Genomic DNA, 108,331 nt, shown 5'->3' on the forward strand with positions numbered 1-108,331 from the left:
TCAGGCCGATGCGCGCCGACGCCCGGCGCAACTACGACAAGCTCATCGCCGCCGCGCGTGAGGTGTTCACCGAGCGTGGCTCCGAGGGGTCTCTCGATGAGATCGCCAAGAGGGCCGGGGTCGGTCCGGGCACGCTCTACCGGCACTTCCCGACGCGCGACGACCTCCTCGACGCGTTGATGCGCGACTGGACCGAGCGGGTCGTGGCCGACGCCGAGGCCGCCGTCAGTGCCGACATCTCGCCCCGCAAGACCCTCGAGCAGTGGTTCACCGCCTACATCGGTCACGTGACGCTCCACCGTGGTGCAGCGGTCAAGCTCAGTGCGGCGATGGATGACGAGAGCTCACCGATGTACCGCAAGTGCCAGACGCTCATCAGTGCCAACGAGCATGTGCTCGACGACCTCGCCGGATCGGGAGCGCTTCGCTCGGGTGTCGAGGCGCGTCAGGTGATGCGCCTCATCAGTGGAGTTGCGACGTTCGCCGACTCGACCGGCATCGGCGAGGACGAGGTGACGCCGATGCTCGACATCGTCATCGACGGCATCCTCAAGTAGCCCCGACCCGCCCACTAGGCTTCCAGCCATGGGCATCCAGATCGCGCCGAGCATGTTGTCGGCTGACTTCGCCAACCTCGAGGCCGAAGCCACTCGCATCCCCGGCGCCGACTGGCTCCACATGGACGTCATGGACAACCACTTCGTGCCCAACCTCACGCTCGGCGCCCCCGTCATCGAGGCGCTCTCGAAGGTTGCCGCCCAGCCGATCGATGCCCACCTCATGATCGACGACCCCGACCGTTGGGCGCCGCAGTTCGCCGAGGCCGGCGCCAAGAGCATCACGTTCCACGTCGAGGCGGCCCGAGATCCGTTGACGCTGGCCCGCAACATCCGCGCTCAGGGTGCGAGGGCGTCGATGGCGATCAAGCCCGACACGGCACTGGAGCCGTACGCCGGACTGCTGCCCGAGGTCGACATGATCCTCATCATGACGGTCGAGCCTGGCTTTGGCGGCCAGTCGTTCATGGACTCGTGCCTGCCCAAGGTGGCGCAGGCTCGCGAGCTGATCGACCAGCACGGTGGTGACATCTGGCTCCAGGTCGACGGGGGGGTTTCGCTCGAGACGATCGAGCGGTGCGCCGAGGCCGGCGCCGACATGTTCGTCGCCGGTTCTGCGGTGTTCGGCGCCGACGATCCCGACGCCATGGTCGCCTCGCTGCGCTCACATGCCGAACGTCACACTCAGTCACCCGCATGAGCCGCTAGACTTTTGCCACGAGCAACCAGTATTGAACGCTCGCGTGCTCCGGGGTCGGTGTAATTCCGAACCGGCGGTTATAGTCCGCGACCCGCGGCCACACTTCGGTGGGGCAACGGTTGAGCCGGTGAAATTCCGGCACCGACGGTGAAAGTCCGGATGAGAGGCGCACGAGGTCACGGCACCGCTGTGGCCGCTTGGTGGCGTAGGCCGCCGGGCAACCCCGGGACGCGTGGGTCACTCACCACCCGGAGGACAGATGGCCAGCGAGATCGAGATCAGCGCAATGCGTCGTGCTCTCGACGCCGCACGAGGGGTCGCCCGTACGCTGCCCAACCCGCGCGTCGGATGCGTGCTGCTCAGCCCTGACGGCAAGGAGCTCGCCATCGGCGTGCATCGCGGCGTCGGCACCCCGCACGCCGAGGTGGATGCGCTGACCCAGGCCGGCGAAGCCGCACGTGGCGCGACCGCCGTCGTGACCCTCGAGCCGTGCAACCACACCGGCAACACGGGACCCTGCACCCAGGCGCTGATCGACGCCGGCGTCGCCCGCGTCGTGTTCGCGCAGATCGATCCCAACCGCACGGCTGCCGGCGGCACCAAGACGCTCAAGGCCGCCGGCATCGAGGTCGAGCAGGGCCCGCTCGCCGAGGAGGCCACCGACCTCAACGTCGAGTGGACGTTCGCGATGACCGCGGGTCGCCCGTTCGTCACGTGGAAGTACGCCGCGACGCTCGACGGGCTCAGCGCCGCACCCGACGGCACCAGCAAATGGATCACCAGCGAGGAGGCGCGCCGCGACGTACAGGTGTTCCGTGCCGAGGCTGACGCGATCGTCGCAGGCACGGGCGCCGTGATTGCCGACGATCCGCGCCTGACGGTGCGCGACGAGAAGGATCTTCCGCTGCCGTTCGAGCGACAGCCCCTGCGTGTCGTGGTCGGCGAGACCAAGATCCCCAACTACTACCGCGTCTTCGACCGGGTGGCACCGACGCTGTTGATCCAGTCACGCGACCCCGAGGTCGTGCTCAAGAAGCTCGTCGACAACGACATCCGGCACATCTGGCTCGAAGGCGGACCGCGGCTGGCCGGAGCGTTCTGGAACGCCGGCGTGATCGACCGGATCATCGGCTACATCGCCCCGGCGATGCTCGGCTCCGGCCGTGCCGCACTCGAGGGCGAGGCGACCACGCTCGCCGACCTGCGGCCCATCACGATCGACGACCTGACGATGGTCGGCCCAGACATCCGGATGATCGGCACTCCGGGGCGCATGCAGCGAGAGGACTTCGACTGATGTTCACCGGACTCGTGGAGGAGAAGGGCACCGTGACGGCCGTCGAGGAGCTCGGCGACTCCGTACGCATCACGATTCGTGGCCCCGTCGTCACCTCCGACGCCAGGCACGGCGACTCGATCGCGATCAACGGCTGCTGCCTGACCGTGATGGCCCAGGACGCCGACACGTTCAGCGCCGACGTCATGAAGGAGTCGCTCGACAAGACGTCACTCGGCGATCTGGTGGTCGGCGACGAGGTCAACCTCGAGCGCGCGACGCAGGCAGGCGCACGTCTGGGCGGTCACATCGTTCAGGGCCACGTCGATGGCACCGGCACGATCCTCGACCGCACGCCCAGCGAACACTGGGAGGTCGTACGCATTGCGCTGCCGGCGGAGCTGGCCAAGTACCTCGTCGACAAGGGATCCGTCACGGTCGACGGCACCTCACTGACGGTGGTCGAGGTCGTCGATCGCCAAGAATCAGACACCAGTGAGCCGTGGTTCTCGGTGTCGCTCATCCCGACGACCCTTGCCGACACGACGCTCGGCACCAAGGCACCCGGCGACCGGGTCAATCTCGAGGTCGACATCCTCGCCAAGTACGTCGAGCGCCTGCTGGGTGCTCGTGCAGAAGGAGCATCATCATGACCGAACACGCGAACGTACGGCTCGACAGCATCGAGCGGGCCATCGCCGACATCCGCGACGGCAAGGCGATCATCGTCGTCGACGACGAGGGACGCGAGAACGAGGGCGACATCATCTTCGCCGCGAGCAAGGCGACGCCCGAGCTCATGGCGTTCCTGGTGCGCTACTCCAGCGGCCTGGTCTGCGCACCGACGACCGGCGAGATCCTCGACCGGCTCTCGATCCCGCTGATGACCCCGCACAACCGCGAGATGATGCGCACGGCCTACACGATCTCGATCGACGCCCGTGACGGCATCACGACCGGCATCTCCGCGGCAGACCGCGCCCGTACGTGCCGTGTGCTCGCCGACTCGGCGACCGAGCCGTTCGAGCTCAACCAGCCGGGCCACATCCTGCCGCTGCGCGCCAAGGACGGGGGAGTGCTCGAACGGGCCGGCCACACCGAGGCCGCCGTCGACTTCACCCGCCTCGCGGGCCTGACGCCTGCTGGAGTCATCGGTGAGGTGCTGCACGACGACGGCACACTGATGCGCGCCCCGGCGCTGCGTGAGTTCGCCGACGAGCACGGCCTCGCACTCGTGTCGATCGAGGACCTCCAGGTCTTCCGTCGCCTTCACGACACGCAGGTGTCCCGGCTGGCCACGACGCGCCTGCCGACCGAGTTCGGCGAGTTCACGGCGCACGGTTATCGCGACCAGATCGACGGCGCCGAGCACATCGCTCTGGTGTTCGGCGATCCCGGCACCCAGGATGTCCTCACCCGCATCCACTCCGAGTGCCTCACCGGCGATGTGTTCGGCTCGCGCCGTTGTGACTGCGGACCCCAGCTCGAGCTGTCCATGACCGAGGTCACGGCTGCCGGAGCCGGCGTCGTCGTCTACCTGCGTGGTCATGAGGGACGCGGCATCGGACTGCTCCACAAGCTCCAGGCATATGCGCTGCAGGACGCCGGGCGCGACACGGTTGACGCCAACCTCGACCTCGGCTTCGGCGAGGACGAGCGCGACTACGCCGCGGGTGCGCAGATCCTGCGTGATCTCGGGGTCACCTCCGTACGACTGCTGACCAACAACCCCGACAAGACGACGGCGCTCGAGGCCTACGGAGTCAAGGTCACCGAGAGGCTGCCCCTCGTCGTGGCGCCGACCGAGGACAGCCTGCGCTACCTGCAGACCAAGGCCGAGCGCATGGGCCACGACCTTCCCGGACTCGGAGACGTGAAATGAGCGGCGCTGGAGCACCCGACCTCAGCGTCGACGCGACCGGTGCCAAGGTCGCGGTCATCGCGTCGAGCTGGCACACCGAGGTGATGGACGGGCTGATCGCCGGAGCTCAGCGCGCACTTGCCGACTCCAACGTCACCGACGTGACGCTGGTACGCGCTGCCGGCTCGTTCGAGCTGCCGTTGCTTGCACAGGCGTACGCCCGCGAGGGCTTCGACGCCGTCATCGCCCTGGGCGTGATCATCCGCGGCGGCACCCCGCACTTCGACTACGTGTGCGCCGCCGCGACTGACGGGCTCAACCGTGTGGCACTCGACACCGGCGTGCCGATCGGGTTCGGACTGCTGACGACCGACGACGAGGCGCAGGCTCTCGACCGGGCTGGTCTGGCTGACAGCCGCGAGGACAAAGGGCGCGAGGCCACCGAGGCCGCGCTGTCCACCTGGAACGTGCTGCGCACTCTCAAAGACCCACGCGGATAGACTTCGGGGCGATGAAGACCTTCGAAGATCTCTTTGCTGAGCTGACCGGCAAGGCAGCCAGCCGCCCTGAGGGCTCGCGCACCGTCGCCGAGCTCGATGCCGGCGTGCACGAGATCGGCAAGAAGCTCGTCGAGGAAGCCGCTGAGTCGTGGATGGCTGCCGAGCACGAAGGTGCCGAGCGCACGGCCGAGGAGCTCAGCCAGCTGCTCTATCACGCCCAGGTCATGATGATCGCCTCCGGAATCACCCTCGACGACGTCTACGCGCATCTGTGACGGTTGCCCGCCTCGCGGTCAGCCGTGCCTTCGTCCGTCACAGCTCCCCTGAGAAGAGAACCTGATGCTCAAGATCGCCGTACCCAACAAGGGCGCGCTCGCCGAGTCCGCCAGCCAGATGCTGGCCGAGGCCGGCTACCACCAGCGTCGCAATGCCAAGGACCTCGTCACCCTCGACCCCGACAACGACGTCGAGTTCTTCTACCTCCGCCCGCGTGACATCGCGATCTACGTGGGGGAGGGCACGCTCGACGTCGGCATCACCGGTCGTGACCTGCTGCTCGACTCCGGCGCGCACGCCACCGAGGACGTCGCCCTCGGCTTCGGCGCCTCGACGTTCCGCTTCGCCGCGCCGATCGGCTCGATGAGCACGGTCCAGGATCTCGCCGGTTCGCGGATCGCCACGTCGTACCCGGGCATCGTTGGCTCCTACCTCGCCGGCCACGGCATCGAGGCCGAGGTCGTACGCCTCGATGGTGCCGTCGAGTCGTCCGTACGCCTTGGTGTCGCTGACGCGATCGCCGATGTCGTCGAGACCGGCAGCACCCTGCGCCAGGCCGACCTCGAGGTGTTCGGCGAGCCGATCCTGTCGTCCGAGGCCGTGCTGATCACGCGTCAGGACACCCCCAACCCCGCGGGATTCGACGTCTTCAAGCGGCGGCTCGACGGCGTCATCGTCGCCCGGACCTACGTGATGATGGACTACGACATCCGGGTCGAACAGGTCGAGCGCGCCGTCGAGCTGACGCCCGGCATCGAGTCGCCGACCGTCTCACCCCTTCATCGCGAGGGGTGGGTCGCCGTGCGCTCGATGGTGCCCCGCGACGCCGCCCAGCGAGTCATGGACGGGCTGTACGAGCTCGGCGCCCGCGGCATCCTCGTCACGGACATCCTGGCGTGCCGGATCTGAGGACGTTCCGCCCCGGCGGGTCGCGGATCGTCGCGTACGCGGTGGCGGCCATCATGATCGTCCTCACGGCGGTCATCGGGGTCGCGTTGCCGTCGTACGTCGAGTTCACGGCGTTCGAGCTCGCGACGCTGGCGGCCATCCTCGTCGCGGTGCTGGCGCTCCTGCACGCAGTCGGTCGCAGCTTCGTACGAGCCGGCGAGGACGAGATCACGATCCGCAACGGCTACCGCACGCACACCGTGCCATGGTCCGACGTCGTCGGATTCGCGATGAATGAGGGTGCACCGTGGCCGACCATGGTCCACGGAGACGACGAGCGGATCATCCTGTTCGCCATCCAGCGTTCGGACGGCCCCTACGCCAAGGATGCGATGGCCTACCTGCGTGGACGTTTGGCATGACGCACGATCGCGACCTGGCCGAGCCGCAGTTCCCCGACGACGACGGCCTGACCGATCCGCTGCTCGCATCCGTCCTCGGTGACGACACCGCCGTGCTGCAGGCGCTGGGGGAGTCACGGGTCTTCGTGCCGATCATCCCGCTGTTGGGGGAGGTTCCTGCCGACGGCGACAAGAACGCCGACATGGCGGCGGTGCTGATGACCGGTGCGGATGGCCGCAGGGCTCTCCTTGCTTTCACGAGTGTCCAGACGATGGCGGCCTGGGACCCGCAGGCCAGGCCTGTGCCCGTGCTCGGGCGTGATGCGGCGCGCGCAACGCTGGCCGAGGACGCGGCTGCGCTGCTCCTCGACCTCGGCAGCCCGTCGTTCTCGGTCGTCGAGACCGCCGACGTCGAGCACCTCGCCGCGGGCCACGTGATGGTCCGTACGGCCGCCGGCACCGCCTGGGTCGTCGGCTAACCCCGCTTCGCAGTCCAACGCCTTCGGCGTGTGACGCTCACGCTTCGCCAGCGCGGGTGAGCGCTCCTTCGTCGGCTAACCCGTCTGGATCGAGCGGACCGCGGCGAGCGGTACCGAGATGTGCACGCCGCCGTCGCGGCGCTCGATCCGTGCCATGAAGCCCGCGTTGCCCACCGCGCGGAGCAGGGTGTCGTTGGACTCGGCGGTGATGAGGGTGAGCCGACCGGCGCCTGCGGTCTTGGCATGACTCGCAGCCTGCCTGACGAGGAGCGGCTCCAGACCGGCGTCCTGATGCGTGTCCTGGATCAGCAGGCGAAACGTCCAGATGTCGCCGAGGTCCTCGAGCAGTCCGTGTCCGACGATGTCGTGCGCCTGCTGGACGACCAGGGCCATGCCGTGGTCGGGTGCCACGAGACGCCGCGTCATCCGTGCGGTCATGGGGAGCTGCAGCGGCACCTGGTAGCGATCGAACAGTGTCGCGTCGCTGCAGCGCTGGTGCAGGGCCGCGACTGCCTCGGCGTCCTCGAGCGACGCCTGACGTACGAGAGGCACCGCCGAGCCGGGCAGGGCGGTCACGCGAGCCGTGGGACTGACGACTTCACGGGTGAGTGCGAGGAACGCCTGCGCTCGCTCCTTCTCGACGGGGGTGAACGGCCCGGCGCGGCTGATGCTCACCGCGGCACCGTTGCGCCGGTTGAGCTCGAGCACGTCGTGTCCCGCGTAGTCGGCGACATCCGGCGGTTCCGTCTCGAGCAGCTCCGCCAGCACGTCGGCGACGTCTCTGCCGTGCTCCAGCACTTCGCGCACGCCGTGGAGATATCGCGTGGCCGAGTCCACCGTCGCCCCCTGGTCGACGCGGGTCACGGACACCTGTGCCCCGCCGGCGCGCTCGAAGAGCTGCGCGATGTCGAGGTCGTCCCATCCGTCGGGTGCACTGACCACGAACACGTCGGTGACGCGCTCGCCCGTGGCGAACACCTGCATGCCCAGGATGTTGACACCAGCGTCGCCACAGGCGAGCGCAGTCTCGGCCAGGATCCCCGGCCTGTCGATGAAGGTCGTCCGTACGCGCCACAACATGGGTCCAGAGTGACGTCTGTGCCTTTCAGGACGGCGTCGGTCATGTTTCGTCGATGCAAACAGTCCAGCACCGCGGATTAGGTGTCGAAACGCATCCGCTGATATCCTTGTGGGCGAAGTGGAGGTCCACCTCCCACCTGCTTGGTCATCAGACCTTGGGGTTACGCCAGACAGAAGCACTCGGGTCTCCGGACCTGGATCCACTTGACTGGCCGACGGCGTTTCCGACTGCTGGAATACGCCACAGGTGGCTTCCGTTTCAGACGGGGGCCATTTTTTGATGGCCTCCCACACGATCTCAGGAGGATCCATCACCACAGAGCTGCGCGTCAACGACCGAATCCGCGTTCCAGAAGTTCGCCTCGTCGGTCCTGGCGGTGAACAGGTGGGCATCGTCCGTATCGAAGATGCCCTGCGACTGGCTGCTGAAGCCGATCTCGATCTCGTTGAGGTTGCTCCGACAGCTCGTCCTCCCGTTTGCCGGCTCATGGACTACGGCAAGTTCAAGTACGAGACGGCACAGAAAGAGCGAGAGTCCCGCCGCAACCAGACGCACACCATCATCAAAGAGATGAAGCTGCGTCCCAAGATCGATCAGCACGACTACGACACCAAGAAGGGTCACGTCGTCCGATTCCTCAAGGCCGGCGACAAGGTCAAGATCACCATCATGTTCCGCGGTCGCGAGCAGCACCGTCCCGAGCTGGGCTACCGGCTCCTGCAGCGGCTCGCCGGCGACGTCGAGGACCTCGGCTTCATCGAGTCCAACGCCCGCCAGGACGGACGCAACATGACGATGGTGCTCGGCCCGCACAAGAAGAAGTCCGAAGCCCAGGCAGAGGTCAAGGCCGAGAAGGTCAAGTCGATGGGCGAGAAGGCAGCCGAGAAGGAGGCCGACGAGGCCGCCGACAAGGCACACCGCGAAGCCGCCAAGAAGGTTGCAACACCCAAGAAGCCACGTCGTCGTTCCGAGAACCTCGACCCAGACATGGAGGCATAAATGCCGAAGTTCAAGCCCCACTCGGGGATGAAGAAGCGCGTCAAGGTGACGGGCAGCGGAAAGCTCCGTCGTGAGCAGACCAACCGTCGTCACCTGCTCGAGGTCAAGTCCTCCTCGCGCAAGCGTCGTCTCGAAGGTACTGCCGACGTCAGCAAGAACGATGTCCCGCGCGTGAAGAAGATGCTCGGTCTCTGACCGCGCCCCCGACATACCGAAAACCCTGAAGGAGAACTGAGATGGCACGCGTCAAGCGCTCTGTCAACGCACAGAAGAAGCGCCGCCAGACACTGGAGCGCGCTGCGGGCTACCGCGGTCAGCGTTCGCGGCTCTACCGCAAGGCCAAGGAGCAGGTCACCCACTCGCTGGTCTACAACTACCGTGACCGCAAGGCCAAGAAGGGCGACTTCCGTCGGCTGTGGATCCAGCGCATCAACGCTGCCGTCCGCGCCGAGGGCCTGACCTACAACCGCTTCATCCAGGGCATCAAGGCAGCTGGTGTCGAGGTCGATCGCAAGATCCTCGCCGACATGGCTGTCAACGATCCCGCGTCGTTCTCGACGCTGGTGCAGCTGGCCAAGGACAACATCCCGGCCGACGTCAACGCACCCAAGGACGGCGCCGCGGCCTGACCGCGGTTCCCTTCACGTGGTGGCGAGTCTGCCCGGTGAGCTCACCGTCCGCTCCGGACGTGTGAAGCACGCCAGGCGGCTCGCCACTCGTGCGTTCCGCGAGGACAACCGCGAGTTCCTCGCCGAAGGACCCCAGGCCGTACGGGAGGCGCTCGATGTCGAGGGCGCCACGCTCGAGGTGTTCGCCACGGCGGCCGCCACCGAGCAGCACCCGGACCTGCGGTCTGCGGCCGAGTCGGCCGCGATCACCTGGTACGTCGTGACCGACGTCGTCGTCGAGGCGATCGCCGACACGGTGCAGCCGCAAGGTGTCGTGGCCCGTTGCGCCATGATCGACCGCTCGCTCGACGTGCTCATGGCGTCCACGCCGTCGTTTGTCGTCGTGTGCGCCGACATCCGCGACCCGGGCAATGCCGGGGCCGTCATACGCGCGGCCGACGCCGCCGGTGCAGATGGCGTGATATTCGCCGGAGACAGCGTCGATCCCTACAACCCCAAGTCCGTGCGGGCGACGGTCGGCAGCCTCTTCCACCTGCCGATCGTGATCGACAAGGACCTCCACGGCGTCCTTCGACGGCTCCAGGGAGCCGGCCTGCAGGTGCTCGCCGCAGACGGCGGGGGATCCGTCGGCCTGTACGACACCGGGCTCGACCTCACGGCACCGACGGCGTGGCTGATGGGCAACGAGGCGTGGGGGCTGCCCGCCGAGATCCAGGCCGCGGCAGACCGGGTCGTGTCGGTGCCGATCTACGGCAAGGCCGAGAGCCTCAACCTCGCCACCGCGGCTGCCGTGTGCCTGTATGCCACGGCCCAGGCGCGCAGCTGACCGCTCGACATGGGGCGTCAGGTCGTGCCGAGTAGTTCTTAGGGACTAGATTCACCCTTCATGGACCTCGACGACTTCCCGGACGGCATCATCATCGCCGGCCCCGACGGGTCGGTCGAATACGTCAACGAGCGCATTCGGCACATGGCCCGCGCCGAGGGCGACGAGATGATCGGCATGCACCTGCGCGAAGCCGTGCCGTTCGACGACCTCAACGGCAACCCGTGGTACGACTCGACGCGCCCGTACGACGGCATTGCCACCCGCACGCGCATCTCCGAGCAGGCCTGGTGGTCTCCCAAGGGCAGCGAATACCTCATCACGGCATCGCTGGTCCGCGACAGGCCGGGGGGACCCGTGCGGCAGGTCGTCGTGAGCATCCGCAACGCCCGCGTGCGCAACCAGCGGGACCGTGAACGCTCCGACCTGGTCGCCACGGTCGCGCACGAGCTGCGCTCGCCGTTGACCGGCATCAAAGGCTTCACCTCGACGCTGCTCACGAAGTGGGACAAGTTCTCCGAGGAGCAGCGCCAGTTCATGCTCGAGACGGTCGATGCTGACGCCGACCGCCTCAGCCGCCTGATCACCGAGCTGCTCGACGCTGCGCGCATCGATGCCGGTCGCCTTACGCTCAAGCGTGGGCCCGTCAAGCTCGACGAGGTCGTGCGCCACGTTCTTCGCAACGTCTCAGGCGGTGCGACACCTCCGTTCGAGGTGAGCATCGGCGACAACCTCGACCTGATCTGGGGTGACAGCGACCGCATCGCCCAGGTCGTCACCAATCTCATCGAGAACGCTTTGCGCCACGGCTTCGGTCTCAAGCAGGTCCTGGTGCAGAACCACACGGTCGGCGGCCAGGATGGCGTCATCCTGTACGTGCTCGACAACGGTCCGGGCATCCCCGAGGAGATGCGCCAGCGCGTGTTCAGCCGCTTCTGGCGAGCGGGCCCGGGAGCCGGCAGCGGACTCGGCATGTACATCGTGCGCGGCATCGTGCTCGAGCACGGGGGGCAGGTCGAGATCACCGACGCCGAGGGTGGGGGCGCGAGCATCAGCACGTGGTACCCGATCAACGAGCCCGAGGGCATGACCGACTGACCCGCAGCACGTCGCGCCCGATAAAGTCGACTGCACCACCCACTGCTGAAAGGTCGGCATGTCCGCGCCCAACTCCGAGTACGACCCCGTCGAGGTGACCCCGTTGCGGGCCGACGAGGTCACCCGTATGCGCGACGAGGCCCTGGCCGCGATCGCCGGCGCCGACACGATCGAGGCCATCAAGCAGGTACGCATCGATCACGCGGGTGACCGCTCCCCGTTGGCGCTCGCCAACCGCGAGATCGGCGCCCTCCAGCCGCAGGCTCGCAAGGAGGCCGGTCAACGGGTCGGTGAGGCACGCGGAGCGATCAGCCAGGCTCTCGCCGCCAAGACGGCGGAGCTCGAGACGGCTGCCGAGGAGCTGGCGCTCGTCACCGAGGCGGTCGACGTGACGCTGCCGGTCGACGTACGACCCACGGGCGCTCGTCACCCGATCACCACGATCCAGGAGCACGTCGCCGACATCTTCGTCGCGATGGGCTGGGAGGTCGCCGAGGGACCCGAGGTCGAGGCCGAGTGGCTCAACTTCGACGCACTCAACCTCGGCCCCGACCATCCGGCGCGCACGATGCAGGACACGTTCTGGGTCGAGCCGGAGTCGGCGGCGATGGTGCTGCGTACGCACACGTCACCCGTGCAGGCTCGCACCATGCTGACGCGCAAGCCGCCGATCTACATCGTGTGTCCCGGTCGGGTGTTCCGCACCGACGAGCTCGATGCCACGCACTCACCGGTGTTCCACCAGGTCGAAGGTCTCGCGATCGACGAGGGACTGTCGATGGCGCACCTCAAGGGGACGCTCGACCACCTGGCCCGGGCGATCTACGGCGACGGCATGACGACGCGGTTCCGCCCCTCCTACTTCCCGTTCACCGAGCCGAGCGCCGAGATGGACCTGCTCTGCTACGTCTGCCACAACGAGCCGGAGGCCGTCGCGTCCTGCCGCACCTGCAAGGGCGAGGGCTGGGTCGAGTGGGGCGGATGCGGGGTCGTCAACCCGCGCGTCCTGATCGCCTGCGGCGTCGACCCCGAGCGCTACTCCGGCTTCGCCTTCGGCATCGGCCTGGACCGTACGATCACTTCTCGCTACGACATCGCCGACCTGCGCGATGTCTTCGACGGCGACATCCGCTTCACCGAGCCATTCGGAGTCGAGCTGTGAGCGAGCGCCAGCGAGTGAACCATGGGGGACTGCTCGCAGCCCTCCCGTACCGTGACCCTTCTTCTGAAACGGGAGGGTTGTGAGCATGCGCGTTCCCGTCTCCTGGCTGCGTGAGATCGTGGCCGTGCCCGCCGACGTCACCACCGAGCAGCTGGCCGCGCGCCTCACGGCGTTCGACCTCAAGCTCGAGGAGATCATCGGCGACTCCGTGGTCGGCCCGCTCGTGGTCGGCCGCGTGCTCTCCCTCGAGAAGGAGGAGCAGAAGAACGGCAAAACGATCAACTGGTGTCGCGTCGACGTGGGGCCCGACCACAACGACGAGGACGGCGGTCGCGGCATCGTCTGTGGCGCCCACAACTTCGTCGAGGGTGACCTCGTGATCGTGTCCCTTCCCGGTGCCGTGCTGCCGGGTGGTTTCGCGATCGCCGCGCGCAAGACCTACGGCCACGTGTCCGACGGCATGATCTGCTCCAGCGCAGAGCTCGGCCTCGCCGGTGACGCCAGCGGCATCATCGTCGTCGAACCCGGCACCGCCGAGGTCGGCGACGACGCGATCGAGCTGCTCGGCCTCGGTGCCGAGGTGCTCGACCTCGAGGTCAACCCCGACCGCGCCTATGCGCTGTCGCTGCGCGGCGTGGCGCGTGACACGGCGCTCGCGTACGGGCTCGACTTCAGCGACCCCGCGGACATCGACGTGCCCTCGAACGGCACGGGCTACCCCGTGAAGGTCGATGACGCGCACCGCTGCCCGGTGTTCGCGGCACGCATCGTTCGGAGCTTTGACCCGACCCGTCCGTCGCCGCGCTGGATGGCACAGCGCATCGAGCAGGCCGGCATGCGGTCGATATCGCTCGCCGTCGACGTCACCAACTACGTGATGCTCGAGCTCGGCCACCCGATCCACGGATACGACCTGGCCAAGCTCGAGGGCGACATCGTCGTCCGCCAGGCCCAAGAGGGTGAGAAGCTCACGACGCTCGACGGCGTCGTCCGTACGCTCTCCGCCGAGGACACCGTCGTCTGCGACGACCGAGGTCCGATCGGCCTGGCCGGAGTGATGGGTGGTGAGGACACCGAGCTGTCCGAGACCTCGACCGACGTGCTCATCGAGGCGGCGCACTGGGACCAGGTGACGACAGCGCGTACGGTCCGTCGTCACAAGCTCCCGTCCGAGGCATCCAAGCGCTACGAACGTGGCGTCGATCCCGCCCTGCCGGCGCGGGCGACGCAGCGGGTGGCTGAGCTCCTGGTCGAGCACGGTGGCGGAACGATCGACGAGGGCCTCACGGTCGTCGGCGAGGCTCCGGCGGCCACCGCGGTCACGATGCGCGTCGACCTGCCGGCGCGGGTGTCGGGCGTCGACATCGACGCGGCGACGGTCGTCGCGGCGCTCAAGGGCAATGCCATCGAGGTCGACCTCGACCATGACACGGTGACGGCAGTGCCGCCGACCTGGCGCTTCGACATCAACGACCCCTACGACCTCGTCGAAGAGGTGCTCCGCGTCGTGGGCTACGACAAGGTGCCGTCGGTGCTCCCGGAGGCCCCGGCCGGTCGCGGTCTCACCACCGCGCAGGTCATCCGACGCCGAGTCGGCATGGTGCTCGCGGGTGAAGGCCTGATCGAGGTCAAGACGTTCCCGTTCGCCGGCCCAGCCGACTGGGACAGGCTCGGACTGCCTGCGGATGACGTACGTCGCCGTCAGGTGCTTCTCGCCAACCCGCTGTCAGCCGAAGAGCCCGGCATGACGACAACCCTGCTCACGGGGCTGTTCAAGGCGCTGGTGCTCAACATCGGCCGTGGTCACGGCGACGTCAGCATCGTCGAGACGGGTCGCGTGTTCAACCCGCGCGGTGACGGCACGGCACCGATCTACGGCGTCGACGCACGCCCCTCCGATACCGAGCTCGAGGCGCTGTACGACGCGCTCCCGGACCAGCCGCAGCACGTCGCCCTGCTGATGGCGGGTGCGCGTGAGGCGAACGGGTGGTCCGGTCCCGGGCGCGCAGTCTCGTGGGGCGATGCGGTCGCGATCGTCCAGCACCTCGCCGAGGTCCTGCATGTCGACCTGACGGTCGAGCAGGCCCAGCAGATGCCGTGGCACCCGGGTCGTTGCGCCGCCTTCGTCCTCGACGGAGCGGTGATCGGTCACGCCGGCGAGATGCACCCGCGGGTGCTCAAGGCGTACGGTCTCCCGCCGCGCGTGGTGGGTGCCGAGATCGACCTCGACGCCCTCATCGCTGCCGCTCCGCGCATCGGTCCGCGGCCCGACTTCTCGACCTTCCCGGTCGCGAAGGAGGACCTCGCATTCATCGTTGACGCCCAATTGCCTGCCATCACGGTGCAGCGCGCGATCGAGGACGTGAGCGACCTGATCGAGTCCGTACGGTTGTTCGACGTCTACCAGGGAGACCAGGTGCCCGAGGGCAAGAAGTCGTTGGCGTTCGCGCTGCGACTGAGGGCACCTGACCGTACGTTGACCGACGACGAGATCAAGTCGGCCCGCGACGCTGCGATCCAGTCGGCGACCGCAGTGGGCGCGACGCTGCGCGCCTAGGACCTCGCCTCCTGCCGGATCGGCAGGAGGCCTCGTCACGTCGGTCAGAACGTGACGGTCGGGGCTGTGGCCTGGCCCTCGGGCGCGTCGTAGAACTCACGGGCCGAGACGCCCGCGATTCCGGTGAAGAACAGCCACGGGATCGTCTTGACGAGTCCGTTGAGCTTGGCCACCGCGTCGTTGTAGAACTGCCGCGCGAACGAGATCTTGTTCTCCGTCTCGGCCAGCTCGGCCTGCAGCGACTGGAAGTTGGCCGAGGCCTGGAGCTCGGGGTACGCCTCGGCGACCGCCATGACGTCGATGATCGCCTTGCTGAGCTTGGCGTCGGCGGCCGCCTTGTCTGCGGGCGATCCGCTCTTGGCCGCAGCGGCCACGCCGGCGCGGGCCTCCGTCACGGCCTCGAAGACGCCCTTCTCGTGCTGGGCGTATCCCTTCACCGTGCTGACGAGGTTGGGGATCAGGTCGGCGCGGCGGGTGAGCTGGACGTCGATGCCGCCCAGTGCCTCCTGTGCGCCGATGTCGACCCGGCGGAGCTTGTTGAACGCGTAGACCGCGAACAGGACGAGTGCGGCGACTATCGCCACGATGATCCAGAGCATGGTTCTCCCTTGATTGAAGTTGAGGTGTCGAGCTACCAGGAACCGCCGCCGCCACCTCCACCACCGCCTCCGCCGCCACCGCCTCCGCCACCGCCTCCGCTGCTGGACGACTGGGTGGCCGCGTAGGCGCTGATGGATGAGGACAGCGAGGACTCGAAGCCGGAGTAGGCGTCATGGCTGCCGAAGAAGCCGAGGCCGCTGCTTCCCGCATTGGTGGAGGAGTACCAGACGGGCACGGGCGCAGGTGATCCCGTCTCGATCTCGTACTTCTTGGCCCAGCGGTCGGCGACGTCGAACGCGACGGCGTACGGGATGTACGACGTGTAGAGGTCCTTCTTGCCGCTGAAGTCGAACCGGGTCTTGGCCGAGTCGGTCGACAGCAAGCGCTCGAACCCGCCGGCCTGCGACCACAGCTGGCGACCCAGGGTCGTACGCCGTTGGCCGACGCCTGAGGTGAGCAGCCCGATGCCGCCGATCACGAACGCGGCGAACGGCAGCACGTACGCCGACACCGGCGGCCGGATGAAGATCACCAGGACGGCGGTGGCGATGCCTGCCAGGATCACCGCGAGACGCGCGACCCATTCCGACGCCGAGGTGCGTGAGGCACCGATACCGCTGGCCCACGCCGAGGTCGCGCCGGGCAGCCCGCTCTTGACGGTCTGGAGGGTGTGGCCGGCCGATGCGGACGAACCCGACGACTTGAACGTGCCGCCCGGGCTGGTGACGCCGAGGCCTTCGCCGACGTAGCGGGTGACGTCGTCGGTCGCGGCCCAGGCCTTCTCGTCGCCGATGCCCGTGATGGTCCACGACTTGCTGCCGTTCTCGGTGAGCTTCGTCAGCCCCTGTTCGGCCTGGTAGAGCAGCGTCGCCACGAGGCCGCGAGACGGCACCGACTCGGTGGTGATGTACGCGGTCTGCACGGGACCCAGACCCCGCGGCGGCTCGTACATCACGGGGTAGCCGGGTTCCGGTTCGCGGGACTTGCGATCGAGCGCATAGCCGAAGGCGAGTGCGGCAACCGCCAGCGCGGCGAGAACGCCGATCACCGGGACGCTGCGCCCCAGCACGCGGTCATACGCGATGGGCCACGGCACCGTCACGCGGTCCGGCGGCGGCTGGGGGAGCCCGATGCGCACGGTGACCGGCGTCCGCGGTGCGAGCGGCCCCGTGCTGACGGTGACGTTGTCGGTTCCGGCGCCGTCGATCGTGCACGGTCCGGTGCCGTCGAAGCTCGACGTGCACTGCACCTTGCCCGACGGCTTCGGCAGCGTGATGTGGATCGTCGACTTCTGGATGTCCATCTGCCAGCCAGGCGCCACGACGTTCCAGTTGAACACCGACTGGGCCTTCTGCTTGTCGGTCCAGCTCGACGAGGCGAACGCGCCGGGGTTGGCGGATGTGGGGGAGAGGGCGCCCTTGATCGTGTAGGTGATCGTGTAGGCGTGGACGCCGGGGGAGACATAGCTGTCCGGGTCGCCGATCTTGGCGACGCGGTAGCGACGGCCGTTCTGCCACTGCAGGTCGTGGGGTACCGACTGGCCGTCGAGAGTGACGTTGATGTCCTCGGGGACCAGCCGCACGGTCTCGTCGGTCGGGTCGGCCAGGTCCCAGAAGCGGAAGATGCCGTGCCGTCCGAACGGGAACTCGGCCGTGACGACCTCCTTGGCGGCAAGCGTGCCATCGGCGTTCACGACGTAGTCAGCCCGGTAGTCGGTGATCGTCACGGGGTCGGGCGAAGTCGGCGTGGTGCTCGGGATCATGCCGGCCAGCACGGGGATGATCAGCACCCCCGCGGTCAGGAGCAGCGCAAGGACGCGCAGCGCGATCCGCTTCATCCGAGCATCCTAGGGTGGTGCGCGTGGGCAACGTCACGAATTTCGATTCGCCACCTGACTGCAAGAAATTGCGGTCGTGTGCAAGAATGTGAGACATGTCCAAAGTCCTCACCAGCCTTCCCGTCGGCGAACGCGTCGGCATCGCCTTCTCGGGGGGCCTCGACACCTCGGTCGCCGTCGCCTGGATGCGCGACAAGGGCGCCGTTCCGTGCACCTACACCGCCGACATCGGACAGTACGACGAGCCCGACATCTCCGGCATCCCCGGCCGTGCGATGGAGTACGGCGCCGAGCTGGCCCGGGCGATCGACTGCAAGCGCCCTCTCGTCGACGAGGGACTTGCCGCCCTGGCGTGTGGAGCGTTCCACATCCGGTCCGCCGGACGCACGTACTTCAACACCACGCCGTTGGGTCGCGCCGTCACCGGCACGCTTCTGGTACGCGCGATGCACGAGGACGGCGTCAACATCTGGGGCGACGGGTCGACGTTCAAGGGCAATGACATCGAGCGGTTCTACCGCTACGGACTCCTGGCCAATCCCGACCTGCTGATCTACAAGCCGTGGCTGGACGCCGACTTCGTCGCCGAGCTCGGCGGGCGCCACGAGATGAGCCAGTGGCTCACCGAGCGCGACCTGCCCTACCGCGACAGCCAGGAGAAGGCCTACTCGACCGACGCCAACATCTGGGGCGCGACGCACGAGGCCAAGACCCTCGAGCACCTCAACACCTCGCTCGAGTCGGTCGAACCGATCATGGGTGTCAAGTTCTGGGACCCCTCGGTCGACATCGCGACCGAGGACGTCACCATCACGTTCGAGGCGGGCAAGCCTGTCGCGATCAACGGCGACACGTTCGGTGGCGACCCGGTCGCCCTCGTGCACTACGTCAACACGATCGGCGGACGGCACGGCCTCGGCATGTCCGACCAGATCGAGAACCGCATCATCGAGGCCAAGAGCCGCGGCATCTACGAGGCGCCCGGCATGGCGCTGCTGCACATCGCGTACGAACGGCTCGTCAACGCGATCCACAACGAGGACACGATCGCCAACTTCCACCAGCACGGTCGTCGTCTCGGCCGGCTGATGTACGAAGGCCGTTGGCTCGACCCGCAGGCGATGATGCTCCGCGAGTCCGTCCAGCGCTGGATCGCCTCGGTCGTCAGCGGTGACGTCACGCTGCGTCTGCGGCGCGGAGAGGACTACTCGATCCTCGACACCCAGGGCAGCAACTTCTCCTACCACCCCGAGAAGCTGTCGATGGAGCGCACCGAGAACGCCGTGTTCGGCCCGACCGACCGCATCGGCCAGCTCACGATGCGTAACCTCGACATCGCGGACTCGCGAGCGATGCTCGAGCTGTACGCGTCACAGCCGCTCGACCAGGGCCAGGTGCTCGTCGAGCACGGCACGCTGTTCGGCGAGCTGCCGGCGGGTGGTGCGACCCGCATCGAGGCGAAGTCGACCACCACAGTCACCGCGGTCGAGGAGCTCGAGGAGCAGGCGCTCGATGCGGCGGCGATGGACCTCGGGACGGACTGACCCATGCCCACGTCTGCAAAGGTGAAGACATGACCACGATCACGGCTGCCGTGGCCGGCGCCAGCGGATACGTCGGCGGCGAGGTCCTGCGCATGCTCCTGGCGCATCCCGACATCGAGATAGGTGCGCTGACGGCAGCGTCCAGCGCCGGTACGCCGCTCGGCGACCACCACCCGCACCTCGTACCGCTGGCTGACCGCATCCTCGAGCCGACGACGACCGAGTCGCTGGCAGGTCACGACGTGGTGTTCCTCGGGCTGCCGCACGGTGAGTCCGGGGCCGTGGCCGCGGCGCTCGGCGACGACGTCCTGGTGATCGACTGCGGAGCCGACTTCCGGCTGCAGTCGGCTGAGGACTGGGCCGAGTTCTACGGGGGCGAGCATGCCGGTACGTGGCCTTACGGCCTGCCGGAGCTGATCGTGGGCGACGGTCGGCAACGCGACAACCTCAAGGGCGTCGGCCGCATCGCCGTACCCGGCTGCAACGTCACCGCCGTCACGCTCGGCATCCAGCCTGCGATCGCCGCCGGACTGGTGGAGTCGACCGATCTCGTCGCCGTGCTCGCCAACGGGTTCTCCGGAGCGGGCAAGGCCCCCAAGACGCACCTCATGGCGTCCGAGGGCCTAGGCGCGGCGTCGCCGTACGGCGTCGGCGGCGTCCACCGTCACGTGCCCGAGATCATGCAGAACTTGCGACTCGCCGGTGCAGACGAGGTGTCAATCTCGTTCACCCCGACGCTGGTGCCGATGGCACGCGGAATCCTCGCCACTACCACGGCCCGCCTCGCGCCCGGAACCGACATCGAAGCGGTACGCGCTGCGTACGACACGGTCTATCGCGACGAGCCGTTCGTCCACCTGCTGCCCGAAGGTCGATGGCCGACGACGGCCGCGACGCTGGGCGCCAACACCGCGCAGATCCAGGTGGCGATCGACCAGCGCGCCAACCGGCTGGTGGCGGTCTCGGCGATCGACAACCTGGTCAAGGGCACCGCCGGCGGCGCCCTCCAGTCCATGAACCTCGCCCTCGGCCTCGACGAGACCACGGGCCTCTCCACGATCGGGGTCGCACCATGAGCCTTCCCCACGAAACCACTCGCTGCACAAGCAGCGCACCTGGGCTTGGCCATGGGTCCGCTCGCGCTTTCGCGGGGACCCCGTCATGAGCGTCACTGCAGCCAAGGGATTCAGCGCTGCCGGTGTGGCCGCCGGCCTCAAGTCGACTGGCGCTCCTGACGTGGCGCTCGTCGTCAACGACGGGCCGTCGCACGCCGCCGCCGCCGTGTTCACCAGCAACCGCTGCAAGGCCAATCCGGTGCTCTGGAGCGAACAGGCCATCAAGTCCGGCTCGGCCGTCGCCGTCGTGATCAACTCCGGTGGCGCCAACTGCTACACCGGTCCCGAGGGCTTCGCGACGACGCACCACACCGCCGAGACCGTCGCGACGGCCTTGGGGGTCGGCGCGATCGACATACAGGTGTGCTCGACCGGATTGATCGGGTTGCTCAACGACCGTGACGCACTGCTCTCGGGCGTGCATGCCGCACTCGACGCGACATCGACCGATGGCGGCGCAGCGGCCGCGACCGCGATCATGACGACCGACACCGTCGCCAAGGAGTCCGTGGCGCATGGGGAGGGCTTCACGGTCGGCGGAATGGCCAAGGGCGCCGGCATGCTCGCGCCGGCGCTGGCCACGATGCTGGTCGTCGTGACGACTGACGCCGACGTCGATGCGGCGACGGCCGACGCAGCGCTGCGTGCTGCCACGGCGCTGACCTTCGATCGGCTCGACTCCGACGGCTGCCAGTCGACCAACGACACGGTGCTGCTGATGGCCAGCGGCGCGAGCGGCACCCAGCCCGACCCCGCGGCGTTCACCGAGGCCGTCACCACGGTCTGCCGCGACCTGGCGATGCAGCTCCTGGCCGATGCCGAGGGTGCCGACCACGAGATCGCGATCGAGGTGGTCAACGCCGCCTCGGTCGACGACGCGCTCGAGGTGGGCCGATCGGTGGCACGGAGCAACCTCTTCAAGTGCGCCATCTACGGCAGGGACCCCAACTGGGGCCGCATCCTCGCCTCGGTCGGCACCACCCAGGCTGCGTTCGACCCGGCAGACCTCGATGTGGCGCTCAACGGAGTGTGGGTGTGCCGCAAGAGCGGGCCGGGGGAGTCGCCCGACTCGATCGACCTGTCCGACCGTTCAGTCAGCGTCACGATCGACCTCAAGTCTGGCTCGGAGACCGGCACCATCTGGACCAACGACCTCACGCAGGCGTACGTCCACGAGAACTCGGCGTATTCCTCATGACCGAGTTCGACGCACCCGAGCACGTCTGGGACCCGGACGACTGGAAGCGGGCGACCGCCAAGGCCGCCACGCTCGCCAAGGCACTGCCGTGGCTGAAGAAGTACCACGGCAAGGTCATCGTGGTGAAGTACGGCGGCAACGCCATGACCGACGACGCCCTCAAGGCCGCCTTCGCCGAAGACATCGTGTTCCTGCGGCTGGCGGGTTTCAAGCCCGTCGTGGTGCACGGCGGTGGGCCCCAGATCAACGCGATGCTCGAGAAGCTCGGCATCGAGTCGGAGTTCCGTGGCGGACTGCGGGTCACGACGCCCGAGACGATGGACGTCGTGCGCATGGTGCTCACCGGCCAGGTCGGCCGTGAGCTGGTGGGCCTGCTCAACCAGCATGGCGATCTCGCCGTCGGGCTCTCCGGTGAGGACGGCGGACTCTTCACCGCCCAGAAGACCATGCCGGTCATCGATGGTGTCGAGACCGACATCGGGCTGGTTGGCGAGGTCGTGGGCGTACGCCCCGAAGCCGTGCTCGACCTGATCGACGCCGGCCGCATCCCGGTGGTCTCGACCGTGGCGCCCGACACCTCGGGCCAGGTCCACAACGTCAATGCGGACACCGCCGCAGCCGCACTGGCCGTCGCGCTGGGTGCCGAGAAGCTGCTCGTGCTCACCGACGTGGAAGGTTTGTACGCCGATTGGCCCAACAGCACCGACGTCATCGGCGAGATCAGCCCCGAGTCGCTCGCCGAGATCATCCCGACGCTCTCGACCGGCATGATCCCCAAGATGACGGCCTGCCTCAAAGCCGTCCAGGAGGGGGTCAGCCGCGCCACGGTGATCGACGGTCGTGAGCCCCACGCCGTGCTGCTGGAGATCTTCACCGATGAAGGTGTCGGCACCCAGGTGGTGCCGCACGCCGAGACGCGCATTCGTACGGCGCTCTACTCGACCAGCGTGACGAAGGACAAGACATGACTGTCAGTGACTGGACGACTCGCTACCAGGGTTCTGTCATGAACACGTTCGGGCAGCCGCAGACGGTCCTGGTCCGCGGTGAGGGCTCGCGCGTCTGGGACGCCGATGGCAACGAATACCTCGACCTGCTCGGCGGCATCGCGGTCAACGCGCTGGGCCACGCCCACCCGGCGATCCTCGAAGCGGTGACACGGCAGCTCCAGACGCTCGGCCACGTCTCCAACTTCTTTGCCTCCGAGCCACAGATCGAGCTCGCGGAGAAGCTCCTCGAGCTCGCGGGTCATCCGGGCCGGGTTTTCTTCACCAACTCCGGCACCGAGGCCAACGAGGCCGCGTTCAAGGCCACTCGTCGTACCGGCCGCACCAAGGTCGTCGTTGCCGAGGGATCCTTCCACGGCCGTACGATGGGCGCCCTCGCTCTGACGTCGAAGGAGGCCTACCGCGCTCCGTTCGAGCCGCTGCCGGGCGACGTGACCTGGGTGCCGTACGGCGACGTGACTGCGCTCGAGGCCGCCGTCGACGACTCGGTGGCGGCGGTGCTCCTCGAGCCGATCCAGGGCGAGGCCGGCGTCATCGCCCCACCCGACGGCTACTTGAACGCCGCCCGCGACGTCACCACGGAGCACGGGGCCCTGCTGTGGCTCGACGAGATCCAGACGGGCATTGGTCGCACTGGCGCATGGTTCGCGTTCGAGCAGTCGGGCATCTCACCCGATCTCATCACGGTGGCCAAGGGTCTCGGTGGCGGCATCCCCATCGGTGCCTGCATCGCGCTCGGCGACGCCGCGACCTTGCTGCAGCCGGGCGATCACGGCACGACCTTCGGCGGCAACCCCGTTGCCACCGCGGCTGCGCTTGCCGTCATCTCGACGATCGAGTCCGACAAGCTCCTCGACCACGTCACCACGATCGGCGACCAATTGCGTCGGGGACTCGGCGACCATCCGCTGGTGACCGCGACGGCGGGCCGCGGCCTGCTGGTGGGAGTCGTCCTTGCCCGGCCGGTCTCCGCCGACATCGCCAAGGCTGCTCTTGCCGCCGGCCTCATCGTCAACGCCCCGACACCCGATCGCCTGCGCCTGGCGCCACCGCTGATCCTCTCCGAGAACGACGCCGCTCACGCCGTCACGACGTTGCGCGCGGTGCTCGACGAGGTGGGCTCATGAGGCATTTCCTGCGCGACGACGACCTCTCCCCGGCCGAGCAGGCCGAGGTGCTCGCCCTGGCGGCCGCGGTCAAGGCCGCCCCCTACGCCCGCCAGCCCTTGGCGGGACCGCAGACCGTTGCCGTCATCTTCGACAAGGCATCGACCCGCACCCGGGTGTCCTTCGGGGTCGGCATCGCCGATCTCGGCGGCAGCGCGCTGATCCTCGACACCGCCACGACCCAGAGCGGGCGTGGCGAGTCGACGGCCGACACCGCCAAGGTGCTGGGCCGGATGACGAGCGCCATCGTGTGGCGCACGTACGCCCAGGCCGGTCTTGAGGAGATGGCCGCCCACGCCGGCGTACCCGTCATCAACGCCCTGAGCGACGACTTCCACCCGTGCCAGATCCTGGCGGACTGGCAGACCGTGATCGAGCACAAGGGTGCGCTGGCCGGGCTGACGGTCGCCTACCTCGGCGATGGTGCCAACAACATGGGCCACTCCTACCTGCTGGGTGGGGCACTCGCCGGGATGCACGTGCGCATCGGTGCGCCGGCGGGCTACCAGCCTGACGTCACGATCGTCGCCGACGCAGAGGCGATCGCCGCCACCACCGCCGGATCCGTGACGATCACCGACGACTCGGATGCCGCCATCGCCGGTGCTGACGTGGTCATCACTGACACCTGGGTGTCGATGGGCCAGGAGGGCGAGAAGGAAGCACGCCTGAAGCTGTTCGGCGCCTACTCGATCACCGCCGACACCCTCGCCAAGGCGGCGCCCGACGCGATCGTGCTGCACTGCCTGCCGGCCTATCGCGGCCTCGAGATCTCCTCCGAGGTGCTCGACGGACCGCAGAGCGTCGTCTGGGACGAGGCGGAGAACCGCCTCCACGCCCAGAAGGCGCTGATGATCTGGCTGCTCGACAAGGCAGGGGAGTCGGCATGACGGTTCCCGACACCAAGAGTGCTCGGCAGCAGCTGATCGTCGAGCTGCTGAGCCATGAGCCCGTACGTTCCCAGGGCGATCTCGCCGAGCTGCTCGAGCTGCGCGGGGTCAACGCCACGCCGTCGACGATCTCGCGAGACCTGGTTGAGCTGGATGCCGTACGCGTCCGCCATCCTGACGGCGGGTTGGTCTATGCCGTCCCGGCCGAGGGCGGGGATCGCACCCCACGAGTGGCCCCCGACACGGCCGCAGCCCAGACCCGGCTGGCTCGCATCTGCCGCGAGCTTCTCGTCGCCGCCGAGTCGTCGGCCAACCTCGTCGTGCTCCGCACCCCGCCGGGCGCCGCGCAATACCTCGCGTCGGCGGTCGACCACGCCGGCCAGCCCGACCTGCTCGGCACGATCGCGGGAGACGACACCGTCCTGCTCATCTGCCGTGACCCGCTTGGCGGTGACGCCGTGGCCAAGCGGCTGATGTCACTCGCCGCACCGACCAAGGAGATCCCGTGAACGACTCTGACAACACGTCGCTGTGGGGTGGCCGCTTTGCCTCGGGGCCGTCGCCCGAGCTCGTCGCACTCTCGCGGTCGACGCACTTCGACTGGCGTCTCGCGCCGTACGACCTGGCTGGATCCCGGGCACACGCTGGCGTCCTCCAGGCGGCAGGGCTGCTGAGCCGCGACGACCTCACGGCGCTGATCGCCGGCATCGACTCGCTCGCCGCCGATGTCGAGTCGGGCGAGTTCACGGCCCAGCCCGACGACGAGGACGTCCACTCCGCACTGGAGCGGGGACTCCTGGAACGGCTGGGCCCCGAGCTCGGCGGCCGGCTCCGTGCCGGACGTTCGCGCAACGACCAGATCGCGACGCTGTTCAAGATGTACCTCCGCGATCACGCCACGGCCATCGGCGACCTCGTACGCGGACTCGTCACGGCACTCGCCGACCAGGCCACGGCGCACCTCGACGCACCCATGCCGGGTCGCACGCACCTGCAGCACGCCCAGCCCGTGCTGCTCTCGCACCAGCTGTTGGCACACGCCTGGCCCCTCGTACGCGACCTCGACCGTCTCGCCGACTGGGACGCCCGGGTTGCGGCCGACTCGCCGTACGGATCGGGTGCTCTCGCCGGGTCGTCACTCGGCCTCGACCCGCAACGGGTCGCGAAGGATCTCGGCTTCACCGACTCGACGGCCAACTCGATCGACGGCACCGCCGCTCGCGACTTCGTCGCCGAGTTCGCCTTCGTCACCGCACAGATCGGCATCGACATCTCCCGGCTGGCCGAGGAGATCATCATCTGGAACACCAAGGAGTTCGGCTTCGTCACGCTGCACGACGGGTTCTCGACCGGGTCGAGCATCATGCCGCAGAAGAAGAACCCTGACATCGCCGAGCTCGCGCGCGGCAAGTCCGGCCGGTTGATCGGCAACCTCACGGGCCTCCTGGCGACGCTCAAGGCCTTGCCGCTGGCATACAACCGTGACCTGCAGGAGGACAAGGAGCCGGTGTTCGACTCGATCGACACGCTCGAGGTCCTGCTGCCCGCGTTCACGGGCATGATCGCGACGCTGACGTTCGACACCGAGCGGATGGCGGAGCTGGCTCCCCAGGGATTCGCGCTCGCGACCGATGTCGCCGAGTGGCTCGTACGGCAGGGTGTCCCGTTCCGCGACGCGCACGAGATCTCCGGTGCCTGCGTGCAGGCCTGCGAGCAGCGCGGCATCGAGCTCTGGGATCTCAGTGACGACGACTTCGCCGCGATCTCACCGCTCCTCACGCCGGGCGTACGCGAGGTGCTCACGGTCGAAGGATCGCTGGCGTCCCGCAGCGCTCGTGGCGGCACGGCACCGGCTCGCCTCGCCGAACAACTCGACGAGCTCCGCGCCCGCGTCGGCTAGCCTCGGCGCGTGGAGGTCACGGATCACGCCCGCAGACTGCTGGGCCGCATCCTGCACGGTCATGGAGTCTCGGCGCGGATCACCGAGGTCGAGGCCTACGGGGGAGTCAACGACCCCGCCTCGCACGCCTTCACCCGTACTCCGCGATCCGAGATCATGTTCGGCGCGCCGTGGCGGTTGTACGTCTACCGCTCCTACGGCATGCACTTCTGCGCCAACATCGTCACGGGCCCGACCGAGACCGCTTCAGCGGTGCTGATCCGTGCTGGTGAGATCGTCGATGGCGTCGAACTGGCGCGCCGGCGACGCGGAGAGCTCGTCAAGGACAGCTCACTTGCACGCGGCCCCGGCAACGTCGCCAAGGCGCTGGGACTCACGCTGGAGGATCTGGGCACCGATCTGCTCGGCGGCGCCTCCGTACGTCTGGGCCCAGCACCGACAACGACACCGGACATCAGCGAGGGACCGCGTGTCGGCGTGTCGAAGGCGGCGGACGTGCCATGGCGCTTCTGGATCACCGGGGATCCCACGGTGTCGGCCTACCGCCGAAGCCCTCGCGCCTCAGTCGGCTGAGGCGTCCGGGATCTCGCAGAAGTCGTCCTCGCAGACGGGTGCGTCGTCGCCGACCATCTCGAACGGGCCGGTCATTCCGCAGCTGCCTGCGTCAGCACGTCGACGAAGACCGCCGACTCCTGTGCGCCCGAAACGCCGTACTTGCCGTTGATCACGAAGAACGGCACGCCGTTGATCCCGTACGCCACCGCCTGCGCCTTGTCGGCCAAGACGTCGTCGAGGAACTGGTCCGACTCGAGTGCCTTGACCACCTCGTCACGATCCAGGCCGACGTCCGCTCCGAGGTCTGCGAGCTCATCGGTCTCGCCGACGTGGCGGCCCTCCTCGAAGTACGCCTTGAGCAGGCGCTCCTTCATCTCCACCTGCAGTCCGTGAGACTTCGCCAGGTGCAGAAGCTGGTGCGCCTTGATCGTGTTGGTCGTGTGCAGGGCGTCGTAGTCGTACGCGATGTCGACCGTCTTGCCCAGCTCGGTCATCTGAGCCAGCATTCGGCTGGCCTGCGCCTCGGGAATTCCCTTGTGCGTGGACAGGAAGTCGCTGTGCGTCCCCGCGTAGTCGACCGGGGTATCGGGGGAGAGCTCGAACGAGTGATACTCGACCTCGACGGAGTTGCCGCCGGACGAGAACTCAGCCGCTGCAGCCTCGAACCGGCGCTTGCCGATGAAGCACCACGGGCACGCCACGTCCGACCAGATGTCTACCTTCACGTTGCTCACGCAGAGTTCAACTGTGAGGTCGTGCCCGGCTATTCCGTGCGTCTGATCACACCGTGTGACACGGTGGCGCGATGTAGGCCAAGATCGACGTGGGAGGGGAGCCCAACACAGAGAGGCACACCCGATGTCGGTCGTGGTCGGATACCGCAGCAACGAGTACGGCGAGGCCGCACTGGAGCACGGCGTTGCCCGTGCCAACGCCACCGACGACACGCTGATCGTCGTGAACGTGACGAAGGACGACGGGCTCGACGCACCCGGATTCGTTCGCGGTCACGAGCTCGAGACGCTGCGTCAGCGACTCCATGAGCTGGTGGGTTCCAAGGTGACGATCCAGCAGCCCGTCGGCACCGATACCGCAGCCCAGATCCTCAGGGTTGCCGAAGAGACGTCCGCGAGCCTGCTGGTCATCGGACTGCGTCCACGTTCGCCCGTGGGCAAGTTCGTCATGGGGAGCACGGCGCAGCGCATCCTGCTCGACGCCACGATTCCCGTTCTGGCGGTCAAGCCCGGCCAGGTCCCTGCTCCGGTCCTGTGACCCTCGTGGGTGACAATGGGCTCCGTGACCCACGTACTTGATGACCTGGAGGCGCGCGGGCTGATCGCGCACTCGACCGACCCCGACGCACTGCGGGCCGACATGACGAGCCCGATCACGTTCTACGTGGGATTCGACCCGACCGCTCCCAGCCTGCACATCGGCAACCTCCTCCAGCTGCTGACGGCGCGGCGTCTCCAGCTCGCGGGGCACAGGCCGTTGATCCTGGTCGGCGGATCGACCGGACTCATCGGCGATCCCAAGGAAGCCGGCGAGCGGGTCATGAACACCAAGGAGACGACGGCCGAATGGGTCGAGCGCATCCGAACGCAGGTCTCACACTTCGTGGATCTCGACGGAGACAGCGCCGCGTCCCTGGTCAACAACCTCGACTGGACGGCCGGACTCAGCACGATCGACTTCCTGCGAGACATCGGCAAGCACTTCCCGGTCAACCGCATGCTCGCCCGCGAGGTGGTGAGTGCGCGGCTCGAGGCCGGCATCAGCTACACCGAGTTCAGCTACGTCCTGCTCCAGTCGCTCGACTACCTCGAGCTGCACCGTCGCCACGGCTGCGTGCTGCAGACGGGCGGCAGTGACCAGTGGGGCAACATCACCGCCGGCGTCGAGCTCGTACGCCGGGCTGACGGCGCCAAGGTCCACGCCCTCGCGACGCCGCTCATCACGAAGGCCGACGGCACCAAGTTCGGCAAGACCGAGTCCGGCACCGTGTGGCTCGACCCCGAGCTGACCAGTCCCTACGCGTTCTACCAGTCGTGGATCCAGGCCGAGGACACCAAGGTCGGCGAGTACCTCCGCCAGTTCACCTTCGTACCGGTCGACGAGATCGCCGCGCTCGAGGCAGAGCACGCCGAGAAGCCGGGACTGCGTGCCGCGCAACGCCGGTTGGCTGCCGAGGTGACCACGATCGTCCACGGAGCCGACGAGACCGCTGCTGCAGAACTCGCCTCAGGGGCACTGTTCGGGCGAGCTGAGCTGACGGATCTACCCGAGACAACTCTCGGTGCTGCACTCCGTGAAGCCGGAGCTGTCGAGCTCAAGGCGTCCGACTCGCCGACGATTGTCGACGCATTTGTCGCCACGGGCCTGGCCGATTCGAAGTCCGCGGCCAGGCGAGCTGTGGCCGACGGGGGAGCGTACGTCAACAACGAGCGAGTTTCCGACCCGGATCTGGTGCTCTCGGAGGACCATCTGCTGCACGGCAAATGGGTCGTCCTGCGCAAGGGGAAGCGGGCGATTTCGGGCGTGTCGGTGTCCTGAACCCTGCAATTTCAGGGGCTGGAGGCCATGTGACGCTAGCCACAGGACCCCGATTTGACGTGCGGGAAACCTGCCCCGTAGTGTTCTACTCGTTGCACAGCACGACGGAGCGAAAAGCCGCAAGGCGGGTCGCTCGGAGCTGGCAGCCACATCGTGACCGACCCGGGTTTGACCGGTGAAAACGAGCGGTGTAAGTTAGACGAGTTGCCCCAAAACTCCAGGCCGATTGGTCTGCGGTTTCGGTGTGCGTCTGATCCTTGAGAACTCAACAGTGTGCCAAAAGTCGACGAGATTAATTAGTAGTACCCCGTCGAGACCATCCACGAGGGCTTCGGCTCGCGTGGACCTTGATGGAAATCAATTCCGACAATTTATTTGTCAGCAAATAGTTTGTCAGAGTCGAACTGAAGTTTGAGCAGTACTTAACTGCTTTCAACGGAGAGTTTGATCCTGGCTCAGGACGAACGCTGGCGGCGTGCTTAACACATGCAAGTCGAGCGGTAAGGCTCCTTCGGGAGTACACGAGCGGCGAACGGGTGAGTAACACGTGAGCAATCTGCCCTTCTCATCGGAATAACCATTGGAAACGATGGCTAATGCCGAATATGACCTCGGATCACATGTTCTGAGGTGGAAAGCTCCGGCGGAGAAGGATGAGCTCGCGGCCTATCAGCTTGTTGGTGAGGTAATGGCTCACCAAGGCGATGACGGGTAGCCGGCCTGAGAGGGTGACCGGCCACACTGGGACTGAGACACGGCCCAGACTCCTACGGGAGGCAGCAGTGGGGAATATTGGACAATGGGCGAAAGCCTGATCCAGCAACGCCGCGTGAGGGATGACGGCCTTCGGGTTGTAAACCTCTTTCAGCAGGGACGAAGCGAAAGTGACGGTACCTGCAGAAGAAGGACCGGCCAACTACGTGCCAGCAGCCGCGGTAATACGTAGGGTCCGAGCGTTGTCCGGAATTATTGGGCGTAAAGGGCTCGTAGGCGGTTTGTCACGTCGGGCGTGAAAACTCAGGGCTCAACCCTGAGCGTGCGTCCGATACGGGCAGACTAGAGGTATGCAGGGGAGAACGGAATTCCTGGTGTAGCGGTGGAATGCGCAGATATCAGGAGGAACACCGGTGGCGAAGGCGGTTCTCTGGGCATTACCTGACGCTGAGGAGCGAAAGCATGGGGAGCGAACAGGATTAGATACCCTGGTAGTCCATGCCGTAAACGTTGGGCGCTAGGTGTGGGGACCTTCCACGGTCTCCGTGCCGCAGCTAACGCATTAAGCGCCCCGCCTGGGGAGTACGGCCGCAAGGCTAAAACTCAAAGGAATTGACGGGGGCCCGCACAAGCGGCGGAGCATGCTGATTAATTCGATGCAACGCGAAGAACCTTACCTGGGTTTGACATATACCGGAAAGCCGTAGAGATACGGCCCCTTTTAGTCGGTATACAGGTGGTGCATGGCTGTCGTCAGCTCGTGTCGTGAGATGTTGGGTTAAGTCCCGCAACGAGCGCAACCCTCGTTCTATGTTGCCAGCACGTAATGGTGGGGACTCATAGGAGACTGCCGGGGTCAACTCGGAGGAAGGTGGGGATGACGTCAAGTCTTCATGCCCCTTATGTCCAGGGCTTCAAGCATGCTACAATGGCCGGTACAAAGGGCTGCGAAACCGCAAGGTGGAGCGAATCCCAAAAAGCCGGTCTCAGTTCGGATTGGGGTCTGCAACTCGACCCCATGAAGTCGGAGTCGCTAGTAATCGCAGATCAGCAACGCTGCGGTGAATACGTTCCCGGGCCTTGTACACACCGCCCGTCACGTCATGAAAGTCGGCAACACCCGAAGCCAGTGGCCCAACCGTTTACGGAGGGAGCTGTCGAAGGTGGGGCTGGCGATTGGGACGAAGTCGTAACAAGGTAGCCGTACCGGAAGGTGCGGCTGGATCACCTCCTTTCTAAGGAGCACATGGCACCGGTCGCAAGACACGGTGTCCATTTGAGTCTGTTTACACGGCGAATGTTCGTGTGCAGCTCAGCTCACTAGTGGATCGTCGACTATTTGGCTTGATGGATGCCACGAGCGTCAGTACTTCTCCTCGGAGAGTGGAACCTCGCTTTGAAGAATCCATCGAATCAGGCACACTGTTGGGTCCTGAGGGATCAGCTCGTAAGAGCAGTTTCCTCGGACCGCATACCCCCACGAACCACCAGGTTCACCCCGCGAGGGACATCTGGTAGGCGCGGGATCTTTATGCGGGACCGAACGTATTTTGAGAACTTCACAGTGGACGCGAGCATCTTTGTAGTAACAACAAGCTACTAAGTGCACATGGTGGATGCCTTGGCATCGAGAGCCGATGAAGGACGTTGGAGTCTGCGAAAAGCCCCGGGAAGGTGACAACCAACCTGTGATCCGGGGATGTCCGAATGGGGAAACCCAGCTGGAGGAAAGTCCAGTTACCTGCGCCTGAACACATAGGGCGTTTGGAGGGAACGTGGGGAAGTGAAACATCTCAGTACCCACAGGAAGAGAAAACAAAAGTGATTCCGGTAGTAGTGGCGAGCGAAACCGGACCAGGCTAAACCGTAGTGATGTGATAGCCGGCAGGCGTTGTCATTACGGTGTTGTGGGACCACATGGTCTGTTCTGCCGAGCAGACAAAGAGTCATAAACCATGAGTGAAGTGAAAGCCGACTGGAAAGTCGCGGCATAGAGGGTGAGACCCCCGTACACGTAAGCTCATGGCTCTTTTGTGTCATCCCAAGTAACACCGAACCCCTGAAATTCGGTGTGAATCTAGCGGGACCACCCGTTAAGCCTAAATACTCCTCGATGACCGATAGCGGACTAGTACCGTGAGGGAAAGGTGAAAAGTACCCCGGGAGGGGAGTGAAATAGTACCTGAAACCATGTGCATACAATCCGTTGGAGCTCTTCCTTGTGAAGGGTGACAGCGTGCCTTTTGAAGAATGAGCCTGCGAGTTAGCGTTCAGTAGCGAGGTTAAGGCGTCGAGCCGTAGCCGTAGCGAAAGCGAGTCCGAATAGGGCGATTGAGTTGCTGGATCTAGACCCGAAGCGGAGTGATCTATCCATGGGCAGGTTGAAGCGCGGGTAAGACCGCGTGGAGGACCGAACCCACCTAGGTTAAAAACTGGGGGGATGACCTGTGGATAGGGGTGAAAGGCCAATCAAACTCCGTGATAGCTGGTTCTCCCCGAAATGCATTTAGGTGCAGCGTTGCGTGTTTCTTGCCGGAGGTAGAGCACTGGATGGGCTAGGGGGCCTACAAGCTTACTGAACTCAGCCAAACTCCGAATGCCGGTAAGTGAGAGCGCAGCAGTGAGACAGTGGGGGATAAGCTCCATTGTCGAGAGGGAAACAGCCCAGACCATCAGCTAAGGTCCCAAAGCGATAACTAAGTGGAAAAGGATGTGGAGTCGCAGAGACAACCAGGAGGTTGGCTTAGAAGCAGCCACCCTTGAAAGAGTGCGTAATAGCTCACTGGTCAAGTAATTCCGCGCCGACAATTTAGCGGGGCTCAAGTTATCCACCGAAGCTATGGGATTCATGTATTAACCAGGCCTTCGTGGTCCAGGTGCATGGATCGGTAGGGGAGCGTCGTGTGGCGAGAGAAGCGGCAGGGTGACCTAGCCGTGGACGCCACACGAGTGAGAATGCAGGCATGAGTAGCGAATGAGGAGTGAGAAACTCCTCCACCGAATGACCAAGGGTTCCAGGGTCAAGCTAATCTTCCCTGGGTAAGTCGGGACCTAAGGCGAGGCCGACAGGCGTAGTCGATGGACAACGGGCTGATATTCCCGTACCGGCATTAGATCGCCCATGCCGAACCTAGAAATGCTAAGTGCCCAAATCTGGCGGGACTCTTCGGAGCGAAGCCGGTGCTGCGCACGACCCGATCTAGTAGTAGGCAAGCAATGGTGTGACGCAGGAAGGTAGCTCATCCCGGGCGATGGTTGTCCCGGGCCAAGGACGTAGGGCGAATGATAGGCAAATCCGTCATTCACATGCCTGAGATCTGATGGGGAGGCGTTTTAGCCGAAGTGAGTGATCCTATGCTGCCGAGAAAAGCATCTAGCGAGATCTAGAGCCGCCCGTACCCCAAACCGACTCAGGTGGTCAGGTAGAGAATACTAAGGTGATCGAGTGAACCATGGTTAAGGAACTCGGCAAAATGCCCCCGTAACTTCGGGAGAAGGGGGGCCGGATTCGTTATCGGACTTGCTCCGAGAAGCGTTGAAGGCCGCAGAGACCAGGCCCAAGCGACTGTTTACTAAAAACACAGGTCCGTGCTAAGTCGAAAGACGCCGTATACGGACTGACTCCTGCCCGGTGCTGGAAGGTTAAGGGGACGTGTCAGCGCAAGCGAAGCACAGAACTTAAGCCCCAGTAAACGGCGGTGGTAACTATAACCATCCTAAGGTAGCGAAATTCCTTGTCGGGTAAGTTCCGACCTGCACGAATGGAGTAACGACTTGGGCGCTGTCTCAACCATGGACTCGGCGAAATTGCACTACGAGTAAAGATGCTCGTTACGCGCGGCAGGACGGAAAGACCCCGGGACCTTTACTATAGTTTGGTATTGGTGTTTGGTTCAGTTTGTGTAGGATAGGTGGGAGACTGTGAAGCTTGGACGCCAGTTCAGGTGGAGTCATCGTTGAAATACCACTCTGGCTGTACTAGATATCTAACCTAGGTCCATTATCTGGATCAGGGACAGTGCCTGATGGGTAGTTTAACTGGGGCGGTTGCCTCCTAAAATGTAACGGAGGCGCTCAAAGGTTCCCTCAGCCTGGTTGGCAATCAGGTTTCGAGTGTAAGTGCACAAGGGAGCTTGACTGTGAGAGTGACAGCTCGAGCAGGGACGAAAGTCGGAACTAGTGATCCGGCGCTGGCAAGTGGAAGCGGCGTCGCTCAACGGATAAAAGGTACCCCGGGGATAACAGGCTGATCTTCCCCAAGAGTCCATATCGACGGGATGGTTTGGCACCTCGATGTCGGCTCGTCGCATCCTGGGGCCGTAGCAGGTCCCAAGGGTTGGGCTGTTCGCCCATTAAAGCGGCACGCGAGCTGGGTTTAGAACGTCGTGAGACAGTTCGGTCCCTATCCGCCGCGCGCGTAGGAAACTTGAGAAAATCTGTCCCTAGTACGAGAGGACCGGGATGGACGAACCTCTGGTGTGCCAGTTGTTCTGCCAAGAGCACTGCTGGTTAGCTACGTTCGGAAGCGATAACCGCTGAAAGCATCTAAGCGGGAAGCGCGTTTCAAGATGAGGTTTCCCACTGGTTTACCAGGTAAGGCCCCCAGCAGACCACTGGGTTGATAGGCCGGAGGTGGAAGTGCAGCAATGCATGGAGCCGACCGGTACTAATAGGCCGAGGGCTTGTTTCTTACAAAGATCTACCGCGTCCACTGTGAGGTTCCCGAGATATGTTCGGGAACCGGAAAAGTTCCACTGTGCCTTTGATGGCCAGGAGAGCTCCAAGGTTTTGTTGATATCTCAATAGAGTTTCGGCGGCCATAGCGAATGGGAAACACCCGGCAACATTCCGAACCCGGAAGTTAAGCCATTCAGCGCCGATGGTACTGCACGGGTGACTGTGTGGGAGAGTAGGACGCCGCCGGACAATCATTAAGCGCGAGGCCGCTCCTTCGGGAGCGGCCTTGCTGCATTTCTCAAGCATTGTTGATTCAATGCAGTCGATGAAAGGATCGGCTCATGGCAGAGTCGAGAAACCCCCGCCGAGACGGCGGGAAGCCTGCGAGTCGCGGGGGACCGCGTGGTTCTAAACCCGCAGGTCAGGGCCGAGATCGACGCGGTGCCGGCGATCCGACGCGCCGTGATGGCAAGGGAGCCGGGCAGGGTCGTGACAGTCGACCCGAGCGCAGGGACGGCAAGCCGCAGACTCCCCGTCGTGACGGCAAGCCGTACGAGGCTCGTCGTGATCGCCGCCAGGAAGAGGGCGACCGCACGGCAGCCCAGAAGATCTACGACGGACCACCGATCCCTGACGACGTCAGCGCGAAAGATCTCGACAAGTACGCCCGGCAGGCGCTGCAGGCCCTGCCCGAGAAGCTCGCCGACAAGGTCGCGCGGCACCTCGTGATGGCCGGCCTGTTGATCCACGAGAACCCCGAGCAGGCACATCTGCATGCGCTTGCTGCTCGAGCCCGTGCCACGCGTACGGGTCTGGTCCGCGAAGCCTGTGGCGAGACGGCATACGCCAGCGGCAAGTTCGCCGAGGCGTTGTCTGAGTTCAGGGCCGCCAAGCGCATGAACGGAAGCTACATGTACGCGCCGATGATGGCTGACTGTGAGCGTGCCCTGAAGCGTCCACAGAAGGCGATCGAGTACGACACACCTGCCGTTCGAGCACATCTCGACGACGCCGGTCAGGTCGAGCTCTCGATCGTTGTCGCCGGTGCGCGACGTGACCAGGGACAGTTTGACGCGGCGATCCGCTTGCTCGAGACCGAGCCGTTGCACACCAAGGGCCGCGGAGAATGGGTGCCTCGGTTGCGCTACGCGTACGCCGACGCCTTGCTCGACGCGGGTCGTACCGAAGAGGCCATCGAATGGTTTCACCGCACGGTTGCCGTCGACGGCAACGAGGCGACCGACGCCGTCGAGCGCCTGGCTGCACTCGGCGAATAGTTCACAGGCCGGCAGGTGTTCACCCGGCGTCCACAAGCCACAGCGCACAGTGCCCCTCGCCGTTTGGCGAGGGGCATCGTCGTCTCATGACCCAGACCAGCAATCACGAGACGTCACACAACCACGTCACCTTGGCAGGCCGCGTGTCTGCCAGCCCCGAAGCCCACATCCTGCCAAGTGGAGACGAGGTCGTCTCCTTCCGACTCATCGTTCCCCGCAGTGCAGCGGCGCGGCGCCGTTCCAAGCAACCCGTTGACACGATCGATTGCGCAGCGTGGACCTCGGCGCTGCGTCGTGCGGTGCGGCGGCTCGAACCAGGAACGGAGGTGGTCGTGACCGGTGAGCTGCGTCGAAGGTTCTCTCGCGGTCCCGCTGGGCCGATCAGCCGTGTCACGGTCGAGCTCGACTCCTGCGAACGAGTCACGGTGCCGGCGGTAGCCTCGTCCTCATGAACCTGGGCTCGTCGGATCGACCGCTGAGCGAGATTCATGATCTGGCCATGCTCGACCTCGACGGTGTCGTCTACGTCGGCGCCGACGCAGTGCCAGGCGCTGCTGACTCGCTCCGTCGGGCCCGGTCGGCGGGCATGCGCCTGGCCTACATCACGAACAATGCGTCTCGGACTGCGGCAGAGATCGCCCGGCACCTGAGCGAGCTGCAGATGCCGGAGGTCACCGAGCGCGATGTCGTGACATCTGCGCAGGCCGTGGCACACCTCGTGGCCGATGCCGTACCTGCCGGGTCGGCGGTCCTCCTGGTCGGAGGAGAAGGACTTCGTCAGCCACTGGAGGAGCGCGGGCTGAGGTGCGTGTCCAGCCTCGGCGACGAGCCGGCTGCTGTCGTGCAGGGTTTTCATCCCGACGTCGGGTGGACCGACCTGGCGGAGGCTGCGTACGCGATTGAGGCCGGGGTCCCGTGGTTCGCCAGCAACACTGACCTGACCATTCCCACGGCACGCGGTGTGGCTCCCGGCAACGGCTCGCTCGTGCAGGCGGTCCGCAACGCGACGGGTGCCGATCCGACGGTCGCCGGCAAGCCCGAATCGGCGCTGTTCGACGAGACGATCGAGCGATTCGGCAGCAAGCGACCTCTGATGGTCGGCGACCGCCTCGACACCGACATCGACGGAGCCATCGGCGTCGGCATCGACAGTCTCGCTGTCCTGACCGGGGTCAACGGCTTGCAGGACGTGATGGATGCGGCGCCCGGGCATCGCCCCACCTACGTGTCGGCTGACCTGGCAGGACTCAACGCACAACACCTCGGGGTGGTGATCGACGGTGACGCGTCTCTCTGCGGCAGTGCTCGGGCGACGGTCGTCGGCGGCGTGCTCTCGGTCGAGGGCGCTGGCCGTCACGACACCTCGGCGCTCCGCGCGGCTGTGGGACTCGCCTGGGAACTCGCCGATCGGTCCGGTGTGCGTGTGCGTGCGGATGGGACAATGACGCCATGACCGAATTGCCTCCTGACGACATAGAGTCCGGCGAGTTCGAAATGCAGTCTGACCTGCAGGTTGACGACGCGCAGATCGATGACGCATCGGCGGGTCTGCCTGACGTGTATGAGTTGACGGGACACCCGCGCATCGACGAGGCACTCACGCGGCTCGACTCGCTCGACGACCTCGACATCAATGACCACCCGGAGCAGTTCGATGCCATCCACCAGGCTCTCCGTGAGTCGCTGGCAAGCGCCGGACGTGACGGGGACGCGTCGGAGCACCCGTGAGCTCCGCACCATGACCCGGCGGCTTCGTCTGGATGCCGAGCTCGTTCGTCGAGGGCTCGCAAAGTCACGTGACCACGCAGCGACCCTGATCGGTGACGGTGTCGTGACAGTGGCGGGATCGGTGGCGACGAAGGCTGCGACCGGTGTCACCACGGATCAGGCCATCGTGGTGCGTACAGGGTCCGAACCGACGTACGCCTCGCGCGGCGCGTTCAAGCTGCTCGGAGCACTCGAGGTGTTCGAGCCGCTGGGGCTGTCGATCGACGGACGTCGGGTGCTGGACGCGGGGGCGTCAACGGGTGGATTCACCGACGTGTTGCTCCGCAAGGGTGCCCGTGAGGTGTGCGCGGTTGACGTCGGATACGGGCAGCTGGTGTGGGCGCTGCAGTCCGACGAGCGGGTCCACGTGTTCGATCGCACCAACATCCGCAACATCGAGCCCCAAGACATCGGTGGACCGGTCAGCCTCGTCGTGTCCGATCTGTCGTTCATCTCCCTTACGGTGGTCATGCCGGCACTGACGCGGGTGTGCGAGGACGGAGGCGACATCGTGCTGATGATCAAGCCGCAGTTCGAGGTCGGCAAGAGCAACCTCGGCAAGAACGGCGTGGTTCGCGACCCGCTGTTGCACGCCGATGCCGTGCACCGGGTCTGCCTCTCAGCCCACGAGCTGGGGTGGGGCACGCGTGCGTTGGCCCCCAGCCCGCTGCCCGGCCCTGCCGGCAACGTCGAATACTTCTGCTGGCTCCGCACCGATGCCGACGCACCGACGCTGGGCGCCGCCCACGACGTAGTGGAGGCGGGGCCACTCGACACCTCGAGGGCACCCTCATGAGGACGATCCTGCTCGCGGTGCATGTCGCACGCGACGAGGCGCTCAAGATCGCTGCGACATTCGCGGCCGACCTGCGAGCCGGAGGACTCGACGTACGCGTCCTCGACAACGAGGCCGCGCAGCTGCGCGCAGCAGGGCTCGAGGCCACCGACGTCGTGGCGCCCGATCCGGGTGCCGCGGTGGGGTGTGAGCTCGCCGTCGTGTTTGGAGGGGATGGGACGATCCTGCGAGCCGCCGAGCTGTGCCGGGGCACGGACACGCCGGTGCTTGGCGTCAACCTGGGCCATGTGGGGTTCCTTGCAGAGGCCGATGCCGAAGACCTCCACGACGTGGTGCGCGGCATCGTCGACCGTAGCTACACGGTCGAGGAGCGGTTGACGGTCGATGTGGCCGTGACGGTCGGCGGCGAGATCGTCGCCACCAACTGGGCGCTCAACGAGGCGTCGGTCGAGAAGGCCGCCCGCGAGCGTATGTTGGAAATCGTCGTCGAGATCGACGGTCGGCCGGTGTCGCGCTGGGGATGCGACGGAGTCGTGTGTGCCACGCCGACCGGCTCGACCGCCTACAACTTCAGCGCCGGTGGACCGATTGTGTGGCCCGAGGTGTCTGCACTCCTGATGGTTCCGATCAGTGCTCACGCGCTGTTCGCCCGTCCCTTGGTGGTGTCGCCCGACTCGACGCTGGCGATCGAGATCGTCGGCGGGCAGTCGACCGGTGTGCTGTGGTGTGATGGCCGCCGCGCAGCAGATCTGCCGTTCGGCGCGCGCGTCGAGGTTCGCAAGGGTGCGACCCCCGTACGACTGGCTCGACTGCAGCCTGCCGTGTTCACCGATCGACTGGTGCGCAAGTTCGACCTTCCGATCAACGGTTGGCGTGGCGCCGCCGAGCGCCGACAACGCGGTGATGCCTGATGTGGCAGCACCTGCGTCTGTCCTCGCTCGGAGTCATCGACTCCGCTGAGCTTGAGCTGTCCTCCGGATTCACCGTCATCACGGGCGAGACCGGTGCCGGCAAGACCATGGTCGTCACCGCCCTGGGCCTGCTTCGGGGTGACCGCGCAGACCTCGGGCTCGTACGTCAGGGCGCTGACCAGGCACGGGTCGAAGCCAGCATCGGCGTACCACCAGGTGCCGCTGCGGTGGCAGCCGTCGAGGAGGCAGGAGGCCGCATCGACGATGACGTCGTGATCCTCGGACGTGTCCTTTCGTCGCAGGGTCGCTCCCGCGCACTCGCAGGCGGTGCAACGGTTCCGGCCGCCCTGTTGGCAGAGGTCACCGACGAGCTCGTCGCCGTGCACGGCCAGTCCGATCAGCATCGACTGCTCCGTTCCGCAGAGCAGCGGGCCGCTCTCGACCGATTCGCGGGGGCTGAGTTCCTGGCGGCGAGCGAGGCCTACGAGCCGGTCTATCGCCGGTGGCGGGTGGTCGAGCGCACCCTCAACGAGCTGCGCACCCATGCCCAGGAGCGAGCGCGTGAGCTCGACGTGCTGAGATTCGGACTCGACGAGATCGAGCAGGTGGCGCCCGAGCCGCGTGAGGACGAGACCCTCAAGGCCGAAGAGAGTCGTCTCGCCCATTCTGAGTCTCTCGCCCGTGCCGCCGATGAAGCGCAGCGAGCGCTCGCCGGCGACGGTGACCTCCAGGCCGCGCGCACCAAGATCGCCGAGGCGTCCAATGCGTTGCGCGAGTCCGCCGGTCACGACCCGGCCCTCGACACGCTGGGGGAGCGGGTGCACGAGCTCGGCATCCTGCTCGACGACGTCGCCACCGAGCTGGCGGGCTACTCGGCCGGAGTCGAGCTCGATCCCCAACGCCTCGCAGACGTCCAGGAGCGGCGCGCAGCCCTGTCGGGCCTGCAGCGCAAGTACGGGCCGACGCTCGACGACGTGATGGCGTGGGCCGAGAAGAGCTCGTCCCGGCTCAACGAGCTCAGCAACGACGACGCCTCGATCGAAGAGCTCGAGGCTGAGCAGGCGGCGTTGGTGCCTGAGACGATGCGCCTCGCCACGGTGATGTCGACGCTTCGCAAGGAAGCGGCCGCGCGGCTGTCAGGACTTGTCGACACCGAGATTGCCCAGTTGTCGATGCCGTCGGCGCGACTTGTCGTACAAGTCACCACGGCTGACGATGCCGTGCCGGGAGCGCACGGCATCGATGAGGTCGAGTTCCAGTTCGCCGCCAACAGCGGGACCGGCCTTCGTCCGCTCCACAAGGGAGCCAGCGGTGGTGAGCTGTCGCGACTGATGCTGGCGCTCGAGGTGGTGCTTGCTGACCGTACGACCGTCCCGACCCTGGTGTTCGACGAGGTCGACGCCGGCATCGGCGGCAAGGCAGCGGTCGAGGTGGGTCGCCGCCTGGCACGCCTCGCCGAGCACGCCCAGGTCATCGCCGTCACCCACCTCCCGCAGGTAGCGGCCTTCGCACACCACCACTTCGTGGTCACCAAGGCGGACGACGGCACCATCACCAGCAGCTCGGTGGTCGAGCTCGGTGACGACAGCCGCGTCGATGAGCTGGCACGTATGCTCGCCGGCCAGGAGGACTCGGCTGCCGCCCAGGCCCATGCACGCGAGCTCCTCGACCTCGCGCGCGGCTGATCACACGCGCTCGCCGCGCCTCCCGATCATCCGTGGGTGCGCGTGGCAGCATGGACGGCGATGGCCATCCGCAACCGCAAGTCACCCTCGCCCTCCGAGGCTCAGGGGATCGTCGGCACCGTACGGTTCGCCCGCCGTGACAAGGAGCATGCAGCGCTCCGACCCGGGGAGATCGCGATTGTCGACCTACCTGACCTCGACAGCCAGCAGGCTGAGGCACTGATCGATCGACGTGTCCGCGCGGTGATCAACGTGTCGCGATCCAGCACCGGCCGCATCCCCAATGTCGGACCGCAGACCCTGGCACACGCAGGCATCACCTTGATCGACGTGACGCAGTCGGATCTCGGCTCACGGCTCAAGAGCGGCGACACGGTACGTATCGAGGCCGGCAAGGTGTTCAAGGACGAGATTCTCGTCGCGTCCGGTGACGAGCTCGACCAGGAACGCACCAGCACCGATCTGGCGGCAGCCGAGTCAGGTCTCGCGACTCGACTGGACTCATTGGCGGCCAACGCGTCTGACCACATCCAACGCGAGCACGCCATGCTGATCGGCGGCGCCACGATTCCCAGGCTGCGCACCAAGCTGCGTCGTCGCCCGGTCGTCGTGGTCTCCCGCGGCCACGACGATGTCGCCGACCTCCGTGGCCTGCGGCGCTACATCAATGACAGCGATCCCATCCTGATCGGTGCCGGAGCGGGCGCCGACCTGTTGCTCGAATCGGGTTACCAGCCCCGCATCGTGATCGGTGCGCTCGACAACCTCTCCGACAAGGCGATCCGCGCCGCGGGCGAGGTCGTGGTGACGACCGCCTCGGGCCGGGTCGACATGCCCGAACGACTTGAGAAGCACGGCAAGGAGGTCGTCACGTTCGTGTCGTCGGGCGCAGACGACGATCTCGCGATCCTGCTGGCCGACACCAATGAGGCCGCCGTCATCATCCACGTGGGTGGGCCCGCCGACCTGTCACAGTTCCTCGACCGTGCGCCGACCGAGGCTGCCCGCATGTTCGTCTCGCGACTTCGCGCCGGCTCCAAGATCGTGGACGCCAAGGCCGTTCATCATTTCAGCTCAGACCGGATGTCGCTGTGGCCGATCTGGCTGCTCCTGCTCGCTGGTGTCGTGGCAGTGGCAACGGCAGTCGGCGTGACACCGGTCGGCAACGACTGGTTCGACTCGATCGGCTCGCAGATCAGCGACTTCGGCAACTGGATCAAAGGATTCTTCTCGTGATCAACTTCCGCTACCACCTCGTCTCGATCGCGGCGATCCTGCTCGCACTGGCGGCGGGGATAGCGCTCGGCTCAGGTCCTCTCGATGACGCGGGCGACTCGTTGGGCGGGACCGACAACCCCACCTCCGCGGTGGCCGATCCGGCGGTCGCATCGTTCGAGTCGGCCTACGCGTCGCGGACGTCCCAGTCGTTGTTCAGCGACTCGCTCAAGGGACAGTCGGTCGTCGTGATCACGATGCCCGGGGCGAGCGCCGCCGAGGCCAAGAGTGTGATCACGCTGCTCGGCCAGGCGGAGGCCGAGGTCACGGGCCAGGTCGAGCTGACGTCGAAGCTCCTCAGTCCCACCAATCGGCAGTTCGCCGAAGGCGTTGCCCAGCAGGCCGGTGCCGGCGTGGCCGGGGTGACCGCCGCTGGTGACAGCTACGGGCGCATCGGTGCCGCGCTCGGACGTTCGATCCTGTCGACCAAGACGGCCCCGCTCGATCCGACCGCCACGACGATCCAGTCGGCGTACGTGGAGGGTGACCTCATCACGCTGACCAAGACCCCGAGCAAGCTGGCGACGCTCGCTGTCATCATCACCGGGCCAAAGGCGGCAGGTTCGGCCGATCAGGGAACAGTCGTTGCGGCGATGGCCGGTGCCCTCGACTCCGCGGGCAAGGGCGTCGTGGTCGCTGGGCCGGCCACGTCGAGCACGGATGGCGGGATCGTCAAGGCCGTGCGAGACAGCGATGCGTCGAGCACCGTCTCGACCGTTGACGTCACCGACGTTGCCGCGGGCCGCGTCGTCACGGTGCTGGCTCTGGCCAAGGAGGCCGCCGGCCAGAGCGGTTCGTGGGGCACCTCCCGCAGCTCTGACGGCGGCTTGCCCAACTAGGGCGTGCACGAGATGTGGGCCACCCGACACGCTCGTGGGTCGGCAACACCCCATTCTTCTTGGTAGGCTGGAATCCCGTGGAGGCGTGATGGAAATTCTGCATCACGAGCACTCGACATCGGCCTTCGAGCACGGGAGTCACCTTGGCAGGTAGCGCGGTTACCAAACACGTATTCGTGACCGGCGGAGTGGCATCGTCGCTCGGCAAGGGGCTCACCGCCTCAAGCCTCGGGCGCCTGCTCAAGTCGCGCGGCCTGCGCGTGACGATGCAGAAGCTCGACCCCTACCTGAATGTCGACCCCGGCACGATGAACCCGTTCCAGCACGGCGAAGTCTTCGTGACCGACGACGGCGCCGAGACAGACCTCGACATCGGCCACTACGAGCGCTTCCTTGATGTCGACCTGGCAGGCATGGCCAACGTCACCACGGGTCAGGTCTACTCCGAGGTCATCGCCAAGGAGCGCCGCGGCGACTACCTCGGCGACACGGTCCAGGTCATCCCGCACATCACGAACGAGATCAAGTCACGCATACGGGCGATGGCCAGTCCTGACGTCGACGTCGTCATCACCGAGATCGGCGGCACCGTCGGCGACATCGAGTCGCTGCCGTTCCTCGAGGCCGCGCGCCAGGTGCGCCACGATGTCGGTCGCGGCAACGTGTTCTTCCTGCACATCTCGCTGGTGCCCTACATCGGCCCGTCCGGTGAGCTCAAGACCAAGCCGACGCAGCACTCGGTCGCCGCGCTGCGCTCGATCGGCATCCAGCCCGATGCGATCGTGTGTCGCGCCGACCGAGACATCCCCGAGGGCATGAAGCGCAAGATCTCACTGATGTGCGATGTCGACCAGGAGGCCGTCATCACCGCGGCCGACGCTCCGTCGATCTACGACATCCCGAAGGTCCTGCACAGCCAGGGACTCGACGCGTACGTCGTACGCCGCCTCGACCTGCCGTTCCGCGATGTCGACTGGACCCAGTGGGACGAGCTGCTCCGCCGGGTGCACGAGCCTGCTGAAGAACTGACGATCGCACTGGTCGGCAAGTACATCGACCTCCCGGACGCCTACCTCTCGGTGGCCGAGGCGCTGCGCGCGGGTGGCTTCGCCCACAACGCCCGAGTCAAGATCCGCTGGGTGCCGTCTGACGACTGTGAGACCGAGGCGGGTGCCGCCCAGCTCCTCGGCGACGTCGACGGCATCTGCGTGCCGGGCGGCTTCGGCATCCGTGGCATCGAAGGCAAGGTCGGAGCGCTCAAGTACGCCCGGGAGCGCGGCATCCCGGTGCTTGGTCTCTGCCTCGGCCTGCAGTGCATGGTCATCGAGTACGCCCGTCACGTCGCGGGCATCGAGGGAGCGAGCTCGTCGGAGTTCGACCCCGATGCCCCGCACCCCGTCATCGCGACGATGGCCGAACAGCTCGCGATCGTCGACGGCGATGGCGACCTCGGCGGGACGATGCGCCTGGGCCTCTATCCGGCGAACCTCAAGGCCGGCAGCGTCGTCGCGGAGGCGTACGGCGCCAACAAGGTCGAAGAACGCCACCGTCACCGCTACGAGGTCAACAACTCCTACCGCGAGCAGCTCGAGAAGGCAGGACTCGTGTTCAGCGGCACCTCGCCCGACTCGACGTTGGTCGAGTTCGTCGAGCTGCCGCGCGAGGTGCACCCCTACTACGTCTCGACGCAGGCTCACCCCGAGCTGCGCTCGCGGCCGACCAAGGCGCACCCACTGTTCGCCGGACTGATCGGCGCGGCGCTCGTACGACAGCTCGAGACGCGGCTGCCGGTCGAAGAGCAGCAGCCCGCATGACACCACACCCTCATCTGCCGGGACAGCTCGCCGGCAGCCACCTGAGCGACTCCGATGCGTCCTGGCCGGTCAGCTCGACCGACATGAAGTACGAGAGTCCGTACGTCAGCCTCGGCATCGACACGATCGTCGACCCCGACGGCAACCAGCACGGCCGCGCCGTGGTGAGCCCCAACGACGCGATCGGCATCCTGGCGATCGATGACGAGGACCGGCTGCTGCTGGTCGAGCAGTACCGCCACCCCGTACGCCGGCAGATGCTCGAGATCCCGGCCGGCACGCTCGACGTACCGGGGGAGTCCGCCCTCGATGCCTCGAAGCGCGAGCTGGCCGAGGAAGCTGACCTGGTCGCCGCCACCTGGGAGCCACAGCTCAAGCTGCTCGCCACGCCGGGCTACTCGACCGAGGGATGGCAGGTGTTCACCGCGACCGGGCTGAGTCCGGTGCCCGAAGCTGATCGCATGGTTCGTGAGGCCGAAGAGGCGCACATGGTGCAGTGGTGGATGCCGTTCGACGAGGCCGTTGAGGCGGTCCTTGCCGGGCGGTTCAGCGACTCACTGACGGTCGCCGCGATCCTTGCAGCGCAGGTACTCCGGGCACGATGACCGTCGAGCGGGTTGTCCAGGACTACCTGAGTCATCTCAGCGTCGAACGCGGCCTGGCCGACAACACGATCCGCTCCTACCGTCGTGACCTGCGGCGATATCTCGAGTTCCTCGCCGACAGGGGTTTGACCGAGCCGGCCGACATCACCGAGAACGACATCGCGGCGTTCCTCGGCTCGCTGCGCACGGGGGACGAGGAACACGCGGCCCTCGGCACCGCGAGCGCCGCCCGCACCATCGTGTCGGCTCGTGGCTTGCACCGGTTCATGGTGCGCGAGCAGCTGGTGACTGCTGACGTCACAGCTGCGGTCAGACCGCCACGGCCCGCGGCGAGGCTGCCGAAGGCGTTGCCGCTCGCCGACATCGAGGCAATCCTCGAGGCAGCCGGAGCGCCTGGCACCACTCTGTCGTCACGTGACCGGGCGTTGCTCGAGGTGTTGTACGGCACCGGCGCACGCATCTCGGAGGCTGTCGGCATGGATGTCGACGACCTCGACCTGGAAGACGCGACAGTCCTGCTCAAGGGCAAGGGTGGCAAGCAGCGCATCGTCCCCGTGGGCTCGTTCGCCCTGGCATCCCTGGCCGACTACCTGACCGCTTCACGGCCCGCTCTCGTGTCGTCACGGCAGTCCACGCCGGCGGTGTTCCTCAACGCGCGTGGCGGACGGCTGTCGCGGCAGAGCGCCTGGACCGTGCTGACCAAGGCGGCCCAGCGTGCGGGCATCGCGGCGGACGTGTCGCCGCACACGCTGCGCCACTCGTTCGCGACGCACCTGTTGGACGGGGGAGCCGACGTACGAGTCGTCCAGGAGCTCCTCGGACACGCCTCGGTGACCACGACGCAGATCTACACGCTCGTGACGGTGGAGAAACTGCGGGAGATTTATGCCTCCGCCCACCCGAGGGCGACACAGTGACGGAATCAGGGCGGTAGAGTGGCGCTCGTCCGCCGGTCGAGCTGCAAGGGAACCAGATGAGCAAGGAACTTGGACCCACCGGCCGCCCGATGCCGAACTTTCCGGAGCCCAAGCCCCGCAAGCCCGGCCTGCCCGCCACCGTCATCGCGATGTGCAACCAAAAGGGCGGCGTCGGCAAGACCACGACGGCGATCAACCTCGGCGCCGCGCTGGTCGAGACCGGGCGCAAGGTGCTCCTCGTCGACTTCGACCCGCAGGGCTCGATGACCGTCGGCCTGGGCGTCAACGCCTATGAGCTCGAGCAGAGCATCTATCACGTCCTGATGGACCGCGAGCTCGGCATCAAGGACATCGTGATGCAGACGTCGATCGAGGGACTCGACCTCGCTCCGTCCAACATCGACCTGTCGGCCGCCGAGATGCGGCTCGTCACCGAGGTCGGTCGCGAACAGGTCCTGTCACGTGTGCTCAAGCCGATCCTGCACGACTACGACGTCGTCCTCATCGACTGCCAGCCGTCGCTCGGCCTGCTGACGGTCAACGCCCTCACGGCGGCAGACGGCGTGCTCGTGCCGCTGGAGTGCGAGTACTTCGCTCTGCGCGGCGTCGCGCTGCTCAAGGACACGATCGAGAAGGTTCGCGACCGCACCAACGACGATCTCCAGATCATCGGGCTGCTCGGCACGATGTACGACAGCCGCACCCTGCACGGCAAGGAGGTCCTCCAGACCCTCGTCGAGGGTTGGGGCGACCTGGTGTTCCACACCGTCATCCGCCGCACCGTGAAGTTCTCCGACTCCACCGTCGCCGGTGAGCCGATCACGGAGTACGCGACATCATCACCGGGCTCGACGTCCTACCGGCAGCTTGCACGAGAGGTCTTGGTGCGATGCCCAGGGGCGTAGCCGCGTCGGGCGGGTCCGCCAAGCGACCCTCGATGCCCGGCGCCGACGAGCTCTTCCGCGCCACGGCCGCCCAGGCAAAGGGCGAGGACACCGCCACGGCGAGCGGCCGGGTCAAGCACGACGAGAAGATGACGGTGTACGTGACTGCCGCCGAGCTGCTCGCCGTCGAGCAGGCGCGGCTCCAGCTGCGCGGTGAGCTGGGGCGTACCGTCGACCGCGGCCGGTTCGTACGCGCTGCCCTCGCCGTGGCACTCGCCGACCTGGAAGTCCGCGGCACCAGCAGCGATGTCGCCCGGCGATTGAGCGAGCAGTGACGTTGGCGGAGCCCGACGTCTCGGCGCCCGCCGGCTTCTCGGTCAACCTGACGAACTTCGAGGGGCCCTTCGACCTCTTGCTGCAGCTGATCTCCAAGCACCAGCTCGACATCACCGAGGTCGCGCTGTCGACCGTCACGACCGAGTTCATCGCCTACATCCGGGCGTTGGGCGATGATCTCGACCAGACCACCAACTTCCTGCTCGTCGCGTCGACGCTTCTCGACCTCAAGACCGCCCGGCTGCTGCCGCAGGCGGAGGTCGAGGACGAGGAGGACCTGGCGCTGCTCGAGGCCCGCGACCTGCTGTTCGCCCGCCTGATGCAGTACCGCGCCTACAAGCTCATGGCCGGGGTGATGGCCGAGCGGCTTGCCGACGAGTCGCGCCGGTTCCCGCGCGTCGTCGGACTGGAGCCGCGCTTCGCCGAGCTGCTGCCCGAGGTGCTGATCTCGATCGGGCCAGAGGAGCTCGCTGCCCTCGCGGCGGCCGCGCTGCAGCCCAAGGCGGTGCCGATCCTGTCGCTGGCACACCTGCATGCGCCGCAGGTCAGCGTACGTGAGCAGGGCCATCTGATCGTCGATCGGCTGCGCCGTGAACGCGGCCTGACGTTCCGTGCCCTGACCGCCGATGCGCCCGACCTGATCACCAAGGTGGCGTGCTTCCTGGCGCTGCTGGAGCTGTTCAAGGAGGGCGTCATCGCGTTCGAGCAGGCGACGCCCCTGGGCGACCTGCACCTGCGATGGACCGGCACCGACGAGGGCGACATCGACGTCGGCGACGAGTTTGACCGGCCGATGGGCTCACCTGACGACGAACCAGGTCCCGAGCCGCCCGACCTGAACCTCGCCGAAGACTCCGCAAGCACCGAAGGCACAGAACGTGAAGGCACCGATGACTGAGCACGACCTCCCGACCGGACCCCATGAGCTGGAGCTGGAGATGCTCGAGCTGCTGCCTGCCCTCGAGGCGGTGCTGATGGTGGCCGACCAGCCGCTGGACCACCTGACCCTGGCACAGGCCGTCGGACATCCGCCGAGCGACGTCGAAGCGGCGTTGAGGTCGCTCGCCGACGACTACACCCAGCAAGGACGCGGTTTCGAGCTGCGCAACGTCGCGGGAGGGTGGCGCTACTTCACGCGCGAGGAGTACGCCAGCGCGGTCGAGCGCTTCATCCTCGACGGCCAGCAGGCACGGCTCACCCAGGCGGCACTGGAGACCATGGCGGTGGTCGCCTACCGGCAACCCATCAGCCGTACGCGGATCTCGGCGATCCGTGGGGTCAACGTCGACAGTGTCGTACGCACGCTGGTCACCCGGGGACTCATCGAGGAGGCCGATGTCGACGGTGAGAGCGGCGCGATCCTCTACCGGACCACGAGCTACTTCCTCGAGCGGATGGGCATGGGCAGCCTCAACGAGCTCCCGGACATCGCACCGCTGCTGCCGGAGCTCGGCGACATGGACGACGAGACACCGCTGGGTGACATCGTCACCGAGGCGCCGGAGATCGTCACCGAGGCATCAGAGACCGTCACCGAGGCACCTGACGACCGTGGCTGAGATCCGTCTGCAGAAGGCACTGGCGCAGGCCGGGCTCGGGAGCCGTCGACGCTGTGACGACATGATTGCCCACGGTCGCGTCGAGGTGAACGGCGAGATCATCGACCAGATGGGCTCACGCGTCGACCCACTGGTCGACGTCATCCGCGTGGACGGCAAGCGCATCCCGCCACCCAACGACCACGCCTACGTGCTGCTCAACAAGCCGACCGGTGTCGTCACCTCGATGGCCGACGAGCACGGACGTCCTGACCTGTCATCCCTGCTGGCCGGTCGCAACGACCGCCTGTTCCACGTCGGGCGGCTCGACACCGACACGTCCGGCCTCCTGCTGCTGACGAACGACGGGGACCTGGCGCACAAGCTGGCTCATCCGTCGTTCGAGATCACCAAGACGTACGTCGCCCTGGTCGACGGCACCGTGCCTGACACCGTCGCCGCGACTCTCAAGAAGGGCATCGATCTGGATGACGGATCCGCGGTTGTCGACCGGTTCCTCGTCAAGGACAGGTCGCGCGGGCGCTCGATCGTCGAGCTCGACATCCACATGGGTCGCAACCGCATCGTGCGGCGCATGCTCGCCGAGGTGGGGCACCCTGTGCTGGAGCTGACGCGCACGGCGTTCGGCCCGCTGGACCTGCGAGGCCTCGCAGCCGGCGCGATGCGCGACCTGTCACGCGAGGAGCTCGGAGCGCTCTTCGATAGCGTGGAGGCATGAGCGTCAGCCCCGTACTCGTGATGGGCTGCGGGCTGATCGGTACGTCTCTCGCGCTGGCGCTGACAGACGCCGGCGTCGAGGTGCACCTGGACGATGTCCTCGACACCAATGTCGAGCTCGCCGTGGCGCGTGGAGCCGGCACGGCAGATCCGGTCGAGTCTCCCTCGGTCGTGGTCGTCGCGGTCCCGCCGAGCGAGGTCGCCGCGTGCATCGCTCACGCGCTCGAGACGTGGCCCGGGGCCACCGTCACGGATGTGGCCAGCGTCAAGGCCGCCCTGCAGTCCGTCGTCAGCGGTCACCCCGGCAGCGAGCGGTACGTCGGCAGCCACCCGATGGCTGGCAGCGAACGATCCGGGCCGATGGCGGCGTACGCCAAGCTCTTCGAGGGTCGGCCGTGGGCCGTCACGCCGTCGCCCGAGGCCGCTCCCGAGTCGATCCAGCGCGTCGTCGAGATCGCCAAGCTGGTCGGTGCCGTACCCCTGCAGATGGACGCCGAGGCGCACGACCGTGCTGTTGCCGTCGTCTCGCACGTCCCGCACGTCCTCGCGGTGCTGACGGCGGCCCGGCTCCATGGAGCACCGACGGACCACCTTGCACTGTCAGGACCCGGGCTGCGCGACGTCACGCGCATCGCTGGCAGCGACATCGCGCTCTGGCAGGAGATCCTGGCTGCCAATGCCACCGAGGTTCGCACGGTGCTCGAGCAGGTACGCGGCGACCTCGACCGCGTCATTGACGCGATCGGCACCGACACCGACCGGCTGGGAGACGTCCTCCAGTCCGGCCAGGACGGCACCAGGCTCATCCCCGGCAAGCACGGCGAGCAGGTCACCGAGCTCGCGACGGTCCACGTGTCCGTACTCGATCAACCGGGTGAGCTGTCGCGGCTCATGGCACATACGGGAGAATCAGGTGTCAACATCGAGGACATCCGCATCGATCACGAGCTGGGTCGACGCGTGGGTCAGGTCGAGATCTCCGTCGTCGCCGCACATGCCGACACGCTGGTCGAGGCCCTGACCGCACGCGGTTGGTCCGCCTACAGCTAGGAGCACAACCTGTGAGCGAGTCACTGGTCGTTGCCGTCGACGGTCCTTCGGGGTCCGGCAAGTCGAGCACGGCACGTGGTGTGGCCGATCGGCTGCACCTGGCCTATCTCGACACCGGGGCGATGTATCGCGCCATGACCTGGGCCATGTTGCAAGCGGATGTCGACCTGCACGATCCCGAGGCGATCGCGGCAGCAGCCACCCGTGTGCACCTGGAGTCGGGAGTCGATCCGCTCGACCCGACGATCCATGTCGACGGGGTCGATGTCGCGGAGGCGATCCGGGGCGAGGACGTCACCGGCGCGGTGAGTCACGTTGCCGCGGTGCCGGCCGTACGCGAACAGCTCGTCGAGCTGCAACGGGCGACGATCGCCGGCAACGGCCATCGCATCGTCGTCGAGGGCCGCGACATCGGATCCACTGTTGCGCCCGACGCCGACTTCAAGTTCTTCCTGGTTGCCGATCCTGCGGCGAGAGCTGCGCGGCGTGCAGCGGAGGACGGCTCGGACGACACCGTCGCGACAGAGCAGGCGCTGGCCCGGCGCGACGAGATCGATTCCAACCGCACCGCATCTCCGCTGGCCAGGGCTGACGACGCCGTGCTGATCGACAGCACGCACATGACTCTGGCGGAGGTCATCGACACACTCGTCGACATGGTGGAGAAGGGGCAGTCATGACCCTCACGGAGACGGCGGCACGCGGACTGCCGGAGGGCGGCCTGAAGCTCATGCGCAGGGTCGCGTCGCCCTATTTCAGCTGGCGTTGGGACATCCACGAACGTGGCCAGGGCAACGTGCCCGAGGACGGGCCGGTGATCCTCGCCAGCAACCACATCGGTTGGCTCGACGGACCGCTGATGTTCGTGAAGTCGCCTCGGCCCGCCCATGCCCTGGTGAAGGAGGAGGAGTTCGTCGGCAGGACCGGTCGGCTGCTGAGGTTCGTCGGCCAGATCAAGGTCAGCCGCACGCGCAACGACACGGGTGCACTCCGCCGAGCCGCCCAGGCGCTGGCCGCCGGACAGGCCGTGCTGATCTATCCCGAGGGCAAGCGCGGAGCGGGGACCTTCGACGACTTCAAGGGTGGTGTCACGTGGCTGTCGCTGGTCAGCGGCGCCCCGATCGTCCCGGTGGCGATCTTCGGCACGCGCCAGCCGGGGGAGGGGTCGGAGGCGAGGGCGCCCAAGGGTGCGCGGCTCGACATCGTCTACGGCAAGCCGCTGCGGTTCCCGATGCAGGCTTGGCCGCGAGATCGTGAGATACTGGCAGACGCGGGCGAGCAGATTCACGAGCACCTGCGATCCCATGTCACCTGGTCACAGAACGCGCTGAAGCGCGAGCTGCCCGGCCCCCTTCCGAGAGATTCAACCGATGGCTGAGGCCGTACCCGTCCTTGCCGTGATCGGCCGACCCAACGTGGGCAAGTCCACGCTCGTCAACCGCATCATCGGCCGCCGCGAGGCCGTGGTCGAAGACGTTCCGGGTGTCACCCGCGACCGTGTCTACTACGACGCCGTGTGGAATGGTCGCGCCTTCACGGTCGTCGACACCGGAGGCTGGGATCCTGACGCTCGCGGACTGGCCGAGCGCATCGCAGCCCAGGCAGAGATCGCGATCCAGGTCGCCGACGCCGTGCTGTTCGTCGTGGACGCCACGGTCGGGATCACCGACGTCGACGAGAAGGTCGTCAAGATCCTCCGTGCCGCCAAGAAGCCCGTCGTGCTCGCCGCCAACAAGGTCGACGACCAGCGCACGGAGGCCGAGGCTGCCGGATTGTGGAACCTCGGGCTCGGTGAGCCCTACCCCGTCTCAGCGCTTCACGGGCGGGGGAGCGGTGACATGCTCGACGCCATCCTGCAGGCGCTGCCCGAGACGCCGCCGGAGGACTTCGACGCACCCGAAGGGCCGCGACGCGTCGCGATCGTCGGCAAGCCCAACGTCGGCAAGTCCAGCCTCCTCAACCGTCTCGCGGGTGAGGAACGAGTCGTCGTCGACGACGCCTCCGGCACCACGGTCGACCCGGTCGATGAGCTGGTCACGCTGGGCGACCGTACGTGGAACTTCATCGACACCGCCGGCATCCGTCGCCGCGTACGCGACGCGTCGGGACACGAGTACTACGCCAGCCTCCGTACGAGCTCGGCGATCGACCGGTCCGAGGTCGCCGTCGTGATCATCGACGCCAGCCAGCCGATCACCGAGCAGGACACCCGCATCGTCAGCTCCGTCGCCGACGCGGGCCGCGCGCTGATCATCGCATTCAACAAGTGGGACCTCGTCGACGAGGAGCGCCGCTACTATCTCGAGCGCGAGATCGAGCGGGAGTTCGTGCAGGTGCCATGGGCGCCGACGATCAACATCACGGCTCGCACCGGATGGCACATCGACCGCCTCGTACGCGCGCTGGACGCCGCGCTGGAGGGCTGGGAGACCCGCGTGACCACGGGAGCGCTCAACTCGTTCCTCGGGCGCCTGGTTGCCGAGCATCCGCACCCCGTACGCGGTGGCAAGCAGCCCAAGATCATGTTCGGCACGCAGGCGTCGACGTCTCCGCCGACGTTCATCCTGTTCACCTCCGGCAAGCTCGAGGCCTCCTACATGAGGTTCATCGAGCGTCGTCTCCGCGAGACGTTCGGTTTCGTCGGTACGCCGATCCACCTTCAGCAGCGTCCGCGCAAGAAGCGCGAGCGCCGCTGATCGGCCGCTGCAGGAGCTCCGACCGCGCTGCGGTAAAGTTCCTCTTCGGGACAAACGGGCTGTAGCGCAGCTTGGTAGCGCACCTGACTGGGGGTCAGGGGGTCGCAGGTTCAAATCCTGTCAGCCCGACGTTTGTGAAGAGGGCAGCTCATCGTTGATGGGCTGCCCTTTCCTTGCCCGCGAGCGGAGGAGTGATGCATGGCACTGGGATCGGTGGGCGTGTTCTGTGGCTCCAGCTTCGGCATCGACCCCGTGTTCGCCGATGCCGCGCGGCTGACCGGAACGACATTGGGCGAGCGGGGGATCGACCTCGTGTACGGCGGTGGGCACGCAGGCCTGATGGGCGTGGTCGCTGATGCCGCGATGGAGGCCGGCGGCCGCGTCGTCGGAGTCATCCCACGCCAGCTCGAGGACCGTGAGCTGGCCCACCGGGGCCTGACCGAGCTGCACGTCGTCGACTCGATGCACGAGCGCAAGCAGCTCATGGCTGACCTGTCCGATGCCTTCGTGGCACTGCCCGGAGGGGCCGGAACCCTCGAGGAGGTGGCTGAGCAATGGACGTGGGCGCAGCTGACGATCCACCAGAAGCCGTCGGGGTTCCTCGACGTGGGAGGGTTCTGGACGCCGATGAGGGACATGCTCGCCACGATGGTCGCGTCGGGCTTTGTCCGTCAGGAGCAGTCGGGCATCGTGTCGTTCGCCGAGAGCATTGAGGACCTCCTGGCGATGCTCGAGGCTCCGAGCGCGTGGACCGACAAGTGGGGGCAGCCGATACTCCCCGGCTGACGATCCATTCCGCTGGAGCCGTCGATGCCGGAGGATGTCCTCATGGTTCGCGACAGCAGCAGCCGAGTACCCGTCAACGACCCGACCGCGCCGAAGGGCTGGCTGAGCCGTGCGGCCGAGAAGCTCGCGAAGCGCCGTGCCGTCACGTGGTACCTCGTCAACGTCGGCGGGCGCATCGACCCGTTCCTGATGAGGATCAGCGGTGGTCGCGTCAACACGACCGGCACCAGGGCGATCGTGGTGCTCAGGACCGTGGGCCGCAGGACCGGGGCCGTGCGAGAGACGCCGTTGGTCTACTTCACGCACGGCGACGACGTCGTCCTGATCGCGTCGAAGGGCGGTGCCCCCGAGCACCCCGCGTGGTTCCACAACCTGCGTGCCAACCCTGAGGTCGAGCTGTACGTCGGCAAGGCCGGAGGCCGCTATCGCGCCAGGGAAGCCGAGGGGGCAGAACGCGAGGAGCTCTGGCGCCTCGCGACGACGCTCAACAGCGGCTACGACAACTACAAGGATCGTGCCTCCAACCGGCAGATCCCGGTTGTGGTGTGTACGCCGGAATCTCCGTAGCAAGGTTGCGAACCGTGCGCGGGGCGTCCTGCCGCTGTGGGGCTAGAGCGTCGGCGCCGCGGCCCGCAGCGCCGTGATGAACGCTGACGCCAGCGTACGGGCGAAGGTCTGGGTGAAATGGACCTTGTCGCGGTAGACGACGATCCTTCCGGCGAGCGGGCCGCAGGTCGTGTCGTCACAGAACGGGTCGTTGATCCGGACGACCGGCACATCGTCGAGCGACGCGGCACGAGCCGGGACGGAGGTGCCGGGAGCCTGCGGGCGCCGGAACGTGCAGCGCTCTGCCGCGCGTTCGCGAGCCAGGCAGGCGGTGGGCTCGTCCTGGGCGCGCGCGGGTGACTCGGCGACGCTGACCCCGATACCGGCAGCGGTGAAGCGCCGGATGAACGTCGTCATGCCCGCGACCGACTGGTCTGTGGCAGCCTGGCCGCGGATGATGTCACCGTCGTCCCACAGCGCGAACGTGGAGCCCTCTGCCATGGCAATCACCACGGCGGCCGGCCTGGCATCGAGGATCTCGTCGACGATCGCGTCCTTAGCCTTGTCGCACAGCGTGGCGACGCCGCCGACGAAGGAGTCATAGCGGGTGACGTCGGCGAACGGGCAGCGGCTCTTGGCGCGTACGCGCAGCTCCCAGCCCTCCTGGTCCGCCGCTGCCACGAGGGCCGGTGCGATCGACTCGGCAATGCTGTCACCGATGAGGTAGACGACCTGGGGCGCGCCGACCTTGCCGAACGCACAACCGTTGGCGGGAGGCAGCACCGCTGACAACGAGTCGGTGAGACACCGCTTGGCGATGAACGGACCGATGTCGGTCGCCGCCTTGTCCAGCGCAGGGGTGATCTTCAGCGAGGAGTCCTCGACCTGCACCCGATCGATCGATGGCCCGGACGCCGCGAAGGCTGCTGCGGGTACGGCAGCAACGATCAACGCGGCACCGAGGGCGAGCGAGGCGGCAGGACGCGCTCGCAGCGTCGGGGCAAACCGAAGAGGCTGCTCGACGAAGCGGAACGTCAGGATCGTCAGGAGCAGGGAGCAGAGCACCAGCCCCAGCCGGACCGGGGCGTCGTCCCCGAAGCGCACCTGCCCGATCACGAGGACCGGCCAGTGCCAGAGGTACCACGAGTAGGAGCGGTCGCCGATGTACGTCAGCGGCCGCCAGGAGAGGGCACGCGTGAGCCACGTCGCGCCACCGGTGCCGGCGCCGATCAGCAGGGCTGCGCCGGCCGTGGGAGCCAGGGCGAGCCACGACGGGTAGGTGAGGCCGAAGAGCTGACCGGACTCCTTGAGCAGCACGACGCTGATGCCCATCAGGGCGAGGCCCGTGAATCCGAGAAGGATCCGCGTCGTCGGTCGCAGGCGCCCCAGCAGGGGCACGGCGAGAGCCAGGAGCGCACCGACTGCCAGCTGCCATGCGCGAGATGGCGTGCTGAAGAACGCGTATGGGCGGTGCCCCTCGCTCAACGCGACGCCAAGGATGAACGACGCGACCGTGACGATGCTGAAGACCGCGGTGAGAACCACGGTGAACCGGTCGCGTACGAATCGGTGCGCCAAGTAGCCGATCACCAGGATCAGCAGCGGCCACACGACGTAGAACTGCTCCTCGACGCCCAGCGACCAGAAGTGCAGCACCGGCGACGGGTCCCGGTCACCGGCGAGGTAGTCGGTCTGCTGCCAGGCAAATCGCCAGTTGGCCGCGAACCCCGATGCGAAGAGGATGTCGTCGCCGATCGGCTTGCGGGTCACCGGATCGATGAAATGGTGCACCGCGAGCGCGGTGGCGACCAGCACCAGCGCCGACGCGGGGAGCAGACGGCGGGCACGACGAGCCCAGAACTCGCGGAGCCGGACCGTGCCGTTGCCACGATGTTCGGCGACCAGCAGACCGGTGATGAGGAATCCCGACAGCACGAAGAACAGGTCGACGCCGACGAATCCGCCGGACATGAACGGGACCCCGGCGTGATAGGCGACGACGACCAGCACGGCCACCGCGCGAAGACCCTGGATGTCTCCGCGTGTACGAGCTGCCACTAACGCCTCCGCAGGCGGTCGAGCGCGCGGCGGTCGCGTTTGGTCGGTCGCCCGGCACCACGGTCACGCATCGGCATCATCGGCCTCTCCTCCTTGGGCGGAGGCGCGGGAGTGTGGTCCTCGTAGCAGGTCACTGCGACCGAGGCTCCGACGCGCTTCAGGATGATCCGGGTGACGACCAAGATCCTCAGGACGCCGTCGGTGAGCGCCTCGACGCGGTCTCCGACGCAGATCGACTGGGCAGGCTTCGCCTTCGCCCCGTTGACCTTGACGTGGCCGGCTCGGCATGCCGCCGATGCCAGGGCACGGGTCCGGTACAGGCGTACCGACGACGTCCAGACGTCGGCGCGGGCGGAAGTGGTCACCGAAACACCCTAGGCTGACTGCATGGAAGCCGATGACGCCGAGGTCGTGGAGATCAGCGGGGACATGATCCGGCTGGGCCAGTTCCTCAAGTTCACCAACATCGCCGAGTCCGGCGCCGCTGCCGGCGCGATGATCCAGGGCGGCGACGTGTTGGTCGACGGCGAGCTCGAGACCCGTCGGGGGCGCCAGCTCAGCCGCGGCATGCTCGTGGAGGTGCGGCTGCCGGGCGGGACCGTCGCCGCGCGCGTCGGCTGACTCAGCCGCGAGCCTCGAGGGACTTCTGGATCAGCACCGAGTGCTTCAAGAACACCAACGACTCGATGTTGTTGCGCGCATAGGTGTCGAAGTCGTCGATCGCAGGATCCGCGAGCTCGTGCGCGGTGATGCCGCGAGCGATGTTGGCGATGAAGTCGTACGCCGTCTGGCCGCCGGGGGAGCCGTACGTCTTGGCATAGGGCTCCGAGAAGCTCGTGTGGATGTCTTCGATGACGTAGAAGCCGCCCGGGCGCAGGATCGGGAACAGCGTCTTGAACGTCTCGATCTGGTGCGACCACACGTGTGAACCGTCGTCGAGGACGATGGTGGGGTCGATCGAGGCGCCGAAGCTGTCGAGGAACTCCTGGCTGGACTGGTCACCGATCACGATCGACACCCGGTCGGTCGCATACTTCTTGCACTTGGTGCTGATGTCGACGCCGATCAGCGACGCACGCGGGAAGAATTCCTCCCACATGCGGATCGAGGCACCTTGGTGCACGCCGATCTCGACCATCTGGAACTTCTGGGTGCGCAAGTTCTGGAACGCGTGCTCGTAGACGTTGAGGTAGTCGTGGTAGCGCGACGACTTGTCCGTTCCCGTTCCGATGCCGATGGCGTCAAGGGTCTTCTTGGGACCGAGGGTCCGGCGGACGGTGCGCACGCGGCGTACGAGCGGCAAGAGGGCGCGACGAATCGGCAGCGGAATCAGTTTCTTCACCGCACGAACTGTACGCAACGCCGGTGCCGCCGCACCTGGCACCCGGAGGGTCGCTCTCGGCTGCCCGGATTCATCCAGCCGTCGCAGACCACCGGCCGTGGGAGCGAGCGATCCTGATCGGATGGTCGAAGCACTCGGTGACGAGCGAGGTCGTCAGGACGTCGTCGACCGGGCCGGACGCGATGATGCTCCCGCGTCGGATGAGGGCGGCATGAGTCGTCATGCTGGGCAGCTCCTCGAAATGGTGGGTCACCATCATCGTGGAGAGCTCCGGGTGGGATGTTCGCAGATCGTCAAGGGTTGCCAGCAGCTGTTCACGGGCCGCGACATCGAGTCCCGTCGACGGCTCGTCGAGCAGCAGGAGAGGGGGATCCGGCATGAGAGCCCGGGCGATGAGCGTACGGCCACGCTCGCCCTGCGACATCGTGAACCAGTGGGGCGAGCTGGGGACGTCGATGCCGAGTGCCTTGATCAGTGACGCGGCACGATCGCGTTGTGCATCACTGGGGGTCCAGCGAGGCACGATCTCGATGGTTCCGGTGGCCCCGGTGAGCACCACCTCCTCCACCGACAGGTTCGACGTCAGCGGATGACGCGGGTTGACGAAGCCTATGTGGCTTCGAAGTTCTCGCATGTCGACACGGCCCAGCCGCTTGCCCAGGACGCTCACGGTTCCACGAGTCGGGTGGTTGACGGCCCCGCACAGATTGAGCAACGTCGTCTTGCCGGCCCCGTTGGGCCCGATCAGGGCCCAGTGCTCACCCTGGCGCACCGTGACCTCAATCCTGCTGAGCAGCAGGTTGCCATCACGTACGACGTCGACTCCGCGCACCTCGAGCACCGGCTGGTCCTGGTCCCATGGCATGGCGCGAGCCTAATCGACCGTCCGCCACCCCATACGCTTGCCGGATGACCGAGCGGCTGATCGAGATCGAGCCCGATCGCGACCGTCCGGGAGCCTTCACCCTGCGGATCGACGGCACCGACCAGTCGTACGTCGACCTCGACGACCCGCTGCGTCTCGAGTTCGACTACGTGCAGCGCATCGTCGACGTCATCGACGCGCACGGCACACCCGGAGCGCCGCTGCGGTTCGTGCACATCGGTGGCGCGGGCATGTCGGTGCCCCGGTACGTCGCGTCGACCCGCCCGACGTCGGCGCAGATCGTCCTCGAACCGGATGAACGCGTCACGGCTCTCGTCCGCGAACAGCTTCCGTTGCCGCGCAACAGCGGGATCAAGGTGCGACCAGTCGACGGTCGTACGGGCATGGCGGCGATGCGACCCGACTTCGCCGACATCATCGTGCTCGACGCGTTCGATGGCGCCCGCATCCCGGCGGACCTGGTCACCACCGAGTTCTTCGGGCAGACCGCGTCGGTGCTGACCGAGAACGGCCTCCTGCTGCTCAACATCGCTGACCGGGCACCGTTCGCGTATGCCCGGCGTGTGGTGGCGGGGGTCAACGCGACGTTCGCGAACGTCATGATCAGCGCCGAGCCGGCAACGCTCAAGGGCCGCCGGTTCGGCAACCTCCTCGTCGTGGGATCGCGCGGGACCATTCCGTGGGAGCCGCTGGCTCGCAAGGCGGCGAGCTCACCGTTGCCCTATCGCGTCGTGCCCTATCGCGAGGTCGTCGATCGGTTCGCGGGCCAGTCACCGTTCACGGACGCCGACACCGAGCAGTCACCGCCGCCACCGGGCGGGGCAACGTTCTTCAGCTGAGCTTGGTGCGCCAGCTCTCGATGTCTGCGACGTCGAAAGCCGCTGCATCGTCGATTCCATTGGCGTTCCACATCACCACCAGGAGATCGCGTCCCTGCGTCTTGCCGAGGAAATGTCGGGTCGTACGCGTGGTGGTGATGGCACTTCGAGGTATGCGTGCTTCGCGCACCGGCACGAGCTGCAGGAATACGAGCTCCGTCTGGGTGAGCAGCAGCGTGCCGATGCCGCGAACCTGATTCTTTCCGGACGACGCCTGACCGAAGAAATTGGCCTGACCGGAGAGCTCGACTTCTCCAAACTGTTCGAATTGCTCCTTGTAGGCGCTCCGCATGCGCCGCAACCGGAACGCGCCGACGATGACGAGCACGGCGAACGCCCCCACAACACCACCGACGACGAGCGCAATGATGCCCAGCACACTCACGCGTGAAGAGCCTCGGTCAGCGAGTCGACCGCGCTGTCGATCTCATCCTGGGTGATCACCAGCGGGGGAGCGATGCGCAGCGTACGTTCGTGGGTCTCCTTGCAGAGCACGCCGCGATCACGCAGCGCCATCGACACCTCTCGGCCAGTCTTGGCGGCGGGGTCGATGTCGATGCCGGCCCACAGCCCCTTGCCACGTACGGCAACGAGGCCCTTGCCGATCAGCTCGTCGAGCCGGCTGTGCAGATGCTTGCCGAGCTCCTCGGAACGTTCTTGGAACTCGCCGGTCTGCAGCAGCTCGATCACGGCGCGGCCGACAGCGCACGCGACGGGATAGCCACCAAACGTCGAACCGTGCTGGCCGGGCTTGAGCACACCGAGCACATCGGCACGTCCCACGACGGCTGACACGGGGATGATGCCGCCGCCGAGCGCCTTGCCGAGCGTGTAGAGGTCAGCGCGAACCGAGTCGTGGTCGAGTGCGAACAGCTTGCCGGTACGCGCGAGACCGGACTGGATCTCGTCGGCGATCATCAGCACGTCGTTCTCGGTGCAGAGCGCACGCAGACCTGGGAAGAAGTCGGCTGGCGGCACGATGACGCCGGCCTCACCCTGGATCGGCTCCATCAGGATCGCGGCGGTGTTGGGGGTGATCGCAGCGCGAACGGCGTCGAGATCCCCGTACGGCACCGTGATGAAGCCAGGTGTGAACGGGCCGTAGTTGTCGTGCGCCGCGGGATCATCGGAGAACGACACGATCGTCGTCGTTCGGCCGTGGAAGTTGCCTGCAGCGACGATGATCTCGGCGTGGTCGAACTCCACGCCCTTGACCTCGTACGCCCACTTGCGCGCGACCTTGATCGCCGACTCGACCGCCTCTGCGCCGGTGTTCATCGTCAGCACCATCTCGGTCCCGGTCAGCTCGGCCAGCTCCTGGCAGAACATGCCGAACTGGTCGTTGTGGAACGCCCTGGAGGTCAGCGTGAGACGTTCGAGCTGCTCACGCGCCGCAGCGATCAGGGACGGGTGGCGGTGGCCGAAGTTGAGGGCGGAGTAGCCCGAGAGGAAGTCGAGGTAGCGGTTGCCGTCGACATCGGTCACCCAGGCGCCCTCAGCCTCTGAAATCACCACGGGGAGAGGGTGATAGTTGTGTGCGCCCCACTGCTCGTCGAGAGTGATGAAGGACGCGGTGTCGTTGGCTGCCATGTACCCCACGGTACATACACGAGAGGCCAAGATCTGACTGGGATGGTCGCCGATATCCTGTGCCTGTGACAGCCCCCGCGCCCTTCGCTGTGATGCGTCCCGGACACGGCGTCATCCGGCTGGCGAGGTCAGCTGCGGTCGCCCTGGTGTGCAGCGTGACGGCAGCGGTTGCGCACCTTTCGGCAGGTGGCGAGATCCCCGCGTCGTCGTTCACGATCCTGTTTGCCGGCGCCTCGGTTGTCGCCTGGCTGGCGTCGGTGCGACGCGTGACCCCGGGTCAGCTGGTTGGCCTGCTTCTGCTGTGCCAGGTCTGCGTCCACCTCGGGTGCTCGATGGGATCGATGGAGATGTCGGTCGCGATGCTGGCGACTCACGTGGTCGCCACGGCAGCCAGCGCCGCGATCATGACGCGCGGCGAGTCCTTTGTGTGGACCGTCGCCGAGCGGCTGGGCCTCCGGCTGCTCCCCGGTCCCGCCGTCGTCGAGGCCGTCCCTGGCGCAGCCGTTCCCATGCCGGTGTCGTTGCCGCGCTCGTTGAAGGACGTACGTCTCGTCCATTCCCGCGTCCTGAGAGGGCCGCCGTACGGGTCCAGCTGATCCCGTACTTCTCACCTCTCACACGAAAGACACTTCATGAAGAGAACCACCGCGCGGCTTTGTGCTGCGCTCATCACGATCGCCCTCGTGGGCGTTGCGGGGGCCGCTTCGGCCCACGTGTCCGTCTCGTCGACGGACGCTTCACAGGGCGGATTCGGCAAGGCAGTGTTCCGGGTGCCGACCGAGTCGGACACCGCGTCGACGACCAAGCTGGTCGTCACGTTGCCCGAAAAGACGCCGTTCGCCTTCGTGACCGCCCAGTCGAAACCCGGCTGGACCGTCACGCTTCAGAAGGCGAAGCTTGCGGCACCGACCAAGGTCGGCGACTTCGAGCTGACGGAAGCGGTACGGACGATCACCTGGACGTCGACCGGTGCCGGCATCGCGCCGTCACAGTTCGACGAGTTCGCCCTCTCTGGCGGTCCGTTCCCCGATGACGAGTCCATCTCGTTCACTGCGGCGCAGACCTACAGCGACGGCTCGGTCGTCAACTGGGACGAGGTCCAGAAGGGTGACAAGGAGCCGGAGCACCCGGCTCCGACGTTGATCCTTGCTGCTTCGACCGGTGACGGTCACGGCACGTCGAAGGACCCCGACGCCGAGGCGTCAAGCACCGGCGACGACGGTGACACCACGGCGACGTGGCTCGGTGGCAGCGCACTTGCGGTTGCCCTCGGCGCACTGGTTGTGGCTCTGCGACAGAATCGACGTCGTGCGTAACGTCGTTCTCCGCGGGAGCCTGTTGGCTCTGCTCTGCCTTGTCCTCGGGACGGGACCGGCATCGGCGCATGCGTCGCTCGTCGGTTCCGACCCCGGGGATGGGGCGTCCGTCGCGGCGTCGCCGTCATCGATCACGTTCACGTTCAACGAGAACATCGGCAACCCTGCGTACGTCGCCGTGCGCGCGCCTGACGGTTCCAAGGTCGACGTGTCGGATGCGTCTGCGGTTGACGCCGAGGTGACCGCGACGCTGGCCGCGAGTGACCAGAAGGGCCGCTACACCGCGACCTATCGCGTCGTGTCCGCCGACGGGCATCCGGTCGAGGGCACGATCCACTGGACGACGACGACCGGTCGGATCGTCGAGCAGGTCGATCCGCCCGCCGAGAAGGGTTTCGTCCACCGGCACCGGGCCCACTTCTTCTGGGGCATCCTGGCGGCTGCCGTCGCCATCGCCCTGCTGCTGGCACCGCTGAGGGGGCGCAGTGACAAGAACGACGCGTGACGTCGCTCTGGCGTTCATCCTGAGCGCCGTCGTGATGGTGCTCCTGCTCGAGGTCGGGGGAGGAGCACCCAAACCTCCGGTCGGCGACATCCCCAGCCCCGGCGAGTTCGTCGGTTGGGCGGTGCCGTTCACCAAGCTGATCACCGACATCAGTGCTGTCATGGTCATCGGCTCCCTGCTGGGCGCGGTGTTCCTGCTTCCGTCGTCGCGTGACGAGGTCGAGGGCCTGTCTGTCCAGGCCGTCCGGCTCGCGTTCTGGTGGGCCGTCGTGTGGTGCGTCGCGACGATCGCCCTCTTCTTCCTCAACGTCTCCGACATCTTCGCCAAGCCCTTGGGAGATCTGTCGAGCCCGTTCATCTCCGGCTATGCCGGGACGTCCGCCGGTCGTGCAGTCCTGCTGCAGGCGGCCGGCGCGGCGCTGGTCGCAGTCGCCACACGGTGGACCATCGGGACCAGGACGCTGGCTGGCGTGCTCGGCCTGGCACTCGCGACTCTCGCACCGATCACCCTTACCGGTCACGCAGCGTCATCCGGGTCCCATGACCTCGCCACCACCAGCCTGCTGCTGCACGTCGTCGGGGTGACGCTGTGGGTCGGTGGGCTCGTCGCCCTCGGGTGGGTGGCGCTCCGCGGAAGCAAGCGACTGGACGCCGGCATCACCCGGTTCTCGGCCCTGGCCGTCTGGGCTTTCGTGATCGTGGGTGCCTCCGGCATGGTCAACGCGTCGGTACGCCTCGGGTCGATCGACGCGCTGTTCGGTTCGACGTACGGACGCCTCGTGCTGCTGAAGGTCACCGCACTCGTCGTGCTGGGCGTGTTCGGCTACGGGCAGCGCCGCCGCATCGTCGAGAACGGTGCCGGGTTCCTGCGCCTCGCCCTCACCGAGCTCTTCATCATGGCCGCGACGATCGGCCTCGCCGTGGCGTTGTCGCGCACCCCGACACCCGTAGGGGAGAACGTGCTGCGGACGCCGCTCGAAGAGCTGCTCGGCGGTCCACTGCCGGCGGCACCGTCGATCGGTCGCATCCTCTGGGGCTGGACCGGCAACGGTGTCGGCCTCGCCATCGTCGGGCTCGGCACGGCACTCTATGTCGCCGGAGTCTGGTCACTGCGCAAGCGCGGCGACGCGTGGCCCGTGGGCCGTACGATCTCGTGGCTCGTCGGGATGGTCGTGATCGCCTGGGCAACGTTCGGTGGCCTCGGCGTCTACTCGCACGTGCTGTTCAGCGCCCACATGGCCTCGCACATGATGCTGTCGATGGTCGCACCGATCTTCCTCGTCCTCGGCGCGCCGATGACACTGGCACTGCGCACCTTGCCCGGACCCCGTCAGCCGGGAGAGGTGTCGCCGCGGGCCCTGCTCCAGTCATTCCTGCATTCGCGGTTCATGCGCTTCCTGACTCATCCGCTGGTGGGGCCGCTGCTGTTCGTCGGCAGCCTCTACGGCCTCTACTTCAGCGGTGCGTTCGAGAGCCTGATGGGCAACCACTGGGGCCACACGATCATGGAGCTGCACTTCCTCGCGGTCGGCTCACTGTTCTACTACGTGCTGATCGGCATCGACCCGTCACCGCGGCAGCTGCCGTCGATCGCCCGGTTCGGGATGCTCATCGTCACGATCCCGTTCCACGCGTTCTTCGCGATCGCGGTGATGTCGTCCAGCTCGGTGTTCGCCGGCGACTACTGGCGCGCGCTCGAGCGTCCCTACCGGACCGATCTGCTCGCCGACCAGTACCTCGGCGGCGGCATGGCCTGGGCGATGGGGGAGATCCCGCTGGTCCTCGTCATGGGTGCGCTGCTGTGGCAGTGGTTCAGCAGTGACGCCCGCGAGGCCAAGCGGTTCGACCGGTCGGAGGATCGCACCGGCGACGCGGCGCTGGAGGCGTACAACGCGCGGCTCAGGGATCTCGCCGAACATGGAAAACGGCGGGACCCCTGAGGGATCCCGCCGTTGATGGTCAGACTCAGAAGAGGATCTGGCCGCCACTCGTGGCCGCCGTGAAACGCTCCTGGGCGTCGGCCCAGTTGACGATGTTCCACCACGCCTTGACGTAGTCGCCCTTGACGTTGAGGTAGTCGAGGTAGAACGCGTGCTCCCACATGTCGAGCTGCGTGATCGGGATCAGCGTTGCCGGGATGTTGTTCTGCTGGTCGTAGAGCTGCACGATGACGAGCTTTTGGCCCAGCGAGTCCCAGGCGACGATCGCCCAGCCGGAGCCCTGCAGGCCCAGCGCGACGGCCTCGAACTGCGCGCGGAACGCGTCGAACGAGCCGAAGTTGTCGTCGATTGCGGCCGCCAGCTCACCGGTCGGCTTGTCGCCACCCTCGGGCGAGAGGTTCTTCCAGAAGATCGAGTGGTTGATGTGACCGCCGAGGTGGAACGCGAGGTTCTTCTCCAGCAGGTTGATGTTGCCGAAGGACTCCTTGGAGCGAGCTTCTTCGAGCTGCTCCAGGGCCTGGTTGATGCCAGTCACGTAGGCCTGGTGGTGCTTGGAGTGGTGAAGCTCCATGATCTTGCCGGAAATGTGCGGATCGAGAGCGCCGTAGTCGTACGGAAGCTCGGGAAGTGTGTAGTCGGCCACGCATCCTCCTCGGGACGGTCAGGGGCGATGCCCTGTGTGTTTAGTTGTCTGTTCATCCTCAGTCTGTCAGTCCCCGTCAAGGACGCAAGGGCGGCCCACGTGGTGGACGTCGGCGGGGTTCGCGAGTCAGGCAACGTCCGTACGAATCACTCGTCTAGTCTGTCTCAGGACATGACGAGGACATCGAGGGCTGCTCCGAAGAAGTCGCGTGCCGTGGAGGAACGCGTCTTCACGATCCCCAACGCCCTCAGCTTCGTCCGCCTGCTCCTCGTGCCGGTATTCCTCTGGCTCGTGATGGGGCCCAAGTGGGACGAGCTGGCACTGGTCGTCCTGATGGTGTCCGGCGTGACCGACTACCTCGACGGCAAGCTGGCCCGGTCGCTCGGACAGACCTCCAAGATCGGCGCGATCCTCGACCCTGTCGCCGACCGGTTCTTCATCCTCGCAGTGGTGATCGGACTCGGCTACCGCGACATCATCCCGTGGTGGCTCGCGGTGATCCTCCCGCTGCGCGACGTGTTCCTGTTCAGCCTGGTGCCGTTCCTCCGTACGCGGGGCTACAGCTCGCTGCCGGTGCACTTCCTCGGCAAGGCCGCGACGGCGAGCTTGCTGTACGCGTTCCCGCTGCTGCTCCTGGGTGACGCGACCGGTACGGTCGCCGACCTGGCCAACGTGTTCGGCTGGGCGTTCACCGTGTGGGGCGTGGCGCTGTACTGGTGGGGCGGCGTCCTGTATGCCTTCCAGGTCCGACGGCTTCTGGCCACGACACCGCCCGTGCAACGGAGCTGACCGTGCCGGAAGAGTCAGACCGCGCCATCGGTCTGCTGGAGCAGATCGCAGACACCGCCCTTGACGACGACTACTACGTCGTACGCGCAGGTCGCTATTCGCAGTCGCGCGAGCTCAACACCGTGCTCACGGGTCTCGTCATTGCCCTGTTCGCCCTGCTGGTGACCCTGGCCGTGGTCCAGACCCGTTCCGATCGTCCCGCGACCGAGCGGGAGCGTGAGTCGCTGATCGCCAACATCGACGCTCGCAAGAAGCTTCTCGCGAACCGGGAGGAGACCGCTGCGAGCCTGCGGGCAGCGGTGGCCCAGCTGAGAGCATCGGCTGACCGCACAGACCCGGCGTACGAGTCGCTGCGCCTGGCGGCGGGCGACCGTGCCGCTCGCGGGCCGGGCATCACGATGACCGTGACGCCCACGAGCAGCGACAACCAGCGCAACAACCACCGCATCACTGACAACGACCTGCAGATCCTCGTCAACGGGCTCTGGTACGCCGGCGCAGAGGCGATCTCGGTCAACGGCAACCGCATCGGGACGATGAGTGCGATCCGCACGGCCGGCGACGCCATCACGGTCAACTTCAAGTCGATCGGGCCGCCGTACGTGATCGTCGCACTCGGCAACGACGACACGCTCGAGTCACGCTTCGAGGACAACCCCTCGGGGCGCTACTGGGCCGGCCGGGTCCAGGCTCTCCGTGCACGCAGCGAAGTGGCATCATCGACTCAGCTGAGAGTGCCGGCCGTTCCCGCCCAGCGTCTCACTCCCATCCACGCCGTAGCGATCGAGGAGACGCGATGATCCCCGTACTTGGCCTCGCGATCGGCATCGTCGCCGGACTGATCCTCCAGCCCTCGGTGCCGACGTCGCTGCAGCCCTACCTGCCGATTGCCATCGTGGCCGCGCTCGACGCCGTGATCGGCGCGCTACGGGCCTTGGGGGAGCGTCGCTTCGACGACCGCGTGTTCGTCGTCTCGTTCGTCTCCAACGTCATCATCGCCGCGTTCATGGTCTACCTCGGCGACCAGCTCGGTGTCGGTTCACAGCTCTCGACCGGTGTGGTCGTGGTCCTCGGAATCCGCATCTTCGCCAACGCGGCCGCCATCCGTCGACGGATCTTCCATGCCTGAGCCCACCGAGCGCAACCTGTTTCACAAGCCGTCGGTCTCCCAGGTCGTGGTGGCGATCCTTCTGGGAGGCCTCGCGTTCGCGATCACGCTGCAGATCAAGCAGAGCGACACGACCGACTACTCCGGCGTACGCGGCGACGAGCTCGTCGAGCTGCTCAAGTCCCTCGACTCCGCCAACGAACGACTCGGTACGCAGATCGGTGACCTCACCGCGACCCGCAACGACCTGCTGAGCAGCACCAAGCGTTCGGAGGAGGCGGAGAAGCAGGCCAAGGAGCGCGCCGACCAGCTGGCGATCCTCGCCGGCACCGCCGGTGCCACCGGACCAGGCGTGCGCCTCGTGATCACCGACATCGACAAGGCGATCGACGCGCCGTCCCTGCTCGATGCGGTCCAGGAGCTGCGCGATGCCGGCGCCGAGGCCATCGTGATCAACGGGGTGGCGCGTGTCGTGGCCCAGACCTATTTCCTCGATGACGACGATGCCGTACGCGTTGGCGGGCTCGAGGTGAAGCGACCGTTCACGATCGAAGCGATCGGGGATCCGTCGACCCTGGCCGAGGCCGTCAACATCCGTGGAGGGCTCATCGACCGCATCGCCACCCGCGGCGGTCACGCCACGGTGGAGAAGGAGAAAAAGATCACCATCACGGCGTTGGCCGACGTGAAGTCGCCAGAGTACGCTCGTCCCACATCCTGACCCGCAAGGAGCAAACCCGGTGATCCCTGAGGACCTGTTTTACAGCGAAGAGCACGAGTGGGTGCGACTTGACGACGAGATTGCGACGGTCGGCATCACCGACTTCGCGCAGGGGCAGCTGGGTGACATCGTCTACGTCGAGCTGCCTGCCGTCGGTGACCGCGTCGAGGCAGGCGCCGTCATCGGCGAGCTCGAGTCGACCAAGTCCGTGAGCGACATCTTCTCTCCGCTGTCCGGCGAGGTCGTGTCCCGCAACGAGACGCTCGAGGCCGGACCCGAGGTCATCAACTCCGATCCCTACGGTGAGGGCTGGCTGATCAAGCTTCGTCCGCTTGACGACGACCCCACCGAGTCGCTGCTCGAGGCTGAGGCGTACGCCGCACTCGTCGACGAGTGACGCAGTGTCGGCGGATCTGCACGCCATCGGGTGCTACGTTTGACTCAGAAGTCTCAACCCTGACTCAAGACCCGTCACAGGAGTGAACCCGATGACCACGCCGGACCGCGAGCCCGACGCCAACGCTGGCTCTGCCGGTCAGCCCGCCTCGGGTCCGTCCGACCACACGACACACATTCCGATCCTCGACGCCGACACCGAGGAGATGTCGCAGGCTGACGTCTCGGCGGTCGAGAACCTCCCGGCCGGCAGCGCGATGCTTCTGGTGCAGCGTGGTCCCGACTCGGGTGCGCGATTCCTGCTCGACAGCGACAGCGTCTCCGTGGGGCGCCACCCTGACAGCGACATCTTTCTCGACGACATCAGCGTCTCGCGGCGCCACGCGACGTTCACCCGAAGCGGCGCCGGCTATGTCATCGCCGACCTCGGCAGCCTCAACGGCTCCTACGTCAATCGTGACCGCATCGACAGCGAGGTCGCCCTGGCCGGCGGCGACGAGGTGCAGATCGGCAAGTACCGGCTGATCTACTTCGCCGGAGCGTCGAAGGCGCAGTCGTGACCGAGCCGTTGTCAGAGCTCAGGCTCGGCATCGGCAAGGTCATCGAGGAGCTCAGCGCCGAGTTCCCCGCGCTGTCGCAGAGCAAGATCCGCTATCTCGAGGACCAGGGCCTGCTCGAGCCGGAGCGCACCCCGGCGGGCTATCGCAAGTACGCCTACAGCGACGTCGAACGGCTGCGTTTCGTGCTGCATGCGCAGGAGCAGCTGTTCTGGCCGCTGAGCCACATCCGCCGTGTCCTGGACGACATGGACAGGGGAGTGGTCCCCGACACGACGCTGAGCAGCACCACCAAGGTGCCCTACCTCAGCCTCGCCGAGGACGGTCTGCCGACCGCCGAGACCTTCGAGGCCCCACAGAGCAACGTACGACTGTCGCGCGCCGAGCTGCTCGACTCGGCCGGCATCGACGACAAGACACTGGATGCGATCGAGGAGTTCGAGCTGATCAAGCGTCGCCCGTCGCAGACCTACTACGACGGTGAGGCGTTGTCGATCGCGGCCATCGTCGGCGAGCTCGCCCAGCTGGGGCTCGAGCCTCGTCACCTGCGCATCTTCCGGGCGGCGGCGGACCGTGAGATCTCGCTGTTCGAGCAGGTCGTGACTCCGCGTGCACGCTCGCTCGACAAGGAGGCGACCGACAAGACGATCGCCTCGCTGGCGGCGCTGTCCGTACGCCTGCAGACCGTGCTCGTGCGAAGCGGATTGCGAACCTAGCCCCATGCGCGAGGTCGAGGTTGTCGGCGTGCGCGTCGAGCTACCGACCAACCAGCCATTGGTCCTGCTCCGCGAGACCGAGGGCAGCCGCTACCTGCCGATCTGGATCGGTGCCGTCGAGGCGTCCGCGATCGCGTACGCCCAGGAGGGTGCCGAGACGGCGCGGCCCCTGACGCACGAGCTGATGCAGCACCTGGTCCTCGCACTGGGCGACGAGCTCGAGGAGGTCCGCATCATCGACGTCCACGACGGGGTGTTCTTCGCGTCGTTGATCTTCGCATCGGGCGCCCAGGTCGAGGCGCGGCCGTCCGACTCGATCGCCCTGGCACTGCGTTCGGGCGCGCGGATCGTGTGTGCCGAGGACGTCCTCGACGAGGCTGGCATCCAGTCCACGCGGGAGGAGGACGAGGAGGTCGAGCGTTTCCGAGAGTTCCTCGACGAGATCGACCCCGAGGATTTTGGCTGAGGCAAGCGAGCCCTGCGAGCGGCCCGAAGCCAGGTGTGGGGGTCCCCCACGAGGAACGAGTAGAGGACCCGTGCCGCGGCGAAGCCGCCAGGAAGCTCGAAACCACGTGAGATGTCGACCCAACGCGAGCAGTGAGTGACCTTCAAGCATCACTTGAGACTTGCGCGACACGCCGAGGTTCACGCTGGGTCGTTGACCCGCCAAAGTCTCAGCCTTACCTTGAAAGTGCTGCCGGCCATACACGGATGTAGTTTCGTAGCGGTAGTCTTCCCCAATACCCAGCATCGGAAGGCATTTCGCCATGATCGAGCCACGCGACGCCGTGCCCGCAGGAGCGACTGACCAAGCCCGCGACCAAGGTCTCCTCTTCAACGACGACGTCTCGCCGATGCCTGAAGACACCGGCTTCCGTGGTCCGACCGCCTGCAGCGCGGCCGGCATCACCTATCGCCAGCTCGACTACTGGGCGCGTACGGGTCTCGTCGACCCGACGGTGCGCTCCGCCACGGGTTCGGGCACGCAGCGCCTCTACTCGTTCAAGGACATCCTGCTGCTCAAGATCATCAAGCGGCTGCTCGACGCGGGCGTGTCGCTGCAGCAGATCCGTGTCGCCATCGACCACCTGCGGGAGCGCGGCACCGACGACCTGACCCAGGTGACGCTGATGAGCGACGGTGCGAGCGTCTACGAGTGCCGGTCGGCCGACGAGGTCACCGACCTGCTCCAGGGCGGTCAGGGCGTGTTCGGCATCGCCATCGGTGGTGTGTGGAAGGAGATCGAGGGCTCGCTGCACTCGCTGCCCAGCGAACGCGCCATCGCCCAGCCGGATTCTTCGGCCGACGAGCTCGCCGCTCGTCGCCAGGCCCGTCTGTCCTCGTAGTCACGCCCTTCGCGCCCCCTACTCGCTGACGCGGAGAGGATTTCACGGGGGAGAGCTCGTGGAGGGACCCCCAGCAGAGCTCGCTCCCGGTCGGCCGCGGGCGGCCTCCCTGGGAGCCGGTGTCGCCAGCGTGCAGACCTTGGATCTAGCCGTACGCCCGTCTGGCGCACGCGCTGGCTCCAGTTGGTAGGCTGACGCTGCTTTCGATCGCGCGTGGGAGAGTTCGCCCAGGCGGCGCCGAAGGGGCAATTCCTCCCCGGAACCTCTCAGGCACAAAGGACCACGCGACCTAGGCAATTCTGGAGCTCTCACGGGTGACAGAAGGGGAGGCGTACGCAAGACGCCTCTACCCAGGAGACTCCCGTGTCAGACTTCGCCAGCCGTCACATCGGACCCAGCCCGTCCGACCAGGACGCCATGGTGCGCCGGGTCGGGTACGACTCGCTCGACGCCCTCATGGCCGCTGCCGTTCCGTCCGGTATCCGCAGTGCCGGGGCGCTGGGCCTCCCGCAGGCACTGAGCGAGACCGACTCGCTGGCCGTGCTCCGTGGACTGGCAGCGCGCAACACCCCGGGCGTCGCCATGATCGGCCTGGGCTATCACCCGACGATCACGCCGGCCGTGATCCGCCGCAACGTGCTCGAGGATCCGTCCTGGTACACCGCCTACACGCCCTACCAGCCCGAGATCTCGCAGGGACGCCTCGAGGCCTTGATCAACTTCCAGACCCTGATCTCGGATCTCGCAGGTCTTCCGACGGCCAACTCGTCGCTGCTCGACGAGGGCACCGCCGTTGCCGAGGCGATGACCCTGATCCGCCGCGCGACCAAGGGCAAGGACGACCTGCCGATCATCATCGACGCAGGGCTGTTGCCGCAGACGCTCGCCGTGACGCACACCCGCGCGGAGGCACTCGGCATCGAGCTGCACGAGGCCGACCTGAGCGCTGGCGTCCCCGACATCGAGGCGGCCGGGACGATCATCGCCTACCCGCGCGCTGACGGCCAGATCATCGATCCGACCGCCGCGATCGAGGCCGCGCACGCCAACGGCGGCCTCGCCGTGGTCGTGGCCGACCCGCTCGCACTCGTGCTCCTGAAGTCGCCGGGATCGCTCGGGGCCGACGTCGTCGTCGGCTCCAGTCAGCGGTTCGGCGTGCCGATGTTCTACGGCGGACCTCACGCCGGGTTCATGGCGGTGCGCGAGGGCCTGGAGCGTCACCTGCCGGGTCGCCTGGTGGGCGTGTCGATCGACAGCGCGGGACGCCCCGCATACCGGTTGGCACTGCAGACGCGTGAGCAGCACATCCGCCGCGAGAAGGCCACGTCCAACATCTGCACCGCTCAGGTGCTCCTGGCCGTCACGGCGTCGATGTACGCCGTCTACCACGGTCCTGACGGGCTCCGGGAGATCGCGCAGCAGGTCGCGTCACGGGCTGCCCAGCTCGCGGCCGGCCTGAAGGCCGGGGGAGTCGAGGTGACCGGGACATCGTTCTTCGACACCGTCGTCGCCCACGTCCCCGGACAGGCCGAGAAGATCGTTGCCACAGCCCGTGACCTGGGGGTCCACCTGCGGCTCGTCGATGACGACAACGTCGGGATCTCGACGAACGAGGCGACGACGGACGCCCACCTCACCCTGGTGCAAGAGGCATTCGGACTGGACGGGCACGACTGGGTCATGGCGTCGCCTGCACTGCCCGACAGCCTCCTGCGTACCGATGCGATCCTGACGCACCCGGTGTTCCACGAGCACCACAGCGAGACGCAGATGCTGCGCTACCTCAAGAAGCTCAGCGACCGCGACTACGCACTCGACCGCGGCATGATCCCACTCGGCTCATGCACCATGAAGCTCAATGCGACGTCGGAGATGGAGCCGATCAGCTGGCCCGGATTCGCCGACCTGCACCCGTTCGTGCCCGCCGAGGATGCTGCGGGGATGATCGAGATGATCGAGACGCTCGAGACCTGGCTCGCCGAGGTCACCGGATACGCCGCCGTGTCGATCCAGCCCAACGCGGGCTCGCAGGGTGAGTTCGCGGGCCTGCTGGCGATCCGCGCCTATCACTTGAGCCGCGGCGACGATCATCGCAATGTCTGCCTGATCCCGAGCTCGGCCCACGGCACCAACGCCGCCTCCGCTGTCATGGCAGGCATGCGCGTCGTCATCGTGAAGTCCACCGACCAGGGCGAGGTCGACCTCGACGACCTCAAGGCACAGTGCGACAAGCACGCCGACGACCTCGCCGCGATCATGGTGACCTATCCGTCGACCCACGGGGTCTACGAGCACGGCATCACCGAGCTGTGCGAGATCGTGCACGGCCACGGCGGACAGGTGTACGTCGACGGCGCCAACCTCAACGCGCTGCTGGGCCACGCCCAGCCGGGTGCCTTCGGCGGCGACGTGTCGCACCTCAACCTGCACAAGACGTTCTGCATCCCGCACGGTGGCGGTGGCCCCGGTGTCGGCCCGGTCGCCGTCGCGGAGCACCTCGTGCCCTTCCTGCCGACGCATCCGCTGCACCCGGTGGAGAGCAAGCGTGAGGGCATCGGCGCCATCAGCGCGGCGCCGTACGGCTCGGCGGGCATCCTGCCCATCCCGTACGCGTACATCGCCATGATGGGCGCTGAGGGCCTCACCAACGCCACCTCCGTCGCGGTGCTGTCGGCCAACTACATCGCCAAGCGGCTCGAGGGCGCATTTCCCGTGCTCTACAGCGGCGACAACGGACTGGTGGCGCACGAGTGCATCCTCGACCTCCGTCCGCTCACCAAGGAGTCGGGCCTGAGCATCGACGACGTCGCCAAGCGGCTGATCGACTACGGCTTCCACGCCCCGACCATGAGCTTCCCGGTCGCCGGCACGCTGATGATCGAGCCGACCGAGTCCGAGGACCTCGCCGAGCTCGACCGCTTCTGCGAGGCGATGCTGGCCATCCGCGCCGAGATCGACGCGGTCATCGCCGGCAGGTACACAGACGGTGACAACCCGCTGGTCCACTCGCCGCACACGATGCGTGAGATCGCTGACTGGAAGCATTCCTATCCGATCGCCGAGGGCGCGTTCCCCGCAGGCTCCACTGACGACAAGTACTGGCCGCCGGTGGGTCGCATCGACCAGGCGTACGGTGACCGCAACCTGGCGTGCTCCTGCCCGCCGCTCGAGGCATTCGCCGAGTAGCAGGGCCACCCCGGGCCGGTCGACCGGCTGACCCTATGATCCTTTTCATGACGGGGGGATCGTTGTGGCGCGAGCATCTACGCCCGTTCGTTGCATCGCGATCCTTGCGACAGCTGACGCTGGCCGCAGGTGCGCTTGTGCTGCTTGCGTCGGGCCTGTTCGGGGGACTTGAGCGCGCCGAGCCCGAAAAGGTCACGTCCGTCAAAGCCGGCCAAACCGTCGACACCGGGCCGTTCGACCTCACGGTGACCAAGGTCGTCTGGGCCGAGGACCTCGCTGATGGTCCCGGTGAGAGCGAGCTCGGACGGTTCCTCGTCGTGCACGCGACGGTCACCTCGACCGAGAAGGACACCGTCTCCGGTTTTGTCATCCGTGAGGCATTGCGGATCCATGGCCTCAGGGGATTCGCCGAGAAGGAGGGCTCGGATGTGCTCGTCACGAGCGACGAGGCCGATCCTCGCGTGGTTTCCGTGGCCGACCAGGTCAGAATCGACTACCTCAACCCGGGGCTCACCTACGACGTCCAGTACGTCTGGGAACAGACGTGGTCACGGCCGCTGCCGAGCTCAGTTGACCTGACGGTCTTCGGGCACGGTTTTCGCCAGAGCAACATCGACGAGCAGGAGGACTGGTTCGACAGGTTCCCGATCGCAGTCGGATCGTTCGCCGTGACGGAGCTCTCGTCATGAGGCCGGTCGTCAGCAGATTCGGCACGGGTGCGCTCGTCGTCGCGGCCCTCGCCGTGGGGCAGCTGCTCAACGAGCGTCTCCCGGAGCCGAAGGACGGTTCGCGACTGTTCGAGCAGCACGTGAAGATGGGCGAGACGGCGACCTTGCGCACGGGAGACCTCACGCCGAGGTCGGTCGAGGGCGCGATGCGGCTGACTCGTGACTCAGATGACATCGATGCCCAGGGCGTCGGTGTGGTGGTGCACTTCGACTTCGTGTCGCGGTCTGAGGCCCAGTCGATGTCGTATGCCTTGTTCCGCGGCGGCGATGGCACGACTGCCCGCTTCGGCTCGTTTGGCCAGCGAAGTGTGCTGTCGTGCCGCGGTGCGCCGCCGGGGATCGTTGCCCATTGCACGGCCGTGTTCGACATCGATCCCGATTCACTGGCCGGCTCGTCGCTGGTGATTGCGCCCAACACTCTCGACGAGCGATTCGACCAGGCAGCCACGATCGACCTCGGCATCTCTGCGGCCGAGGTGAAGCGCTGGAGATCGACCGACGAGCTCGATGTCGTCGAGTTCGAGATCGAGGGACTGTGACGAGCGTGATGCGGTGGTTGCGGCGTGAGCGGCGCGCCCTCTTGTTGCTGCCCGTGGCGTTGATCGCGGTTGCGGTCGGCGCCGGATCTCGACTCGACGAGTACTGGTGGGATCGCGGCTTTCACGAGAAGGCTGCTGTCGAGGACGGCTGGGCCGAGATCCGCGACGAGTACGACGACGACCACCTCACCTACCCCATTCGTGCCGAGTTCACGGTCGACTCGATCGAGCCCGTGCCGGTCGTCCCCGGCGCACTGGACAGCCCGACCGTCGCCACGGGGGGCCAGCTCTGGAAGGCGACCCTGAGCTGGAAGGCGGACCCGGACGTCGTGCTGATCGGGTGCAACATCGCGCTCATGGACGGTGATGGAGTCCGATATGACGCCGACGGGCACGGCTGGGACGGCAGCGACTACCAGTTCAATGAGAAGTGCGTCCCAGACGCCACTGCGGGCCCACGTCCCTCCCTCGGGAGCACGGCGAAGCCCCGGGTGCTCGACGGCGATGAGCCGCGCCCCGAGTCGTGGCAGACAACCGTGTACGCGGTGGTCAAGGCCGGAGTCGTGCCGACGGCCCTGCGGGTGTGGTACTTCCTGCCGCGCTACGCGGAGCTGCCACTCGATGCCGAGCTGCCGGCAGGCTCCGGCGACGCGGTGACCGGCTGATTGGCGAGCACCCGGTCGATCGCCGCTGCCAGTAGTCCGACCAGCGCCAGGGTGTAGACGCCCTGGGACATGACATCGACGTAGGGCGAGAACGCGAGGGCGGTGTCGCGGCTGGCGGGTCCGGCGATGAGCCGCCACACCTCGACGGTCAGCGCGCCTGCCTGACGGGCGATGATGAACACCAGGCAGAACATCAGCATGGGCAGCAGCCCTCCGACCGCGAGCATCCGCAGGCCGTTGCCGAGATCTGCGAATCGGGACCTCAGGTCAGCGGTCGCCTCGTGGCTGACGCGACGGACCACGGGTGGGACTCGTTGGGCGAGACGTGCGGCCCGCGGCCGATGTTTGGGGGCCGGAGGCTCGACACGCTGGCCGAGGGCCACGGCGCCGACCGTGAGCCAGGCGATCGGCACCACGACGACGGCATCGGCGTCGGTCAGCAGGTTGCCGATGCCGTGCGCGACAGCGTCCAGGGGAGCCTTGAACGGGCCGGCAGCTGACAGCACGTCGGACCAGCGGTCCTCGACCCAGTCGACGGCCTTGCGCTCGGTGACCCAGTCCCAGACCCGAGCCTGGTAGCGGGTGAACTGTGCGGCGAGGAGGAACAACCACAGCACCTCGACATAGCCCGCGACAACGCCGAACCCGACGTGTCTGCTCGGCAGGTCAAAGCGATTGAGCAGGAATCGGAGCAACAGCGCCAGCGCGACGAGCCCTGCCAGCGAGACACCGGTGGCGATGAACGTCCGGTCGAGGTTGGCGCTCTCGCCGTAGAACGATCCGGCGCTGCCGAAGATCTCGTCGTACGTCGCGGCGTTGATGAACTCGTGCAGATCCTGCTTGAGGTAGCCCTGCGCGGCATAGACCGTGAGGAAGGGGATCAGGGCGCTCGCGAGCAGGGCGAGATAGCCCCCGTCATCGCTCGTGGCACTGCCGAACGATGCCCATTCGAGCTCGGACGACACCACGCGCAGCATGAGCACGATGGCGGTCAAGGTCGACATCGGCGCCAGCGGCAGCAGCAGACCGGCAAGGGTCGAGTGCGACGCGCTGAGCTCGACCGACGCCCACAGCACGCCATGACGTGCGGCGGCGCCGAACAGGTAGATCACCAGGAGCGTTGGCAGGTGTCGCAGCGCCAGTCGAAAGCCTGTGACGACGACCGACAGCGCGTCGACGGCCGCCCCCCGTGCTGCATCCACGAGACGAGGCTAGTGGACGCTCGGCGCCGCTACTGATCGAGGTGCCGAGACGATCCCCGCTGCTGCTGGGCCCACCATTCGACGATCTGGTCCACGACCGGACCGGGCGTCTTGCCCCACAGCACGTGATGGGTGTTGCCACCCTCCGGCACGGCGTCCTTGCGGTAGAGCCACGTGGTAGTGCGGGCCGGGTCGAGGAACTTCTCGATGAAGAGGGCGTTGGCCTTGGCCACGGAGTAGGTGTCGCCCTGCAGGTTGATCACCAGGGTCGGCTCGGCGACGGCATGCGGTACGGCGAACGGCGGTCTGCCCGAGCGCACGAATCGCGCCCACTCGCGCATCAGCGTGCGGGGACCAGGACCGCCGAACATCGGCTTGGGCACGAACCCGCGAATGCGGGCGACGACCGGGACGGTCACACCCAGCCCGAGCACGTGGAGCCCGCCCTTGGGGTAGCTGCGGAAGTACGGCACGCTGGCACCGATCGCGACGAAACCGTCTGCCGGAGGGTGGTGCAGCTGGTGCCCGACGCTGATCTGCGATCCCAGGCTGTGGCCCATCAGGATCACCGGGCGGGCGGGTGACTCCGCGCGAGCCTTGGCCACGGAGACGGCGATCCGCTGCATCTCGTCGGCGTAGCTCCAGTCGTTGCTGCGCGATGCGATCGGCTCGCCCCGCTCGAATCCGGTGTTGGCGAGCGCCTGGGCATCCCAACCCTTGGCCTCGAACGCCGCGACGAGCGGCCGGTAGAACACGGACGGCACAGCCATCGCCGGCGCGATCAGGACCAGGGGAGCGGGCATGCCCACATTCTGACAGTTGTGGTGTCTCGGTCACACCGCGAGTGTCGTGATGGGCGGCGTGGTGGGCTGCTTGGATCCACCCTTGGGCTCGACCGTGATGGCGATGCGGTCCGCTCCGTCGAGGTCCTCCATGACCATCGACCCCTCGGTCGTGAACACGCCCTCCGACACGGGGGAGTCATCCTTGACCACCCACACCTGGTAGACCTTGCCGTGACCGGGGTTCGGCATGCCGCTGGCCACGATGTATGCCCCGTCGGCGATGTCGGACGAGATGAGGCGCACATGGCCACCACCGTCGTACGTCTTGGTGGTGGTCCTGGCGTCAGATGCCGAGACGATCTTGCTGATCGCGGCTTGTTCGGCTCGCAGGTCGTCGGTCTGGTTGTGCTCGGTGACATAGCCGCCGACGCCGACCGCGCCGACCAGGAAGGCCGCAGCGATCGCGAGGCGGGGCAGCGTACGGCGCAGGACGCCCGGCTTGGCCGGCGCCGCCACCACGGGTCGCTCCTGACGGGTCGTCGTGACTTCTGCCATCAGGCGGTCGCGCAGCCCAGCCGGGGGAGGGAGCTCCTCGGCCTCGCCGAGACGCGTGGCCGTGACAACGAATCCGGCGAGCTCCGACTGGCAGCTGGCGCACTGTGCCAGGTGGATCTCGAAGCGCGCCCGCTCCAGGTCGTCGAGCGCATCGAGCGCATACGGCGCGATGAGCGAGTGAAGATCGTCGGTCATGATTCGACTCCCAGGCAGTCGCGCAGACGGACGAGGCCGTCGCGCATGCGGGTCTTGACGGTGGCGGGGTTGGCGTCGAGGGTCTTGGCGACCTCGGCGTAGGTGTAGCCCTTGTAGTAGGCCAGGTCGACGGCTTCACGCTGGAGACCGGTCAGGCTGTCGAGGCAGCGCCGCACCTGCTCGTGCTCGAGGCTGATCGTGACGGTCTCTGCGACCTCGTCGTAGTCGGGACCGTTGGACCAGTCGTACTTGTTCTCGCGGTTGGTGGCGGCCTGGTCGTGGCGTACGGCATCGACGGCTCGACGGTGCGCGAGGGTGAGGACCCAGCTCTTGGCGTTGCCGCGGGTGGCATCGAAGCGTGGAGCGCTCTGCCACACCTGGATGAAGACCTCCTGCGAGACCTCCTCGGCACGAGCCGGGTCGCGGATGACCCGCTTCGCCATGCCGTAGACCGCGCCGCCGAGGGCGTCGTAGACGGCACCGAACGCCTGCTCGTCGCCGCGACCGACGCGGGTGAGCAGCTCGTTGATGTCCGGAGCATCATGGTCCGCGGCCGAGGGCACGACGCGCAGGGGGGACACGGTTGCGGCCACGGGATCTCCCTTTCCATCGAGCTTGTCATCAGTCATTCGGTGCTGACTCCGCTCTGGATTGGAGGAATTGACAGAAATGAGGCGCGTCCGTACCGCCACTGTAGGTTGATAGCGTTGCCCCATGCCGAAATCCGTGTTTGACCCCGCCGATCCGCTCTCGATCGACGCACTGCTGTCGACGGACGAGATCGCCGTACGCGACACGGTGCGCACGATGCTCGACAAGCGCGTGCAGCCCCACATCGCCGAGTGGTTCGAGTCCGGCGGCGTCGACGAACCCCGCGAGCTGTTCAAGGAGTTCGGCAGGCTCGGCCTGCTCGGCATGCACCTTGACGGCTACGGACTCCCGGGCATGTCCTCGGTCCAGTACGGCCTGGCCTGCGTCGAGCTTGAGGCGTGCGACTCCGGTATCCGCTCGATGGTGTCGGTGCAGGGCTCCTTGGCGATGTACGCGATCTGGAAGTTCGGCAACGAGCAGACCAAGGAGCGCTGGCTGCCGGGCATGGGCACTGGTGAGTACGTCGGCTGCTTCGGCCTGACCGAGCCCGATCACGGATCAGACCCGGGCAGCATGCGGACGCGTGCCAAGCGCGACGGCGACGACTGGGTGCTCGACGGCAGCAAGATGTGGATCAGCAACGGCACGTTCGCCGATGTCGCGGTCGTGTGGGCGCAGACCGACGAAGGCATCCGCGGTTTCGCCGTGCCCACCGACACTCCCGGGTTCAGCGCCAAGCTGATCCACCACAAGATGTCGCTGCGGGCCTCGGCGACCGCCGAGCTCGTCATGGAAGGCGTACGCCTGCCGGCCGAGGCGATGTTCCCCGACGTCAAGGGCCTCCGCGGACCTCTGTCGTGCCTGACCGAGGCGCGCTACGGCATCGTCTGGGGCGCGATGGGAGCCGCGCGCTCGTCGTTCGAGTCGGCGCTCGACTACTCCAAGACCCGTGAGCAGTTCGGCCGTCCCATCGGCGGCTTCCAGCTGACCCAGGAGAAGCTCGCCAACATGTGCCTCGAGCTCCACAAGGGGTTGCTGCTGGCGCTTCACCTCGGACGTCGCAAGGACGATGTCGGCCTCACGCCCGAGCAGGTCAGCTTCGGCAAGCTCAACAACGTACGCGAGGCACTCGAGATCTGCCGCACGGCTCGTACGATCCTGGGTGCCAACGGGATCTCGCTCGAGTACCCCGTCATCCGGCACATGAACAACCTCGAGTCGGTGCTGACCTACGAGGGCACCACCGAGATGCACACGTTGGTGCTCGGCCAGGCGCTCACCGGCGAGAACGCGTTCGGCGGGCGCTGACACTCGACGCTGGGCCGTCCGTCTGTCAGGGTGTGTTCTCAGCCCTCCTTCCCCGTGAGCAAGGAATCCCGTGAGAGTCTTCCGCAAGGTGGTGCTTCCCCTTGTGTGGGTGGCGATCTTCTCGGTCATCGCAGTCAGCCTCGCTGTACTGGCATTCGACAGCCCGCCCAAGCCTGCCGGCAGCGGTGTCAAGCCCAATGGTGAGATACCGGTCAGCAACACCACCGTCGAGCGCGGCACGGTCGAGAACGTCCTCGAGCTGCACGGCACGATCGTGGTCGATCCGCCGGTGTCGGCCAAGGCGGCGCACGAAGGCGTCATCAACCACTTCTTCGTTCCTGCGGGCGCCAAGGTCAAGAAGGGCGACAATCTGTTCCAGGTGAAGTTCGAAGAGGGCGGTGACGACGAGGACTCCAAGCCCACGACGCGCTACTTCAACTCCGTGGCGCCCAAGGACGGCAAGGTCAGCAGCTTCACCAAGGAGCTCGACGACACCGTCGCCAAGGGAGATGTCGTGGGCTCGATCCGCCAGTCGTCGTTCCGTGCGACGGGCTCCATCACGCCGCTCGACCAGTACCGCCTGATCAAGATGCCCAAGTCCGCGACCGTGTCGATCGACGGTGGCCCGGAGCCGTTCACGTGCGGCGATCTGACGATCGGGGCCGCCGAGACGACCGAGCCGCCATCCGGTGGTTTCGGCGACGCGGCGGAGGAGCCGGAGTTTCGCGACGAGCCGTCCGGCGGCGAGGGCGGGGGAGACGCGATCAGCTGCCGGGTTCCGGCAGACATCCGAGTCTTCAACGGCCTCACCATGACGATGGAGGTCGATGCCGGCACGGCCGAGGACGTGTTGGTGGTGCCCGTGACGGCAGTCCGGGGCCTGGTCGACAGCGGGACCGTCTGGGTCACGGGGGACGACGGCGAGCCGGTTGAGCGTGCCGTGAGCCTCGGCATCAGCGACGGCAACGTCGTCGAGATCACCAAGGGACTCAAGGAGGGCGAGAGCGTGCTCGAGTTCGTCCCGGGCGACGACTCCGGCCCCGGTGGCGAGGGCAAGGGCGAGTTCGTCGAGGGATACGCCGAGTGACGGAGCTGCTCCGGCTGTCGGACGTCACGCGCACGGTCCACCTGCCGGACGAGAGCGACCTGCACATCCTGACCGGCGTCAACCTGTCGATTGCCTCGGGGGACCACATCGGCATCATCGGCCGTTCCGGCAGCGGGAAGTCGACGTTGCTCAACCTGCTGGGGCTGCTCGACAAGCCCACCACCGGCACGATCGAGTGGGACGGCAGGGACACCCGCGACCTCTCGTCACGCCAGGCCGCTCGAATCCGCGGACGAGACGTCGGGTTCGTGTTCCAGCAGTTCAACCTGCTGCCGGGCCGGACGGCGCTCGACAACGTCGCAGCGCCGCTGATGTATGCACCGGGCCGGGCGTTCTGGAACCGGCGAGAGATCGCGGCGGAGATGCTGAGGCGGGTCGGGCTGGCGGCGCGGGTCGACTCGATGCCCGAGAGCCTCTCCGGCGGTGAGCAGCAGCGAGTCGCGATCGCCAGGGCCCTGGTACGCGGCCCCAAGGTGGTCCTTGCCGACGAGCCCACTGGCGCTCTTGACGTCGAGACCGGCGCAGAGGTGATGCAGATGCTGGATGCGGTGACGTACGAGTCGGGCGCCGCACTCATCACGATCACGCATGACATCGCCATCGCACAGATGGCCCGCCAGCGCTTCAGGCTCGAGGGCGGCAAGCTGCTGAGCGTCGCCGAGGCCACGCCATGACCGGGTTTGCCGCGGCGGTCGTGGAGGCGTGGCAAGAGCTTCGCATCCACAAGCTCCGCGTGCTGCTGTCGCTGATCGGAGTCGGTGTCGCGGTCTGCTCGCTCACCGCTGCGGTGGCCGTGGGCACGATTGCCCAGCAGGGACTCGTCGAGCAGTACGAGAAGGAGAGTGGCCGCCCGGCGATGTACTCCATGTTCGCCTACAACGGCGAGACCGGTACGCCGCCACCTCGATCGGTGACGAACGACGTCTTCGACAAGACGATGAAGCAGTTCAAGATCTCGTTCCACTCCATGGTCGGCGACGCCTCGGTGACCAGCAAGCTGGGCGGCAAGGAACGCCAGATCAGCGTCCGGATCGTCGAGCCGCCGTACGCCGACATGTTCCGGCTGGTGCCGGTGCAGGGCCGGTGGCTCACCGCCAAGGACGCCGACAACTACAGCCCGGCCATCGTCGTGGACGCCCGGTTCCTCAAGGCACGTGGGCTCGGACCCGGTTCGCTGCCGGCGACCGTGAAGCTGCAGGGCGACCGTGAGGTGACCGCGACGATCGTGGGCCAGCTGCCCAAGGACATCTACACGGGTTCACCGACGGTCTACATGCTGCCGGCGACGTACGACCGGTGGTTCGGCACCAGCCAGCCACTGGGAGACGCCAGCTACCAGATGTGGGTTCCGGTGACCGGCTCCAAGGCGCTGAGCGCGGCGGTGAGGCAACAGCTCAGGTCACAGCTGCCGTCGCTCGAGGTCGAGCTGCAGCGCATCGACTACAAGGCCCACGGCGGCGGTGGCCAGTTCCGCGAGTTCAAGAAGGTCGTGGGCGGGATCGGACTGCTGATCCTCGGGCTCGGCGCCCTGAGCCTGCTCAACATCGCGTTGGTCACGATCAAGCAGCGGGTGCGCGAGATCGGCATCAGGCGGAGCTTTGGAGCGACTTCGGGACGGATCTTCTTCTCGGTGATGATGGAGAGCATCGTCGCGACCCTGGTTGCGGGTGTCGTCGGCGTCATTGCCGCGGTCGGGATCGTCAACAGCTCGTTCGTGCACAAGCACCTGTTCGACAATGTCACGGACGTGCCGGGCTTCCCGGCGTCCGCCGCCGTGACCGGGGTGCTGGTGTCGCTGGCCGTCGGTGCGCTCGCGGGCCTGGTGCCGGCGCTGGTCGCGGTTCGTGTCAGGATCATCGACGCCATCCGGTTCTAGCGATGGCGGCGCTTTCGTCGTGCGGCGGTCGTGACGGCATGTCACGATCGATCCCGTGTCCAGACTCGACGACTACGTGTCACCTACCGAGCCCCGGGCCGTTCTCCTGCTCCTGCACGGCGGTCAGCAGCACAGCACCGAACCGGTCAGGAACCGCCACGCCAGCTGGTGGCGGATGGCCGCGCTGGCCCGGTCGCTGCGCGGGTTTGCCACCGAGCACGACACCGCGCTGAGCCTGCTGCAGTACGGTCAGCGCGGCTGGAACGACCTCGACGACCCGTCACCCGTGCGCGACGCCCGCGCGGCTCTCTCGGAGCTGGCGGGACGCCATCTCGGTGTCCCGGTCGTTCTCGTCGGTCACTCGATGGGTGGACGTACGGCGTGCCGCGTCGTGGACGCGAGCAATGTCAGTGGCGTCGTCGCGCTCGCGCCCTGGCTGCCGGACGGTGAGCCGACCTCGGCCATCGCCGGCAAGCACCTGCGCGTCATGCACGGCTCGGAGGACAGGTGGACGTCGGCGGCGTTGAGTCGTGCGTACGTCGAGCGCAGCCGGGCCATCGCCGCGAGTGCCAGCTGGACCTCGCTGCCCGGAGCGGGTCACTTCATGTTCCGCCACTCGTCGGCGTGGCGGCGCTTCGTGACAGACTCGGTCACTGACATCGTGGGTGTCAGCAGCTCCCACGCCTCGTACGAGGACGGCCCCTAGCTCGAAGGACCAGCGTGACCGACACCGTCGCCTATGGCATCGCACTCCTGGCGACAGTCGTTGCCGCCTGGGCCGGGTGGCACATGGTGCGCAACAAGCCTGTCGGCAACCCGTTGTTCTACGCGGTTGTGGTGCTCGAGCTGGCCCTGGTCGTGCTTCTCGTGGGTGGATGCATCGCACTGGGGTCGACGAGTCGCGAGGTCGACGGGGCGTTGTTCGTCTCCTATCTCGTGACTCTCGTGATCATCCCGCCGGCGGCCGTGCTGTGGGGCATCGCCGAGAAGTCCCGCTGGGGTACGGGGGTGGTCGTCGTGGCGCTGCTCACGGTCGCGGTGCTCTGCGTACGACTCCTCGACATCTGGAAGGGCACCTATGCCTGACAACACCTCGCGCGGCTTCGGGCGCACGCTCGTCGCCGTCTACGCCGTGTTTGCCCTCGCGGCTGCGGCGCGCTCGATCTTCCAGCTGGTGACCAAGGCCGACGAGGCGCCGGTCGCCTACGCGCTGTCGGCGTTCGCCGGTGTCGTGTACGTCGTCGCGACGCTCGCGCTGGCCCGCAACCTGCGCCGTCTCGCGCTGGCCACGATCACGATCGAGCTGGTCGGCGTGCTGACCGTGGGAGTGCTGTCGCTGGTCGACGACGAGCTGTTCCCGGACCAGACCGTGTGGTCGGGCTTCGGCGCGGGATATGGGTTCATCCCGCTGGTGCTGCCGATCGTCGGTCTCTGGTGGCTACGCCGGACTCGTGACCGGGGCTGACGTACGAAGTGGCCCAGCGCGCTCATACCGCGCAGGGCCACCTCAATTACACCCCGGGGGCTCGGCTCAACCGGGTAGCGACACGGAGAAGCGTCGATGAATTCCCAATACGTCTTCCGCTCCCGCTGGGACGTGCCGATCGGCCGCGAGGCACTGTGGGACGAGGTCGAGAGCCTTCTGGCGAGCGGCGACCCAATGGTGTGGTGGGGCTCGGTGGAGGTCATCGACTATGACGGCACCAACCTTGCCGTACGCGCCGCGAGCGCCTTCGGATATCGGCTCGAGTTCCGGCTCGACCACCTCGAGCTGAGCCGTCCGGACCGGCTGACGTTCGACTCCGCCGGCGACCTGCGGGGGAGCGGCGTGGTCACGTTCGTCGACCGCGAGGGCGGCCGTACATCCGCCATGCACATCGACTGGCGGGTGGAAGCCGCCCGGCGGTGGATGCGGTTGACCGGATGGTTGTTGCGCCCGGTGTTCGTCGCCGGGCACCGCCTGATCATGCGCCAGGGCGAGAAGCACCTGAACGCCTGGCTCGAAAGTCGCTAGGAGATCTGGTCCAGCGACCGATAGCGTCCTTCGCTGCACCAACACGGGTGCATGACGAAGGATTCAACCATGGAGAAGATCACCCAGCGGCTGTTCAGCTGGGCATCGATCCTGGACCCGAAGACCCGGGCCCAGGCAGAGACGGCCAGCACCATGCCGTTCATCTACCCGCACCTCGCGCTGATGCCCGATGCCCACCTGGGCAAGGGAGCGACGGTCGGATCGGTCATCCCGACGCTCGGGGCCATCATCCCTGCGGCAGTCGGCGTCGACATCGGCTGCGGCATGATCGCGGTCAAGACGCCGTACGCGGAGTCCGACCTGCCCGCAGACCGGCGTGCGCTGCGCACCGCGATCGAGAAGGCCATTCCGCTGTCGGCCGGCAACTACAACGGCCGGGTGACCCGCGATCACACGCAGGCGCGGCTGGACGAGCTCGCGTCGGATGCCGAGCAGGCCGGATTCGAGCCGGCGTCGTACGCGGCGTCCTGGACGCTGCAGCTCGGCACGCTGGGATCGGGCAACCACTTCATCGAGGTCAGCCTCGACGAGGACGACCAGGTGTGGCTGTTCCTGCACTCCGGATCCCGGGGGGTCGGCAACAAGATCGCCCAGCGTCACATCGCTGTGGCGCAGGAGCTCTGCAAGAAGTGGTGGATCGACCTGCCCGATCTCGACCTGGCCTACCTCGCCGAGGGCACGGACGAGTTCTGGACCTACATCCGCGAGCTGCGGTGGGCGCAGAAGTTCGCGCTGCTCAACCGCGAGGAGATGATGGACCGCGTCGTGGCGTGCTTCGCGGACTGGATGGGCGTGGAGACGGTTGACCGTCTGGAGGAGATCAACTGCCACCACAACTACACGTCCAAGGAGAAGCACTTCGGCAAGGACGTGTGGCTGTCCCGCAAGGGCGCGATCGACGCCAGTGCCGGCACGATGGGTCTGATCCCGGGCTCGATGGGCACGCGGTCGTACGTCGTCGTCGGCAAGGGCAACCCGGTTGCGCTCAACTCGTCGCCACACGGTGCGGGTCGCGCGTACAGCCGTTCGGCGGCTCGCAAGGCGTTCACGCTCGACGACCTGCGTACCGCGATGGGTGACATCGAGTACCGCGACACCGCGGCGTTCATCGACGAGATCCCGGCGGCCTACAAGGACATCGACGTGGTCATGCAGGACTCTGTCGACCTCGTCGAGATCCGACACACACTGCGCCAGATCGTCAACGTCAAGGGTGACTAGGACACGCACTGGGAAGGGACCGGCTTCGGCTGGTCCCTTCCGTCAGTCCAGGCCGCAGTGGGAGCGGTAGAAGTCGAAGAACGTCACACGCTGCGGAGTGGTCAGCGGGAGGTAGAACGAGGCGTTGTCGCCGACGTCGTCTCCGAGAACCTTGACGTCGAACAACCGCCCGACCTTGTCGTCGGCGAGCGCATGACCGTCGCAGCGCGCGGGCGTGACCTGCATGACCAGCCTGACCGGATCCTTCACCAGCGGGATGTCGACGTCAGCGGGCGATCCCTCGGCCTGGTTGAAGAGCACCGTCGAGCCGAAACCGCCGAAACGTACGTCGTCCCGGTTGCCGGTCGGCGTCATCGTGACGGGCAGGTGGAGCACCGAGTCGCCGCCCTTGCCGACGATGGTCGGGTCGCCCACCTCGACATGTGCTGCTTCCTCGAGCGTGGTCTCGGCGCAGTCGCGATCCATCGCGTGGGAGATGTTGCCGTAGCGATCGTCCGCCTGGGCGTCAGACTCCTGACGCTCACCGTCACCCACTCGGTACGTGAGTCTCACCGTCGGCGTGAAGCCGGTGCCGCACCCAGCCTTCGGCATGTCGTACTCCAGATCGGCTTCGGTCCCCGGAGGAATGTCCTCGCTGCCGGTCCATTTCACGTCCGGGATGCGGTCCGACATCAACGTGAATGCCTCGATGCGGAGTGCCTTGTCGGACTTGTTGTGTATCCGTACGAAGATCTCGCGGTCCTTGCGGTGCAGCCGGGTCTGGTCAGAGAGCAGGCTGACACCGTCAGGCAGCGGCACCAGCTTCGGTAGCTCGCCCGTGCACGCAGTCAGCCCCAGCAAGAGCGTTGCCGAGCACACCAGGGCGAGTGCGCGCATCATGCAGGCGGCCACGCCGGGGAGAGGGTCACCACGTCGCCGATGATCGTCACGGCGGGTGGCTGGGCGCCCACGGCGTCGGCACGATCTGCGATCGTCGCCAGCGTGCCGACCGTGACGCGCTGGTCGGCGGCGAACCCGTTTTCGACGAGGGCAACCGGAGTCTCGGGATCGTGGCCGGTCCCGACGAGCTGCTCAGCCGCTTCACGGAGTCGGCGAACGCCCATCAGCAGGATCAGTGTGTGGGCGCGATCGTGTGGCAGCTCGTTGAGCTCGGTGTGACCCGTCACGACGCTGAAGCCGCGGGCGACACCGCGATGCGTGACGGGTATGCCCGCGGACGCTGCGACAGCGATGGCGCTGGTCACTCCCGGGACCACCTCGACCTCGATCCCGGCCTCACGGCACGCGATGAGCTCCTCGCCGCCACGGCCGAAGACATACGGATCGCCGCCCTTGAGCCGGACCACGATCTTGCCCTGCTTGGCGCGGTCGATGAGGATCGCGTTGATCTCGTCCTGCGGGATCGGGTGGTGATCGGGCATCTTGCCGACGTCGATGACCTCGACGTCCTGCGGGAGCTCGGCCAGCACGCTGTGGGGTGCGAGCCGGTCGATGACCACGACGTCGGCCTCGGCCAGCAGCCGTCGACCCCGCGCGGTCAGCAGGCCGGGATCGCCGGGTCCGCCGCCGACAAGCGCCACGAATCCCCCGGGATGGTGTGTGCCGTGCCGAAGTGGCAGGTCGCCGGACTGCAGCGCGGCCGCCACGGCGTTGCGCAGCGAGGCCGCCCGTCTGGCGTCGCCGCCACCGCTCACGGCGACAGTGACGTCGTCCACGGTGGCGACGGCGGGGGCCCAGGCCGTGGCGTGATCGGGATCGCCGCCCTTGAGGCACCAGATCTGGCGCCTCTCGGCATCATCGGCGACCCGGCCGTCGACCTCGGGATCGCCCGTGGCGGTCTGCACCAGCCAAGCGCCGTCGAGGTCACCGGGCTCGTACGGTCGCTCGCGCCACTCCACGTCGCCGCGTCCGATCGACGAGTCAAGCGAGTCGGTGACCGTGGGGGAGACGACCACGACCTTCGCACCGGCGGTGAGGAGTGTCAGGGCACGGCGCGTCGCGACATGGCCGCCGCCGACGACGAGTACGAGGCGGCCGGCCACGCGCAGGGTGAGCGGGAGGCTACCGCTCACGGTGCGCACCACTGCGCTCTCTCAAGCGCCACCAGGGTCATGCAAGAACTGTAGCCTCGGCGACGGCTTCGACCTCGGCCTTGGTGTCGAGCAACGCGTCGCCGACCATGCCTGCCGCGAGCGTCGTACCGTCCTGTGCGTCGATCAGCAGGAACGCGCCGGTGCTGCGCGAGTGGAGGTATTCCTCGGCGGGTATCGGCGAGGCGAGCCGCAGGTTGACGTGGCCGATGTCGTTGAGCGCCAAAGACTCCGCAGGGAGCAGGCGCGCGTCGTCGAGATCGAGCTTGCCGGTGATGTCCTTCACCATGGCCTGCACCGTCCTTGTGCCGTGCTTCAGCAGCACCTTCGCGCCGGGTACGAGGGTGCCTTCGGCGAGCCAGGCGATCGTGCCGTTGATGTCCTGCGTCACCGGCGGGACGCTGCGCGACGTCACGATCAGGTCGCCACGGGAGATGTCGATGTCGTCAGCAAGACGCAACGTCACGGACTGCGGGGCGAATGCCGAGTCGAGCTCACCCGTCGCGGTGTCGATGCCGACGACGGTGCTCGTACGACCGCTGGGCTGCACCGTCACGGGATCGCCCACGCGGACGAGTCCGGACGCAATCTGTCCGGCGTAGCCGCGGTAGTCGCGGAACTCGTCGCCGGCAGCCTGCTGCGGGCGGATGACGAGCTGCACCGGGAACCGCAGCGGCTCAGAGTGCGGTTCACCGACGGGGGAGAGCTTCTCGAGGTGCTCCAGCAGGCTCTGCCCGTCGTACCAGGGCGTACGGCTCGAGCGCTCGACGACGTTGTCGCCCTCGAGGGCCGAGACCGGGATCGTGGCGACGTCGTACAGGCCGAGGCTGCGCGCCGACTCGAGGACTGCCGCCGAGACACGTTCGTAGGTCTCCTCGTCGAAGTCGACCAGGTCGATCTTGTTGACCACCACGACGACGTGCGGCACGCGCAGCAGCGAAGCGACGGCGAGGTGACGGCGGGTCTGCTCCTGGAGCCCGTGGCGTATGTCGACCAGCAGGACGACGCAGTCGGCGGTGCTGGCGCCCGTCACGGTGTTGCGGGTGTACTGCACGTGGCCGGGGCAGTCGGCGAGGATGAACGAGCGCTTGGCCGTGGCGAAGTAGCGGTAGGCGACATCGATCGTGATGCCCTGCTCGCGCTCCGAGCGCAGCCCGTCGGTCAGCAGCGCGAGGTCGGCGGTGCCGAGGCCACGGTCGGTCGAGACGCGCTCGACGGCCTCCATCTGGTCGGCGAGGACCGACTTGGAGTCGTAGAGGAGCCGTCCGACGAGCGTGGACTTGCCGTCGTCGACGGATCCGGCCGTGGCGAGGCGGAGGAGAGTCGCCATCAGAAGTAACCCTCCTTCTTGCGGTCTTCCATCGCCGCTTCGGACGTCCGGTCATCGGCTCGGGTGGCTCCGCGCTCGGTGATGCGGGTGACGGCGACCTCGGCGATCACGTCGTCGACCGTCAGCGCGTCGCTCTCGACGGCGCCGGTGCACGACATGTCGCCGACCGTGCGGTAACGGACCTGGCGCTTCTCGACCGTCTCGCCCTCGCGAGGCATCGACACGGGGCCGACCCCGAGCAGCATGCCGTCGCGCTCGAACACCTCGCGCTGGTGCGCGTAGTAGAGCTCCGGGAGGGCGATGCCCTCTTGGCCGATGTACTGCCACACGTCGAGCTCGGTCCAGTTGCTCAGCGGAAACACACGTACGTGCTGGCCCGGGGTGTGGCGACCGTTGTAGAGGTTCCACAGCTCGGGGCGCTGGTTGCGAGGGTCCCACTGGCCGAACTCGTCACGCAGGGAGAACACGCGTTCCTTGGCGCGGGCCTTCTCCTCGTCGCGGCGCCCGCCTCCGAACACGGCGTCGAACTTGCCGTCGGTGATGCCGTCGAGCAACGGCTGGGTCTGCAGCGTGTTGCGCATGCCGTCGCTGCGCTCACGGAGACGTCCGTCGTCGATGTAGTCCTGGACCTTCGCGACATGCAGGCGCAGCCCGAGCCGTTCGACCGTGGCATCGCGGTAGGCCAGCACCTCAGGGAAGTTGTGGCCCGTGTCGACGTGCAGCACGGGGAACGGCACGGGGGCGGGCCAGAACGCCTTGACTGCGAGGTGCAGCATGACGATCGAGTCCTTGCCGCCCGAGAAAAGCAGCACCGGCCGCTCGAACTCGGCAATCACCTCACGGATGATGTGGATCGCCTCGGACTCCAGCCACTGCAGCTGGGTGAGTCGATAGTCGCTCAGCGTCATCGTCGCCTGTCGTGTCGTCGGGTCAAGGTCAGGCGTGAAGCCCGCACTCGGTCTTGTCGAGGCCGGCCCAGCGTCCCGCGCGGGGATCCTCGCCGGGCGCCACGCGACGGGTGCAGGTCGCGCAGCCGATCGACGGGTAGCCGTCGTTGACCAGGGGGTTGACGATGACGTCGTTGTCGCGTGCGTACGCGAGGAGGTCGTCGAACGACCAGGCCGCCATCGGGTTGACCTTGACCAGACCGTTCTTGTCGTCCCACGTCACGTACGGCGTGTTGGCGCGGGTCTCGGACTCGTCGCGGCGTACGCCGGTGATCCAGGCTTCGTAGCCCTGCAGCGTCTCGTGCAGCGGCTCGACCTTGCGCATCTGGCAGCAGAGGGCGGGATCGCGCTCGTACAGGCGCTCACCGAACTCGGCGTCCTGCTCGGCGACGCTGCGCCGGGGGGTGACGTCGACGATCGAGAGCTTCATGGACGACTCGACGGCGTCGCGGGTGCCGATCGTCTCGGCGAAGTGGTAGCCGGTCTCGAGGAAGAGCGTGTCGACCCAGGGGAGGTGCTCCGCGACGACGGCAGGGAGGACCGCATCAGCCATCGAGCACGCGACTGCGGTCCGGTAGCCGAACTCCGCGGCGACCCACTCGAGCAGGCCCGTGCCGTCGGAGGCCGCAAAACGCGCCTCGGCAGCCTCGGCGATGGCACGCAGCTCGTCGTTGCTGCGGCGCGGAGCGAGGCGCGCTTCACGATCGGCCAGGTGGGCCGTGCGCTCGGCATCGTGGTCGAGCTGGATCTGACGGCGATCAGCAAGGCTCAGCGCGACGTCAGCCATGTCCACACCTCATTCCGATCGGATCTCGCGCTCCAGAATAGGTCGGCATGGCGAACCGGCCGCGTACGACGAGAGGCCGTCCGAATACCGGAACGCATTCCTGTGAGTCAGGTCACATGGCCGCTGGTTGAAGTCTGCTCAGCGGGGTAGATCAGGCACGTGGCAGAAGCCACTCACTCAACGGAGGTCAATCAACCATGTGGGACACCATCTTGTGGATCGCTGCCGTGATCATCGGCATCTTCGGCATTCTCCGACTCGTCCAGCGTGATTTCGTCATGGGAGCGGTGCTGATCGTCATCGCCCTGCTGGTCGGACCCGGAGGCGTCAGCCTCTTCACCTGATCTCCGGCGAGGGCCGCGCCTGCGACTGTCCGTCGGGGCGCGGTCCTTTGCTGCGAAAACGTAACTTCTGGTTACCCCCGGGCGTTTTCTCGGTGACACAGGTCACAGACCACTCCACGCCAAGGGATGCGCATGTCACGGTTCCGTCGTACAGCTCTGATCGCCACCACCGCACTGTGTGCCGGGCTGCTGGTGCCACTGGCCTCGGGCGGAGGAGCCTCAGCCGCGACGATCCCGCTCGCGCCCGCCAACGGCACGTACGACGTGACGATCACGCGTACGGCCCACGGAATCCCGCACGTGGTCGCGAAGGACTGGGAGTCCCTCGGGTTCGGCCACGGCTTCGCCACGGGGGAGACGTCGATCTGCAGCCTGGTCGACACGGTGCTGACGGGTCGCGGGCAGCGGTCCCGCTATCTGGGCGCGGATGGCCGCTACGACGACCGGGTGTCGGTCAAGGCCTCCAACCTGCAGTCCGACACGTACTTCTCAGACCTGCACAACCGCAAGGTCGTCGAGAATCTTCTGGCCGACCCGCAACGGGGCCCCGGCCCGGAGGCACGCGCCCTGGTTCGCGGGTACGCGGCCGGTGCCAACCAGTACCTCAAGAGCGTGGGCGGTCCCAACGGCATCAAGGACCCGGCGTGCAAGGGCGCCGCATACGCGACGAATGCCAGCGAGCTCGACCTCTGGTACGGCGTCTATGCCGCGAACCTGCTGGCGTCGGGTGGTGTGTTCTTCGGTGCGATTGCCGACGCTGATCCACCTTCGCTGGGGGACCTCGGCCTCCCGAAGCTCAAGGACCTGGGCATCGAGCTGCCAGGTGGCATCGACATCCCTGACCTTCCGGACCTGCCGATCCCAGACCTGAGCGCGATCCTGCCGTTCTCGTCCAAGCCCGCCGCCGTGCCATCGTCTGACGCCCTCAAAGCTCGTCTCGGCAAGGATCCGGACAGCCCGTTCGGGTCCAATGCGACCGCTCTGGGCGGGGACGTGACGGACAACGGGCGAGGCATGCTCCTGGGCAACCCGCACTTCCCGTGGGACGGCCGCTACCGCTTCGAGCAGGTGCAGCTGACGATCCCGGGGGCGTACGACGTCGCCGGCGCCAGCCTGCTCGGCTCGCCGGTGATCAACATCGGATTCAACAAGAACGTCGCCTGGAGCCACACCGTGTCGACGGCATACCGGTTCACGCCGTACGAGTACCGCACGCTTCCGGGCTTCCCGATGCTCTATCTGACGGATCACGGGGTCAAGGAGCTGGAGAAGCGGCCGGTGGAGGTGACCGTCAAGGGCCAGGACGGCACGCTGTCGACCGTGACCAAGACGCTGTACCGCACCGAGGACGGCTACGTCATGGACAACCCCGCCACGCTGATGGGCTGGACGCCGATCAGCGTGTTCGCCCTGCGCGACGCGAACGCCGAACAGCTGCGGACGATCGACTCGTTCCTCAACATGAGCAAGGCCTCGACGGTGAAGGGGCTGCTCGCGGCCCAGGACGCCGCCGGCGGCATCCCGTGGGTCAACACGATCGCCGCCGACCGCGACGGCAACGCGTTGTACGCCGATCACTCGGTCGTACCGAACGTGCCTGATGCGCTGGTCAACAACTGCATCACGCCGATCGGCATCCTGACCAAGCAGCTCGCCGGCCTGCCGGTGCTCGACGGCACCCGGGCGCGCTCGGAGTGCGCGTGGAAGACCGACGCCGACGCCTCACGGCCCGGCATCTTCGGACCCAAGAACCTGCCCGCGACGATCCGGCGCGACTGGGTCGCCAACGCCAACGACTCCTACTGGCTTCCCAACCCCAAGCAACGGCTCGAGGGATACGCCGGGATCATCGGCTCGGAGCGGTCCGAGCGCACGCTGCGTACGCGGATGGTCTACCGGTACGTCCTCGACGCCATTGCACAGGGCCGGATCACGCAGCCGATGCTGCGTGGCTTCGAGCACGAGAACCGCGTGTTCGGCGCCGAGCTGGCCCGAGAGAACGGTGACCTCGACAAGGTCTGCACGCTGGCTGGAGGCGGTCAGGCGTGTGCCGTCCTCAAGGCCTGGGACGGCCACTCCAACACCACCAGTGTCGGCGCCCACATCTTCGAGGAGTTCATCAAGCGCGCTCCCGATCCGTGGGCCGTGCCGTTCAATGCGGACGACCCGATGAACACGCCCCGTGACCTCAAGACCGACTACCAGACGGTGCGTGCCATGAAGGAGGCCATCGCCTTCCTGTTGGGCAAGGGCATCGCGCTCGACGCGCCCCTGGGCACGTTGCAGGTGGCCGACAAGGTCGGCGCCGAGATCCCGCTGGGTGGCGGCACCGCGGCAGCCGGCAATGCCAACGTCCTGCAGAACAGCGGCATCTTCTCGACGTCGAGGGCGCTCTACCGCGTCAACTACGGCTCGTCGCACATCCAGGCGGTCTCGTTCACGCCGACCGGGGTGAACGCGTCGACGATCCTCACGTACGGCCAGTCACTCGACGTGAACTCGCCCTGGAGCTCTGACCAGACCCGGATGTTCAGCAACAAGCAGTGGGTCGCGTTCCCGTTCACGGCGACACAGATCGCGGCTCAGAAGATTAGCACCAAGCGACTGCAGGTGAAGCGCTGACGGCTGTCGTACGCTCACAGCGTGCGATTCATCGACATCCACCCCGACAACCCGCAGCAGCGCACCGTCGACCAGGCGGTCGCGATGCTCGCTGCTGGTGACCTGATCGCCTACCCGACCGACTCGGGCTACGCGCTCGGGGCGCAGCTCGGCAATCGTGATGCGCTCGACCGCATCCGCACGATCCGCGAGCTGGATGCCAAGCACCACTTCACGTTGGTGTGCCGTGACTTCTCCCAGCTGGGCCAGTTCGTGCACGTCGACAACGCGATCTTCCGGGCGATCAAGTCGGCGACGCCGGGGCCCTACACATTCATCCTCCCGGCGACGGCGGAGGTGCCCAAGCGCCTCCTCCACCCCAAGAAGAAGACGGTGGGCGTGCGCATCCCGGAGCACCGGGTCGTGCAGGCGCTGCTCGAGGCGCTTGGTGAGCCGCTGGTCTCCTCCACGCTGATCCTGCCCGGCAGCACCGAGTCGATGACGTCGGCGTGGGAGATCGCAGAGGAGCTCGAGGGGCGCGTCGACGCGGTGGTCGACTCGGGCGTCGAGGTGATCGCGGAGCCGACGACGGTCGTCGACTACTCCGACGGATACGCCGACGTCGTACGCGTGGGTGCAGGCGACCCTGACCGGTTCTAGCGATCGAGCTCGGCGAGTGCGTCGCTCGTACGTGGGATTTCAGTCACCCGGGCGTCCTAGGATCGCCACATGGAACCGGCCGTGGTGCTTGAACGCTATCGACGTCGTGCCGATGCATTCGAGGCACTCGTCGCGGCCACCAGTGACAACCAGTGGTCAAACCAGTCGCCGTGCGAACGGTGGGACGCCCGGGCGGTTGTCGACCACATCGTGACGATGCAGGACGTGATGCTCCGGCCTCTCGACCTCACACCCACGGACGGGCCGAGCGTCGCCGACGACCCACTCGGTGCCTTCCGACGAGCCCGGGCGGATGTCGAGGCGTTGCTGACAGATCCGGTCCTTGCCCACCAGATGACGTCGACTCCAGCGGGTGATCTGGGCGTCGCGGACATGGTCAACCAGGTGGCGAGCCAGGACCTCGTGCACCACGCCTGGGACCTCGCCAAGGCAACGGGACAGGACGCCACCATGAACGCCGACGATGTCGTCGAGCTGTTGCCGGTCGTCGAAGCCCTTCCGCCCGAGGTCTACATACCGGGTGCCTACGGTCCCGGCATCGAGGTACTCGGGCCCAAGGTGCCGGTGCCCGAAGACGCCTCGCCACAGGATCGGCTGCTCGGCCTGCTCGGTCGCGATCCGCACTGGGCGGCGCCGTGAAGCCGACCTTCGTGCTCGTTCCAGGGGCCGGCGGCATGGCGTCCTATTGGCACCTCGTCGTCAAGGAGCTCGCGAGCCGCGGGTACGCCAGCGTCGCTGTCGACCTGCCGGGTGATGATCCCGCGGCGGGGCTGCCCGAGTACGTGGACATCGTGGTCGATGCTGCGGCAGGCATCGGCGACGTCGTCGTGGTCGGCCAGTCGATCGGCGGCTTCACCGCGTCGTGGGCGGCGCAGCTCATACCGGCACGACAGCTGGTCCTGCTCAACGCGATGATCCCGCTGCCGGGCGAGACCGCAGGGGAGTGGTGGGGCAACACCGGCTCCGCCGAGGCCAAGCGCGCCTTCGACATCGAGCAGGGCCGAGATCCCGACGCGCCGTTCGACGACGAGGTGTTCTTGCACGACGTGCCTGCCGGCAACCTCATCGATGAAGAGGCGCGCGACGAGACCGACACGATCTTCGAGGCGCCGTGGGGACTCGACACTCCGCCGGACGTGCCCATCCGGGTGCTGGCGGGAGTCGATGACCGATTGTTCCCGCTGGAGTTCCAGCGGCGCGTGGCGTTGGAGCGATGGGGTGTCCACATCGAAGAGGTGCCGGGTGGCCACCTCCCGGCACTGAGCCGCCCGATTGAGCTGACGGAGTCCCTCATACGGGGACTCTGATGATCCCAGAGGAGTGTCATGCCTGATTTTCACCGTCCTTTCAGTGGTTTCTCGGTCGACAACACGGAACGGGTCAGGTCGTTCTACACCGAGGTGCTGGGCCTGACCGTCACGGAGGGCAACGGCATCCTCCACATCGACCTGGGCGACGACCATTCCGTGATCGTCTATCCCAAGGGAGACGCGCACGTGCCCGCGACGTTCACGGTGCTCAACCTTCCGACCGACGACGTCTCGGCCGCCGTACGCGACCTGGCCGACAGGGGCGTGGAGTTCGAGCGGTACGACGGCATGCCCCAGGACGAGGAAGGCGTCATGAAGGGGCACGGTCCAGACATCGCCTGGTTCAAGGATCCCGCCGGCAACGTGTTCTCCGTCATCGCGTCATAGAAAGTTCGAGAAACTTCGGCGAGGGTTGTCGTATCGGACCTGCTCCGTTCGTGGGTTGGGTGAGAGGCAGTCAACCTGGCTGCCGCGAAGGGATGTGAGATGCCCCAGTTCATGCTTGCCGTGCACCCACCGCAGGAGGTCTACGACCATCCGCACGAACGCATCCAGGAGCAGTGGAACAGCACCGAAGTGTTCAACCAGGAGATCGTCGACGAGGGTGTCTGGGTGTTCACCGGTGGACTCAAGCGCATCGAGGCGGCCACCACGGTCGACGCCACCGGGCCGACCGTCATCACGACGGACGGGCCGTACGCCGAGACCAAGGAACACCTCGGTGGGTTCTGGGTCGTCGACGTCCCCGACCTGGATGCCGCCCTCAAGCTCGCCGCCCGTGCCTCGAAGGCCTGCGGTGACGTGGTCGAGGTCCGCCCCTTCCAAGAAGGCGAGTGACCTCCGGTCACTCGCCTCACCCAACTCACAAGGAGAACACCATGACGCAGTACCTGCTCGCCGTTCACTCCAGCAACGAGGACTATGACCGGCCGCTGGAAACCATCCAGCCGATGTATGACGCGACCGAGGCGTTCAACCAGAGGATCATCGCCGACGGCACGTGGGTGTTCGGCGGAGGACTCCAGAAGGCCGAGTTCGCCAAGACCGTCGACGGGCGTGGTGATGACGCCGTCGTCACCGATGGGCCGTACGCGGAGACCAAGGAATATCTCGGTGGCTTCTGGGTCATCGAGGCCCCTGACCTGGACGCGGCACTCAAGATCGCCACCGATGCGTCCAGGGCATGTGGCGCCACGGTCGAGGTCCGCCCGTTCGAAGACGGCGAGTGACCCACGCCGACATCCGAGCGGAGATCGACCGGATCTACCGCGAGGAGTATGGCCGGGTGGTGGCTTCGCTGGCACGGCGCTTCGGGGATCTCGACATCGCCGAGGACATGGCCGGCGAGGCCCTCGTCACAGCCATCGAGCGTTGGCCGGCGGACGGCATACCGCCCAACCCCGGCGGGTGGCTCACGACAACCGCAGCCAACCGTGCCATCGACAAGATTCGCCGCGAGAAGGTTCGCGACGCCAAGCACCAGGCAGCCATGATGATCCAGGACGACACACCTCACGAGCCGACCGGACCGGTCGAGGACGACCGGTTGCGCCTGGTGTTCACCTGCTGCCATCCGGCGCTCGCTCCGGAGGCGCGGGTGGCGCTCACCCTCCGCCTGCTCGGCGGACTCACGGTCGACGAGATCGCGCGGGCGTTCCTCGTCGCCGAGACCACCATGGCGCAGCGCATCACCCGCGCGAAGGCCAAGATCAAGGACGCCAACATCCCGTTCCGCGTTCCCGAGCGGGGTGATCTCAACGACCGGCTTTCCGCCGTGCTCGCGGTCGTCTACCTGGTCTTCAACGAGGGCTATCTCGCCAGCTCAGGTGACGACCCGATCCGGTCCGACCTCACCGCCGAGGCGATCCGGTTGGGTCGCATCCTGCGGCAGCTCCTGCCCGACGAGGGCGAGGTCGCCGGCTTGCTGGCGCTGATGCTGATGACCGACGCACGCCAGGAGACGCGCGTCGCCGGGGGAGAGCTGGTCACCCTCGACGAGCAGGATCGCAGCCGCTGGGACCGCGAGCTGATCGCGGAGGGGCACACGCTCGTACGCGAGTGCCTCCACCGCGTGGCACACACCGAGACCCGTCCCGGCGCCTACCAGATCCTGGCGGCGATCAACGCGGTTCACACTGACGCCAACGAGGCCCGTTCGACCGATTGGGGACAGATCGTCGCGTTGTACGACCAGCTCATGGAGGTCGCGCCCACACCTGTGGTCGCGCTCAACCGGGCCGTCGCCATCGCCGAGATCGATGGCCCGGACGTCGGTCTCGCGATCGTCGAGAAGCTCGACCTCACCGGCTATCACGCGTGGCACGTCGCACGCGCCGAGCTGCTTCGGCGGCTGGGACGCAGCGAGGAGTCCCGTACGGCCTACGACGCCGCGATCGCCGCCACCGACAACCCGGCGGAAGTGGCTTACCTGATTCGTCGCCGAGGCCAGGTCAGCTCACACAAATAGTCGGAAAAATGTTGCGTCGGCTGTCGTATCGGGCCGAGGTCATTCGTGGTCCTGACAGAAGGCAGCAACGGGCTGTCTGATCCACACACAGGAGCACGACATGACCATCACCGCACCCACGACGACTGCCACCGTCACGACCCGCACCAACCTCTGGCGCCCGACCGCTGCAGCGGCAGTGGTTGCCGCCGCTGCGAGCACCGCCGTCGCGGCTGTCACGCACGCCGCCGGCGTCTCGCTCGAGATCGAGGGGGAAGCCATTCCGCTGATGGGCTTCTTCCAGATGGTGCTGATCTTCACGTTCGTCGGCTTCCTCATCGCCTGCGGCCTCCGCCGGTGGGCGGCCAAGCCGCGGCAGACCTTCGTGCGTACCTGCGTGGCCCTGACGGCGGTCTCGTTCGTCCCGGACGTCCTGGTCTCGGCGGCCACCAGCACGCGCCTCACCCTGATGGCGACGCACCTGGTCGCCGCGGCGATCGTCATCCCGGTCGTCGCCGCCCGACTCAGCACCACGCGCGCCTGACGTGCGACGCAAGGGCCGGACCTCGATCTGAGGTCCGGCCCTTCGTCACGTCGTGTCGCGGCCCATCAGCCGCTGCCACCGGGTAGCGGTTCGGCGCTTCTCGACCGCCTCGGCCTTGATGCGGGCGAATCGTTCGGCCCGGCGCGCCTTCCACGCCTCCAGCTGCTCCTCGACGTCGCGCAGCGCAGTGATGACGGGCGGGCCGCCCTGGAGCTGTCGTCGTGCGTCGATGATGCGGGCGTTGAAGTCCTCGAGGATCCTCCTGACCTCGGCCGGACGGGACTCGCGGTCGAGCGTCGCGTCGAGGTCGGCATCCTCCTTGCGGAGTGCCAGAGCCGGCGGCAGGACCGAGATGCGCTCGCGCTCGATCAGCCGTTTGATCCACCAGTCGGGGTCGTACGGCTGGTCGATCCCGGGGATGGGCTTGCCGGCACCCGGGAGGTTGTCGAACTCGCCGCGACGCATGGCCTGCTGGAGCTGGATCTCGACCCACGCGGCGCGATGATCGTCCTGGTTGGCCCGTCGTCCGCTGTCGTCCGACTCGTCCTCGGGCAGTTCGGCGGCTTCCTGCTCCAATCGCAGCACATATTCGTGCCGCTTGCGGTCGCGAGCGCTGCCGTCACCCATGTCCCCAGCCTAGAACCCGTATCAAGGGGGAGGGGAGTGGCTGGTCGTGGTCCCGTACGGGCCCCGTGACGGGACCGCCGACTACTCAGAGCCGACGGCTGCCAACGAGGCGGAGACCGGTTGGAGCCCCGTCGTCAGATCGTCGATCTCGGCGTCGGTGAGCACGTCGTACGCGGGGGAGGCGAGCTGGTCGGTCAGCGTCTCGACGCGTTCCTTCGTCGCCTTGCCGGCATCAGTGAGCCAGCCGTCCTGACCGATCAGCCCCCGATCGCGCATCCCGTCGATCACCGCAGCGAGCCGTGGGGAGGGCAGGTGATGCACACGGCCGAACTTCTCCGCCGGCATCCCCATGGAGAGTGCAAGGAGGACGTGGCACTCCGTGCCGTTGATGCCCTCGGCCATCAACGCGGCGATGTGGCCGTCCCCGCGGTGCTCGCGCAGCAGGTTGGCCGCGTGCCACAACCGTTCGACCGGTTCGCCGGGGATGGGCAGCCGGGTGAGAGCGGCGTACATCGGCCGCCCCTCCGTGCGCCCGCTGGTCGCCGCCCTGAGCAGCAGCTCCGTGGCGCCGGTGACGGCAGGGGAGTCGAGCAGGTCGCCGGCGATCCGACGTATCGCGGCTGCGCAGCCCTGCTGGCGCAGCGTGATCGCTTCATCGGGCGTGATCGAGTCCCAGACCTTGGGGATGTGGCGCGCCACCTCGCCGTCGGCGAAGTTGTAGAACAGCGCGTGAACCACGTCGGCGGACGTGTGGCCCAGGGGAGCGGCGCGTCCGGCGAAGTAGGCATCCCAGTAGTTCGTGAAGCGATTGGCCATCACCGTCTCGGTAGGCTCGTGCGCCTGGTACGCGACCAGAGCGATCGGCTCGGTGAGCTCGAACATGCGTCGTCCCAGAGCGGCGTCAGACATGGAGCGAAGGCCTGTACGTGAGCACCTCGGAGTCCACATCGCTGGAGGCCAGCATCTGGGCGAACTCGCGGTGCGTGTTGGCGCCGAAGACCATGCGCTGAGGCCGCTCGTACTGAGCGAGGCGGTGATCCAGCAGCTCAGGGCCCTGCTTGCCCCAGTAACCGGTCCAGTTGCCGGTGGCAGACCCACATCCATCGAGGCTGGAAAAGATGTCGAACGTGTAGGTGGCGGTCATCGTGAACTCCTTCGGGCGACAGCTCCATGCTGCCTTCTACCCATTCCACGAATCGGATCACCCACATACGACACCTCCGGCGGACAGGGTTGTGTCGGGCGCCAACCAGGAGAATCTTTGTTCGGGTCGGATGTCGAGAAGCCCCAGCTGGCGCCGTCCTTGGTGCACACGCGACCACCACGGTCGCCAAACGAAGGAGACACTCATGGCCAAGTACCTGCTGCTCAAGCACTACCGCGGCGGTCCGGCGCCGATCACGAAGATCGAGCCGATGGACGAGTGGGCACCGGAGGATGTCGATGCGCACGTACAGTTCATGCGCGACTTCGCCACCAAGCTGCAGGAGTCGGGCGAGTTCGTGAACCACGAAGCCCTGTCACCGGAGGGCACCTTCGTGCGTTATGGCGGCGAGGGCAAGCCGCCAGTCACCGACGGTCCATTCGCGGAGACCAAGGACCTGATTGCCGGATGGTTGATGATTGACGTGGGTTCGTACGAGCGCGCCATCGAGGTTGCAGGGGAGTACTCGGCAGCACCCGGCCCTCGTGGCGAGCCCATCCAGGAGTGGCTTGAGGTCCGTCCGTTCTACGGGATCGGGCCGATGCCCGACAGCGTGTGACGCACAGGGGAGCAATGGACGAAGGGTTGCTGCGGGAGCTGATTCCCGCGGTGACCGGCGTCCTCGTACGTCGTGGAGCCGACTTCGCGACGGCCGAGGACGCCGTACAGGAGGCTCTGCTTCGCGCGCTCGCCACCTGGCCGAATGATCCGCCAAGGGACGCAAAAGGGTGGCTGATCACGGCCGCGTGGCGCAAGTTCCTGGACGCCACGCGGGCGCAGAGCTCTCGAAGTGCCCGTGAGCTCCTGGTGGCAGCCGAACCGCTGCCAGGGCCGACGGACGACGCGGCTGACACCCTGCAGCTGTACTTCATGTGCGCGCATCCGTCGCTCACACCATCGTCGGCAGTCGCGCTGACGCTTCGAGCGGTCGGAGGATTGACGACACGCCAGATCGCGGAGGCCTACCTCGTACCGGAAGCGACCATGGCCCAGCGCATCAGCCGGGCCAAACGCACCGTGTCGGGTGTGCGATTCGACGATCTCGGAGACATCGCGACGGTCGTCCGCGTGCTCTATCTGGTCTTCAACGAGGGCTACAGCGGCGAAATCGACCTCGCAGAAGAGGCGATCCGGCTGACCCGTCAGGTCAGGTCGATCACCGACCACGAGGAGACCTCGGGCCTGCTCGCGTTGATGCTGCTGCACCACGCGCGACGCGAGGCTCGTACGACCCCAGACGGGACGCTCGTACCGCTGGCGCGTCAGGACCGCACCCTGTGGGACACCGCAATGATCGCGGAGGGCGTGGCGATCCTCCAGTCGGCGCTCGACAAGGACCAGGTCGGAGAGTTCCAGGTGCAGGCCGCGATCGCAGCCCTGCATGCCGACGCACAGACGTTTGAAGAGACCGACTGGGTGCAGATCGTCGAGTGGTATGACGAGCTTGTTCGTCTGACCGACAATCCCGTGGTGCGTCTCAACCGAGCTGTGGCTGTGGGGGAGGCAGACGGGGCGCTCACCGGACTCGCTGCGCTCGAACAGGTGGATCCAGAGGTGCCCAGATATCGAGCTGTCGAGGCGTACCTCCGCGAGCGTGCCGGCGACGTGGCCGCCGCAGCTCGGCTGTACGCCGCAGCCGCTCGAGCCGCCACGAATCTTGCGGAACGTGACCACCTGACCAGGGAAGCGGCTCGACTCAACAGCTCAGCTCTGCGGGAGAGGGGCTTTTGAGCCTCTGTCCGTGCGAATCACCATTACTTGACATAATGTGCATTATCGGACAAAGGTGCAGAAACAGGGTTACACGGGGAATCTCCGATGTTCGCCCCGTTCAGGCGCTCTGCCAGGCGTGAGCCAGTCCACTGTTCGTCGTCCGAGACGTCGTCGAGCACAGGCAACCAGTCAGGAACGACATCCGACGGAGTTTCACCGTCGTCGATCTCAGCAATTGATCGTCCCGTCAGCGAAGGACGTCTACGGTGACCGTGAGCCCGTCTCGGCGCACGACACGACGCATTTTTCGGAGAATTGTTGCTGGGAGCTGCGACACCTGACGTTGTCTCGGCCGTGTGCCAGCGACTTATCGATCGACGATCTCCTTGTGCTCGACACTCCGCCGTGAATGCCTGAGAGCAGGACTCGGCGCTCATGGTCGACGTGTGCGTACTTGAGCGAGGTGTCCTCCTGCGCTGACTCTCCACGAGGCGACGTTTGGATATTTGGTATACCGTTTTGGTATGCCAGATTCCCCCACGCCGTACCGGCCGAAGCGTGACGACGTACGCGACGCGATACGCGAACGCATCATCAGTGGTGCCCGCGTGCCCGGCAGTCGCCTAGTCGAACGGAAGATTGCCACCGAGCTGGGTGTTTCGCGCATTCCGGTGCGCGAAGCCCTCCAGGCGCTCGTCGCCGAAGGATTCGCCGTCGACCGGTCCACCCGCGGGATTGCCGTGCGGGCATACGACGCAGCAGAGATCGCCGAGCTGGCCGAGGTCGGCGCGGCGCTGGAACGCGTGCTGATCGGATCGATGACGCTCGACAAGGAGGGCTTGGCACGACTTCGCGCTGTGCTCGACGAGGCCAAGAACGCGATCGACGCCGGTGACGCGGTGGCCGCTGTGGCCGCGAACGGCCGGTTCCACGGCGTCCTCGCATCGCTCGGCGAGGGCACGATCGCGTACGAAGTGTTCGCGACCGTCGCTGAACGACGGCGGTGGCTGCTCGCGCAGCACTCGGAGCCAGCACCGATCCACGCCGAGCACCTGGAGCTGTACGAAGCCCTCGCAGCGGGTGACCGTGCACGGGCGCAGCAGATCGCCGAACACCACGCCACGACCACCGTGGAGCACGCGCTCCGTGCCAGAGAGCAGCAATGAATGAACGTCCGTACGCCCATTGCCACCGCCATCGCTGTGCTTCTGTTCGCCGGGTGCGGCTCAAGCGCGCCAGACAAGCCGGACGCCACTGCAACACCAACGCCATCGGCGACGTCCTCTAGTCCGGAGAATCCCTACATGAACCTCGACCAGAAGGAGCTCGACAAGGCACTCATCGCCGCGGCGTGGGACAACGACGTCAAGAAGTCGCGCCTGCTGATCGAAGCCGGCGCCGACGTCAACGCCAAGGACAAGACGGTGCAGAGCGCCTATCTCATCGCCACCAGTGAGGGCTACCTCCCGCTGCTCGAGCTGACGCTGCAGCACGGCGCCGACGTCAAGAGCCTCGATTCGTGGGACGGCACGGGTCTGATCCGGGCGAGCGAACGTGGTCACGCAGGCATCGTCGGGCGGCTGCTGCAGGCCGGCATCGACGCCGACCACGTCAACAACCTCGGCTGGGTCGGGCTCCATGAGGCGTTGGAGTTCGCCAAGCCGGATCGTACGGCCGACTACATCGATACGGTACGGGTGCTGGTCGCGGGCGGAGCCGACGTCGAGATCGCGGCGCAGCGCGACGGCCGTACGCCGGTCCAGCTGGCACGGAAGCACGGACTGGACACGCAGGAACGAATCCTTCGCGAGGCGGCGGATGCCACGACGGTCAGCCAGGCGACGGCGAACGAGCGCCTGCTCGCGGCGGCCAAGCGCGGCGATGCCGATGCAGCGGCCCTGGCCCTGAGGGCCGGTGCCGACCTCGAGGCGCGCAACAACCTGGAGCAGACTCCCCTGCTGCTCGCATCGGCCAACGACCACGTTGACGTTGCTCGACTGCTCGTCGCGCTCGGCGCCGATCCGGACGCGCTCGACCATCAGCACGACACCCCGTGGCTCGTCACCGGCGTGACCGGGAGCGTCAAGATGCTCGAGGCACTCCTCCCCGCTCACCCCGACATGACCATCAAGAACCGATTTGGCGGCCTCTCCCCCATCCCGGCCGGCGAACGGGGCCATGCCGCCTACATCAAGAGGGTCGTCACGGCGGGCGTCAACCTTGACCACGTCAACGATCTCGGCTGGACCGCTCTGCTCGAGGCAGTCATCCTCGGAGACGGCTCCAAGAAGTACGTCGAGATCGTCACCACACTGGTCGCCGCGGGCGTCGACACCGGGATCAAGGACAAGGACGGCCGTACGGCGCTCGACCACGCGAAGGCGAAGGGCTACACCGCGATCGTGCAGGCGCTCGAGAAGGCCTAGCAAGCGAACGCAGGTTGTTCTTCCTGCGTCGTCCGCCTTGCGGCTCTCGTTGCGTGGTTGGTCGGTTGAAGAGCGCACATGCAAGGGCGCGGGCTTGGTTTGTGGACAGGCTGGTCCGGCGGCTTGCCTTGTGGACAAGAAGGCCTAGCAAGCGCGAACGCAGGTTGTTCTTCCTGCGTCGTCCGCCTCGCGGCTTTCGTTGCGTGGTTGGCAGGTTGAAGAGCGCACATGCAAGGGCGCGGGCTGGGTCTGTGGAAGGACTCATTCGCGACCCAACTTGTGGACAAGAACCTCTAATTTTCCTTGAATTCACAGGGTTTTCCACTGGTCATCGAAAGTATGTTCTAGTAGGTTTGAAACATGGGAATTCAGCCGACGATCGAGGCGATGCGCACAGCCGCGCAGACCCTCACATCGGGTGACACCCGGTCCAAGCTGCACGCCGTCCAAGCCGCACAAGATGCCCTCGATGCCACGAAAGCTCTGCTGCTGGCAGAGCTCGACGTCACGAAGGACTTTGAGCTCGACGGCGCCTCAACCCTCAATGCGTGGGTGCGCACCCAGCTGCGGATGAACGCCGGACAGGCCACCACCCTGGTCAAGAACGTCCACGCGTTGCGTGACCTGCCGCTGCTGGCCGACGCCGCGTTGTCAGGGGAGGTCAGTGCGGCGCATGTGCGGGTGTTCGCCTACGGGCTCACCCACGTGGGTTTGGAGCCGATGCGCCAGTTCGAGGACGTCTTCGTCCAGGTCGCCAAGGATCACGAACCGAGCGAACTGTTCGAAGCGGTCAAGCATTTGAAGGACAAGGTCCACCCCGAAGACCTCGACGCCGCGTGGGAACGCGGCATGGATCGCGAAGACGTCTGTGTCGACGCCGTCCCCGACGGCTGGCACGTGAGCGGGTTCCTCAACACGGTCACCGGTGCCAAGCTCAAGAAAGTCCTCGATTCGGTGTCCGCGCCCCGCGACAAAGACGACACCCGCACCG

117 protein-coding genes, 1 tRNA gene, 3 rRNA genes and 2 riboswitches (1 of these 123 running past the window's edge) are annotated in these 108,331 nt (G+C 66.8%); of the genes, 98 read left to right on the plus strand and 23 right to left on the minus strand.

Going from position 1 to position 108,331, the window contains the following annotated elements:
* The 10 genes from ABD683_RS15885 to ABD683_RS15930 form a co-directional block, all read left to right on the plus strand.
* Positions 1 to 557: the 3' portion of a TetR/AcrR family transcriptional regulator gene (locus ABD683_RS15885; protein ID WP_344771045.1), read on the plus strand. Its footprint begins 43 nt before the window's first position; 557 of the gene's 600 nt are visible here — the last part of the coding sequence; its start codon lies off the left edge, out of view; it ends in the stop codon at positions 555 to 557.
* 28 nt (positions 558 to 585) lie between these two features.
* Positions 586 to 1,257 (plus strand): ribulose-phosphate 3-epimerase, encoded by a 672-nt coding sequence (rpe, locus tag ABD683_RS15890; protein WP_344771046.1) that lies wholly within the window; start codon positions 586 to 588, stop codon positions 1,255 to 1,257.
* Between the two features lie 40 nt (positions 1,258 to 1,297).
* Positions 1,298 to 1,432: riboswitch (FMN riboswitch) on the plus strand.
* An 84-nt stretch (positions 1,433 to 1,516) separates the two neighbouring features.
* On the plus strand, positions 1,517 to 2,554 hold the full coding sequence (gene ribD / locus ABD683_RS15895) for a bifunctional diaminohydroxyphosphoribosylaminopyrimidine deaminase/5-amino-6-(5-phosphoribosylamino)uracil reductase RibD (protein ID WP_344771047.1): 1,038 nt from the start codon (positions 1,517 to 1,519) through the stop codon (positions 2,552 to 2,554).
* Positions 2,554 to 3,186 carry a riboflavin synthase gene (locus tag ABD683_RS15900; RefSeq protein ID WP_344771048.1) on the plus strand — a complete coding sequence of 211 codons (633 nt, stop codon included), beginning with the start codon at positions 2,554 to 2,556 and terminating at the stop codon, positions 3,184 to 3,186. Before ribD ends, ABD683_RS15900 begins: the two co-directional genes overlap by 1 nt.
* Positions 3,183 to 4,415, plus strand: coding sequence for a bifunctional 3,4-dihydroxy-2-butanone-4-phosphate synthase/GTP cyclohydrolase II (locus ABD683_RS15905; RefSeq protein WP_344771049.1), 1,233 nt, complete (start codon positions 3,183 to 3,185; stop codon positions 4,413 to 4,415). Before ABD683_RS15900 ends, ABD683_RS15905 begins: the two co-directional genes overlap by 4 nt.
* Entirely contained in the window at positions 4,412 to 4,894 is a 483-nt protein-coding gene (ribH, locus tag ABD683_RS15910; protein ID WP_344771050.1) for a 6,7-dimethyl-8-ribityllumazine synthase, read from the plus strand. The genes ABD683_RS15905 and ribH overlap by 4 nt, the downstream gene beginning before the upstream one ends.
* 11 nt (positions 4,895 to 4,905) lie before the next feature.
* Positions 4,906 to 5,169, plus strand: a complete 264-nt coding sequence (locus ABD683_RS15915; RefSeq protein WP_344771051.1) for a phosphoribosyl-ATP diphosphatase — start codon at positions 4,906 to 4,908, stop codon at positions 5,167 to 5,169.
* Between the two features lie 64 nt (positions 5,170 to 5,233).
* Entirely contained in the window at positions 5,234 to 6,079 is an 846-nt protein-coding gene (gene hisG, locus ABD683_RS15920) for an ATP phosphoribosyltransferase (protein ID WP_344771052.1), read from the plus strand.
* The gene (locus ABD683_RS15925) at positions 6,067 to 6,480 is read left to right on the plus strand and encodes a PH domain-containing protein (RefSeq protein WP_344771053.1); all 414 of its coding nucleotides are present in this window, start codon (positions 6,067 to 6,069) and stop codon (positions 6,478 to 6,480) included. Before hisG ends, ABD683_RS15925 begins: the two co-directional genes overlap by 13 nt.
* Complete coding sequence (locus ABD683_RS15930; protein ID WP_344771054.1) at positions 6,477 to 6,938, plus strand: SseB family protein; 462 nt, start codon at positions 6,477 to 6,479, stop codon at positions 6,936 to 6,938. Before ABD683_RS15925 ends, ABD683_RS15930 begins: the two co-directional genes overlap by 4 nt.
* Before the next feature lie 75 nt (positions 6,939 to 7,013).
* Here ABD683_RS15930 and ABD683_RS15935 read toward each other — a convergent pair whose 3' ends face one another.
* The gene (locus ABD683_RS15935) at positions 7,014 to 8,018 is read right to left on the minus strand and encodes an ACT domain-containing protein (protein WP_344771055.1); all 1,005 of its coding nucleotides are present in this window, start codon (positions 8,016 to 8,018) and stop codon (positions 7,014 to 7,016) included.
* A 280-nt stretch (positions 8,019 to 8,298) separates the two neighbouring features.
* Here ABD683_RS15935 and infC point away from each other — a divergent pair, with 280 nt between their 5' ends.
* The 7 genes from infC (at position 8,299) to pheT (ending at position 15,290) form a co-directional block, all read left to right on the plus strand.
* Positions 8,299 to 9,018, plus strand: coding sequence for a translation initiation factor IF-3 (infC, locus tag ABD683_RS15940; protein ID WP_344771056.1), 720 nt, complete (start codon positions 8,299 to 8,301; stop codon positions 9,016 to 9,018).
* Positions 9,019 to 9,213 carry a 50S ribosomal protein L35 gene (gene rpmI / locus ABD683_RS15945; RefSeq protein WP_344771057.1) on the plus strand — a complete coding sequence of 65 codons (195 nt, stop codon included), beginning with the start codon at positions 9,019 to 9,021 and terminating at the stop codon, positions 9,211 to 9,213.
* Between the two features lie 41 nt (positions 9,214 to 9,254).
* A complete protein-coding gene (rplT, locus tag ABD683_RS15950; RefSeq protein ID WP_344771058.1) occupies positions 9,255 to 9,647 on the plus strand; it encodes a 50S ribosomal protein L20 in 393 nt (130 codons plus the stop codon).
* Positions 9,648 to 9,666: 19 nt separating this feature from the next.
* Positions 9,667 to 10,473 carry a TrmH family RNA methyltransferase gene (locus ABD683_RS15955; protein ID WP_344771059.1) on the plus strand — a complete coding sequence of 269 codons (807 nt, stop codon included), beginning with the start codon at positions 9,667 to 9,669 and terminating at the stop codon, positions 10,471 to 10,473.
* 60 nt (positions 10,474 to 10,533) lie between these two features.
* On the plus strand, positions 10,534 to 11,571 hold the full coding sequence (locus tag ABD683_RS15960) for a sensor histidine kinase (RefSeq protein ID WP_344771060.1): 1,038 nt from the start codon (positions 10,534 to 10,536) through the stop codon (positions 11,569 to 11,571).
* Positions 11,572 to 11,629: 58 nt separating this feature from the next.
* On the plus strand, positions 11,630 to 12,733 hold the full coding sequence (gene pheS / locus ABD683_RS15965) for a phenylalanine--tRNA ligase subunit alpha (RefSeq protein ID WP_344771061.1): 1,104 nt from the start codon (positions 11,630 to 11,632) through the stop codon (positions 12,731 to 12,733).
* Positions 12,734 to 12,818: 85 nt separating this feature from the next.
* Positions 12,819 to 15,290: a phenylalanine--tRNA ligase subunit beta gene (gene pheT, locus ABD683_RS15970; protein WP_344771062.1), complete on the plus strand. Its 2,472-nt coding sequence runs from the start codon at positions 12,819 to 12,821 to the stop codon at positions 15,288 to 15,290.
* A gap of 44 nt (positions 15,291 to 15,334) precedes the next feature.
* Here pheT and ABD683_RS15975 read toward each other — a convergent pair whose 3' ends face one another.
* The gene (locus ABD683_RS15975) at positions 15,335 to 15,889 is read right to left on the minus strand and encodes a LemA family protein (RefSeq protein ID WP_344771063.1); all 555 of its coding nucleotides are present in this window, start codon (positions 15,887 to 15,889) and stop codon (positions 15,335 to 15,337) included.
* Between the two features lie 32 nt (positions 15,890 to 15,921).
* The gene (locus tag ABD683_RS15980) at positions 15,922 to 17,727 is read right to left on the minus strand and encodes a DUF2207 domain-containing protein (RefSeq protein ID WP_344771064.1); all 1,806 of its coding nucleotides are present in this window, start codon (positions 17,725 to 17,727) and stop codon (positions 15,922 to 15,924) included.
* Between the two features lie 95 nt (positions 17,728 to 17,822).
* On the opposite strand from ABD683_RS15980, the gene argG reads away from it, so the two are divergent.
* The 9 genes from argG to ABD683_RS16025 all read left to right on the plus strand — a co-directional run bounded on the left by argG (position 17,823) and on the right by ABD683_RS16025 (position 27,120).
* Entirely contained in the window at positions 17,823 to 19,271 is a 1,449-nt protein-coding gene (gene argG / locus ABD683_RS15985) for an argininosuccinate synthase (RefSeq protein ID WP_344771065.1), read from the plus strand.
* Positions 19,272 to 19,300: 29 nt separating this feature from the next.
* Positions 19,301 to 20,347 (plus strand): N-acetyl-gamma-glutamyl-phosphate reductase, encoded by a 1,047-nt coding sequence (argC, locus tag ABD683_RS15990; protein ID WP_344771066.1) that lies wholly within the window; start codon positions 19,301 to 19,303, stop codon positions 20,345 to 20,347.
* 85 nt (positions 20,348 to 20,432) lie between these two features.
* Complete coding sequence (argJ, locus tag ABD683_RS15995; RefSeq protein WP_344771067.1) at positions 20,433 to 21,584, plus strand: bifunctional glutamate N-acetyltransferase/amino-acid acetyltransferase ArgJ; 1,152 nt, start codon at positions 20,433 to 20,435, stop codon at positions 21,582 to 21,584.
* Positions 21,581 to 22,552: an acetylglutamate kinase gene (argB, locus tag ABD683_RS16000; RefSeq protein ID WP_344771068.1), complete on the plus strand. Its 972-nt coding sequence runs from the start codon at positions 21,581 to 21,583 to the stop codon at positions 22,550 to 22,552. The genes argJ and argB overlap by 4 nt, the downstream gene beginning before the upstream one ends.
* Complete coding sequence (locus ABD683_RS16005) at positions 22,549 to 23,718, plus strand: acetylornithine transaminase (RefSeq protein WP_344771069.1); 1,170 nt, start codon at positions 22,549 to 22,551, stop codon at positions 23,716 to 23,718. Before argB ends, ABD683_RS16005 begins: the two co-directional genes overlap by 4 nt.
* The gene (gene argF, locus ABD683_RS16010; protein WP_344771070.1) at positions 23,715 to 24,647 is read left to right on the plus strand and encodes an ornithine carbamoyltransferase; all 933 of its coding nucleotides are present in this window, start codon (positions 23,715 to 23,717) and stop codon (positions 24,645 to 24,647) included. The genes ABD683_RS16005 and argF overlap by 4 nt, the downstream gene beginning before the upstream one ends.
* Positions 24,644 to 25,156 carry an arginine repressor gene (locus ABD683_RS16015; RefSeq protein ID WP_344771071.1) on the plus strand — a complete coding sequence of 171 codons (513 nt, stop codon included), beginning with the start codon at positions 24,644 to 24,646 and terminating at the stop codon, positions 25,154 to 25,156. The genes argF and ABD683_RS16015 overlap by 4 nt, the downstream gene beginning before the upstream one ends.
* Positions 25,153 to 26,547, plus strand: coding sequence for an argininosuccinate lyase (argH, locus tag ABD683_RS16020; RefSeq protein WP_344771072.1), 1,395 nt, complete (start codon positions 25,153 to 25,155; stop codon positions 26,545 to 26,547). The genes ABD683_RS16015 and argH overlap by 4 nt, the downstream gene beginning before the upstream one ends.
* 9 nt (positions 26,548 to 26,556) lie before the next feature.
* Entirely contained in the window at positions 26,557 to 27,120 is a 564-nt protein-coding gene (locus ABD683_RS16025) for a DNA-3-methyladenine glycosylase (RefSeq protein WP_344771073.1), read from the plus strand.
* A gap of 71 nt (positions 27,121 to 27,191) precedes the next feature.
* Here the strand turns inward: ABD683_RS16025 and ABD683_RS16030 are convergent, their stop codons facing one another.
* Positions 27,192 to 27,827 carry a DsbA family oxidoreductase gene (locus ABD683_RS16030; protein ID WP_344771074.1) on the minus strand — a complete coding sequence of 212 codons (636 nt, stop codon included), beginning with the start codon at positions 27,825 to 27,827 and terminating at the stop codon, positions 27,192 to 27,194.
* 133 nt (positions 27,828 to 27,960) lie between these two features.
* Here ABD683_RS16030 and ABD683_RS16035 point away from each other — a divergent pair, with 133 nt between their 5' ends.
* From ABD683_RS16035 to ABD683_RS16175, 29 genes are all read left to right on the plus strand, one after another.
* Positions 27,961 to 28,374: a universal stress protein gene (locus ABD683_RS16035; RefSeq protein WP_344771075.1), complete on the plus strand. Its 414-nt coding sequence runs from the start codon at positions 27,961 to 27,963 to the stop codon at positions 28,372 to 28,374.
* 15 nt (positions 28,375 to 28,389) lie between these two features.
* Positions 28,390 to 29,655, plus strand: a complete 1,266-nt coding sequence (gene tyrS, locus ABD683_RS16040) for a tyrosine--tRNA ligase (RefSeq protein ID WP_344771076.1) — start codon at positions 28,390 to 28,392, stop codon at positions 29,653 to 29,655.
* Between the two features lie 432 nt (positions 29,656 to 30,087).
* Positions 30,088 to 31,604 (plus strand): 16S ribosomal RNA (locus ABD683_RS16045).
* A 354-nt stretch (positions 31,605 to 31,958) separates the two neighbouring features.
* Positions 31,959 to 35,059: ribosomal RNA gene (locus tag ABD683_RS16050) — 23S ribosomal RNA — on the plus strand.
* A gap of 119 nt (positions 35,060 to 35,178) precedes the next feature.
* Positions 35,179 to 35,295 (plus strand): 5S ribosomal RNA (rrf, locus tag ABD683_RS16055).
* Together the 16S, 23S and 5S rRNA genes form the textbook arrangement of a ribosomal RNA operon.
* 92 nt (positions 35,296 to 35,387) lie before the next feature.
* Positions 35,388 to 36,323 carry a tetratricopeptide repeat protein gene (locus ABD683_RS16060; protein WP_344771077.1) on the plus strand — a complete coding sequence of 312 codons (936 nt, stop codon included), beginning with the start codon at positions 35,388 to 35,390 and terminating at the stop codon, positions 36,321 to 36,323.
* 86 nt (positions 36,324 to 36,409) lie between these two features.
* Positions 36,410 to 36,775, plus strand: a complete 366-nt coding sequence (locus ABD683_RS16065) for a single-stranded DNA-binding protein (protein WP_344771078.1) — start codon at positions 36,410 to 36,412, stop codon at positions 36,773 to 36,775.
* Complete coding sequence (locus tag ABD683_RS16070) at positions 36,772 to 37,776, plus strand: HAD-IIA family hydrolase (RefSeq protein ID WP_344771079.1); 1,005 nt, start codon at positions 36,772 to 36,774, stop codon at positions 37,774 to 37,776. The genes ABD683_RS16065 and ABD683_RS16070 overlap by 4 nt, the downstream gene beginning before the upstream one ends.
* Positions 37,773 to 38,051, plus strand: coding sequence for a hypothetical protein (locus tag ABD683_RS16075; RefSeq protein ID WP_344771080.1), 279 nt, complete (start codon positions 37,773 to 37,775; stop codon positions 38,049 to 38,051). The genes ABD683_RS16070 and ABD683_RS16075 overlap by 4 nt, the downstream gene beginning before the upstream one ends.
* 10 nt (positions 38,052 to 38,061) lie before the next feature.
* Positions 38,062 to 38,886 (plus strand): TlyA family RNA methyltransferase, encoded by an 825-nt coding sequence (locus ABD683_RS16080; RefSeq protein ID WP_344771081.1) that lies wholly within the window; start codon positions 38,062 to 38,064, stop codon positions 38,884 to 38,886.
* Positions 38,883 to 39,797, plus strand: a complete 915-nt coding sequence (locus ABD683_RS16085; RefSeq protein WP_344771082.1) for an NAD kinase — start codon at positions 38,883 to 38,885, stop codon at positions 39,795 to 39,797. Before ABD683_RS16080 ends, ABD683_RS16085 begins: the two co-directional genes overlap by 4 nt.
* Complete coding sequence (gene recN, locus ABD683_RS16090; RefSeq protein ID WP_344771083.1) at positions 39,797 to 41,482, plus strand: DNA repair protein RecN; 1,686 nt, start codon at positions 39,797 to 39,799, stop codon at positions 41,480 to 41,482. Before ABD683_RS16085 ends, recN begins: the two co-directional genes overlap by 1 nt.
* Positions 41,483 to 41,518: 36 nt before the next feature.
* On the plus strand, positions 41,519 to 42,718 hold the full coding sequence (steA, locus tag ABD683_RS16095) for a putative cytokinetic ring protein SteA (protein ID WP_344771084.1): 1,200 nt from the start codon (positions 41,519 to 41,521) through the stop codon (positions 42,716 to 42,718).
* Positions 42,715 to 43,596, plus strand: a complete 882-nt coding sequence (locus tag ABD683_RS16100; RefSeq protein WP_344771085.1) for a copper transporter — start codon at positions 42,715 to 42,717, stop codon at positions 43,594 to 43,596. Before steA ends, ABD683_RS16100 begins: the two co-directional genes overlap by 4 nt.
* A 143-nt stretch (positions 43,597 to 43,739) precedes the next feature.
* Positions 43,740 to 45,410 (plus strand): CTP synthase, encoded by a 1,671-nt coding sequence (gene pyrG / locus ABD683_RS16105; protein WP_344771086.1) that lies wholly within the window; start codon positions 43,740 to 43,742, stop codon positions 45,408 to 45,410.
* Positions 45,407 to 46,015 carry an NUDIX domain-containing protein gene (locus tag ABD683_RS16110; RefSeq protein WP_344771087.1) on the plus strand — a complete coding sequence of 203 codons (609 nt, stop codon included), beginning with the start codon at positions 45,407 to 45,409 and terminating at the stop codon, positions 46,013 to 46,015. Before pyrG ends, ABD683_RS16110 begins: the two co-directional genes overlap by 4 nt.
* Positions 46,012 to 46,932, plus strand: coding sequence for a site-specific tyrosine recombinase XerD (gene xerD / locus ABD683_RS16115; protein WP_344771088.1), 921 nt, complete (start codon positions 46,012 to 46,014; stop codon positions 46,930 to 46,932). The genes ABD683_RS16110 and xerD overlap by 4 nt, the downstream gene beginning before the upstream one ends.
* A 56-nt stretch (positions 46,933 to 46,988) precedes the next feature.
* Entirely contained in the window at positions 46,989 to 47,837 is an 849-nt protein-coding gene (locus ABD683_RS16120; RefSeq protein ID WP_344771089.1) for a ParA family protein, read from the plus strand.
* Positions 47,822 to 48,151 carry a hypothetical protein gene (locus tag ABD683_RS16125; protein WP_344771090.1) on the plus strand — a complete coding sequence of 110 codons (330 nt, stop codon included), beginning with the start codon at positions 47,822 to 47,824 and terminating at the stop codon, positions 48,149 to 48,151. The genes ABD683_RS16120 and ABD683_RS16125 overlap by 16 nt, the downstream gene beginning before the upstream one ends.
* The gene (locus ABD683_RS16130) at positions 48,148 to 49,050 is read left to right on the plus strand and encodes a segregation and condensation protein A (RefSeq protein WP_344771091.1); all 903 of its coding nucleotides are present in this window, start codon (positions 48,148 to 48,150) and stop codon (positions 49,048 to 49,050) included. Before ABD683_RS16125 ends, ABD683_RS16130 begins: the two co-directional genes overlap by 4 nt.
* On the plus strand, positions 49,043 to 49,711 hold the full coding sequence (scpB, locus tag ABD683_RS16135; protein ID WP_344771092.1) for an SMC-Scp complex subunit ScpB: 669 nt from the start codon (positions 49,043 to 49,045) through the stop codon (positions 49,709 to 49,711). Before ABD683_RS16130 ends, scpB begins: the two co-directional genes overlap by 8 nt.
* Complete coding sequence (locus ABD683_RS16140; RefSeq protein WP_344771094.1) at positions 49,704 to 50,429, plus strand: pseudouridine synthase; 726 nt, start codon at positions 49,704 to 49,706, stop codon at positions 50,427 to 50,429. The genes scpB and ABD683_RS16140 overlap by 8 nt, the downstream gene beginning before the upstream one ends.
* Entirely contained in the window at positions 50,426 to 51,478 is a 1,053-nt protein-coding gene (locus tag ABD683_RS16145) for a prephenate dehydrogenase (RefSeq protein ID WP_344771095.1), read from the plus strand. Before ABD683_RS16140 ends, ABD683_RS16145 begins: the two co-directional genes overlap by 4 nt.
* Positions 51,479 to 51,489: 11 nt before the next feature.
* Complete coding sequence (cmk, locus tag ABD683_RS16150; RefSeq protein ID WP_344771096.1) at positions 51,490 to 52,158, plus strand: (d)CMP kinase; 669 nt, start codon at positions 51,490 to 51,492, stop codon at positions 52,156 to 52,158.
* Positions 52,155 to 52,856, plus strand: coding sequence for a lysophospholipid acyltransferase family protein (locus tag ABD683_RS16155; protein ID WP_344771097.1), 702 nt, complete (start codon positions 52,155 to 52,157; stop codon positions 52,854 to 52,856). The genes cmk and ABD683_RS16155 overlap by 4 nt, the downstream gene beginning before the upstream one ends.
* The gene (der, locus tag ABD683_RS16160; protein ID WP_344771098.1) at positions 52,849 to 54,174 is read left to right on the plus strand and encodes a ribosome biogenesis GTPase Der; all 1,326 of its coding nucleotides are present in this window, start codon (positions 52,849 to 52,851) and stop codon (positions 54,172 to 54,174) included. The genes ABD683_RS16155 and der overlap by 8 nt, the downstream gene beginning before the upstream one ends.
* 55 nt (positions 54,175 to 54,229) lie before the next feature.
* Positions 54,230 to 54,303, plus strand: a tRNA-Pro gene (locus ABD683_RS16165).
* A gap of 69 nt (positions 54,304 to 54,372) precedes the next feature.
* Positions 54,373 to 54,960: an LOG family protein gene (locus ABD683_RS16170; RefSeq protein WP_344771099.1), complete on the plus strand. Its 588-nt coding sequence runs from the start codon at positions 54,373 to 54,375 to the stop codon at positions 54,958 to 54,960.
* Between the two features lie 42 nt (positions 54,961 to 55,002).
* Complete coding sequence (locus ABD683_RS16175; RefSeq protein WP_344771100.1) at positions 55,003 to 55,527, plus strand: nitroreductase/quinone reductase family protein; 525 nt, start codon at positions 55,003 to 55,005, stop codon at positions 55,525 to 55,527.
* Positions 55,528 to 55,569: 42 nt separating this feature from the next.
* Here ABD683_RS16175 and ABD683_RS16180 read toward each other — a convergent pair whose 3' ends face one another.
* Both ABD683_RS16180 and ABD683_RS16185 read right to left on the minus strand, forming a co-directional pair.
* Entirely contained in the window at positions 55,570 to 57,564 is a 1,995-nt protein-coding gene (locus ABD683_RS16180; RefSeq protein ID WP_344771101.1) for an acyltransferase family protein, read from the minus strand.
* A complete protein-coding gene (locus ABD683_RS16185) occupies positions 57,564 to 57,929 on the minus strand; it encodes an RNA-binding S4 domain-containing protein (protein WP_344771102.1) in 366 nt (121 codons plus the stop codon). Before ABD683_RS16185 ends, ABD683_RS16180 begins: the two co-directional genes overlap by 1 nt.
* 22 nt (positions 57,930 to 57,951) lie before the next feature.
* Here ABD683_RS16185 and ABD683_RS16190 point away from each other — a divergent pair, with 22 nt between their 5' ends.
* On the plus strand, positions 57,952 to 58,185 hold the full coding sequence (locus ABD683_RS16190; RefSeq protein WP_344771103.1) for an RNA-binding S4 domain-containing protein: 234 nt from the start codon (positions 57,952 to 57,954) through the stop codon (positions 58,183 to 58,185).
* A gap of 1 nt (position 58,186) precedes the next feature.
* On the opposite strand, the gene ABD683_RS16195 is transcribed toward ABD683_RS16190, so the two are convergent.
* Both ABD683_RS16195 and ABD683_RS16200 read right to left on the minus strand, forming a co-directional pair.
* Positions 58,187 to 58,906: a class I SAM-dependent methyltransferase gene (locus tag ABD683_RS16195; protein ID WP_344771104.1), complete on the minus strand. Its 720-nt coding sequence runs from the start codon at positions 58,904 to 58,906 to the stop codon at positions 58,187 to 58,189.
* Positions 58,907 to 58,976: 70 nt separating this feature from the next.
* Positions 58,977 to 59,771, minus strand: coding sequence for an ABC transporter ATP-binding protein (locus ABD683_RS16200; RefSeq protein WP_344771105.1), 795 nt, complete (start codon positions 59,769 to 59,771; stop codon positions 58,977 to 58,979).
* Positions 59,772 to 59,827: 56 nt separating this feature from the next.
* On the opposite strand from ABD683_RS16200, the gene ABD683_RS16205 reads away from it, so the two are divergent.
* Positions 59,828 to 60,631: a spermidine synthase gene (locus ABD683_RS16205; RefSeq protein WP_344771616.1), complete on the plus strand. Its 804-nt coding sequence runs from the start codon at positions 59,828 to 59,830 to the stop codon at positions 60,629 to 60,631.
* On the opposite strand, the gene ABD683_RS16210 is transcribed toward ABD683_RS16205, so the two are convergent.
* A complete protein-coding gene (locus ABD683_RS16210; protein WP_344771106.1) occupies positions 60,624 to 60,998 on the minus strand; it encodes a hypothetical protein in 375 nt (124 codons plus the stop codon). The genes ABD683_RS16205 and ABD683_RS16210 overlap by 8 nt on opposite strands.
* A 53-nt stretch (positions 60,999 to 61,051) precedes the next feature.
* Entirely contained in the window at positions 61,052 to 62,260 is a 1,209-nt protein-coding gene (rocD, locus tag ABD683_RS16215; protein WP_344771107.1) for an ornithine--oxo-acid transaminase, read from the minus strand.
* 65 nt (positions 62,261 to 62,325) lie between these two features.
* Between rocD and ABD683_RS16220 the strand changes: the two genes are divergently transcribed.
* From ABD683_RS16220 to ABD683_RS16235, 4 genes are read left to right on the plus strand one after another with little or no spacing between them, the layout of a single operon-like run.
* Positions 62,326 to 62,856 (plus strand): hypothetical protein, encoded by a 531-nt coding sequence (locus ABD683_RS16220; RefSeq protein ID WP_344771108.1) that lies wholly within the window; start codon positions 62,326 to 62,328, stop codon positions 62,854 to 62,856.
* Positions 62,857 to 62,892: 36 nt separating this feature from the next.
* Positions 62,893 to 63,576, plus strand: a complete 684-nt coding sequence (locus tag ABD683_RS16225) for a YcnI family copper-binding membrane protein (protein ID WP_344771109.1) — start codon at positions 62,893 to 62,895, stop codon at positions 63,574 to 63,576.
* Positions 63,569 to 64,081 carry a copper resistance CopC family protein gene (locus ABD683_RS16230; protein WP_344771110.1) on the plus strand — a complete coding sequence of 171 codons (513 nt, stop codon included), beginning with the start codon at positions 63,569 to 63,571 and terminating at the stop codon, positions 64,079 to 64,081. The genes ABD683_RS16225 and ABD683_RS16230 overlap by 8 nt, the downstream gene beginning before the upstream one ends.
* On the plus strand, positions 64,062 to 66,020 hold the full coding sequence (locus tag ABD683_RS16235; protein WP_344771111.1) for a bifunctional copper resistance protein CopD/cytochrome c oxidase assembly protein: 1,959 nt from the start codon (positions 64,062 to 64,064) through the stop codon (positions 66,018 to 66,020). Before ABD683_RS16230 ends, ABD683_RS16235 begins: the two co-directional genes overlap by 20 nt.
* A gap of 25 nt (positions 66,021 to 66,045) precedes the next feature.
* Here ABD683_RS16235 and ABD683_RS16240 read toward each other — a convergent pair whose 3' ends face one another.
* On the minus strand, positions 66,046 to 66,663 hold the full coding sequence (locus ABD683_RS16240) for a superoxide dismutase (protein WP_344771112.1): 618 nt from the start codon (positions 66,661 to 66,663) through the stop codon (positions 66,046 to 66,048).
* A gap of 171 nt (positions 66,664 to 66,834) precedes the next feature.
* Between ABD683_RS16240 and clsA the strand changes: the two genes are divergently transcribed.
* From clsA to ABD683_RS16305, 13 genes are all read left to right on the plus strand, one after another.
* On the plus strand, positions 66,835 to 67,452 hold the full coding sequence (gene clsA / locus ABD683_RS16245) for a cardiolipin synthase ClsA (RefSeq protein ID WP_344771113.1): 618 nt from the start codon (positions 66,835 to 66,837) through the stop codon (positions 67,450 to 67,452).
* 2 nt (positions 67,453 to 67,454) lie between these two features.
* The gene (locus tag ABD683_RS16250) at positions 67,455 to 68,252 is read left to right on the plus strand and encodes a DUF881 domain-containing protein (protein WP_344771114.1); all 798 of its coding nucleotides are present in this window, start codon (positions 67,455 to 67,457) and stop codon (positions 68,250 to 68,252) included.
* Positions 68,249 to 68,581 carry a small basic family protein gene (locus ABD683_RS16255; protein WP_309969553.1) on the plus strand — a complete coding sequence of 111 codons (333 nt, stop codon included), beginning with the start codon at positions 68,249 to 68,251 and terminating at the stop codon, positions 68,579 to 68,581. Before ABD683_RS16250 ends, ABD683_RS16255 begins: the two co-directional genes overlap by 4 nt.
* A complete protein-coding gene (locus ABD683_RS16260; protein WP_344771115.1) occupies positions 68,574 to 69,281 on the plus strand; it encodes a DUF881 domain-containing protein in 708 nt (235 codons plus the stop codon). The genes ABD683_RS16255 and ABD683_RS16260 overlap by 8 nt, the downstream gene beginning before the upstream one ends.
* 19 nt (positions 69,282 to 69,300) lie before the next feature.
* A complete protein-coding gene (gene gcvH, locus ABD683_RS16265; RefSeq protein ID WP_344771116.1) occupies positions 69,301 to 69,678 on the plus strand; it encodes a glycine cleavage system protein GcvH in 378 nt (125 codons plus the stop codon).
* 91 nt (positions 69,679 to 69,769) lie between these two features.
* Entirely contained in the window at positions 69,770 to 70,237 is a 468-nt protein-coding gene (locus ABD683_RS16270; protein WP_344771117.1) for an FHA domain-containing protein, read from the plus strand.
* Positions 70,234 to 70,950 (plus strand): transcriptional regulator FtsR, encoded by a 717-nt coding sequence (ftsR, locus tag ABD683_RS16275; protein WP_344771118.1) that lies wholly within the window; start codon positions 70,234 to 70,236, stop codon positions 70,948 to 70,950. Before ABD683_RS16270 ends, ftsR begins: the two co-directional genes overlap by 4 nt.
* Before the next feature lie 4 nt (positions 70,951 to 70,954).
* Entirely contained in the window at positions 70,955 to 71,416 is a 462-nt protein-coding gene (locus tag ABD683_RS16280; protein ID WP_344771119.1) for a bifunctional nuclease family protein, read from the plus strand.
* 301 nt (positions 71,417 to 71,717) lie between these two features.
* Positions 71,718 to 72,296 carry a MerR family transcriptional regulator gene (locus tag ABD683_RS16285; RefSeq protein WP_344771120.1) on the plus strand — a complete coding sequence of 193 codons (579 nt, stop codon included), beginning with the start codon at positions 71,718 to 71,720 and terminating at the stop codon, positions 72,294 to 72,296.
* Between the two features lie 204 nt (positions 72,297 to 72,500).
* Positions 72,501 to 72,589: riboswitch (glycine riboswitch) on the plus strand.
* A 70-nt stretch (positions 72,590 to 72,659) separates the two neighbouring features.
* A complete protein-coding gene (gene gcvP / locus ABD683_RS16290) occupies positions 72,660 to 75,482 on the plus strand; it encodes an aminomethyl-transferring glycine dehydrogenase (protein ID WP_344771121.1) in 2,823 nt (940 codons plus the stop codon).
* Positions 75,483 to 75,529: 47 nt separating this feature from the next.
* Entirely contained in the window at positions 75,530 to 76,171 is a 642-nt protein-coding gene (locus ABD683_RS16295; RefSeq protein WP_344771122.1) for a hypothetical protein, read from the plus strand.
* Positions 76,168 to 76,749 (plus strand): hypothetical protein, encoded by a 582-nt coding sequence (locus ABD683_RS16300; protein WP_344771123.1) that lies wholly within the window; start codon positions 76,168 to 76,170, stop codon positions 76,747 to 76,749. Before ABD683_RS16295 ends, ABD683_RS16300 begins: the two co-directional genes overlap by 4 nt.
* A gap of 5 nt (positions 76,750 to 76,754) precedes the next feature.
* Positions 76,755 to 77,414 (plus strand): hypothetical protein, encoded by a 660-nt coding sequence (locus tag ABD683_RS16305; protein WP_344771124.1) that lies wholly within the window; start codon positions 76,755 to 76,757, stop codon positions 77,412 to 77,414.
* Here ABD683_RS16305 and ABD683_RS16310 read toward each other — a convergent pair.
* The 4 genes from ABD683_RS16310 to sigK are packed head-to-tail and all read right to left on the minus strand — an operon-like array spanning position 77,351 to position 80,744.
* The gene (locus ABD683_RS16310; protein ID WP_344771125.1) at positions 77,351 to 78,616 is read right to left on the minus strand and encodes a hypothetical protein; all 1,266 of its coding nucleotides are present in this window, start codon (positions 78,614 to 78,616) and stop codon (positions 77,351 to 77,353) included. The two genes, ABD683_RS16305 and ABD683_RS16310, sit on opposite strands and share 64 nt — an antisense overlap.
* Positions 78,617 to 78,645: 29 nt before the next feature.
* Entirely contained in the window at positions 78,646 to 79,419 is a 774-nt protein-coding gene (locus tag ABD683_RS16315) for a serine aminopeptidase domain-containing protein (RefSeq protein WP_344771126.1), read from the minus strand.
* 30 nt (positions 79,420 to 79,449) lie between these two features.
* Positions 79,450 to 80,151: an anti-sigma factor gene (locus tag ABD683_RS16320; RefSeq protein ID WP_344771127.1), complete on the minus strand. Its 702-nt coding sequence runs from the start codon at positions 80,149 to 80,151 to the stop codon at positions 79,450 to 79,452.
* Positions 80,148 to 80,744 carry an ECF RNA polymerase sigma factor SigK gene (gene sigK, locus ABD683_RS16325; protein ID WP_344771128.1) on the minus strand — a complete coding sequence of 199 codons (597 nt, stop codon included), beginning with the start codon at positions 80,742 to 80,744 and terminating at the stop codon, positions 80,148 to 80,150. Before sigK ends, ABD683_RS16320 begins: the two co-directional genes overlap by 4 nt.
* Positions 80,745 to 80,865: 121 nt before the next feature.
* Between sigK and ABD683_RS16330 the strand changes: the two genes are divergently transcribed.
* The 9 genes from ABD683_RS16330 (at position 80,866) to ABD683_RS16370 (ending at position 88,290) form a co-directional block, all read left to right on the plus strand.
* A complete protein-coding gene (locus tag ABD683_RS16330; protein ID WP_344771129.1) occupies positions 80,866 to 82,050 on the plus strand; it encodes an acyl-CoA dehydrogenase family protein in 1,185 nt (394 codons plus the stop codon).
* A 70-nt stretch (positions 82,051 to 82,120) separates the two neighbouring features.
* A complete protein-coding gene (locus ABD683_RS16335) occupies positions 82,121 to 83,137 on the plus strand; it encodes a permuted SH3 domain-containing protein (RefSeq protein ID WP_344771130.1) in 1,017 nt (338 codons plus the stop codon).
* Positions 83,134 to 83,832 carry an ABC transporter ATP-binding protein gene (locus ABD683_RS16340; RefSeq protein WP_344771132.1) on the plus strand — a complete coding sequence of 233 codons (699 nt, stop codon included), beginning with the start codon at positions 83,134 to 83,136 and terminating at the stop codon, positions 83,830 to 83,832. The genes ABD683_RS16335 and ABD683_RS16340 overlap by 4 nt, the downstream gene beginning before the upstream one ends.
* Complete coding sequence (locus ABD683_RS16345; RefSeq protein WP_344771133.1) at positions 83,829 to 85,034, plus strand: ABC transporter permease; 1,206 nt, start codon at positions 83,829 to 83,831, stop codon at positions 85,032 to 85,034. Before ABD683_RS16340 ends, ABD683_RS16345 begins: the two co-directional genes overlap by 4 nt.
* Before the next feature lie 55 nt (positions 85,035 to 85,089).
* Complete coding sequence (locus ABD683_RS16350) at positions 85,090 to 85,740, plus strand: alpha/beta hydrolase (protein ID WP_344771134.1); 651 nt, start codon at positions 85,090 to 85,092, stop codon at positions 85,738 to 85,740.
* Between the two features lie 14 nt (positions 85,741 to 85,754).
* Positions 85,755 to 86,120 carry a hypothetical protein gene (locus ABD683_RS16355; protein WP_344771135.1) on the plus strand — a complete coding sequence of 122 codons (366 nt, stop codon included), beginning with the start codon at positions 85,755 to 85,757 and terminating at the stop codon, positions 86,118 to 86,120.
* Positions 86,113 to 86,499, plus strand: a complete 387-nt coding sequence (locus tag ABD683_RS16360) for a hypothetical protein (RefSeq protein WP_344771136.1) — start codon at positions 86,113 to 86,115, stop codon at positions 86,497 to 86,499. Before ABD683_RS16355 ends, ABD683_RS16360 begins: the two co-directional genes overlap by 8 nt.
* 96 nt (positions 86,500 to 86,595) lie before the next feature.
* Positions 86,596 to 87,048 (plus strand): SRPBCC family protein, encoded by a 453-nt coding sequence (locus tag ABD683_RS16365; protein ID WP_344771137.1) that lies wholly within the window; start codon positions 86,596 to 86,598, stop codon positions 87,046 to 87,048.
* Positions 87,049 to 87,117: 69 nt separating this feature from the next.
* A complete protein-coding gene (locus tag ABD683_RS16370; RefSeq protein ID WP_344771138.1) occupies positions 87,118 to 88,290 on the plus strand; it encodes an RtcB family protein in 1,173 nt (390 codons plus the stop codon).
* Between the two features lie 42 nt (positions 88,291 to 88,332).
* On the opposite strand, the gene ABD683_RS16375 is transcribed toward ABD683_RS16370, so the two are convergent.
* The 5 genes from ABD683_RS16375 to ABD683_RS16395 are packed head-to-tail and all read right to left on the minus strand — an operon-like array spanning position 88,333 to position 93,444.
* Complete coding sequence (locus tag ABD683_RS16375) at positions 88,333 to 89,169, minus strand: hypothetical protein (protein WP_344771139.1); 837 nt, start codon at positions 89,167 to 89,169, stop codon at positions 88,333 to 88,335.
* Positions 89,166 to 90,362, minus strand: coding sequence for a uroporphyrinogen-III C-methyltransferase (gene cobA, locus ABD683_RS16380; protein WP_344771140.1), 1,197 nt, complete (start codon positions 90,360 to 90,362; stop codon positions 89,166 to 89,168). The genes ABD683_RS16375 and cobA overlap by 4 nt, the downstream gene beginning before the upstream one ends.
* Positions 90,363 to 90,399: 37 nt before the next feature.
* Positions 90,400 to 91,710, minus strand: a complete 1,311-nt coding sequence (locus tag ABD683_RS16385; RefSeq protein WP_344771141.1) for a sulfate adenylyltransferase subunit 1 — start codon at positions 91,708 to 91,710, stop codon at positions 90,400 to 90,402.
* Entirely contained in the window at positions 91,710 to 92,618 is a 909-nt protein-coding gene (gene cysD, locus ABD683_RS16390; RefSeq protein ID WP_425548517.1) for a sulfate adenylyltransferase subunit CysD, read from the minus strand. The genes ABD683_RS16385 and cysD overlap by 1 nt, the downstream gene beginning before the upstream one ends.
* A 28-nt stretch (positions 92,619 to 92,646) precedes the next feature.
* Positions 92,647 to 93,444 carry a phosphoadenylyl-sulfate reductase gene (locus tag ABD683_RS16395; protein ID WP_344771142.1) on the minus strand — a complete coding sequence of 266 codons (798 nt, stop codon included), beginning with the start codon at positions 93,442 to 93,444 and terminating at the stop codon, positions 92,647 to 92,649.
* Between the two features lie 197 nt (positions 93,445 to 93,641).
* On the opposite strand from ABD683_RS16395, the gene ABD683_RS16400 reads away from it, so the two are divergent.
* From ABD683_RS16400 to ABD683_RS16445, 10 genes are all read left to right on the plus strand, one after another.
* On the plus strand, positions 93,642 to 93,788 hold the full coding sequence (locus ABD683_RS16400) for a GPGG-motif small membrane protein (RefSeq protein WP_344771143.1): 147 nt from the start codon (positions 93,642 to 93,644) through the stop codon (positions 93,786 to 93,788).
* A gap of 132 nt (positions 93,789 to 93,920) precedes the next feature.
* Entirely contained in the window at positions 93,921 to 96,410 is a 2,490-nt protein-coding gene (locus ABD683_RS16405) for a penicillin acylase family protein (protein ID WP_344771144.1), read from the plus strand.
* A gap of 21 nt (positions 96,411 to 96,431) precedes the next feature.
* Positions 96,432 to 97,049, plus strand: coding sequence for an L-threonylcarbamoyladenylate synthase (locus tag ABD683_RS16410; RefSeq protein WP_344771145.1), 618 nt, complete (start codon positions 96,432 to 96,434; stop codon positions 97,047 to 97,049).
* 69 nt (positions 97,050 to 97,118) lie between these two features.
* Positions 97,119 to 97,709 carry a TIGR03086 family metal-binding protein gene (locus tag ABD683_RS16415; RefSeq protein WP_344771146.1) on the plus strand — a complete coding sequence of 197 codons (591 nt, stop codon included), beginning with the start codon at positions 97,119 to 97,121 and terminating at the stop codon, positions 97,707 to 97,709.
* Positions 97,706 to 98,377: an alpha/beta fold hydrolase gene (locus tag ABD683_RS16420; RefSeq protein ID WP_344771147.1), complete on the plus strand. Its 672-nt coding sequence runs from the start codon at positions 97,706 to 97,708 to the stop codon at positions 98,375 to 98,377. The genes ABD683_RS16415 and ABD683_RS16420 overlap by 4 nt, the downstream gene beginning before the upstream one ends.
* A gap of 18 nt (positions 98,378 to 98,395) precedes the next feature.
* Positions 98,396 to 98,767: a VOC family protein gene (locus tag ABD683_RS16425; RefSeq protein WP_344771148.1), complete on the plus strand. Its 372-nt coding sequence runs from the start codon at positions 98,396 to 98,398 to the stop codon at positions 98,765 to 98,767.
* Positions 98,768 to 98,866: 99 nt separating this feature from the next.
* Positions 98,867 to 99,217 carry a YciI family protein gene (locus ABD683_RS16430; RefSeq protein WP_344771149.1) on the plus strand — a complete coding sequence of 117 codons (351 nt, stop codon included), beginning with the start codon at positions 98,867 to 98,869 and terminating at the stop codon, positions 99,215 to 99,217.
* Positions 99,218 to 99,258: 41 nt separating this feature from the next.
* Positions 99,259 to 99,609, plus strand: coding sequence for a YciI family protein (locus tag ABD683_RS16435; protein ID WP_344771150.1), 351 nt, complete (start codon positions 99,259 to 99,261; stop codon positions 99,607 to 99,609).
* Positions 99,606 to 100,847: an RNA polymerase sigma factor gene (locus tag ABD683_RS16440; protein WP_344771151.1), complete on the plus strand. Its 1,242-nt coding sequence runs from the start codon at positions 99,606 to 99,608 to the stop codon at positions 100,845 to 100,847. Before ABD683_RS16435 ends, ABD683_RS16440 begins: the two co-directional genes overlap by 4 nt.
* Before the next feature lie 100 nt (positions 100,848 to 100,947).
* Positions 100,948 to 101,370: a DUF6069 family protein gene (locus tag ABD683_RS16445; protein WP_344771152.1), complete on the plus strand. Its 423-nt coding sequence runs from the start codon at positions 100,948 to 100,950 to the stop codon at positions 101,368 to 101,370.
* A 45-nt stretch (positions 101,371 to 101,415) separates the two neighbouring features.
* On the opposite strand, the gene ABD683_RS16450 is transcribed toward ABD683_RS16445, so the two are convergent.
* The 3 genes from ABD683_RS16450 to ABD683_RS16460 form a co-directional block, all read right to left on the minus strand.
* Positions 101,416 to 101,997 carry a DnaJ family domain-containing protein gene (locus ABD683_RS16450; RefSeq protein ID WP_344771153.1) on the minus strand — a complete coding sequence of 194 codons (582 nt, stop codon included), beginning with the start codon at positions 101,995 to 101,997 and terminating at the stop codon, positions 101,416 to 101,418.
* 81 nt (positions 101,998 to 102,078) lie between these two features.
* Positions 102,079 to 102,906: an SCO6745 family protein gene (locus ABD683_RS16455; RefSeq protein ID WP_344771154.1), complete on the minus strand. Its 828-nt coding sequence runs from the start codon at positions 102,904 to 102,906 to the stop codon at positions 102,079 to 102,081.
* On the minus strand, positions 102,899 to 103,141 hold the full coding sequence (locus tag ABD683_RS16460) for a hypothetical protein (protein ID WP_344771155.1): 243 nt from the start codon (positions 103,139 to 103,141) through the stop codon (positions 102,899 to 102,901). The genes ABD683_RS16455 and ABD683_RS16460 overlap by 8 nt, the downstream gene beginning before the upstream one ends.
* A 205-nt stretch (positions 103,142 to 103,346) precedes the next feature.
* Between ABD683_RS16460 and ABD683_RS16465 the strand changes: the two genes are divergently transcribed.
* The 5 genes from ABD683_RS16465 to ABD683_RS16485 form a co-directional block, all read left to right on the plus strand.
* Positions 103,347 to 103,760, plus strand: a complete 414-nt coding sequence (locus tag ABD683_RS16465; RefSeq protein WP_344771156.1) for a YciI family protein — start codon at positions 103,347 to 103,349, stop codon at positions 103,758 to 103,760.
* 14 nt (positions 103,761 to 103,774) lie between these two features.
* Positions 103,775 to 104,932: an RNA polymerase sigma factor gene (locus ABD683_RS16470; protein WP_344771157.1), complete on the plus strand. Its 1,158-nt coding sequence runs from the start codon at positions 103,775 to 103,777 to the stop codon at positions 104,930 to 104,932.
* Positions 104,933 to 105,438: 506 nt separating this feature from the next.
* Complete coding sequence (locus ABD683_RS16475; protein ID WP_344771158.1) at positions 105,439 to 106,080, plus strand: GntR family transcriptional regulator; 642 nt, start codon at positions 105,439 to 105,441, stop codon at positions 106,078 to 106,080.
* A gap of 138 nt (positions 106,081 to 106,218) precedes the next feature.
* The gene (locus tag ABD683_RS16480; protein WP_344771159.1) at positions 106,219 to 107,340 is read left to right on the plus strand and encodes an ankyrin repeat domain-containing protein; all 1,122 of its coding nucleotides are present in this window, start codon (positions 106,219 to 106,221) and stop codon (positions 107,338 to 107,340) included.
* Positions 107,341 to 107,700: 360 nt separating this feature from the next.
* The coding region (locus tag ABD683_RS16485; protein ID WP_344771160.1) for a DUF222 domain-containing protein at positions 107,701 to 108,331 on the plus strand (631 nt) is incomplete at its 3' end.

It is taken from the genome of Aeromicrobium panaciterrae, assembly GCF_039537165.1.
GTDB classification, from domain to species: Bacteria; Actinomycetota; Actinomycetes; order Propionibacteriales; family Nocardioidaceae; genus Aeromicrobium; species Aeromicrobium panaciterrae.

What these genes read in the sequence shown, in the direction of transcription:
- tyrS (WP_344771076.1), top strand. Translation starts at nt 28,390, where the DNA reads ATGGGCTCCGTGACCCACGTACTTGATGACCTGGAGGCGCGCGGGCTG.
- ABD683_RS16445 (WP_344771152.1), top strand. Translation starts at nt 100,948, where the DNA reads ATGACCATCACCGCACCCACGACGACTGCCACCGTCACGACCCGCACC.
- ABD683_RS16450 (WP_344771153.1), bottom strand. Translation starts at nt 101,997, where the DNA reads ATGGGTGACGGCAGCGCTCGCGACCGCAAGCGGCACGAATATGTGCTG.
- ABD683_RS15900 (WP_344771048.1), top strand. Translation starts at nt 2,554, where the DNA reads ATGTTCACCGGACTCGTGGAGGAGAAGGGCACCGTGACGGCCGTCGAG.
- ABD683_RS16170 (WP_344771099.1), top strand. Translation starts at nt 54,373, where the DNA reads ATGGCACTGGGATCGGTGGGCGTGTTCTGTGGCTCCAGCTTCGGCATC.
- ABD683_RS16345 (WP_344771133.1), top strand. Translation starts at nt 83,829, where the DNA reads ATGACCGGGTTTGCCGCGGCGGTCGTGGAGGCGTGGCAAGAGCTTCGC.
- ABD683_RS16260 (WP_344771115.1), top strand. Translation starts at nt 68,574, where the DNA reads ATGCCTGAGCCCACCGAGCGCAACCTGTTTCACAAGCCGTCGGTCTCC.
- ABD683_RS16320 (WP_344771127.1), bottom strand. Translation starts at nt 80,151, where the DNA reads ATGACCGACGATCTTCACTCGCTCATCGCGCCGTATGCGCTCGATGCG.
- argG (WP_344771065.1), top strand. Translation starts at nt 17,823, where the DNA reads ATGTCCAAAGTCCTCACCAGCCTTCCCGTCGGCGAACGCGTCGGCATC.
- ABD683_RS16035 (WP_344771075.1), top strand. Translation starts at nt 27,961, where the DNA reads ATGTCGGTCGTGGTCGGATACCGCAGCAACGAGTACGGCGAGGCCGCA.
- ABD683_RS16005 (WP_344771069.1), top strand. Translation starts at nt 22,549, where the DNA reads ATGACTGTCAGTGACTGGACGACTCGCTACCAGGGTTCTGTCATGAAC.
- ABD683_RS16425 (WP_344771148.1), top strand. Translation starts at nt 98,396, where the DNA reads ATGCCTGATTTTCACCGTCCTTTCAGTGGTTTCTCGGTCGACAACACG.
- ABD683_RS16480 (WP_344771159.1), top strand. Translation starts at nt 106,219, where the DNA reads ATGAACCTCGACCAGAAGGAGCTCGACAAGGCACTCATCGCCGCGGCG.
- ABD683_RS15960 (WP_344771060.1), top strand. Translation starts at nt 10,534, where the DNA reads ATGGACCTCGACGACTTCCCGGACGGCATCATCATCGCCGGCCCCGAC.
- ABD683_RS15935 (WP_344771055.1), bottom strand. Translation starts at nt 8,018, where the DNA reads ATGTTGTGGCGCGTACGGACGACCTTCATCGACAGGCCGGGGATCCTG.
- pheS (WP_344771061.1), top strand. Translation starts at nt 11,630, where the DNA reads ATGTCCGCGCCCAACTCCGAGTACGACCCCGTCGAGGTGACCCCGTTG.
- ABD683_RS15975 (WP_344771063.1), bottom strand. Translation starts at nt 15,889, where the DNA reads ATGCTCTGGATCATCGTGGCGATAGTCGCCGCACTCGTCCTGTTCGCG.
- ABD683_RS16125 (WP_344771090.1), top strand. Translation starts at nt 47,822, where the DNA reads ATGCCCAGGGGCGTAGCCGCGTCGGGCGGGTCCGCCAAGCGACCCTCG.
- ABD683_RS16455 (WP_344771154.1), bottom strand. Translation starts at nt 102,906, where the DNA reads ATGTCTGACGCCGCTCTGGGACGACGCATGTTCGAGCTCACCGAGCCG.
- ABD683_RS16110 (WP_344771087.1), top strand. Translation starts at nt 45,407, where the DNA reads ATGACACCACACCCTCATCTGCCGGGACAGCTCGCCGGCAGCCACCTG.
- ABD683_RS16415 (WP_344771146.1), top strand. Translation starts at nt 97,119, where the DNA reads ATGGAACCGGCCGTGGTGCTTGAACGCTATCGACGTCGTGCCGATGCA.
- ABD683_RS16385 (WP_344771141.1), bottom strand. Translation starts at nt 91,710, where the DNA reads ATGGCGACTCTCCTCCGCCTCGCCACGGCCGGATCCGTCGACGACGGC.
- ABD683_RS16145 (WP_344771095.1), top strand. Translation starts at nt 50,426, where the DNA reads ATGAGCGTCAGCCCCGTACTCGTGATGGGCTGCGGGCTGATCGGTACG.
- ABD683_RS15905 (WP_344771049.1), top strand. Translation starts at nt 3,183, where the DNA reads ATGACCGAACACGCGAACGTACGGCTCGACAGCATCGAGCGGGCCATC.
- ABD683_RS16225 (WP_344771109.1), top strand. Translation starts at nt 62,893, where the DNA reads ATGAAGAGAACCACCGCGCGGCTTTGTGCTGCGCTCATCACGATCGCC.
- ABD683_RS16295 (WP_344771122.1), top strand. Translation starts at nt 75,530, where the DNA reads ATGACGGGGGGATCGTTGTGGCGCGAGCATCTACGCCCGTTCGTTGCA.
- ABD683_RS16015 (WP_344771071.1), top strand. Translation starts at nt 24,644, where the DNA reads ATGACGGTTCCCGACACCAAGAGTGCTCGGCAGCAGCTGATCGTCGAG.
- ABD683_RS16285 (WP_344771120.1), top strand. Translation starts at nt 71,718, where the DNA reads ATGATCGAGCCACGCGACGCCGTGCCCGCAGGAGCGACTGACCAAGCC.
- ABD683_RS16315 (WP_344771126.1), bottom strand. Translation starts at nt 79,419, where the DNA reads ATGCCCGCTCCCCTGGTCCTGATCGCGCCGGCGATGGCTGTGCCGTCC.
- ABD683_RS16400 (WP_344771143.1), top strand. Translation starts at nt 93,642, where the DNA reads ATGTGGGACACCATCTTGTGGATCGCTGCCGTGATCATCGGCATCTTC.
- ABD683_RS15915 (WP_344771051.1), top strand. Translation starts at nt 4,906, where the DNA reads ATGAAGACCTTCGAAGATCTCTTTGCTGAGCTGACCGGCAAGGCAGCC.
- ABD683_RS16190 (WP_344771103.1), top strand. Translation starts at nt 57,952, where the DNA reads ATGGAAGCCGATGACGCCGAGGTCGTGGAGATCAGCGGGGACATGATC.
- ABD683_RS16300 (WP_344771123.1), top strand. Translation starts at nt 76,168, where the DNA reads ATGAGGCCGGTCGTCAGCAGATTCGGCACGGGTGCGCTCGTCGTCGCG.
- pheT (WP_344771062.1), top strand. Translation starts at nt 12,819, where the DNA reads ATGCGCGTTCCCGTCTCCTGGCTGCGTGAGATCGTGGCCGTGCCCGCC.
- ABD683_RS16065 (WP_344771078.1), top strand. Translation starts at nt 36,410, where the DNA reads ATGACCCAGACCAGCAATCACGAGACGTCACACAACCACGTCACCTTG.
- ABD683_RS16465 (WP_344771156.1), top strand. Translation starts at nt 103,347, where the DNA reads ATGGCCAAGTACCTGCTGCTCAAGCACTACCGCGGCGGTCCGGCGCCG.
- ribD (WP_344771047.1), top strand. Translation starts at nt 1,517, where the DNA reads ATGGCCAGCGAGATCGAGATCAGCGCAATGCGTCGTGCTCTCGACGCC.
- hisG (WP_344771052.1), top strand. Translation starts at nt 5,234, where the DNA reads ATGCTCAAGATCGCCGTACCCAACAAGGGCGCGCTCGCCGAGTCCGCC.
- rpe (WP_344771046.1), top strand. Translation starts at nt 586, where the DNA reads ATGGGCATCCAGATCGCGCCGAGCATGTTGTCGGCTGACTTCGCCAAC.
- ABD683_RS16155 (WP_344771097.1), top strand. Translation starts at nt 52,155, where the DNA reads ATGACCCTCACGGAGACGGCGGCACGCGGACTGCCGGAGGGCGGCCTG.
- xerD (WP_344771088.1), top strand. Translation starts at nt 46,012, where the DNA reads ATGACCGTCGAGCGGGTTGTCCAGGACTACCTGAGTCATCTCAGCGTC.
- ABD683_RS16330 (WP_344771129.1), top strand. Translation starts at nt 80,866, where the DNA reads ATGCCGAAATCCGTGTTTGACCCCGCCGATCCGCTCTCGATCGACGCA.
- ABD683_RS16075 (WP_344771080.1), top strand. Translation starts at nt 37,773, where the DNA reads ATGACCGAATTGCCTCCTGACGACATAGAGTCCGGCGAGTTCGAAATG.
- ABD683_RS16395 (WP_344771142.1), bottom strand. Translation starts at nt 93,444, where the DNA reads ATGGCTGACGTCGCGCTGAGCCTTGCTGATCGCCGTCAGATCCAGCTC.
- ABD683_RS16430 (WP_344771149.1), top strand. Translation starts at nt 98,867, where the DNA reads ATGCCCCAGTTCATGCTTGCCGTGCACCCACCGCAGGAGGTCTACGAC.
- ABD683_RS16120 (WP_344771089.1), top strand. Translation starts at nt 46,989, where the DNA reads ATGAGCAAGGAACTTGGACCCACCGGCCGCCCGATGCCGAACTTTCCG.
- ABD683_RS16435 (WP_344771150.1), top strand. Translation starts at nt 99,259, where the DNA reads ATGACGCAGTACCTGCTCGCCGTTCACTCCAGCAACGAGGACTATGAC.
- ribH (WP_344771050.1), top strand. Translation starts at nt 4,412, where the DNA reads ATGAGCGGCGCTGGAGCACCCGACCTCAGCGTCGACGCGACCGGTGCC.
- ABD683_RS16270 (WP_344771117.1), top strand. Translation starts at nt 69,770, where the DNA reads ATGACCACGCCGGACCGCGAGCCCGACGCCAACGCTGGCTCTGCCGGT.
- ABD683_RS16280 (WP_344771119.1), top strand. Translation starts at nt 70,955, where the DNA reads ATGCGCGAGGTCGAGGTTGTCGGCGTGCGCGTCGAGCTACCGACCAAC.
- ABD683_RS16375 (WP_344771139.1), bottom strand. Translation starts at nt 89,169, where the DNA reads ATGATGCGCGCACTCGCCCTGGTGTGCTCGGCAACGCTCTTGCTGGGG.
- scpB (WP_344771092.1), top strand. Translation starts at nt 49,043, where the DNA reads ATGACTGAGCACGACCTCCCGACCGGACCCCATGAGCTGGAGCTGGAG.
- argJ (WP_344771067.1), top strand. Translation starts at nt 20,433, where the DNA reads ATGAGCGTCACTGCAGCCAAGGGATTCAGCGCTGCCGGTGTGGCCGCC.
- ABD683_RS15930 (WP_344771054.1), top strand. Translation starts at nt 6,477, where the DNA reads ATGACGCACGATCGCGACCTGGCCGAGCCGCAGTTCCCCGACGACGAC.
- der (WP_344771098.1), top strand. Translation starts at nt 52,849, where the DNA reads ATGGCTGAGGCCGTACCCGTCCTTGCCGTGATCGGCCGACCCAACGTG.
- ABD683_RS16080 (WP_344771081.1), top strand. Translation starts at nt 38,062, where the DNA reads ATGACCCGGCGGCTTCGTCTGGATGCCGAGCTCGTTCGTCGAGGGCTC.
- infC (WP_344771056.1), top strand. Translation starts at nt 8,299, where the DNA reads ATGGCCTCCCACACGATCTCAGGAGGATCCATCACCACAGAGCTGCGC.
- ABD683_RS16255 (WP_309969553.1), top strand. Translation starts at nt 68,249, where the DNA reads ATGATCCCCGTACTTGGCCTCGCGATCGGCATCGTCGCCGGACTGATC.
- ABD683_RS16460 (WP_344771155.1), bottom strand. Translation starts at nt 103,141, where the DNA reads ATGACCGCCACCTACACGTTCGACATCTTTTCCAGCCTCGATGGATGT.
- argB (WP_344771068.1), top strand. Translation starts at nt 21,581, where the DNA reads ATGACCGAGTTCGACGCACCCGAGCACGTCTGGGACCCGGACGACTGG.
- cysD (WP_425548517.1), bottom strand. Translation starts at nt 92,618, where the DNA reads ATGACGCTGAGCGACTATCGACTCACCCAGCTGCAGTGGCTGGAGTCC.
- ABD683_RS16370 (WP_344771138.1), top strand. Translation starts at nt 87,118, where the DNA reads ATGGAGAAGATCACCCAGCGGCTGTTCAGCTGGGCATCGATCCTGGAC.
- ABD683_RS16360 (WP_344771136.1), top strand. Translation starts at nt 86,113, where the DNA reads ATGCCTGACAACACCTCGCGCGGCTTCGGGCGCACGCTCGTCGCCGTC.
- ABD683_RS16200 (WP_344771105.1), bottom strand. Translation starts at nt 59,771, where the DNA reads ATGCCATGGGACCAGGACCAGCCGGTGCTCGAGGTGCGCGGAGTCGAC.
- ABD683_RS16175 (WP_344771100.1), top strand. Translation starts at nt 55,003, where the DNA reads ATGGTTCGCGACAGCAGCAGCCGAGTACCCGTCAACGACCCGACCGCG.
- ABD683_RS16365 (WP_344771137.1), top strand. Translation starts at nt 86,596, where the DNA reads ATGAATTCCCAATACGTCTTCCGCTCCCGCTGGGACGTGCCGATCGGC.
- ABD683_RS16070 (WP_344771079.1), top strand. Translation starts at nt 36,772, where the DNA reads ATGAACCTGGGCTCGTCGGATCGACCGCTGAGCGAGATTCATGATCTG.
- ABD683_RS16405 (WP_344771144.1), top strand. Translation starts at nt 93,921, where the DNA reads ATGTCACGGTTCCGTCGTACAGCTCTGATCGCCACCACCGCACTGTGT.
- ABD683_RS16085 (WP_344771082.1), top strand. Translation starts at nt 38,883, where the DNA reads ATGAGGACGATCCTGCTCGCGGTGCATGTCGCACGCGACGAGGCGCTC.
- clsA (WP_344771113.1), top strand. Translation starts at nt 66,835, where the DNA reads ATGACGAGGACATCGAGGGCTGCTCCGAAGAAGTCGCGTGCCGTGGAG.
- rocD (WP_344771107.1), bottom strand. Translation starts at nt 62,260, where the DNA reads ATGGCAGCCAACGACACCGCGTCCTTCATCACTCTCGACGAGCAGTGG.
- argC (WP_344771066.1), top strand. Translation starts at nt 19,301, where the DNA reads ATGACCACGATCACGGCTGCCGTGGCCGGCGCCAGCGGATACGTCGGC.
- argF (WP_344771070.1), top strand. Translation starts at nt 23,715, where the DNA reads ATGAGGCATTTCCTGCGCGACGACGACCTCTCCCCGGCCGAGCAGGCC.
- ABD683_RS16060 (WP_344771077.1), top strand. Translation starts at nt 35,388, where the DNA reads ATGGCAGAGTCGAGAAACCCCCGCCGAGACGGCGGGAAGCCTGCGAGT.
- ABD683_RS16470 (WP_344771157.1), top strand. Translation starts at nt 103,775, where the DNA reads ATGGACGAAGGGTTGCTGCGGGAGCTGATTCCCGCGGTGACCGGCGTC.
- recN (WP_344771083.1), top strand. Translation starts at nt 39,797, where the DNA reads ATGTGGCAGCACCTGCGTCTGTCCTCGCTCGGAGTCATCGACTCCGCT.
- rplT (WP_344771058.1), top strand. Translation starts at nt 9,255, where the DNA reads ATGGCACGCGTCAAGCGCTCTGTCAACGCACAGAAGAAGCGCCGCCAG.
- ABD683_RS15980 (WP_344771064.1), bottom strand. Translation starts at nt 17,727, where the DNA reads ATGAAGCGGATCGCGCTGCGCGTCCTTGCGCTGCTCCTGACCGCGGGG.
- ABD683_RS16475 (WP_344771158.1), top strand. Translation starts at nt 105,439, where the DNA reads ATGCCAGATTCCCCCACGCCGTACCGGCCGAAGCGTGACGACGTACGC.
- rpmI (WP_344771057.1), top strand. Translation starts at nt 9,019, where the DNA reads ATGCCGAAGTTCAAGCCCCACTCGGGGATGAAGAAGCGCGTCAAGGTG.